Genomic DNA, 115,343 nt, shown 5'->3' with positions numbered 1-115,343 from the left:
GTCCGGGAGACGGCGTCGCTCGTCTCCGAGAAGGCGCACGAGGCGCTCGCCGAGCTGCGGGAGGTGCTGGGCGTGTTGCGCGCGACGGAGCCGACCCGGCCGCAGCCGACGCTCGTCGACCTGAGCGCGCTCGTCGACGAGGCCACGGCCACGGGCATGCGGGTCCGGCTCGACGACACCGTCCCCGACCCGGCCGCGGTGCCGGACCGGATCGGCCGCACCGTCTACCGGCTCGTCCAGGAGGGGCTGACGAACGCGCGCAAGCACGCGCCCGGCTCGCCCGTGACCGTCGAGGTCGGGGGCGCGCCGGACGGCTGGCTCCACGTCGTCGTGCGGAACGGGCGCAACGGCCTCGCCGACCCCACCGCCGCGACCGGCGCCGGGCTGGGGCTGGTCGGGATGCGCGAACGCGTCGAGCTCGCCGGCGGCCGGCTGGAGGTCCGGGAGGACCCGGGCGCGTTCGTCCTGGAAGCATGGCTCCCATGGCAGGCATGAGCGACGAGGGCATCACCGCGGGGATGCCGATCCGGGTGGTGCTCGTCGACGACGACCCCCTCGTCCGCAGCGGCCTCGGGCTGATCCTCGGTGGCGCTCCCGACCTGGAGATCGTCGGGCAGGCGGACGACGGCCGGGCCGCGCTCGCGCTCGTCGAGGAGCAGCGGCCCGACGTCGTGCTCATGGACATCCGCATGCCCGTCATGGACGGCATCGAGGCGACGGCCCGGCTGCGGTCGGTGGCGTCGCCGCCGCGCGTCATCGTGCTCACGACGTTCGGCGCCGACGACCACGTGGTCCGGTCGCTCGTCGCCGGGGCGGCCGGCTTCCTGCTCAAGGACACGCCGCCGGCCGACATCGTCGAGGCGGTGCGACGCGTGGCGGCGGGGGAGCCCATGCTCTCGCCCGCGGTCGTCGCGACCCTCATCGAACGGGTCAAGAAGCAGCAGGAACCGGGCCGGTCCGCCCGGGCGCGTCAACGGCTCGATCGCCTCACCGACCGGGAGCGGGAGATCGCGGAGGCCGTCGCGCGCGGGCTCAGCAACGCGCAGATCGCCTCCGAGCTCTACCTGAGCGTGCCGACCGTGAAGGCGCACGTGGGCCACATCTTCACCAAGCTCGACGTCGACAACCGCGTGCAGGTCGCGATCTGCGTCCTCGACGCGAGCGGCACCTGACCGCGGCGCTCGGCCCCCGGACGGCGGTCAGAGGGCGCCGGCGAGCGGCGCGGACGTCGAGCCCGCGGTGACGGCTACCTCGCGGGAGGCGTCGAGCTCGGGGCCCCGGTTCGGCCGGTCAGCCCGGGACGACGAACCCCGACGCGTACGCCCGGACGACCGCCTGCGTCCGGTCCCGGACACCGAGCTTGGCGAGGACGTTCGCCACGTGCGTCCGCACCGTCTCGACGCCGAGGAAGAGCGACGCCGCGATCTCCTGGTTGGACATCCCCGCGGCCACGAGCCGCAGCACCTCGGCCTCGCGGCCGGTCAGCCGCGCCTCCTCCAGGAGCGCGTCCGACGGCGTCCGGCCGGCCGCGAGCCGTCGCACCGTGTCGGGGAAGACGAGGGACTCGCCGCGGGCGACGACCCGCACGGCGTGCACGATCTCGTCGGGCCGCGCGCGCTTGAGGAGGAACCCCTGCGCTCCTGCGGCCAGGGCGTCGAGCACGTGGTCGTCGTTCTCGAACGTCGTCACGACGAGGACCCGCGCGTCCGGGCGCCGGGACAGCAGGGCGCGGAGGGCCGTGATCCCGTCGACCCGCGGCATCCGGACGTCGAGGAGAAGGACGTCGGGCTGCGTCTCGGCGACGAGCGCGAGGACGTCCGCGCCGTCGCCCGCCTCGCCGACGACCTCCAGGCCGTTCTCGAGGTCGATGATCGTCCGCAGGCCGGCGCGGACCAGCGGCTCGTCGTCGACGATCGCCACGCGGGTGGTCACAGGGCCTCCGGTCGGTTCGGGCCCGTGCGGGCGAGGAGGGGGAACGTGGCACGCACGGCCCAGCCGGCGCCGTCGGGCCCCGCCTCGAGCCGGCCCCCGAGAGCCTCGACCCGGTCGCGCATCCCGGACACGCCGTAGCGGCCCACGCCGCCGGGGCGGCGGGCGCTGCTGGCGCGCGCCGGCGTCCCCGCGCCACGGGCGTTGACGACCTCGACCCGGAGCGCGTCGCCCTCGACGGACACCCGCACGGTGACCGGAGCACCGGGCGCGTGCCTGACGGCGTTGGTCACGGCTTCCTGGACCACGCGGTACGCCTCGTGCGAGACGGCGCGGGGTACCTCGCGGCCGCCCGGGCGGGAGCCGGGGAGCGGGCCGAGCGTCACGTCGGTGCCGCCGGCGCGCACCTGCGCGACGAGGTCGGGGACGTCGTCGAGGGTGCGCGCGGTGTGGTGGAGGTCGGGCGCGACCGACCGCGGGCCGGCGCGCAGCAGCCCGAGGACGTGGTCGAGGTCGGCGAGGGCTGAGCGTCCGGTCTCCTCGATCGCGGCGAGAGCACGGCGCGCGGCGTCGGGGTCGCGGTCGAGGGTGCGGGCCGCGGCGGCGGCCTGGAGCGTGGTGACGGTGAGCGCGTGCCCGACGCTGTCGTGGAGCTCCTGGGCGAGCCGGGCTCGCTCGGCCTGACGACGTCCGCCCGCTTCGAGCTCGGCGATCCGCTCCGCCTGGTCGGGGCCGAGGAGCGCGGGCGCCGCCTGCCGCAGCACCGCGGCGCCGCCCACGGTGACGAGCGGGACGGCGAGGAGCATCGCGACGGCGATCGCCGCCCAGCCCACCGGGGGGATTGAGTCCCACGGCACGGGCGTGCCCGCGCCCAGGACGTCGGCGCCGAGGGCGCCGAAGCCGAGCTGGATCGCGATCGGGACGAGGATCATCAGCCCCCCGACGACGGCCGCGCCCAGCAGCAGGTGCAGCCCGTACCAGCTCGCCGCGCGCCACCGGGTCGCGGCCGTGGGCGGTGCCCCCGACGGGACGGGGAGGTCGACGTCGAGGAACGTGCGGACCGCGAGGACCTCGAGGGTCCGGACCGACCCGAGGAACGGGGGGATCGCGCCGAGCACCGCGGTGAGGCCTGCGAGCACCAGGACCGCGAGCGTGGGGCTCTCGGGGCGCCGGAGGATCGTCACGAAGGCCTGCGCCAGCAGCCCGTACGCGACCGCGACGATCCCGCCGAGCACCAGGTACACGCCGGCGCGGACCGTCCGGGCACCCCACCGCGGGGTGGCGGACGGCGCCGCGTCGGCGGCGCGGACGAGCGGCTGCTCCGGCATCGTCCCAGTCTGCCGAGGCCGACGCGCCCGCGCCTCCCCCTCACGGGTGGCGCGGGCGACGCGTTCTCAGTCCTCCGACGACGCCGCGGGACCCGCGAGCCCGGCCGCGATGAGGTCCATGACGGACGAGTCGGCGAGCGTCGTGGCGTCCCCGACGGTGCGGTTCTCGGCGACGTCGCGCAGCAGGCGGCGCATGATCTTGCCGGACCGGGTCTTGGGGAGCTCCGGGACGACGAGGATGCGGCGCGGCTTGGCGATCGGGCCGATCTCCTTGGCGACGTGGTTGCGCAGCGCGAGCTGGACCTCGGCCGAACCCTCCTCGGTCGCGGCCTTGTCGGCGTGCTCGCCGCGCAGGATCACGAACGCGACGACGGCCTGGCCGGTCGTGTCGTCGGCCGCCCCCACGACCGCTGCCTCGGCGACGATCTCGTGCGACACGAGCGCCGACTCGATCTCCGTCGTGGACAGGCGGTGGCCCGAGACGTTCATGACGTCGTCGACGCGGCCGAGCAGCCAGATGTCGCCGGCGTCGTCCTTCTTGGCGCCGTCGCCCGCGAAGTAGATGCCGGGGAACCGCGACCAGTAGGTGTCCTTGTACCGCTCGAGGTCACCCCAGATGCCGCGCAGCATGGACGGCCGCGGCTCGGAGAGCACGAGGTACCCCCCGCCGCCGTTCGGGACGGAGTGCGCCTCGTCGTCGACGACGTCCGCGACGATGCCGGGGAGCGGCACCTGGGCGGAGCCCGGCTTGGTCGCGGTGACGCCCGGCAGCGGCGAGATCATGATGGCGCCGGTCTCGGTCTGCCACCAGGTGTCGACGATCGGCGCCTTGTCGCCGCCGATGACGCGGCGGTACCACATCCACGCCTCGGGGTTGATCGGCTCGCCCACCGAGCCGAGGACGCGCAGCGACGACAGGTCGAAGCCCGCGGGGATGTCCTCGCCCCACTTCATGCACGTGCGGATCGCGGTCGGCGCCGTGTAGAGGATCGAGACCTTGTACTTCTCGACGAGCTCCCACCAGCGGCCGCGGTGCGGGGTGTCGGGGGTGCCCTCGTAGATGAGCTGGGTGGCGCCGTTGATGAGCGGCCCGTAGACGACGTACGAGTGGCCGGTGACCCAGCCGATGTCCGCGGTGCACCAGTAGACGTCGGTCTCGGCCTTGAGGTCGAAGACGTTCTTGTGCGTGTACGACGCCTGCGTCAGGTACCCGCCGGTCGTGTGGAGGATGCCCTTCGGCTTCCCCGTCGTGCCGGACGTGTAGAGGATGTAGAGCGGGTGCTCGGCCTCGACCCACACGGGCTCGTGGCGCACGTCGGCGGCGTCGAGCGCGTCGTCCCACCAGACGTCGCGGCCCTCGGTCCAGGCGGTCTCCTGGCCGGTGCGCTTGACGACGAGCACGTGCTCGACCGTCGTCGGCTCCGCGCCCTCACGGGGCTCGAGCGCCTCGTCGACGGCCGGCTTGAGCGCCGACGGCGCGCCGCGGCGGTAGCCACCGTCCGCGGTGATGACGAGCTTGGCCTCGGCGTCGGCGATGCGGCTGCGCAGCGCGTCGGCGGAGAAGCCTCCGAAGACGACGGAGTGCGGGGCGCCGATGCGGGCGCACGCGAGCATGGCGACGACCGACTCGACCAGCATCGGCAGGTAGATGACGACGCGGTCGCCCGACTCGACGCCGAGCGCCGACAGCGCGTTGGCGGCGCGGGAGACCTCGCGCTGCAGGTCCGCGTAGGTGACGGTCCGGGTGTCGCCGGGCTCGCCCTCGAAGTGGATCGCGACCCGGTCGCCCAGGCCCGCCTCGACGTGGCGGTCGACCGCGTTGTACGCGGCGTTGAGGGTGCCGTCGGCGAACCAGCGCGCGACGGGCGCGTCGGACCAGTCGAGGGTCTGGGTGAACGGGGTCTTCCAGGTCAGCAGCTCGTTCGCCTGCTTCGCCCAGAACGCGAGCCGGTCGGCGCGCGCCTCGTCGTACATCCCCGCCTGGGCGTTCGCCTGGGCGGCGAACTCCGCGCTCGGCGGGAAGCTCCGGGTCTCCGTGAGCAGGTTCTCGAGGCTCGAGGTCTCGGGCACGTCGTCCTCCGTTTTCGCATCGACTCTGGTGCGGTCGTCGTCCTGCGAGCCTAGTGCGCCCGCGTGACGGCGGTCACGTCGCCAGCACTGTACTCGCATTGGGACGGGTCGGTTGCAAATGCTCTCGTCTGGCCGGCTCCCGACGGTCCGCGCGCTGGTCAGGATGCCGTCCGTGAGGGCACGGGCGATGCTGGGCGCGGGACCAGCACCGTGAACCGGACCGGGGAGGCCGCGTGACGTTCGTCCACCAGGACGTCCTCGACACCGCGCTGCAGGGGGTCCGTTCCGGCCAGGACGTCCTGCTCGTCGGGGACACCGGCTCAGGCCGGAGCACCGTGCTGCACGCCCTCGCAGAGCCGCTGCGGGTCTCGGGCGCGGCGGTCGTGGAGCTCGTCGGCACGGGCGGCGACCCGGTGCCGCTCGGCGGTTTCCTCAGCCACCCGGTGCTCGCACCGCGCACCTCCGGACGTTGGGGCGTCCCCGAGGCCACGGCCGCCCTGGCCGAGGCGCTCGGAGCGCGCGGCGTCGTCCTCGTCGACGACGTCCACCTCCTCGACGGCCCGTCCCGCGCCGTCGTCGCTGCCGTCGCGCGCCAGCGCCGCCACCAGGTCCGCGTGGTCACGACGCTGCCGTCCGCCGTCCTGCCCGACGACGGCCCCTGGGTGCCGCTCGTGCGCGGTGCCGTCTGCGTGCCGGTGACGCCGCTGCAGGTCAACGACGTCGTCGCGCTGTTCGACGACGTCCTGCAGGGGAGCGTCGAAGGCGGGCTCGCGGCGACGGTCGCGGGCCGGACGGGCGGCAACCCGCGCGCCGTCGAGGCGTTCGTCTCCGCCGCGCGGGCGGCGGGCGCGATCGCGCGCGTCGACGGCCGGTGGGCCCAGACCGGCGCGCTCGAGAACGTCCCCACCGAGTCCGTGGTCCAGGGACTCCTCGCGGGGACACCCTCCGAGCTGCGGCGCGGCCTCGAGACGCTCGCCTGGTTCGGACTGCTCGGCGTGGACCAGGCACGGGCGCTGCTCGGTGACGACGTGCTGGCTGCGCTCGACGCGGCCGGCCGGATCGTCGTCGACGAACGCCCGCCCGCGGGGAGGGTCGCGGTCAGCCCGCCGGTCCTCGGGCAGGCGTTGCGCCTGCAGCTCACCGCGGCGCGACGGGCTGTCCTGCGCGAGCGGGCGGACGACCTGCTCGGCGGCGGAGGAACGACCGACGCCGCGGCCGGCCCGGGGCGGACTGCGCCGTCGAGCCTCGCGGCGCTCGTCGAGCACGCCGACGACGCCGCCGACCCCCACGACCGGCCCGTGCACCAGCAGGTCGCGATCATCACGGAGTCCGTCCGCGCGCAGGCGAGCCTGTGGTCGCGGGCGTGGGCGTCCCGGCGTGACGTCGCGAGCGCGCTCCCGCTGCTGCGGCTGTTCCTCCTCGACGGGTACGCCCAGGTCGACGTCGACGCGATCCTCAGCGGCACCGCGCCGTCGAGCACGGACGACCCCGACGAGATCGGCGCCTTCGTGATGCTCCGTGCCCAGTGGACGGCGCTCCAGGGCGGCAGCGTCCGCGAGGGGCTGCTGCACGACGCCGGACCGTCGGGAAAGCTCGTCGTCGAGGGTGTGGGAGAGCCGTTCCTGCGGTACCTCGAGGCGGTCTACGAAGGCGGCACCGGGCTCGGGGACCCCGCGGACCTCGCCGCGTTCGACGACGCCGCCGTCCCCGGACCCCTGCGCGGCTACGCGACGATCCTCCGGGTCCAGCGCGCCGTCGAGGAGGGCCAGCCCGACCTCGCCCTCGACCTGCTCGACGGCTGGGAGGGGTCGAGGTACCAGCGCCCCTACACGGATCGTCTGGACGCCTTGCGCGGCGACGCGCTCCTCCTGGCCGGGAGGGTCGAGGACGCCGTCGCGTGGGCGCGGGCACAGGTCAGCGCCGCGAACGACGAGCTGAGCCCCTTCGGGGTCCGGCTCGCCGCGCGCGGGCTCGCGACCGCGCTGTACGTGCAGGGTGACGGGGCGACGGCCCTGCGGGCGCTGAGCGTCGTGCTGCGGCTCGGACGCTGCGGGCCGCTGCACAGCGGTTTCGACGAGCGCATCTTCGGGCTCGCGGCCGTCCTGCACGCTCGGCAGGGCCACGGCGAGCTCGCCCGGATGCTCCTCGACGAGCTCGAGGCCACACCGCGCCCCTACGCGCTCACCCTCGACTTCATCCGGCCCTGGGCGCGGATGGAGGTCACGTCCGCGCTCGACGGCGGCACCCCCGACGGCGAGCCCCTGTGGGCGGCAGGGGAACGGCTCCGTGCCGAGGGCAAGACGATGTCGGCGGCCATGTGCTGGGCGCTCACCCCGGCCCGCCTCGACCTCGACCGGCTCGCGGCGCTCGAACAGGTCGTGCACGACGTCGAGGTGCCGCTGCTCGCGCCGTTGCTGCGGCTCCAGCGGAGGATGTCGCGCGGCACCAGCACTGAGATCCTCGAGTCGCTGCGGCCCCTCCGGTTCAGCGGACCCCTGCGGCAGGTCGCGATCGCGACCGCCCGGGAGGCGGCCGTCCGAGAACGCGGGCAGGACCTCACCGACGCGGAGGTCGCGGCGCTCACAGGACACGCGGCGGACGAGGGGGCTGGTCTCGCCCCCGTCGTGCCGCTCACGGTCCGCGAGGAGGAGATCGTCGACCTCGCGCGCGACGGCCTGAGCAACCGGGAGATCGCGAGCCGGCTCTTCGTGTCCGTGCGGACGGTCGAGAGCCATCTCTACCGGGCCATGCAGAAGCTGGGGATCTCCCAGCGGGCTGACCTGGGCTGAGCGCGGGTCGGCCGCGGGCGGCTCCGTTGATCCCACCGCGCAGAGGTCGCCCACAGCAGGCCAGCTCGGTCACGCCGTGGGGGCGTCGGCTGCTCCGGCGTCGGCGGCGTCCGCCCTGCGGTTGCGGGCGGCGCGCCAGTAGAGGCTCCCGGCCCACACGAACATCCCGCCGGCGACGACGTAGAGCGCGACGTGCTTGTTCTCGCCGTTGACCGCGTTGTTGAGGTGGCCGAGCCAGGGGACCGCGTACAGGACCTTGGCGCGGACCTGGTAGTCCTGGACGGGCTTGTCGGGGGCCGCGTTGGCGTCGCCCTGGAAGGTGAAGGTGTAGCCGCCGTCGGCGCGGTGGGTGATGCCGGTGACGCGGTGGGTGATGGGGGTCGGGTCGTCCGGGTTCGGCAGGTAGGTGACGACCTGGCCGATGCGCACGTCCTCCGGCTCGACCGGCACGACGACGGCGAGGGAGCCGACGGGCAGGTTCGGTTCCATCGACCCCGACAGGATCGTCAGCGGGATGCCGCCCGCGACCTTCGGCACCACGATGAGGAGGGTCGCCATGACCAGCACGAGGGCGAGCAGGCCGTAGGTGAACCCGGTCCACAGCCCCGACAGCACGGGGTGCTTGCCGTGCCTCTCCGGCTCGGACGCGGTCGCCGGCGCCGGAGCGGCCGGTGCCGGGCTCGTCGGTTCGGCGGACTCCGGGAACAGGTCCGTGATCGTCGCTGTCGTCACTTCGTCCCCTCCTCACGTGCCGCTTCCGTCGGGGGCTCGGCCGACGACGGCGCCGACGTCGGAGCGGGGTCGTCCTCGGTCACGGAATCGGCGCAGTCGTCGGTGGTGGTCGTGGTGGTGTCCGTCCCCGTGGCGGCGTCCGCGGCCGGGTCTTCCGTCGGGGAGTCGGTGGGCTCTGCCGTGGGGCACGTGTCCGGGGTCTCGTCCGTCTCCGTGCCGTCGGTCGGGACGTCGGCCGTGTCGTCGGTGTCCGTCGGCTCCGACGCGTCGTCCGACGGGGTGGTCGGCGTCGGGTCCGGCGTCGTGGTCGGCGCGCTCGACGGCGTGTCCGTCGGGTCGGCGGCCGGGGTCGTCGGGGCGGTCGACGGCGTGCCCGCAGCCTTCGCGCTACGCAGCGAGCTCCACTGCGGTTGCAGGGCGGGATCGTTCGACCATGCGGTGCTCATGCCTCCGGCGAAGTCCGTGTGCGACGTGACGCTCGTGACGTCCCAGCCGCTGAGGTTCCGGTTGAAGCTGCTCGCACCGTAGAACATCCGGTCCATGGTCGTGACCGCGCCCGTCTGCGACCAGCCGCCGATGTTGCTGTTGAAGGCGGTCGCGCCCTCGAACATCGAGGACATCGTCGTCACGCTGGACGTGTTCCATCCGGCCAACGACTTGTTGTAGGTCGAGCCGGCGAACATGAAGGACATGTCCCGGACGTTCGACACGTTCCAGTACGGATCGGTGCCCGCAAGCCCGAGCGAGTAGTAGTCGTAGTGCGAGTTCTCGAACATGTGCGCCATGGTCGTGACGCTCGAGAGGTCCCACGGGCGAACGTCACCCTTGAAGGACGCCGTCTCGGCGAACATGTACGACATATCGGTGACGCTCGACGTCTTCCAGTTGGGAAGGTCCTGGTTGAACGCGTCCGCGTTCATGAACATGCGGCTCATGTCGGTGACCTCGCCGGTGTGCGACCAGCCGCCGATGTTCCCGTTGAAGTTCGTGGCCCCCTCGAACATCGAAGCCATCGTCCTCACCGCGGCGGTGTTCCAGCCGGTGATGTCGCCGTTGAAGGTGCTGGCGTTCTTGAACATGCTCGACATGTCGGTGACCTGGGAGACGTCCCAGCGACCGCCGGTCGAGTTGATGTTGCCGTTGAATGCCGTCCCTTCGAACATCGACGACATGTCTTGGACCGAGGACGTGTTGAACGCGAGGTTGTAGGAGCCGATCGTCGAGTTCATGAACATGCCCGACATGTCCACGACCTTGGACGTGTCCCACTGCGGGCTGGCATTGATGATGCTCCACCAGTTGATCGTCCCTGCCCTCTCGAACATGTGGCGCATGGAGGTGACGTTCGAGGTGACGAGACCGTTGACGCTGAGTTCCTGACTCGTCGCGGTCGAGGCGTTCGCGAACATGAAGGACATGTCGGTGATCGACGACGGCGCGCCGTTGATATAAGTCATGTTGACGGCGTTGTAGAAGGCGTACGCGGCCGACGTGGTGCGGATCGCGTCGGTCCAGAGGTTGACGCCCTTGAGCGCGCCGATGTCGGCGACGGTCTGGTCCGGCGAGCCGAGGCCCTTGAACGTGCCGTCGACCGTCACGTAGGCCTGGCCGGTGAGCTCCGCAGGGTAGGAGTGGCAGTACTTGCCGGTGGTCGTCGCGCGCGTCGTGGCTTCGGGCCCCTGCGACCAGTCGCTCCAGTGGATCGTGGCGTCGGGCTCGGTGAGGAACAGGCAGATCGTCCGGTCTGGATCGAGCCCGAGGTCGAAGTCGAAGGCGACCTGGCCACCGGCGGCCCCGGTGGTGAGCGTGCCGCCGTTCAGGGTCGCGGTGTCAGTCCAGCCCTTGTAGGTGTTCTGGAGCGTCACGGTGAGGTTCGAGAGGTCGATCGACGTGGCAGCGGTCGGCAGGCTCGAGTCGGCGGTGACGGTGAGCTTGAGTGCGACGGTCTGCTTCCCGTCGGTGCCGGACTCGCTGCCCTTGATGGTGGCCGGGGTCGAGGCGAGAGCGATGGTGACGTGGTCCTCGACCGCGTCGGGCACGACGGCGCCCGTGACGCTCTGCTTGAAGCTCGCCTCGAGGTTGTTCCCGACCGCCGTCACCGAGACGTCCGGGACGGTGTAGACGAGGGTCGTCCCGGCCGTGAGCTTGGCGGTGGACGGGTCGAAGGCGTTGCCGTCCTTCGTCCAGGTGCCCCCGCTGATCGTCGTCGGGTCGATGCCGAGGCTGCCGGTCGTGATCGTGCCGGCACCGATGGGCGCCGAGTCGTTCCACGCCGCGTTCGCCGCCGCGGACACGCCGAGGACCATCGCCGCCGTCGCTGCCACCGTGATCACGGCGGTGCGGAGAAGGGCGATGGTCCTGGTGGTGCGCACTGAGCGCTCGATTCCTTGTGGGTTGATGGGTGGGGGTGGTAGTGACCGCAGGCGGCGACCGTCAAGGGGGGAACGGTCACCGCCCGCGGTGGTTCAGGGCGTCACGGAGCCGGGACGATGTTCGCCGGCTCGTTCTGCTGGAGGGCGACCTTGATCGTGCTCAGGTCGACGGTCTGGTCCATCGATCCCGCCGGGCTGGGCGCGCCCTGGTTGTCGGTGTCCTCATCGAACGTGAGGGTGACCTCGGCGGTGATGGTGTAGTCCTCACCGTCGTTCGAGCCGGTCAGGACGAGGGTGTCGGTCGGGCTGGCCGTGCCGTCTGTCAGCGTGACGGTGGCATCCACGCCATCCGGCATGCCCGTACTCGGGATGTCCAGCGTCCCGGTGACGCTCAGGTTCTCACCCTGGAGGCTCACGGGGATGTCGTAGGTCCCGACGAGGACGTCACCCGGCACCATCTTGAACGAGCCGATGTTGGCGATGTCGTGCACAGCGCCGTCTGTCTTGTCCTGCCACGTCATCTCGCTAGGGAACTCGGCGGTCAGGTGACCGGTCCCGGTGCTGCCGGTGCCGATGTCGCCCGACTGGTTCCACAGCGCGAACGTGCCCATGCCCCCGAGCAGAACTGCCACGCCGGCGGCTGCGGCGACGGTGCCCTTGACCGCACTCTTCTTCGTTGTCTTGGTGGTCATGGCTCTCGGGGTCTCCCTTGGGTGGTGGGGTGTCGAGCCTGATGGGTTCGACACGTCCACCATCCGCGGGCGCGGGCGCCCGTAGGTGGGTTTCGGGGCGCTCCGTAGGTACGCGAGCCGCGCTGACCTGCGGTGACACCCGCCACCGGGCGGAACTTGAGTACTGCGGAGGCGACCTCGCAGTACTGCTCTGCGTACGTCGTCGGGCGTGGGGCTCGGCGCCCTGGTGACACACGCCGCGGCGCCGGGGAGGATGGAGAGCCGCGACGAGGAGGTTCGGGTGGGCTGGTGGACCGATCAGGTGGTGGTGCGGGTCGAGCCGGCGGTGCTGTCGTCGGAGCTGCTCGTGCCGTACCGGCGGCGCGCGTGCGCGGGCCTCGCGGGGACGGTGCTGGAGATCGGGTTCGGCGCGGGCTACAACGTGCCGCTCTACCCGGCCGAGGTGCGCCGGGTCCTCGCGGTCGACCCCTCGGACCTGGGCTGGGAGCAGTCGGCGGGCCGGCGCACTCAGGCGAGCGCCGCCGTCGTGCGGGTGGGGAAGGACGCCCAGGCGCTGCCGCTCGACGACGCGAGCGTGGACGCCGTCCTGTCGACGCTGACGCTCTGCACGGTCCCGGACCCGGTGGCGGCGTTGCGCGAGGTCGGGCGGGTCCTGCGGCCGGGCGGGACGGTCCACCTGCTGGAGCACGGCCTGTCCGACGACGCGCGCGTCGCACGTCGCCAGCACCGCCACACGCGGTGGTGGTCGCACTTCGCGGGCGGGTGCCACCTCGACCGGGACGTCCCGGCGCTGTGCGAGGAGGCGGGGCTGCGGGTGGTGCGGATGGAGGCGTCGGACGCGGGCCGGCCGCGCGCGTGGGCGCACGTCTACGAGGGCGTCGCGACGGTCTGACCGGCCGCCGCAGCGCGGGGGCGCACACGAAACCGGCGCCCCTCGCGAGGGACGCCGGCGCCGCCAGCGGTGCGGTGCGGGGATCAGGCGCCGTGTCGTCGAAGCCGTCGCGACGGGTGGCCGTGGAACATGTCCTGGTGGCGTCCCGGTCGACGTGTCACGTAGACGGACAGGTCGGGCGTGGGTCCCGCTCCCGCTGTGTGGTGCTGTCTCTCTATGGGACGCCCTGGCGGCCCGAAGCACAACCGGGCAGGGTCACGCGCTCCGTCGTCGCAGCGCCCGCCAGACGACGGCGCCCACGCCCGCGAGCGTGACCGCGCCCGCGACCGCGAGGGCCGGGCGGGAGGTCAGGGCGGTCCGCAGGCTCACGGGCCGCCCGAACGCGAGCACGCCCCAGCCTCGTTCGAGCGCAGCGGCCCGCAGCGCCTTGTCGGGGTTGACGGCGAACGCGTGCCCGACGACGCCCAGCATCGGCAGGTCCGTGATGGAGTCGGAGTAGGCGTAGCTCGCGTCGAGGTCGTAGCCGCGCTCGGCGGCGAGCTCCCGGACGGCGTCGGCCTTGTGCTCGCCGTAGGCGTAGAAGTCGATCCGGCCGGTGTAGCGGCCGTCCACGATCTCCATGCGCGTCGCGACGTACGCGTCGGCGCCGAGCACCGCGGCGATCGGCTCGACGAGCTCGGACGCGGACGCCGACACGATGACCACGTCGAGCCCGCCCTCGTGGTGGCGGCGGATCAGCTCGACCGCCTCCGCGTACACGTGGGGGTTGATGGTGGAGTCGAGGGCCTCCGCGACGATCTCCTTGACCTGCGCGACGTCCCACCCGGCGACGAGCGTGCTGAGCTGGGCGCGCAGACGCTCGGTCTGGTCGGCGTCGGCGCTGCCCACGAGGTAGAGGAAGTGCGCGTACGCGCTGCGGAGCGCGTCGGCGTGGGACACCAGCCCGTGGGCGTAGAAGTCGCGCGCGAACGCCGACGTCGACGTCGTCGCGATGATCGTCTTGTCCAGGTCGAAGAACGCCGCCGCCGTCGGTTTCGTCACGATCCGAGGTTATCGGTGGGTCGGGGGCCGACCACAGGGCAAACTCCGGCAGATCCTGTGCACATCCTTGCGATGTCCCGGGTCGGCCACAGGCGCCGGTGCGCCACGCTGGCCCGCATGGTGCTCGCCCCTGGACCCGCCTCCCCGACCCTCCGGCCGTCGCCACGCCGGACGCCGTGGTCGCGCGCGCGGCCGGCGGCGCGAGGACCGGACGAGCAGCCCGGCGGGGTGGTCCTCGCGGTGGCCGGGGCTGTCGGCGGTGCAGGGGCCTCGAGCCTCGCGGTCGCGTGCGCGGTGGCCGCCCACGGCGGGGCGGTGCTAGTCGACCTCACGGCCGGCGGCGGGCTCGACGTCCTGCTCGGGCTCGAGGCCGCGGCCGGCGCCCGCTGGCCGGACCTCGTGGCGGCGCGCGGCGACGTCGACCCCGAGCTCCTCACGTCGTCCCTCCCGCACAAGCGGGGCGTCGGTGTCCTCAGCGCCGACCGGCGCCGCCCCGGGCCGCCCGACGACGCCGTCGTGGCCGACGTCCTGCGAGCCCTGGCCGCGCGGCACCGGACGGTCGTGGTCGACGTCGGGCGCCGGGCGGTCCCCGCCGCCGCGACGCACGTGGCGCTCGTCGTGCCGCTCACCGTCCCCGGGCTCGCTGGCGCGCTCGCGTGGCGGGCCAGCGGAGCGGGGCTCCCGGAGCTCGTCGTCACCTGCGGTCCCGCGCCCGGCCGTCTCACGCCCGACGACGTCGCCTCCGCGCTCGGGGTACCCGTCACCGCGCACGTCGGGAGGGTCCGCGGGGCGCGGGCCGCCGTCGAACGGGGCGATGGCCCGCCCGTGGGGCACGGCACCCCGCTGCGCCGCGCCGCCGTCCGCGTGCTCGAGGCTGCCGTGCTCGACGCTGCGGCTCTCGACGCCGGGGCGTTCGGCGAAGCGGCGGCGGTCGGCGGGGGCGCCGCCGCGCCGCGAGCGCGCGTGGCCTGGCCGCCGGTCGGGGTCGAACGGTGAGCGTGCAGGTCGACGGGGCGCTCGTCACCCAGGTGCGTGCGGCGCTCGGGTCCGCGGTGGGGTCGGCGCCGCCCACGCTCGGGCAGGTCGAGGACGCGCTCCGCCGCAGCGGGTGGGTGGTCGGCTCGGACGCCCTGAGCGGGCTCGCCCGGCTGGTCCGGGCCGAGCTCGTGGGGGCGGGCCCGGTCCAGCCGCTGCTCGACGACCCCCAGGTCACCGACGTCCTCGTCAACCCCGACGGCGCCGTCTGGCTCGACCGAGGCGCCGGCCTGGAACGGTGGGCGCACCGGCTCGACGGCCCCGGCGCGGTGAGGGCGCTCGCGGTGCGGCTGGCGGCGGCGTCGGGCGCGCGGCTCGACGACCAGCAGCCCACCGTCGACTCGCGCCTCCCCGACGGGACCCGGCTCCACGCGGTCGTCGCGCCGCTCTGCGAGGCAGGCGCCGCGATCTCGCTGCGCACGCACCGGCCGCGGTCGTTCACGCTCGACGAGCTCGTCGCCCGCTCGGCGCTGCCGCCCGCGTGGACGCCCGTCCTCGCCGGGCTCGTGGAACGGCGGGCGAACCTCCTCGTGTCCGGCGCGACGGGCACCGGCAAGACGACGCTGCTCGCCGCGCTGCTCGGGCTCGTGCCGTCGTCCGAGCGGGTGGTGTGCGTCGAGGAAGCGCGCGAGCTCGCTCCCGGGCACCCGCACGTGCTGCACCTGTGCACGCGCCGCGCGAACGTCGAGGGCTCGGGCGGCGTCGGGCTCGACGAGCTCGTCCGCAACGCGCTCCGGATGCGGCCCGACCGGATCGTCCTCGGCGAGTGCCGCGGCGTGGAGGTCCGTGACGTGCTGCTCGCGCTCAACACGGGCCACGACGGCGGCATGGCCACCGTGCACGCCAACACCGCCGCCGACGTGCCCGCCCGGCTCGAGGCCCTCGCCGCCCTCGCGGGCCTCAGCCGCGACGCCGTGGCCGCGCAGGCCGCGAGCGCGCTGGACGTCGTCGTGCACCTGCGGCGCGACCCCGTCACCCGGGTCCGGTACGTGGCCGAGCTGGGGGCCGTGGGCCGGGACGGACGAGGCGAGCTCGTCGTCGCGCCCGCCGCGGCGTGGGACGGCGGGCGTGCCGCTCCACGTCGCGGTCCCCGGTGGGACGTGGTCGCGCCGTGACGGGCGCGCTCGTGGGGCTGCTCGTCGCGGTCGCCGTGCGCGCGGCGCTCGGTCCGCCGGGGCGTCGGGCAGCGGTGCTCGGGGCGGCGCGGGGGCTTGCGCTCGGAGCGTGGGGCGGTCCGGTCGGCCGGGGTGGCGGGGCGGACCGTCGGCGTCGCGGGAATGGCGGGACGGGCGCGAGCGCGGGGGTCGTCGCGGTGACCCAGATCGCCGCGCTGCTGCGGTCGGGGCTCCCACCGGGGCGGGCGTGGGAGGCGGTGGGCGTGCGCTGCGACGTCCACGGCGTCCCCGACGCCGACGACGCCGCGCGCGTCCTCGGGGCCGCGCGGGTCGTCCCGGCGGTCGTCGCCGGGGTCCGGCTGGCCGTGGACGTCGGTGCGCCGCTCGCTGCCGTGCTCGACGACGTCGTGGAGGCGACGGTGGCTGAGGACGCCGCCCGGGTCGCGCGCGAGACCGCGCTCGCCGGGCCTCGCGCGACCGCGCGCGTCCTCGCGTGGCTCCCGGGCGCCGGCGTGCTGCTGGGGTATGCGCTCGGCGCCGACCCGGTCGGGGTGCTGCTGGCGGGCGGGATCGGTACCGTCGCGCTGCTCGGGGCCGCGGTCCTGGTGCTCGTCGGACGCCGGTGGACGGCGTCGCTCGTCCGGGCGGCCCGGGCCGCGGGGGAGGAGGCGTGATCGGCGTCGGGATCCTCGTGGCGGTGCTCGCCGTCGTGGGTCTCGCGCCGTGGTGGGTCCGGGGCGACGTGGCCCCCGGGCGTGCGGCGGCCCTCGCGCGCGCCGCGGACGGGCGGGTCGCGTCCGTCGGACGCAGGCCCGTCGACCCCGAGGTCGGGCTGGCCCTCGTGGCTGCCGCGTGCCGTTCCGGGGCGAGCGTCGTCCGGGCGCTGGACGCGGTCGGGGCGGCGTTCGGAGGGTCCGACGGCGCGGCGGCACGGTCCGCCGCCGCGCGCCTCGCGCTCGGCTCGGGTTGGGACGACGCGTGGGCGGCGGACGTTCCTGGGCGCGACGGTCGCGAGCGGGGCGCCCTGACGCGGGTGCTGTGCGACGCGCTCCGCCCGACCTGGGAGCACGGCGCGCCGCCCGAGCCCGCGCTGCGAGCGGCGACGGACCAGCTCCGCCGCGACCGGGCCGAGCGCTCGGCGACGGCCGCCGGTCGGCTCGGTGTCCGGCTCGTCCTGCCGCTGGGGCTCTGCTACCTGCCCGCGTTCGTCCTCGTCGGCCTGGTGCCGGTGCTCGTGTCGTACGGGGTGGGCCTGCTCGCTGCGGGCTGAGTGTCCGGATCGCTTTCCGGGGCGGGTGCCGGAGCGCTGGAAATCCGCGGTTCTTCTCCGATCGTCTCGAATGGTGAGCCGGAATGTATCGCTGGACGGACGGCGGGTGTAGAACAGGAGGGTGACCGCGACCAGCTCCGAGACGTCCCCCGCTACGCCCGACCTGTCAGAACCGGATGAGGCTCGAGCGTCCCGAGCTGCTGACACAGCCCGGGACGCGGCCGAGCACCCGTACTGGCGCCGCAACCTCGTGGTCGCGACGGTCGGCGCGTTCACGACGATCGTCGCCATGACCCTCCTCGTGCCGTTCCTCCCCGTGTTCGTCCGGGAGCTCGGCGTCGAGGACGACGGCGCCGTCGTGCGGTGGTCCGGGATCGCCTACGGCGCGTGCTTCCTCACGGCCGCGCTTACGGCGCCCCTGTGGGGGCGGCTCGGCGACCGGTTCGGGCGCAAATCGATGCTCGTGCGTGCCAGCGCCGGGATGGCGGTGGCGATCTCGCTCCTCGGATTCGTCCAGACCGTCGACCAGCTCGTCGCCGTCCGGCTGCTCGTGGGCGTGCTCGGCGGCTACGCGTCGGGCGCCACGATCCTCGTCGCCGCGCAGACGCCGCCCGACCGCAGCGCGTGGGCGCTCGGCATCGTGTCGTCCGGGGTGCTGGCGGGCAACGTCGTCGGGCCGCTGGTCGGCGGGTTCGTCCCGGCCTGGGTCGGCGTCCGGCCGACGTTCCTGGTCGCGGGCGGCATGATCTTCGTCGCCTTCCTCGCGACCGTGTTCCTGCTGCGCGAGGACCGGCCGACGGTCCGCGCTCCGCGGGCGCCCGGACGACGGAAGGGCGGCGTGTGGTCGCAGGTCGACCGACGCGGCGCGGTGCTCGTCCTGCTGGGCACCTCCAGCCTGCTGCTCCTCGCGACCATGTCGATCGAACCGATCGTCACCGTCTACGTGGGGGACCTGGGGCAGCGCACCCACACGGCCGGCGTCGCGGGGATCCTGGTCGCGCTCACGAGCATCGGCAGCATCCTCGCCGCGCCGCGCGTCGGCCGCCTCGCCGACCGCATCGGACACGTCCGGGTCGTCGTCGGGTGCCTCGTCGCGGCAGGGGTGCTGGCGTTCGTGCAGGCCGTCGTGACGGACGTCGTCGAGCTGGCCGTCGCCCGCGTGCTGCTCGGCGTGAGCCTCGGCGGGCTGCTGCCGTCCGTCACCGCGGCGATCCGGCACCTCGCACCGTCCGACGCCGTCGGTGCGCTCCTCGGGTACGGGGTGTCGGCGCAGTACGTCGGGCAGGTCGCGGGGCCGGTGCTCGGCGGGATCGTCGCCGCCCAGCTCGGGCTGCGGGCCGTGTTCGTCGCGACCGGCGTCGTGCTGCTGGTCGCCGCCGCGCTCAACGTCGCGGCCCTGCGTCGGACTCCGCGGGAGGCCGCCGCGGTCGGGGAGCCACCCACAGTCGCCGCCTGACCGGCGTCGTGCACAGCGACCGTCCGCTCGCACGCAGGGGGTGCGGGCGGACGGTCAGGCTGGCCGTCCCGCGGCACGCCCGTGCCGCCCGACGGAAGGACCCTCATGCTCGCCCTCGACACCCCACCCGCACCCCGACCGCGGCCCGTCGCCGCGGCCGCGCGCCGCGCGTACGGCACGCTCTCCACGCTCCTGGTCGTCGCGCGGAGCCGGCTCCGCTGGGGCCGCACGCGCCTCGGCGCCCTCACCAGGACCGGCGGGGGCGGGCTCCGGACGGCCGGCCGCGAGGCCGGCATGGCGACCGCCGAGTACGCCATCGCCACCCTCGCTGCCGTCGGCTTCGCCGGCCTCCTCCTCGTGATCCTCAAGTCGGCGGAGGTGCGAGGTCTGCTCCTCGGCATCATCAAGTCCGCGCTGTCGGTCGGCTGAGGCGGTCGCCATGACGGGACGGGCACCCCGACACCCCCGCGATCGCGTCGGCGACGATCGGGCACGTGACCGCGGCAGCGTGACCGCGGAGCTCGCCGTCGCGCTGCCCGCCGTGGTCGTCGTGCTGGCGCTCGTCCTCACGGTCGGCGCGGCGTCCGTCGCGCGGCTGCGCGCGGTGGACGCCGCGTCAGCCGCTGCGCGCAGCGCCGCCCTCCACGAGGACGACGCCGCCCAGCGGGCCGCGGCGGTCCGCGTCGGCGGGGCCGGCACCTCGGTCCGGGTGTCGCACGCCGGTGACTGGGTCGTCGCGGACGTCGAGGTGCCCGTCGTCGGCAGGTTGGGGCCGTTCGGCTCCGGGCCGCTGCGCGCCACGGCCCACGCCGTCGCCAGGGTCGAGCCATGACCACGCCGCGTCCCGCGTCGTTCCCGGCCGCCGGCCCCGTCGGCGCCCCCGTCGCCGGATGCCGAGCTCGTGCAGCACGCGCCCGGTGTGTCGCACGAGAGTTCCGCACCCGGCGCCGGGGAGGTGCCCGGCGGCGGGTCGAGAAGGAGCGGGGCTCCGGGACCGTCCTCGTCCTCGGGCTCGCGGCCGTCGTGGTCCTCCTCGGCACCGTGCTCGCCGGCCTCGGACAGGCGCAGGCCGCGCACTCCGCCGCACAGGGGGCGGCGGACCTCGCCGCGCTCGCCGGCGCCGACGCGCTCCGGCACGGCGAGGACGCCTGCGCCGTCGGGCGGGCCGTGGCGGAGCGCAACGGTGGCGTTCTCGACACGTGCGTCGACGAGGGCGGCGGGGTGGTCCGTGTCCAGATGCACCGCGACGCTCCCGGGGTTGCGCGGCTCGTGGGTGCCGGTGCACGGGCGACGGCCACCGCCCGCGCCGGCCCCGCCTCCGCCCGGGCCCGGTGAGTCCCGGGCTTCCGCACCGCCGCCGTCGAGTCTCCGGGTCCTGCTGCACGAGCCGCGAACTGGTGCCGCGCGCCGTCGTCGGGCGACGCCTTGTGCCCGGACCGCGTGACGTGAGCTCTGCCCACCGACCTGGCGGATTCCGGTGTGGATCCGGCGAATCTGCATCGAAATCCGCCAGGTCGCGAGGCTGAGCGCGCAGCGTCCGACGCGTGGCCGCTCTGCTCTGGGGAAGCCGACCACAGGCCTCCGCGTCGTCCACAGGTCCGTGGGTGATCCGTCGCAGCGCACCGGCGCGGTCCATGGTCGTCGGATGCCGGCTGTCCCGCCCTTGCCGCCCCTACCGTTCCTCGTCCGTGACGCGCTCGCCATCGGCGTCGGCGAGATGCGCATGCGCTCCCGAGAGCTCCACGCCCCCGTGCCCGGCGTCCGGATGGATCCGGCGCTCCGGGACGACCTTGTCGCCGTGTGCCGGGCCGTCGCGCTCCTCCTGCCCGACGGCGCAGCGTTCTCCCACCTGACCGCCGCCCGGCTGTGGGGGCTGCCGGTGTCGCGGAGGGTGGAGCGTGATCGCAAGCTGCACGTCACCGGTGTCGGAGCAGGCCGCCCGGTGCGAACCGAGCGCGTGGTGCCCCACGAGGGTTTGCCGGAGCGTGAGCGGCGGACCCGCCACGGGGTGGCCGTGACGTCGCCCGTGCGCACCTGGTTCGACCTCGGAGGACTCCTGGGCCCGGGTCACCTCGACGAGCGTGGGGCCGAACGCCGGGGCGTCGACCCGCTGCATGAGGAGCTCGTGGTCCTCACCGACGCACTCCTTGCCGACGACGGACTCCGTCAGGTGCCGCGCTACGGCGTCGGACCGGCGGACCTGGGACGTGCGCTCGCCGCATCGGCCGGGGCGCGCGGTGTTCGCCGACTGCGCCGAGCGTTCGGGGACGCCAGCCAGTTCGTCGACTCGCCCCCCGAGACTCGGCTGCGTCTCGGGCTGACGAGAGCCGGGTTCCCACTGCCGGTCGTCGGTGCCGATCTGGTGACGTCCGTAGGGGCGTGGGTCGCCCGACCGGACCTGTGCTGGCCCCAGGTGAGGGTGGCGGTCGACTACGACGGTGCCCCACATCTGTCCCGGAGGAAGCTCCGCAGCGATGTCGAACGCCGAGACTCTTTGGAGCGCGTGGGTTGGCGTCATGTCGTGGTGTTCAAGGAAGACCTCGAGGAGAAGTGGGGGATGACGCTCCGTCGGGTCGCGGAGGCGTTCGAGGCGCACGGGTGTCAGGACCCCAGCCGGGCGCCGGCGGCGGCGCGCGCCGTCGTCCGGCCACGCGTCGTGTGCCCGGACCGCGTGACGTGAGCTCTGCCCACCGACCTGGCGGATTCCGGTGTGGATCCGGCGAATCTGCATCGGATTCCGCCAGCTCGGCGGTGATGTCGCGGGCAGGAGACAACGCCGACCTGCGGGATCTCTGTTGCGAGCGGCAGCGCGACCGGGAGGATCATCCAGACGGCGGGTCAGTGCGGGGCCTTGGCGAGGACGGCGTCGAGGAGGCGGAGCGCGCCGTGCTTGTCGAGGGGGTTGTTGTAGTTCCCGCACTTCGGCGACTGCACGCACGCCGGGCAGCCGTCGGCGCACGGGCACGCGCGGATCGCATCGCGGGTCGCGCGGAGCCACGTCGCGCCCAGGTGGTAGCCACGCTCGGCGAAGCCGGCGCCGCCGGCGAGCCCGTCGTACACGAACACGGTCGCCCGCTCGGTGTCGACGTGGAGCGCTGTCGAGACCCCGCCGAGGTCCCACCGGTCGCACGTCGCGAGGAGCGGGAGGAGCCCGATCGACGCATGCTCCGCCGCGTGGAGGGCGCCCGGCACGCCCTCCTCGGTGAGGCCCGCGTCCTCGAGCAGCCTGGTGGGCACCGACCACCACACCGCCATCGTCGGGAGGGTGCGCTCGGGAAGCTCGAGGTCCTCGGTCGACAGGATCCGGAGGTCGGGGAGGTGCCGGCGCTGAAAGCTCACGACCTGGCTCGTCACCTCGACCGGCCCGTAGCCCCAGTGGACGTCACCGTCGGCGGACGCAGCGTCACCGTCGGCGCGGGGGCGGCGCGCGGGCCAGGTGCGGGAGAGCAGCGGCTGCTCGCTCGCGAGGCGGATGGACGTCGTCGTGCGGGACCACGTCCCGTAGTCGACGGTCGCGGGCTCGGCGATCGCGACCTCCAGCTCGCCCGACGGCCCCGCCTCGAGCGCGGTGACGACGAACGTCCGGCCCTGGTGCACGTACACGGCGCCGGGGTGGAGGGTCCCGTCCGCGGACCCGGCGTCGACGGTGCCGAGCAGCCGCCCGGTCTCCTCCTCGACGACGCGCACCGGTGCGCCCCCGGATCCCCGCAGGTCGGCCATCGCGGCGGCGGACCGCGCGTGCGTCCAGTACCACCCGGACGTCCGACGACGCAGCGCACCCCGCGCGACCAGCACGTCGAGCAGCTCCCGCAGGTGGGCGGGGTCGCCGAACCGGTCGAGCTCGTCGGCCCGCAGCGGCAGCTCGGCCGCCGCGGCGCAGAGGTGAGGCGCGAGCACGTAGGGGTTGGTCGGGTCGAAGACGGTCGACTCGAGGGGCGCGTCGAAGATCGCCTCCGGGTGGTGCACGAGGTAGGTGTCGAGAGGGTCCTCGCGTGCGAGGAACGCGACGAGCCCCTCGGCGCCGGCGCGCCCGGCGCGTCCGGCCTGCTGCCACAGGGACATCCGGGTCCCCGGCCATCCGGCGACGAGCACCGCGTCTAGACCCGACACGTCGACGCCGAGCTCGAGCGCGTTCGTCGTCGCGAGTCCACGCACGAGCCCGGTGCGGAGCGCCTCTTCGAGCTCGCGCCGCTCCTCGGGCAAGAACCCGCCGCGGTAGGCGGCGACGGAGCGGGCCAGCAGGTCGCCGTCGGCCCCGCCCTCACCCCCGAGGGCGTGGCGCAGGTGGTCCTGCGTCGCCGACGCGACCGACTCCGCGCCGCGGCGTGACCGTGTGAACGCGAGGGTCCGCGCCCCGGAGGCCACGAGGTCGGCGAGCAGGTGCGACGCCTCGGCGGTCGCGGAGCGCCGCGGCCGGTCGGGGGCGTCCCCGACGACGGCGGGCGCGTCCGGCTCGTCGACGAGCCCGAGGTCGTCGTGCGCGGTCGGGTCGACCACGAGCGACTCGACGAGCGCGGCGTCGGTGGCCGCCCGCCCGCCGTCCGTCGCGGCCGTCACGGTGCCGCCGTCCGACGACGTCTCGCCCGCGTGCCTCAGGGCGGCCGCGGCATCGAGCGGGCTCCCGCCCGGCAGCTCGGGCGGCTCCCACAGGACGAACGTCTTGCGCCCGACGGGGCTGGCGTCGTCGTCGACCGTCAGCACGTCCTCGGGGGCGACGCCGATGAGCCGGGCGGCGGTCGCGGCCGGGTCGGCCGTCGTCGCGGACGCGACGGCGAACGTCGGCCCGCCCGTCCCCGCGGCGCCGGGCACCCGGGCGTAGTACGCGGCGAGCCGCCGCAGGCGCCGCAGGACGAGCGCCACGTGCGCCCCGAACACGCCGCGGTACGCGTGCCCCTCGTCGACGACGACGTACCGCAGGCTCCGGAGCAGGCGCGCCCACCGCTTGTGGTCGGGGAGGAGCGCGAAGTGCAGGAAGTCGGGGTTGGTGAGCACGACGTCGGCGTGGTCGCGCACCCACTGCCGCTCCTCGAAGCCGGTGTCGCCGTCGCACGTGGCGACGCGCAGGTCGACCTTCGTCCCGCCTCCGGCACGGCGGGACGCGTCGAGGACCCGCTCGAGCGCGGACAGCTGGTCGGCGGCGAGCGCCTTGGTCGGGCAGAGGTAGAGCACCGACCCGCGGCGGGCGGCGGTCTCGATCCGCCCGGCCTCCAGCACCGATGCGGCCGCCCGGTCGCGGGCGTCCTCGCGTACCGCGGTCAGCGCGGGCAGCCAGAACGCGAGCGACTTCCCCGACCCGGTCGACGTCGCGAGCGCCACGTGCCGCCGCTCGTGCAGGGCCTCGGCGGCGGTCGCCTGGTGCGCCCACGGCCGCTCGACGCCCAGCTCCCGGTAGCCCGCGACGAGCTGGGGGTCCGCCCACGACGGCCAGTCGGCGCGCACGCCCTCGCGCGCCGGCAGCACCTCGACGTGCCGCACCGACTCGGCGCGGCGACCCCCGCCGAGGAGCACGTCGAGCAGGGGGCTGGGGGCGCCGTCGGGCATGCGTCCGACCCTACGCGAGCCCGTCGCGACACCCAGCGCCACAGCTCGCGCTCACGGGCGGCCGGACCTCCGGTTCAGCGTGTCAGGGGAGACACGCCGGGCTCGAACCCGGGGCGGTGGCGCTGGGTGTCGCTACGCGGCCGCCGTCAGCCCAGCCACTCCTTCGCGGCGACGACGAGCGCCTCGACCCCGTGCTCGAGGGTCGGGTGGAGCTGCGGCGCGAAGTGCGGGGAGTGGTTGGAGGGGATGTCGCTGTCGAGCGTCCCGGCGGCGAGGGCCGCGGCGAAGCGCTGTGGGTCCTGGCTGCCGAGCAACCAGTACACGAGCGGGACGCCGGCGGCGGTGGCGAGTGCCGGGACGTCCTCGCTGCCCGTGACGAGGCCGGGGTCGGTCACGGTCGGGGCGCCGAACGCGGCGTGGAACGCGGCGCGGGTGCGATCGGTCGCGGACGGCTCGTTGACGAGCGCCGGGAACGAGTAGCCGATCGTGACCTCGGGGGCGGCGGGTGCGCCTGCCGCGGCAGCCTCCCCAGCGGTGATCCGCCGAATCGCGCCGAGGAGCCGTTCGCGGACCTCCGGCGTGTAGCTCCGGACGCTGAGCCCGAGGGTTGCCTCGTCCGGGATGATGTTCTCCTTGGTGCCCGCGTGGACCGTCCCGACGGTCAGCACGGCGGTGTCCGTCGCGGCGATCTCGCGTGCGACGACGGTCTGCAGCCGCATGATGATCGACGCCGCGAGGACGACGGGGTCGACGGTCGTCTCGGGCCGGGACCCGTGCCCGCCGCGGCCGACGATCTGCACGCGGACGGCGTCCGCGCCCGCGAACGCCGGCCCCGAGCGCAGCCCGAGGACCCCGGCCGGGAGCGGGGAGACGTGCTGCCCGAGGACGACGTCGGGCCGGGGCGCGTGCTCGTAGAGCCCGTCGTCGACCATCGCCTGGGCGCCCGTGCCGAGCTCCTCGGCAGGCTGGAACACCGCGACGACGGTTCCCGACCACGACCCGCGGTCTGCTACGAGCGCGTCGACCGCGCCCAGGAGGCAGGTCACGTGCACGTCGTGTCCGCACGCGTGCATCACGGGGACGTCGTTTCCGTCGGGGTCGGTGCCGCGGGCCGTGCTCGCGTAGGGGAGGCCGGTCTCCTCCTGGACGGGCAGGGCGTCCATGTCGGCGCGGAGCAGGACGGTGGGTCCTTCGCCGTTCGCGAGGATCCCGACGACGCCCGTCCTCCCGACCCCGGTGCGCACGTCGAGCCCGAGCGCGGTGAGGTGGTCGGCCACGAGGCCGGCGGTGCGGTGCTCGGCGTACGAGAGCTCGGGGTGGCGGTGGAGGTCGGTGTAGATCGCCTCGAGGTCCAGGGTCATGACGCGACCCTAGACCGGCCGTCGTAGGACCGCCCGCAGGCGCGCGACCCCTCGGTGCGGGGGCGCGGGACCCTCCGCTGCGCCGGTCCGGCCGGTCACCCGCGGTGAAGCCGGAACACCTGGCCGTCGGGGTCGGCGAGGGTCGCGGTGCCGGGCCCGGCGTCACCGCCGACGCGGGTCGCGCCGAGCGCGACGAGCCGGTCGACGACGCCCGCGAGGTCGTCCGTCGTGGCGAGCTCGAGACGCTGCCGCTGCGGCGGGGCGTCGGGGTCGACGGGCTCGCCGCCCCACGAGACCTTGGTGCCGCCGTCGGGGGACTGGACGGCCGTCTCCTCGTCGCGGTCCCACACGAGCGGCCACCCGAGCGCCGCGCTCCAGAACAGCCCGACGGCGCGCGTCCCGCGGCAGGTGACCTCGCCGAGGAAGCCCGTGCCCGCGAGGTAGGTGTTCCCCGGCTCGATGACGCACAGCTCGTTGCCGCCGGGATCTCCGAGGACGACGTGCGTCTCCTCGGGCCGCTGGCCCACGTCGACGTGCCTCCCGCCCAGCGCGAGCGCCCGGTCGACCGTCGCCTGCTGGTCCGCGAGGGTCGTGCTCGTCAGGTGGAGGTGGACGGGGTTCTGTGCGACCTTCGGCGCGGCGCTCCGAACGAACCGGAGCCCGACCTGCGTCGCGTCGCCGGGCAGCAGGACGCTCCCGGGCTCGACGACGGCCGCGCGCCCGAGCAGCCCCGCCCAGAACGCGGCGGGCACGGCCGGGTCGAGCGCGTCGAGCTGGACGGCGACGAGACGGAGCTCCATCTCGTCGACGCTACGCGCGCCGGGCGCGCGCCCGCGAGGGCATTCGGGGCGGCAGTGAGGTCTCAGACCGTCGTGACGTCGAGCGCCGCGCGCATCGCGCGGCTCAGGTACCAGGGGTCGACCGCGGCGCACAGCTCGCGCGCCGAGTGCATCGACAGGATCGCCGCGCCCACGTCGACGGTGCGGATCCCGAGCCGGGTCGCGGTGATCGGGCCGATCGTCGACCCGCAGGGCACCGCGTTGTTCGACACGAAGGCCTGGCTCGGCACGCCGGCGGTCCGGCACGCGGCCTGCCACAGCGCCGAGCCCGTCGCGTCCGACGCGTACCGCTGGTTGGCGTTGAGCTTGAGGATCGGCCCGCCGCCCGCGACCGGGTGGTTGGCGGGGTCGTGGCGCTCCGGGTAGTTGGGGTGCACCGCGTGCCCGACGTCGCTCGAGACGCACCACGAGGCGGCGATCGCGCGGTGCCGGTCCTCGGCGGTCGCGCCGAGCCCTGCGTAGACGCGGTCGAGGACGTCCGCGAGGAACGGCCCCGCCGCGCCGGACCGCGACTCCGACCCGAGCTCCTCGTGGTCGAACGCCGCGACCATCCGGATGCGCGCGGGCGCGTCTTGCCCGGCGTCGTCGGCGGAGGAGAGCAGCGCGGCGAGCGCGGCGTGCGTGGAGAGCAGGTTGTCGAGGCGCCCGGACGCGAAGAGGGCGCCGCGCGCCCCGAACCGGCGCGGCGGCTGCGTGTCCGCGACGACGACGTCGAACCCGTCGACCGCGTCCGGCGCCACGCCCGCGGCCTCGGCGAGCGTCGCGACGACGTCGGCCTCCGGGTCGGCACCGGGGACACCGGACGTCGCGAGGCCCCACACGGGCTGGGTGTGGCGCTGCTTGTCGAGCGCGAGGCCGTCGTTGACGGCGCGGTCCAGGTGGATCGCGAGCTGCGGGATCCGCAGCATCGGGCCGGTCCGGACGAGGTGCTCGGCCACCGACCCGTCTTCGCCGCGCACGGCGACGCGGCCTGCGAGCTCGAGCTCCCGGTCGAGCCACGAGTTGAGCAGCGGCCCGCCGTACACCTCGACGCCGGCCTGCAGCCAGCCGTGCGCCCCGGTGGTGGGGCGGGGCTTGAGCTTGAAGCCGGGGGAGTCGGTGTGCGTGCCGATCACGGTGACGGGTGTGGTGGACGTCGCACCCGCGGGCACGGTCCAGGCGATCGCGGCCCCGTCCCGCACGACGACGTAGCGTCCGCCCGCGGCCGGGTCCGGCCACGCGTCCGTCTCCGCGAGCCGCGTGAACCCGGCGGCCTCGGCGCGGCAGGCCACCTCCTCGGCGGCGTGGTACGACGACGGCGCGGCACCGACGAACGCGGCGAGGTCGTCGAGGTGGGCGGTGGTGTCGGGGCTCAGGGTGGCGGGGGCGGGGCTGTCGGGCACGCGTCGAGTCTCGCATCCCGGTTCGGCATGCGGGAGTCGACGACCGCCTAGCCGAGCGCGAGCCTGCAGTCCTTCTCGATGCGCTGGGCGACGGCGTCCGCGAGGCGTCGGGGGAGGGGGCTGCCGAGGGCTGCGACGTCGTCGTCGAGTACGGCGAGGTCGAACGCGAGAGGCAGAGCGTCCATGAGGTCGGCTGCCCGGGCGCGCAGCCGCTCGGCAGGGAGGGCGAATTCCTTCGCGAGCTTGTCCCAGATCGAGGGCGTCCGGCCGACAAGCTGGTAGTCGGCGCCGAACTTCATCGCGAGGCGGAGTTTGCGCTCCGCAGCCCAGTCGTAGGGCAGCGTCGATGCCACGTCGTACAGGGGCGCCAGAGCCACCTGGTTGCCCGCGAGGAGCAGCGAGTAGTTCTTGGCGTGGGCGTCCGTGCCACCGATCAGCCAGTTCAGTGCCATGGCGTCGAAGAGTCGCCAGATCCCGGTCTCGACGTCTGCGGCGGGCAGAGCGGCTCGCAGGAGCCGGGCGATATCGGTCGCGCTCGGACCGCCCTCGTTCTGGTACTTGCGCGCCGGGGGCACCCCGAGAGCCTGGCTGGCGTCCTCCTGGTGGATCCGGGCCAGCCAGGGCTCGCCCAGTGCCCGGTCGTACCGCGTGACGACGACAGCGGCGACGCCCTCGCTAAAAACCACTGTTCAGTGACTTCATCCGGGCGCTCACGGGTGGGACGAGTGGCAGGTGCGCTCACTGTGCCGGGTGGGCCGAACCGTCCGCCCCGACGACGACGCGCCGCGGCTCGCCGACGAGCCACCCGAGCGTGGGGGTCGGGGCGCCGTCCGACGCCGCGCGCGCGAGCGTGCTCCGGTCGGCGACGACCTGCGCGTACGGGTACGCGAGGTAGGTGCCCGCGGCCAGCCGGCGGGGGTAGGACCCGTCGCCGCTCGGCCGGCACCGGTCGGTCGTGTCGAGCGCGGCGGGGAGGAGAGCCTGGCCACCCACCGGCACGACCCGCGTCGCCGGGTCGGCGAGCACGTCCGGGCCGACGCTCACGACGCGCCCGTGGCGGACCCACGCGAGCGCGACCTGGCGCCCCGTCGTGATCGGCGCCGGCCCGCCCGCCGCGTTGCGGACGACGAGGCCCGGAGGTCCGTCGCGGGGCGGCGCGAGCACGTCGAGGTACTGCGGGAAGTAGCCGGGCAGCCCGACGAGGGCGTCCGTCGTCATGCCGCACACGAGCGGCGTGCCGATCAGCCACGGCGGCTGCTCGGCGCCGGCGTCGACGCTCGGCGAGGCCGCACGAGCCACCGCGAGCCGGACGGGCGCGCTGGTCGCGGTCAGGATCGGCCCGTACGGTCCGTCGGACCGGTCCTGGTAGTGCTGGACGGCGACCAGGTCGTACGTGCCGGGGTCGAGCGGCCGGCTCCCGTTGCACGCGGTGAGCCGGACCGCCGCCTGCACGGCGGGCCGCGTGCTCAGGTCGATCCGGGGGACGTCGCCCACGCCGACGGCCGCGACCGGCGTGCCGTGGACGTCGACGAGGACGACCTGCACCGGTCCCGCGAGGACTGCGTGGGACCGGATCATGTCGTTCGTGTCGACCGACACCCGGCCCGTCCAGGTGTCGGCGGGGCCGATGCGTGACGTCCCGCCGCGCACGTGCAGCGCGAGCGCCCCGGTGCCGGAGCTGCGGACGGCCAGCTCGGTCCTGCACCCGACCGGGGTCCAGCGCGGGTACATCGGCAGCGCGAAGCCCGACTCGTCCTCGGCGACGGTCGCCGTCGGGGCGGGGGACCCGTGCCCCGGCCCGTACCCGGCGCTCCACAGGACCCCGGCGACGAGGAACGCACCGATCCCGGCCGACACGGCGCCGACGACCCGGCGCCGGCCCGTCCGGGTGCGCCGCGCGGAGGCGACCCGTGTCTCGACGGCCGCGAGCACGGGCGGCGGCGCGTCCCACCGGTCCGTGGCGTCGCTGGTGGGCCCGGCCGGTCGAAGCTCGTCGAGCGGGTCCGCCGCCGGTCGGGGCGCGGGGAGCGAGTCCGTGTCCGGGACCCTCCCCGCCCGCGCCAAGGCGTCGCCGACGGCACGCTCGAGGTCGTCGAGGACGGCGTCGTCGTCGACCACCACGACCGCCTGCGAGCCCCGGACCGCGCCGGGGGCCTCCGACGCGGGGTGGTGCGCGGTGAACACGCGGACGAGCGCCGCGACGAGAGCGCCGTAGGCCTCCGGGTCCGCGTCGCGGGGATCGGGCGTGCGCCTCCCCGCGAGCGCGGCCAGCCGCTCCCACCGCTGGTCGAGGAGGGAGCGCAGGTCGTCGCGCCAAGCCGCGTCGTCGGGCACGGTCACCTCCCCAGCACCGCGCCGTCGGCGCCCACCCGGACGAACGTCGGGTCCGTCGTCTGGACGAACCATGCGGCTCCGCCGGCGCTGGAGCTCGGCGGCGTGACCCGCGCGTACGCGTACACCTGGTACCGGCCTGCGGGCAGGCGGTGCGGGTAGCTGTGACCGTCGCCGCCGGGCGCGCAGTAGTCGGTCGTGTCCCAGCGTCCCGACAGCCGCAGGGTCGTCTGGCCCGGGACCTTCGTCCGCCCGTCGCTCGCCGACAGGTCGTGCCCGACGGACCGCACGACGCCGTCCAGCACCCAGATCAGCCCCAGCTCCCGGTTCCCCCAGTAGGTCACGGTGTTCGCGCCGGGGTTGCGGAACTCCCACGTCAAGCCCGTGGCGTCGACGGAGGTGCCGTCGAGCAGGAGCTGCGCGGGGGTCGCGCCGTCGGCCCTGGCGCCGATCTCGTCCAGCGTCGAGCCGCACGCGAGCGGGCTCCCGTCGAGCCACGCGGGCCGGTACCCCGCGGGCCGGGCCGTGACGACCCGCACGGGCACCGCGTTGCTGAGGACGCGGTACTCGGCGTCGCCCACGCGCACCGGCTGGTCCACGACGACGGCGTACGTTCCGGGCTCGACCGCCGCGCCCGGGCACGCGGCGAACGAGGTCGCCGCGAACGACGGCCCCTCGGCGAGCGGGCTCCCGACAGCGGTCGCCGTCGCGACGACCTTCCCGTCACGGACGAGCAGCGGCCAGGGCGTGAGCGGGCCCAGATCGACGCGCGCCTTCTCGCGTTCGAGGACACCCGCGGTCACGACGCCCACCCAGTCCGCGTCCGGCGTGAGGACGGTCGTCTGGCTCGTGAGGCTCACGGCGAGCGTGCCCGCCGTCGCGTCGGGGTCCGCGCCGTCGCCCGGCGCCGTCCCGCACGGCGCGGCCGCGACCGGCTCCGCGGTCCGCACGCCGTCCGGCGGTTCCGTGGGCGCACCCGACGTGCCGGCCGCCACCGCGACCACGAGACCCACCGCCGCGGCCGCCGCGACCCCGGTCGCGACCCAGCCGCCGACCGCCCGGCGGTTCCGCGCGCGCCGCACCCGCGCCTCCACCGCCGCCACGTCCGGGGCCGCGGTCCGGGGGTTCGGCGGTGGCGCGGGGGGCGGTGGTGCTCCGTCCGACGACGGCGCGTCCGACAACGGCGCGTCGGACGACGGCGCAGGCGTCGGCCGCAGGGGAGCCGGTGGGCGGCGGTCGGCCGCCCGCGCCAGGGCCGCCTCGACCAGGGCGAACGGCTCGTCGAGGTCGTCGACGTCGAGCTCGACCTGCGTCTCCGACCCACGCCGGCCCCGGCGCGGCGGACGCTCGCGGGAGCCGCTGCGGGGACGCGGGTTCGCCGTCGTGAAGACCTCGACGAGCGCGTCCTCCAGCGCGGGCACGTCGCCGTGGGCGGCGTCGAGCAGCGCGCCGGAGCGCTCCTCCGCGAGCCGTCGCAGCTCGTCCTGCCACTGCGCCATCGCGCCTCCACGACCGTCCGGACCTGCGGGACGCGGCACAGCGTCCCCGTCGTCCGACGATGCGGACCGCCCGGCGGTTCACCGGACGGTCCGTCTCCTCCGAGCGTAGTGAGGGCGCAGGCGCTCGGCACGGCAGCAGCGGGTGATGGGCGCGGCTCACCGCTCGGTGACGCGCCCGTCGGAATCGACGGTGACCCCCATCTCGCCGCTGTTCGTCAGGACGACGTGACCGCCGCTCGAGGCGAAGGGGACGTACAGCGCGAGCCAGTAGTCACCGGCCGGAAGGCGCTGCGTGTAGCGGCCGTGCGCGTCGGGTGCGCAGCTGTCCGGAGCGTCGACCGACCCGTAGAGCCGCAGGCCGTCCTTGCCGACGGTCGTCGTCCGGCTGGTCCCGGGGTCGGCACCGAACGAGACGAGCTTGTACGGCTGACCGTCGGAGGTCGTGCTGAACCACGCGACGCCGACGTGCTGCGGCAGCCGCAGACGGACCGTGCCCCCGGCGGTGGTCGCCGTCAGCTCACCGCCCGTCCGACCCTGAGCCGGCGCGAAGAAGGTCGAGAACGTCGCGGGAACGCCGGGCCAGGACTGGGCGTCGTAGGAGGACTCGATCATGCCGCACGTGAGCCCGCTGCCTTTGAGCCAGGTGGGCTGGTGCCCGTTCTTCGCCAGCGCGACCGCGGGAGCAGCGTCGCCCTCGGACCCGAGGTGCGTCGTCACCGTGCCGTCGTTGCGGACGCGGACCGAGAAGCCGGGGCGGTAGAGGAAGGCGACGCTGCCGTCGAGCGTGCCCTCCGGGACCCGGGTGTAGACGACCACGTCGTACCGGCCGGGCGGGATCCGGCTGGAGTACGTGCCGTCCGGCGACGGCGCGCAGTAGTCCGTGGTGTCGTACCCCGTCGTCATGTAGTCGAGCGTCTCGCCGCTCGCGACCGACAGCGTGCGCGTCGTCGCGAGCTCGTCCGCGCCGAAGTTCACGACCTTGTGGGTCGTGGCGTCCAGCCAGGCGAGCACGGGGTGCTTCCCGACCGTGAGGGGGGCCGTGTCGGGGCCGACGTCGTGCAGGCGCAGACCCTGGGGCGCGGGGTCCGCGGCAGGTCGGCTCCCGGACCAGGCCGTCATGTCGACGGCGAAGTCGACCGGGTCGGGCATCGCCCGGAATAGCTCGTCGTCGGTCATCCCGCAGGAGAGCGAGGTACCGTCGAGCCAGGCGGGGCGCGTGGTGCCCGCAGGGGTCGAGTTCGGCTGGCGGACCGTCAGGGGGAGCGCCGCGGACGTCCGCTCGACGCCCTTCATCCCGGCCAGACCCTTCGCCGCCGCTCGCGCCGGGTCGACCATGTCGACGACGATCGCGCGGTACTGGCCGGCCGGCAGGAGCTCGCCGTCGCAGCCGACGAGCTTGGTCGCGTTGTGCGCTCGCGTGCCCGCGGTCCCGTCGGAGGTGTCGAAGCTGCCTCCTCGCTGGAGCGGCACGCTCCCGATCCCGACGACGTGGCCCGCGTCGGCGCCCTGCGTGGCGACGAGCGCAAGCTCCGTGTCGTCCCAGGTCAGCGTCTCCGGGAACGCGCTCGGGTCGTTGCCGGCAAGGAGCCCGTGGGTGATGTCGGCCGACCAGGTCTCGTCGGCGGTCACCGTCGAGCGCTGCCCGGACACGGTGATGCCGAGAGGTGCCGATCCGACTGCGGAGTACTCCGGGGTCAGCGCGAGCCCACACAGCCCGCCTATGCCCACGTCGGTGGTCGCGGCGGGCTGCGGCGTCGACCGGTCCAGCAGCGACGCGGGCGACCCCGGGACGAGCACGAGAGCCGCGGCCACCACCGACGCGACGGCCGCCCCGGAACCGAAGGCCCGGTTCCGGCGCCTGCGACGGACGCGCTCCGTCAGCGCGGTGACGCCCGCGAGCGGGCCGTCGGCGACGTCGTCCGTCGCGCCGAGGCGTCGGAGCCGTGCGGAGAGGTCGACCCGGCCGGGGTCGAGGTCGTGCGGGGTCATCGGGCGCTCCCTTCGGGCTGCTTGGAGACGGCAGGGCGGTGCGGTGGTGGTGGGTCGTCGTCGAGCACGCCGAGCCGTCCGCGGAGCGTCGCGTTGGCGTCGTGGAGGTGGCGCTTGACGGTGCCCTCGGCGCAGCCGAGGTCCGCGGCGATCTGCGGCACCGTGAGGTCGGAGTAGTAGCGCAGGACGACGCACGCGCGCTGCGTCGGCGTCAGCGCGGCCAGGGCGGCGGTCACGTCGGCGCGGTCGCCCACGCCGTCCTCGGGCCCGACGACGTGGTCCGGCCGGGCGGACAGGTGCCGGATCCCGGCCCAGCGACGTCGTCGGCGGTAGGTGTCGAGGTAGCCGGTGAGGATCGCGCGGCGGACGTACCCCTCGAGGTTCGTCAGCGCGGCGTCGGTGACGAGGGTGACCGACCCGGGCTCGCCGTGCGTCGAGGTCCGGCCCGCAGGTCCGCGCAGCCGCGAGAACACCTTGACGACGGCGTCCTGGACGAGGTCCTCCGCGTCCCGCGGGTTGCCGCACAGCATCGTCGCGTACCGCACCAGCGCGGCCCCCCGGTGCTCGACCAGGCCGGCGAGCTCCGACTCCCAACTTCTCATGCGTCCCCTTCGATGCCTGCGTGGCGGCTCGTGCGGCGCGTGTGCGCGCGCTCCGACGTCGTCATGACAGGTGACGCGTGACCGTACCGGATCGTTGGGGTCGGTCTTTCTCAGCGGCTCGCGACCGAGCCGTCCTCGCCGACGGAGACGCCCTGCATCCCCCCGTCGACCAGCCACTGGCGCTCGCCCCCGGACTTCCGGACCCACGTGTAGTGCGCGACCAGGTAGTTCCCGGCCGGGAGGTGCTTTGTGAACCTCCCGCGAGCGCCCGGTGCGCACGAGTCGGTGGAGTCGAGCATCGCCCTCTGCTCGGCGTCCCCGTCGAGGGTCGTCCGCCGGCCGGGCCCCGGGTCCGAGCCGAGCGAGACGAGCCGGTTCGAACTGCTGCCCCGGAAGTCCGTGAACCACGCGAGACCGGCCCCGCGGGGGGTCGTGACGGTGGTCATCCTTCCGCCCGGCCCGGTGAGCAGCGAGCCGGTCCACCCCTCCTCGTCCACGCCGAAGGTGCCGTCGATCCCGGCCGCCGCGTTCTCGGTGCCGGCGAGCTGGAACTCCTCGTCGGTCATCCCGCAGGTGAGAGGGCCGCCGCGGACCCACGACGGCTGGTAGCCCTTCGTCGCCAGCGCGAGCGCCGCGGTGCCGGCGGCGTCGTCGTAGCCGGCGCTGCCGTCGTCGTGGACGAGGACGTCGTAGCGGCGGTCGTCCTCGAGGATCCAGCGGTCGGGCTGGGAGGGGTCGCCGGCGGGGATCCGGGCGTAGACGATCGTCTGGTAGGTGCCCGCGGGGAGCGGTCCGGGCTCGCCGTCGGCCGTCGGGGCGCAGTAGTCCGTCGTGTCCCAGGGGCGTACGGGGACCTCGACCCGCTTGCCACGGCCGACGGTCGTCTGGGTGGCGGCGCGCTCGTCCGGCCCGACCCCGACGATCCGACCGTCCTTCACCCACGCCACGGCGCCTCTCGGCACCATCACCTTCCGTGGTTCCGTGCCGTTGTTCCGGAGGGTGATGACCTCGCCGTCGTCGTCCAGGCTGCTCCCGGTCTGGTCGAGCTGGTCCACCGGGTGGGCCCATGCGCGGACGACGAAGTCGTCCGCGCTCTCGCCGCACGCGAGCGCTGACCCCGTGAGCCAGCTCGGTTGGTAACCGTCCGGCGTGGTCGAGAGGACGGTGAGGGCCGTCGGGTCCGAGAGGACATGTGTCCGCCGGTCGTCCGTGGTCGCGAAGAGGTAGGCCTGGTAGGTGCCGGGCTCGACGGCGCCACCGTCGCAGGCCGTGAACCGGACAGGGACGTAGAGCGGCGAGTCCGGCGTCAGGTCGGCCAACGTCGGCCGCGCCTCGCTGGTCCAGCCGTCCCCGGCGACCTCGCGCACATCGACGCCGAGCGCGACGATCATGCCGCCGCGCGCGAGCACGACCTCGGGAGTGAGGCTGTCGAGCAGGTCGAGCAGGTCGAGCTCGTCGGAGGTGGGCTCCGTCAGGCCACCGAGGTAGGCAGGCGCCCACCATCCGTCGGCAGCGACCGTGCTCCCGGTGATGCTGGCAGACCTGTCGTACGTGACGGGCGCGAGCGATCGTCCGGTGGGGAGGGTCGAGCCGCACGCTCCGGCGTACGGGGTGTCCGACGGCGTGGGTTCGGGAGACGACCGGCCCCACGGCCACGCGGTGAAGGCCGTCGTCGCGAGGGCGGCCACGACGACGACCGCGGCGGACGCGACGAGTCCTTGTCGCCGCCCGCGTCGCCGGGCCGCCCGGACCCGGGCGACCACGTCGGGGAGGTGAGCCGTGAGCTGGTCGGAGGGGCCGTCGTCGGGCGACGGAGCCGGTGGACGCGCCGGGTCGCGGCGAGCCTCGCCGGCGCGGGAGGCCCGGGCGAGCCGGTCCTGCTCGCGCCCGACCTGCGCCGCCAGCGCGTCGAGCTCGTCGTCGTCGACCAGACGGATGCTGCCGTGCTCGCCGGTCGTCCGCCGGCCGCCGCGCCGGAAGGCCGCGACGAGCGCGTCGACCGTGAGACCGACCGCGCGGTCCGCGCCCTCGTCGTGCAGCACAAGCGTTTCCGCCCGCGCCACCAGAGCCGCCCCCCGGTGCTCGACGACGGCCCGCAGGTCGTCCTCCCACTGCGCCATGCGCCCCCCTGTGTCGATGTCGCAATGGATAAATCGTTCAGTCAACCCGGCAGTTCGGTCACGAGCCTGTCGGTCTACTTCATGGTCACCGAGCCGTCGTCGTGCACGACGACGGCGTCCGGCCCCGAGCCCTGCAGGATCCACGTGTCCGGGTCGGCGGGGTCGTGGGCGGGGACACGGGCGTAGGCGAGCACCCGATAGGTCCCAGGCTTGAGGGGCTTCGAGGCTACGGCGCCGGTCGCGCAGTAGTCGGTCGTGTCCCACGGACGGGCGGAGAGGGTGACCGTCTTCCCGGGCTCCACGGTGCGCGGCGCGGTTCCGCGTTCGTCGGGACCGACGCCGACGATCCGGTCGTGCTGCACCCAGGCGAGCGCGGCCCGCTTCGGGAGGACGTCGGTCCGGGCCGTCTCGACGGAGTTCTTCAAGGGGTAGGTGAGCCCGTCGTCGTGGATGACGACCCCGACGGTGTCCAGGTCGATGAACGGGTGCGGACCGACGCGGATCAGGAACTCGTCGACCGTCTCGCCGCACGCGAGCGCCGAGCCCTCGAGCCAGCGCGGCTGGTACCCGGCAGGGGTCGCAGGCAGGACGGTCACGGGGGCCGCGTCGGAGAGCACGTGCGCCGACCGGTCGTCGGTCGTCCCGAAGAGATAGGCCCGGTACTCCCCGGCCGGCACCGTGCCGCCGGTGCACGACTCGAACCGGACGGAGAACATGGCAGTGCCCGGGTCATCCGCCACGTAGTCGGCGTACCGGGTCACGTCGCCGGCGTCGCTCGCGACTCCCGCCTCGGCGACTCCCGGCCAGGACCGCTCCGTCGACATGGACCCGTCGGGGGCCATGTACTGGACCTGACCCGTGTCGACGCCGAGCGCGACGACGTTCCCGTCCTTCACGAGCACGAGCTCGGGAGTCATGGAGTCGAGGGTCGCGAGCTCGTCGGTGCTCAGTGCCGACGCGTCGCCGGTGTACTGGGCGAACCAGGGGGAGCCGGCGAGGATCGCACGGTCCTCGGACTCGTCGTCCGTGAGCGACACCGGCAGCAGCGAGGGGCCCGTCGGGAGGGTCGTCCCGCACGCACCGGCGTAGGCGGGGACGGTGGGTTCCGGGTCCGCGGCGGCGCTCTTCCACGGCCAGCCGGCGACCGCGGAGGCGGCGACCGCGACCACGACGACGGCGGCCGCGCCCACGACCCAGGTTCGTCGTCGCGCGCCGCGGCGGGCTTCCCGGACCCGGGCGACCACCTCGGGGAGGCGAGCCGTGAGATCGTCGGAGGGGCCGTCGTCGGGCGGGGTGAGCGGCTCGACGCGACGGACGAAGGTCGCCGGACGTGGGGGCGCGAGGCGGTCCTGGGCGGCGCGGACGGACTGCTCGAGCGCGTCGAGGTCGTCGTCGGTGACGAGCCGGACCGACCCGTGGCCGCCCGCGTCGCGGCCCCGTCGCGCGGCGTGCCGGAAGGTCGTCACGAGGGCGTCGACCGCGAGCTCCAGCGCGGCGTCGGGGGCGTCCTCCGGAGCCTCCTCGAGCGTGACGGCCACGGTGACGGGATCGACGAGCCGGTGCGCGTGCCACAGCAGCGCGGCGCCCCGGTGCTCGACGACGGCCCGCAGGTCGTCCTCCCACTGCGCCACGTGCTCCCCCTCGACGTCCGGCCGCGCGACTCCCGGAAGTGTAGGGGCCTCCGGGGCGCGAACCGTGCCGCGCCGGGGCGGATTCCCGGGCTGCCTCTGTTACCCCTCCTACCGATCTGCGTACACTCGGCCCACGTGCGGGGGCAGCGAAGCCCGCCGCTTCTCAGCTTTCGTCGAGGAGGACGGATGCTCGATCTGGGTTCTTCCAGCGTCACGATCGTCGTCGTGATCGGGGTGATCGCGCTGGCGTCGCTCGCCGTCGCGTACACCTTGCGCAGACAGGTCCTGGCGGCGTCCGAGGGCACCGCCAAGATGCAGGAGATCGCGCAGGCGGTCCAGGAAGGCGCGAGCGCCTACCTCAGCCGGCAGTTCCGCACCCTCGCGATCTTCGCCGTCGTCGTCTTCGGTCTCCTTTTCCTGCTCCCGGGCGACGCGGGCATCCGCGTCGGGCGGTCCGTCGCGTTCCTGTTCGGCGCGTGCTTCTCCGCCGCGATCGGCTACCTCGGCATGTGGCTCGCGACCCGCGCCAACCTGCGCGTCGCGGCTGCGGCCACCCGGCCCGACGGCCGCACCGAGGGCGCGCGCATCGCGTTCCGCACGGGCGGCGTCGTCGGGATGTCGGTGGTGGGCCTCGGCCTGCTCGGCGCGGCGGTCGTCGTGCTGATCTTCCAGGGCGACGCGCCGAGCGTCCTCGAGGGCTTCGGGTTCGGGGCCGCGCTGCTCGCGATGTTCATGCGCGTCGGCGGCGGCATCTTCACCAAGGCCGCGGACGTCGGCGCCGACCTCGTCGGCAAGGTCGAGCAGGGCATCCCCGAGGACGACCCCCGCAACGCAGCGACCATCGCCGACAACGTGGGCGACAACGTCGGCGACTGCGCGGGCATGGCCGCCGACCTCTTCGAGTCGTACGCCGTGACCCTGGTCGCCGCGCTCATCCTCGGCAAGGCCGTCATGGGAGAGAAGGGCCTCGTCTTCCCGCTCATCGTCACCGCGGTGGGCGCGTTCGTCGCGGTCCTCGGCGTGCTCATCACCCGCGTGCGCGGCACCGAGAACGGGCTGCGCGCGATCTACCGCGGCTTCTACGCGTCCGCCCTGGTAGGTGCGATCCTCGCCGCGATCGCCGCGTTCGTGTACCTGCCCGACTCCTTCAAGGGCCTCGGCGGCACCGCGGACCTGTCCGGCGTGACCGCGGACCCGCGCATCGTCGCGAGCCTGGCGGTCGTCGTCGGCGTCGTGCTGGCGGGCGTCATCCTGTGGCTCACCGGGTACTTCACCGGCACGACGTCGAAGCCCACGCTCCACGTCGCCGCCACCTCCCGGACGGGCGCGGCGACCGTCGTCCTCTCGGGCATCGGGGTCGGGTTCGAGTCCGCCGTCTACACGGCGGGCGTCGTCGCGGCCGCGATCCTCGCCGCGTTCCTCCTCGCCGGCGGGTCGGTGTGGCTCGCGCTGTTCCTCGTGGCGCTCGCGGGCTGCGGGCTCCTGACGACCGTGGGCGTCATCGTCGCGATGGACACGTTCGGGCCCGTGAGCGACAACGCGCAGGGCATCTACGAGATGGCCGTCGGGGAGGACTCGGAGAACCCGGAGGCCGCCGACGACAACGACGCCGCCCAGACCCTCACGGACCTCGACGCCGTCGGCAACACCACCAAGGCGATCACCAAGGGCATCGCGATCGCGACCGCGGTCCTCGCCGCGACCGCGCTCTTCGGCTCGTACGCCGACGCCGTCGGGCGCGCGCTCGCCGACGACAAGGTCGACGTGGGCGGCCTCGGCAGCATCGTGTCGTCGATGCTCAGCTACGAGATCATCTCGCCGGTCACGCTCGTCGGGGTGATCCTCGGCGCCGCGACCGTGTTCCTGTTCTCGGGTCTCGCGATCGACGCCGTGACCCGCGCCGCGGGTGCGATCGTCTACGAGGTGCGCCGGCAGTTCCGCGACCACCCCGGGATCATGACGTTCGACGAGCGTCCCGAGTACGGCAAGGTCGTCGACATCTGCACGCGCGACTCGCTGCGCGAGCTCGCGACCCCCGGTCTGCTCGCCGCGTGCGCGCCGATCGCCGTCGGCTTCGGGCTCGGCGTCGGGCCGCTCGCCGGCTTCCTCGCCGGTGCCATCGCGGCGGGCGTGCTCATGGCCGTGTTCCTCGCGAACTCGGGCGGCGCCTGGGACAACGCGAAGAAGATCGTCGAGGACGGCAACCACGGCGGCAAGGGCTCCGAGGCCCACGCGGCGACCGTCATCGGCGACACCGTCGGCGACCCGTTCAAGGACACCGCCGGCCCCGCGATCAACCCGCTCATCAAGGTCATGAACCTCGTGTCGCTGCTCATCGCGCCCGCGGTGGTGCTGCTGAGCGCGGGCCACGACGCGAACCACGTGCTCCGCATCGGCATCGCGTGCGTCGCGGCGATCGTGGCGTTCGGCGCGATCATCATGTCGCGGCTGCGGGCGTCCAAGGCCGACGACGCCGAGCTCGCCGAGGCCGAGGCGCAGGACGCACGCGACGCCGAGCCGGAGGTCACGCGCGTCCCGTGACGCGCCGTCGTCGGGCTCGGGGACGTCCCGGGCCCGACGACGCAGGGTTTGCGCCTACCCCGCCGTTCCCGACCATGCGGTGACGCACCGGCCCGCGGTGCCGACCATGCGGATATCCCCATGTCCGGCCCGGAATCGGTACATAACCGCATGGTCGGCGGCGGGCGTGGGTGGGTACATAACCGCATGGTCGGCGGCGGGGGTGGTGCCCAGCGTCGTGGTCGGTGGCGCCCCTCACCAGGACGACGTGCCGCCGCCCCCGCCTCCGCCGCCGGAGAACCCGCCGCCGCCCGAGAACGAGCTGCCGCCGCTGTACCCCGTGCCGGACGAGCTCCCGCCCGACGACGGGGGCGTCCAGGCCGAGGCCGACGCCGTGGTGTGCGCGATCCAGTAGCCCGACCAGAAGTCCTGGGAGCCGCGGTTCCAGCCGAGCCCGTCCGGCACGGTGACGCTCCCATCGCGGACGAGCGGCGCGAGCCGCTCGTACCACGCGTCGGCGACGCCGAGCGCCGCGGCCCACGGCAGGAGCGTCCCGAAGAGGTCGTCCCGCGTCGCGAGCGGGTCGAGACCCGCGTCGGGCGCGCGCGTCGACCCGCTCCAGGAGCTCGGGCCCACGCCCCGGCGGGGCTCGCCGCCCGACAGCATCCCCGGCATCGCGCCGGCATCGGACGTGGACGCCACGGGCGCCGCGACGGCCGCGGGGGCGCGCGACGCCCCGAGCTCGACGAGGAACCGCCGGAACGCGCGGGTCTCGTCGACGGACCGGGAGCCCAGCGCGGACCGGTCGGTGGGGCGCAGCCCGTGCACGAACCGCACGACCACGACGACCGGGAACAGACCCGGGACGGGCAGCGCGAGCAGGGTCCACGGCCAGCGCACGGGGTCGCCGGCGCGCATGCGCACCTTGCGCCGGAACAGCGCCCGCTCGGGAGTCTTCTGCCGCTCCTCGAGGTCCTTCCGGACGGCCTTGCGCAACGCCTGGTCGGCGTCGTGGAGGGCGGCGCGGAGCGTCGTCCCGGTGAGCACCGGGCGTTCACGGTCCCGCAGCGCCTCGGCGGTCTCGGGCGAAGCCTCGTCTGCCGTGCCGGGCTCGTCGTCGAGCGCGTGCTCGACGTCGAGCCCGTCCTCGAGGGCGTCGTCGACCATCGCCCGGGTGACGTGCTTCTCGAGCGCGGCGACGACCACCTGCTCGAACCGGTCGCGGCCCGTGCCCGGCTGGACGACCCGCAGCCCGAACGACTCGCCCTCCGGCACGAACGCGACGATCCCGGCCGCCGCGAGCGCGAGCAGGACGCCCGTGGTCTCGTGGCTCGACATCACGCCGTCGACGACGGTGGCCGCGACCGGGAGCGGCAGGTCCGGGGGAGTGCTGCGCGGTCCGACGGCGGCCACGGACGTCGCGTCCCGCGCGTCGCGGTGCGTCAGCCGCCAGACCGCGGCGACGACGACGGACACGACCAGGCTCAGCGCACCGAGGCCCAGGAGCAGACCGGCGTACACCGCGAGCCACTGCGGCGGCGCGCGGAACGCGAGGTCCGGGCCGGTCGCGGCGACGCTGCCGCTCGGCATCGTGACGTCGATCGTGAGGCCCTCGCCGCCGTCGAGGTCCGCGGCCCGGAAGGTCGCCGTCGTCCCGGACGACGCGGCATCGGCGCAGGCGTCCGTCGAGCCGGGCTCGCCGACCCAGCAGCGCGCCCCGGCGGCCGTGGCGGGGAGGTGGACGGTCACGTCGACGGCCCGGTGCAGCGTGGACGACATGTGCCCGGTGACGTCCCAGGACAGCTCGTCGTGGCCGTCGCGCCGCAGCATCGCGCCCTCGACGCGGTAGCGCACCACGTAGGTCGCGGTCGGGGTCCGGACGCGTGCGTCCTCGCTCCCGACGCGGACGTCCGTCGTCCGGAGCCGCTCGGCACCGGTCGTCGACTCGTGCACGGTCGTGTCGGCGTCGGTCGGGCTCGTCACCCCCAGCACGTCGAGGCCGTAGGTGCGGTCGCGCCAGGTGGACCAGGGCTCGCGCGTCACCAGGGACCGGACGATGCCGTGCTGGTTCGAGTAGCGGCCGAACCGGTAGACGATCGTCTCGGTGACGTCGAGCGAGCCGTCGGCCCCGACGGTGTAGTCGGCGCTGAAGCGGTCGATCGTGTCGTCGTACCGGGACGCGAGCGTGGGCTGCTGGGGGGTGACGCCGGGGACGTCGGGCGCCCCGACGACGAGCCCGCTGTCGCCGATCTCGGCGCGCACGCCGTCGCCCTCCGCGGCGCAGTCGACGCGGTCGTCGTCGTAGCCGGTGACGCCACCGCAGGTGAGTCCCGACACCGGGCCGCGCGGACCGACGACCCGGACGTCCGCCCGACGGACTTGCGGCGTCGTGTACGAGTCGACCAGGGGGAGCGAGAGCGCCGCGCCCGTCCCGCCGTCCTGCGCCGGGAGGACGGCGCCCGCGACGTCGTACGACAGGGTGAACGTCGCGCCGTGGACCGGGTCGTCGAGGAAGTCCGGCCAGACGACGTCGAGGTCGTCGGCGCCGCCGATCGAGTCGACGTCCACGGGCACCGTCCGGGTGGTCCCGGCGTCGTCGCCGAGGCGGACCGTGCCCTTCACGTGCGACAGCGTCTGGACGGTCGCGAGCGAGTCGGCGTACGTGTCGTGGCTCCCCTCCCAGGACTGCCAGGTGGGCACGTGCCACCACAGGTGCGGCAGGTCCTCGGGCTCGGCGTAGCGCACGTCGACGGTCGCCTCGACGTGGACGCCGCCGTCCTTCGCGACGGTCACGACGAACGATGCGTCGTCGATCCGGTCGTCGGCCACGCTCGCGCGTGCGGGCGGAGTGGCGTGCGCCGGGGAGGCGGCGAGCCCGGACGCCACGAGGACGACGGCCGCGGCGAGCGCGCGCAGCAGCACGCGGGGGCGGGTCAGGGTCGACGGGCTCACGGCGCGAACCCTAGCGGGCGCACGCGCCGAGCACGGCCTCGGGGAAAAGCGGGACCCACGGTCTCAGGTACTCTGCACGCGTGACAGAGAGGTCAGCGCCCGTGGCGCCCCCCGACCCCGTGGGCGACCGCGCGCCCGGCGAGCGACGCAGCCGGCTCGCCGCGCTGGGCGGCATCGTCGGCTTCCTCGTGTTCGTCGAGCTGACGAGCGGCATCATCCAGGGCTACTACACGCCGCTGCTCACCGACGTCGCCCGCCACCTGGGCATCCACGACGCCGACGTGAACTGGTTCCAGGCCGCCCAGCTGCTCTTCTCCGGGCTGTGCGTGCCGGTCCTCGCCAAGACGGGCGACGTCCTCGGCTACCGCCGCGTCCTCCTGTGGACGACGGCGGTCACCGCGCTCGCCGCGTGGGGCGTGGCGTTCGCGCCGTCGTTCGTGACCTATCTGATCGCGTGGACCCTCATGGGCACGTACACGGTGTGGCTGCCGCTCGAGGTCGCGCTCATCCACCACCGCGCACGCGGCAAGGCCGACGCTCGCGGGCTCACGCGCCGCGCCACCGGCCTGATCGTCGCGGCGCTCCAGGCCGGCGCGATCGTCGGCGCGCTGCTCGCCGGGCAGCTCGGCGACGCGCTCGGCCGCGACCGACTCTGGCTCACGCTGTCCGTGCCGGCGCTCGCTGTGACGGCGGCGTTCGTCGTCGTGCTGCTCAAGGTGCCCGAGAGCCCGGACGTCGCCGGCGGCCGCGTGGACACGGGCGGCGCCGTGCTGCTGACGCTCGCGTTGCTCGGCGTGAGCGCCGGGCTCATGTACCTGCGGGTCGAGGGGCCCGACGTGTGGTGGGTCTGGGCGCTCATGGCCGTGGGGCTGGCGCTGCTGTGGCCGTTCGGCCGCTGGGAGCTCCGCCAGCAGGACCCGCTCGTCGACCTCCGCGTCATGCGCCGGGCGTCGATGTGGCCGGTGCTCGTGACGTCGGGCCTGTTCGGGATCAGCGTGCTCGGCGCCCAGGACGCGTTGTCGACGTTCGCCCGCACCGACCGCGCCGACTACGGCTACGGGCTCGGCGCGGACGCCGCGACCGTGTCGTACCTGATCGGCGGGTACGTGATCTCGTGCCTCGTGGGCGCCCTCCTGTTCGCCCGGGTCTCCGCGGCCCTGACCCCGCGCCGGACGCTCATCGGCGCCGCGCTCCTGGTCGCCGTCGGCTACCTGCTCTTCGTCCCGTTCCACGACACGGTCGCGCAGGTCGTCGTCAACATGGTCGTCGCGGGCCTCGGCTCGGGCGCCCTGGTCGCGGCGCTGCCCGCGGCGGCGGCAGCGGCCGCACCGCGCGAGCGCACGGCCGTCGCGACCGGCCTCACCAACACCACGAAGACCATCGGCGGCTCGTTCGCCTCCGCGGTCTTCGCTCTCGCCCTCGTGACCGGCACGACGGCGACGCTCACGGGCGGCGAGGGGACAGCCGGGTCCCTCGGCGGCTACCACGCCGTCTGGCTGATCTGCGGCCTGACCGCCCTCGTGTCCGCGGTGCTGCTCGCGTTCGTCCCGCGCCTCGCGTTCAGCGACACCGACCCGGCCGGTCCCGCCGACGACGCCGGAGCGGGCGCCGTCGCCGGTCCCGGCACCACCCTGCCCGTCCCCGGAGCGACCTCGTGACCGAGCCCGCAGCGCCTGTCCTGCCCGCCGCCGACGCCGTCGCCGCGCGCCTGTCCGCGCTCGTCCGCGTCCCGACGATCTCCTCGCGCGTCCCCGAGGAGGTCGACCCGGCCCGCTTCGCCGAGCTGGTGGCGCTCCTCGAGGCCCTCTACCCGCACGCCCACCGCGTGCTCGAGCGCGAGCTGGTCTCGCGCCCCTCCGGCGACGGCGAGGCGCCCCAGGGGCAGAGCCTCCTCTTCCGGTGGCGCGGGACGGGCGGCGCCGTGGGCGAGCGCGAGCCCGTCGTCCTCATGGCGCACTACGACGTCGTCGCGGTCCCGGGGCTGCCCGTGCCCGTCGTCGACGTCGAGGCGCCGGCCGAGGGCTGGACGCACCCGCCGTTCGCGGGGGTCGTGCGGGACGGCGTCGTGTGGGGCCGCGGGACGCTCGACGACAAGGGGTCGCTCGTCGTCGTGCTCGAGGCCGTCGAGGCGCTCGTGGCCGCCGGCTGGGCCCCGCCGCGCGACGTGTACCTGTCGTTCGGGCACAACGAGGAGACCGCGGGCGACGGCGCACGGGAGGCGGTCCGCCGGCTCCGCGAGCGCGGCGTGACGCCGTGGCTCGTGCTCGACGAGGGCGGCGCCGTCGTGCAGGGCGCGATGCCCGGCGTCGCGGCCCCGACGGCCGTGGTCGGGATCGCGGAGAAGGGCATCCTCGATCTCGAGCTGTCCACGCGCGACGAGGGCGGCCATGCCTCGACCCCCGCGCGGAACGGCGCGACGGTGCGCCTGGCCCGCGCGATCGCGCGCATCGACGACCACCCGTTCCCACCGCGGCTCTCCGCGCCGGTCCGCGCGCTGCTCGCGACGCTCGCCGGCCACGCCGACGGCCCGATGCGGCGCGTCTTCGCGAACGCCGACCGGCTCGCACCCGTCGTCGCGCGCGCGTTCACGCGGCTCGGCGTCGAGCCCGCGGCGCTCGTCCGGACGACCGTCGCGATCACCCAGCTCGAGGGAAGCCCGGGCGCGAACGTCCTCGCGCAGACCGCCCGTGCGAACGCGAACGTCCGGATCCTTCCCGGCGAGACCGTGGCGACCGTCGTCGCGCGCCTGACCCGGGTGGTCGACGACCCGACGGTCACGCTGCGCGTCGTCTCGGGCGAGGACCCGTCGCCCGTCTCGCCCGCCGAGGGGCCGCAGTGGGACCTGCTGCGCGGCGCGCTCGCGGCGTCGTACCCGGACGCCGTCCTCACCCCGTACGTGCAGCTCGGTGCGTCGGACTCGCGGCACTACTGCGCCATCTCGGAGCACGTGTACCGGTTCTCGCCGTTCGACATGACGTCCGAGCAGCGCGGGTCGATCCACGGCATCGACGAGCACCTCGCTGTCGACGCGCTCGGCCGCGGCGTGGCGTTCGTCGCGGCGCTCCTCGAGGCAGTGCCTGCCCCCGTGCCCGCTCCGTAGGCTGGGCACGTGCGGATCCTCAGCTACAACGTGCGCTCGCTCAAGCAGGACCGGCACGCGGTCGTGACGGTCCTGCGGGCGACGGACGCCGACGTCGTCGCGCTCCAGGAGCCGCCCAAGTGGTGGGCGTCGAACGTCCGCCTCCAGGCGCTCGCCCGCGACGCCGGGCTCAAGGTCGCGGTGCCCGGCGGGATCGTGGGCGCGCGGACGACGGCCCTGCTCGTGCGCCCCGGGGTCGAGGTCGTGAGCGCGCGCGCGGTGCGGCTCCCGCTGCGGGTCGTGCGCCGCAGCCACTGGTTCCCCACGCTCCGGGGCGCCGCGGTCGCGCGGCTCCGGTTCCCCGCCGCCGACGACGTTCCCGCGTTCGACGTCACGGTCGCCTCCGTGCACCTCTCGCTCGACGTCGACGAGCGGGCCCGCCACCAGCCCCGCATCGAGGCCGCCGTGAGCGGCCTGTCGCCGGACGGCTGGGGCGACGTCGTCGTCGCGGGGGACCTCAACGAGGAACCGGGCGGCGCCGCCTGGGAGGCGTTCGGCGACCACGGGCTCGCCGACGCCGGCGCCGCCGACGGGCGCCCCACGTTCTCCACGACGAGCCCGCGCAAGCGGCTGGACGTCGTGCTCGCGGGCCCGCGGCTCGGTGCCGTCGCGCGCCGGGTCGACCTCGACGTCCTGGCGCGCGCGAGCGACCACTTCCCGGTCGTGGCCGAGGTGCTCCCGCTCGCCTGACGGGCGCGCGGCGGACGGGGAGCACTCCCCGTCCGCGCTGCTGGACGCGCAGCCTGCGCACAGGGAATCATCGGGTTCCGTCGTGCGTCCGCACGGCGCCGCGCTTCCCGAGGAACGAGCCCGCATGTCCCAGCAGGACCCCCAGCCGCCCACCGACCCCTACGCCCAGTCCGGCGGAGCCGCGCCCGAGGGGACCCCTGCCGCCGCGCCCACGCCCCCGCCGTACGCGGGCGCCGAGACGCCGGGTGTCGCGCCCGGCTACGCGCCGCAGCCCGGCTACCCCGCGCAGCCCGGGTATCCCGCGCAGCCCGGCTATCCGGGCGCCCCGGTGCAGCCCGGCCAGCCAGGCGGCATCGACCCGGGCCGCGGGCTCGGCGTCGCGGGGCTGATCCTCAGCTGCATCTTCTTCATCCCGCTCGCCCTGATCGTCGGGGTCATCCTGAGCGCCGTGGCCCGCTCGAAGTCGAAGAAGGCCGGTTTCAAGAACCCCATGGCCGCGTGGGGCCTCGGCCTCGGGATCGGGTTCCTCGCGGTCTGGGCCGTGATCGCCGGCATCCTGATCGCCGTCGCCGCGACGCACAGCGACGAGATCGGCGACGCGCTCGAGGGCGCCGGTGACCCGACGATCCGCGCGTTCTGCCAGGCCGACGCCGACCTCACGACGGAGATGAACGCGCTCCAGGACCCGTCCTCGATGGACACGTCCGAGTGGGTCAAGGGCATCATCCGGTCGCGCGACGACCTGGCCGCCGTCGAGGCGCCGGCCGCGATCGCCGACGACTGGGACACCGTCGTGTCGTTCTTCGACGCGGCCGCCACGCCGCTCGAGTCCGTGGACGCGAGCGACCCCGACGCCGTCGCGAAGGCCATGTCGTCCAACGGGCTCACGCAGGACGACCTCACGGAGCTGCAGACGGCCGGCGAGAACATCGACGACTGGGCCTCGACGCACTGCGCGGCCGTGCCGGTCGACTGACCTGCGCCGCCGTCGGGACGCCGCCCGCCCCGCTCTCCGGGGGCGGGCGGCGTACCACTCTCCGGGGCGTCCGGTCGATGGGGACCGCTCCCCGGGTGAAGGCTGTGGACGGCCTGGACCCCGAACGTTGTCATAGGGAACGATCAGGGCGTGACCAGAAAACTCATGGCCCGTGCCGTCCTGCCCGTCGCGCTCCTCGCGCTGGCGGCCCCGACCCTCACCGCCTGCTCGTCCGACTCCGGGTCCGGCGGCGGGAGCTCCAAGGCCGACTTCTGCAAGCTCGACAAGAACCTCGAGCTCGACGACGCGCTGTCGGACGTCGACCCCACGGACCCCAAGGCCGCCGTCGACGCCATCTCGACGATCAACGACAAGATCAAGGACGTCCAGGCGCCCGACGAGATCAAGGAAGCCTGGGGCAGCATGCAGAAGTTCTTCGCCGACTTCAGCCAGGCCGTGGACGGCGTCGACACGTCCGACCCGACCGCCTTCGCCTCGGCGCTCCAGGACACCGACCTGCAGTCGGAGGCCGCGACGATGCAGGACGCGGGCCAGAAGATCTCCGACTACGTGTCGAAGAACTGCAGCTGACCGGGAGGATGGGGGCATGAGCTCCCGCCCCGCGCCCCGCACCGATCCGCGTCTCCTCGACGCGCTTCGCGCCGACCTCGACGCCGCCCGCTTCACCGTGGGCGGCGTCGAGTCCGTCGTGGGGCCGCTCGCCGCCGCAGCGCTGCACCGCGAGCAGGACGTCCCCGCGGTCCGCGCCACCACCGACGCGCTGCGCCGCCCCGGGCCAGAGCCGGTCGCGGTGCTCACGCACGCGTTCGTCCTCGGTCGCCCCGTCCCGCGTCGCCTGCTCGACGCCGCCCTGCCCACCCTCGGGTCCGACGGCGCCGTCCGGCTCGGGCTGGCCCACGCCTCCGGAGCGGGCGCCGACGACGAGGTCCTGGCCGCCGCCGACCTGCGCCCCTACGAGGCCGTCGACGCCGCCGGGGACGTGACGTGGTGGCTCGCGTCCGACCTCGGCGAGCTGCAGACCGGCGTCCGGCTCGCCGCCGACCACGTGCTCGGCGCGGGGGGCGCGTCCACGACCCTCGCGCAGGTCACGATGCGCACGCCCGTCGGGCGCGTGCTCGACCTCGGCACGGGGTGCGGAATCCAGGCCCTGCACGCCGCGCGGCACGCTGGCGCCGTCGTCGCGACGGACATCTCGGCGCGGGCGCTCGCGTTCGCGGGGTTCAACGTGGCCCTCAACCACGCGGCCGGGGGGGTCGGCGAGGTCGAGCTGCGCGAGGGTTCGATGCTCGAGCCCGTCGCGGGCGAGCAGTTCGACCTCGTCGTCTCGAACCCGCCGTTCGTCATCACCCCGCACACCGGCTCCCCGCTGCCCGACTACGAGTACCGCGACGGCGGCCGATCGGGCGACGCCGTCGTGCGCGACCTGGTCCGCGGCGTCGGGAGCGTGCTGGCGCCCGGCGGCGTCGCGCAGCTCCTCGGCAACTGGGAGCACCGCCGCGGCGAGCCGTGGACCGAGCGCGTCGGCGCGTGGCTCGACGAGGCCGGGCTCGACGGGTGGGTCGTGCAGCGCGAGGTCCAGGACCCCGCCGAGTACGCCGAGACGTGGATCCGCGACGGTGGCACGACGCCCGAGCGCGAGCCGGGCACGTGGGCGCGCGCGTACGGGGCGTGGCTCGACGACTTCGCGAGGCGTGACGTCGAGGCGATCGGGTTCGGGATCGTGACGTTGCGGCGCCCCGACCCGGCCGGCCCGGCCGGCGGGCGCGTGACCCTCCGGCGCCTCGAGGAGCACACGGGCACCGTCCGGCAGCCGCTCGGCGGCCACCTCGCCGCGACGCTGCGCGCGCACGACTGGCTCGTCGGGCTCGGGACGTCGTCGGCGCTCGTCGACGAGCGGCTCGTCGTCGCGGGCGACGTGACCGAGGAGCGGTACCTCACGCCGGGCGCCGCGCACCCGAACGTCGTGCTGCTCCGTCAGGGTGACGGGTTCGGGCGGGCCGTGCACGCGTCGACCGCGCTCGCCGCCCTCACCGGCGCGTGCGACGGCGAGCTCACCGTCGGGCAGCTCGCGACCGCCATCGCCGCACTCTTCGACGTCCCGGCGAACGAGCTGGCCGCCGAGCTGCTGCCCGCGGTCCGCGGGCTCGTGGAGGACGGGTTCCTGACCCCGGCCCCCTGAGCTCGTCCGGGCGCGGCGGCGGTCAGGCCGGCGACGACGGCGACGCGTGCGCCGAGCGCCGGACGAGCCGCTGCAGGAGCTCGCGCTCGTCGTCGTCGAGGCCGCACAGCACGGACTCCTCGGCGACGCGGACGGCGTCCTCGAACCGCCGCAGCGCAGCCCGCCCGCTGGCGGTCGCGACGACCCGCCGGGCGCGCCGGTCGTGCTCGGCCTCGCGCCGTTCGACGAGCCCCTCGGCGACGAGGTCGTCGAGCAGGTAGGTCATGACGGTCCGGTCGATGCCGAGCGACTCGGCGAGCGCCGCCTGGGTGGGCGGCTCGTCGTGCACGACGGCGCCCAGCACCTGGAAGCCCCGCGGCCCGTGGGGGACGCCGGCGAGCGCGAGGTCGACGGCGTCGTGCCAGCGCCGCAGCAGGATCCCGAGGGACTGCCCGAGGTCGACGCGGCGGCAGGCGTCGCTCACCGTGGTCGCCTCGCGCGCGTCCCCGCCCGGGGCTCTCGAGGTCGTCGTGGTCATGGCACCAGGATACGCTGGAATAGTCTGTCGTACAGATCAGTTGTCGAGCAGATGATTCGGCGGGGTGTCCGCCGCAGCGAACGGAGCAGCATGAGCGACTACGGCCACGACCTCGCCTTCGGGTCCTTCCTCACCCCGCAGGCAGGTGCGCCCGACGACGTCGTGAACCTCGCCGTCCTCTCGGAGGAGGTCGGCCTCGACCTCGTGACCTTCCAGGACCACCCGTACAACGCGGGCTTCCTCGACACCTGGACGCTCCTCTCGTTCGTCGCGGCCCGCACCGAGCGCGTGCACCTGTCGCCCAACGTCGCCAACCTGCCGCTCCGTCCGCCGGCCGTGCTCGCGCGCGCCGCCGCGAGCCTCGACCTCCTCTCGCACGGCCGCGCCGAGCTGGGCCTCGGCTCGGGCGCGTTCTGGGACGGCATCGCGGCGATGGGTGGCGAGCGGCTCACCCCGGCCGAGGGCGTCGACGCGCTCGAGGAGGCCATCGACGTCATCCGCGGCATCTGGGACGCCGACGACCGCACCGTCCTGCGCGCGGGCGGCGAGCACCACCACGTCGCGGGCGCCCGGCGCGGGCCCCGGCCCGCGCACGCGATCGGACTCTGGCTCGGCGCCTACAAGCCCCGCATGCTGCGGCTCACGGGAGCCAGGGCAGACGGCTGGCTCCCCTCGCTCGGCTACCTCCAGCCCGGCGACCTCGCGCGCGGCAACGAGATCCTCGACGGCGCCGCGGAGGCCGCCGGGCGCGACCCACGCGAGGTCCGGCGCATCCTCAACATCGGCGGCCGCTTCCGGCCCGACGGCGCAGGGTCGGGCTCGACGCACGGCGGCGGCTCGATCGACGGTCCCGCCCGGCACTGGGTCGACGAGCTCGTCCGGTACGTCCTCGAGGACGGCGTCGGGACGTTCGTCCTCGGGTCCGACAACCCGCGTGACCTCACCACCTTCGCCCAGGACGTCGCGCCCGCGGTCCGCGAGGCCGTCGCGGCCGAGCGGGCGTCGTCGGGCACGGACACCGGGCCGGTGCGCAGCCCGCGCGCGCTCACGCTGCGCGCGCCAGGGATCGACTACGACGCGATCCCCGCGCGCCTGCGCGACCACGCCGTCGAGCCGGGCGACCGCGACTACGCGCGGACGCGCTCGTCGTACATCCGGGGCGGGCGGCCGGGCCTCGTGCTGCGGGCCAAGGACGCGCAGGACGTCGTCGAAGGGCTCGGCTTCGCGCGCGAGCAGCAGGCGCGCGGCGCGTGGGACGGCGTGGGCCGGCTCCCGCTCTCGGTGCGCAGCGCGGGGCACGGCATCTCCGGGCACTCGACCAACGACGGCGGGATCGTCCTCGACCTGCGCGCCCTCGACCAGGTGACCGTCCTCGACCCGGCGACGCGGCGCGTGCGCGTCGGCGCCGGAGCGAGCTGGGGCCACGTCGCGGCGGCGCTCGCCGACCACGGCTGGGGCATGAGCTCGGGCGACTCCGGCGACGTCGGGGTGGGCGGGCTCGCGACCGCGGGCGGCGTCGGGCTCATGGGCCGCCTCCACGGGCTGACGATCGACCACGCGGTCGCGTACGACGTCGTCCTCGCGGACGGCTCGCTCGTCCACGCCACCGCGGACGAGCACCCCGACCTCTTCTGGGGGCTGCGCGGGGCGGGCGGTGGACTCGGCATCGTGACCGCGGTCGAGCTCGAGGCGTACGAGGTCCCGCCCGTCGTGCTCGCGATCATGCTGTACGACGCGTCCGATGCGAGGGGTCTCCTCGAGGCCTGGGGGTCCGCCGTCGAGGACGCGCCCCGCGAGCTCACGAGCTTCCTCACCATGCAGCCGGGGCGCGGCGAGACGCCCGCGCTCGCGCAGGCCATGACGGTCGTCGCGTCCGACGACGTCGCGCTCGCCGAGCGCGCGCTCGAGCCGCTGCTCCGGGTCGCGCCCCTGCTGCAGCAGCAGGCGCAGCTCGCCCCGTACGCGGCGGTGGTCGCCCCGCACGACGCCGAGCACCTCGCCGACGGGCCCGGCGGCGTCTTCCGGAACACGCTCGTCGACCGGCTCGACGACCGGACCGCGGCCGCCGCGGCGACGGCGTTCGAGTCCGGGCGGTTCGGCATGTTCCAGGTGCGGGCCGTCGGGGGAGCGGTCAACGACGTGGCGTCCGACGCGACCGCGTACGCCCACCGCGACGGGCAGCAGTTCGACGTGTCGGGCGTCGGGTTCGGCAGCCGGGAACGCGCCGACGCGGTGTGGGACGACGCGCTCGACCCGGTCGCGCACGGCGAGTACGTGAGCCTGTCGACGGACCGCCGCCCCGAGCGCGTCGAGCGGGTCTACCCGGGTGCGACGCTCGCGCGGCTGCGCGACCTCAAGCGCCGCTACGACCCGGAGAACGTGTTCGACCGGAACATCCCGCTCCTCTGACGTCGTACCTCGCGAGGTACCCCGGCATCCGTCTACTTCGCGAGGTACCCGGGCATCCGGTCTACTTCGCGAGGTACCCCGGCGTCCGGTCTACTTGGCGAGGTACCCGGGCATCCGGTCTACTTCGCGAGGTACCCCGGCATCCGGTCTACTTCGCGGGGTACCCGGGCATCCGGTCTACTTCGCGAGGAGGGGTCAGCGGGTGGCGCAGGCGGGGTCGCGCGACCCGAACACCCAGAAGCGGAACAGCAGGAACCGCAGGGCGGTCGCGGCGAGGTTGGCGAGGCACAGCACCCCGAGCTCGAGGACGTGCGACGCCCCCGGCACCAGCGCACCGAGCAGCGCCAGCGCGCCCGACGTCAGGCCCCAGCCCAGGCCGAACACGAGCAGGCCCTGGCCGTGGTGCCGGGCCGCGCCCTCGCGCCCGCGGACGCCGAACGTGTGCCGGCGGTTGAGGGCGGTGTTGAGGACGGCCGCCACGAGCTGGGCGGCGAAGTTCGCCGTCTGGTCTCCCCAGGGGTTCGACAGCGTCAGGTACAGGAGCGCGTAGACCGAGGTGCAGAGCGCGCCGACGCCGACGAAGCTCAGCATCTGCGCGAGGAGAGCCGCGTGCGGGTGGACGGCGTGGGCGTTCGCGTGGCCGGGGCCGCGCTGGGCGGCCCGTCCCGGGAGCGCAGCCCGCACGACGCCGAAAGGCACCGTCCCGAGCACGAGGTCGCGGACCAGGACCGCGACACCCTTGAGGTTGCCGGTCGCCCCGGCGGCGGGGGCCTCGACCGGCTGTGACGGCAGGTCGAGCTGCACGCCGGGAGCGCTGCGGAGCGTCGGGACCGGGTGGGCGTGGTGGGTCGACCGGTGGACGCGCCGCAGGGTGCGGTGCGCCTTGTCGGTCACCGCCGCAGGCCCTGTCGGCCTCGGCGCCGAGGTCGTCGCGGTCATGGTGGGCACGATCATGCCACTCATTTCTGGTGCCTCCGACCACCCCTGAGAGTTCGGCGGGAGCACGCCGTGAGCGGCCTGGGCGTCGGGAGGCCCAGGCCGCTCACGGCGTCGCGACGGATGACGAGTCACTGCGTAAGGCCTCGGCTCACGAGGCGGAGCTCGTCGCGCCGCTGCTCAGGTCGTAGATCGTGACGCCGTCGACGGTCTGCGACTGGAACGTGTCCTCGACCCAGGACGCGATCTCCGACGCCGCGTCGGACCCGCCCATCGAGCCGCCGAAGCCGCCCGAGCCCGATCCGATGTAGTAGTGGATCCGGCCCTCGGCCACGTCCTGCTTGAACTGCTCGAGCGTCGGCGACGGGTCGGAGCCGTTGAAGCCGCCGATCGGCATCACGGACGCTCCCGAGGCCAGCTGGTAGCTCGCGGCGTTCTGCGAGCCCGTGGTCGCGGCGGCCCAGTCGTACGTGTCGGCGTCCGTCTGGAGGATCGTCGTGAGCTCGCTGCTCACGGACGTCCCGTCGAGCAGACCGCCCATGCCGCCGCCGAACCCGTCGCCGCCGGGGAGCTGACCCTGGGCCTGGCCGCCCTGCTGGGTCTGGCCCTGCCCCTGGGACGAGCCTCCCTGCTGGCCGCCCTGGCCTGGCGGCTGCTGGCCCTGCGTGCCCTGCTGCCCCTGGCCCTGCTGGCCCTGCTGTCCGCCGAAGCCCCCAGGAGGGCCGCCCTGGCCGCCGCGGCCGCCACCGGGCCCCCCGCCCATGCCCCCGGGCCCGAAGCCCGCGGACTGGACGGTCGGGCCCGCCGTCGGGAGGGAGCCGGTGTGCGGCTGGGTGAGCGTCTGCACCGAGTAGGCCGCGGGGGCCGCGAGCCCGACGACGACGGCGAGCGTCGCCGCGCCCCGGAGCACCGCGCTCCCGGCGGCGTCGCGCGACCCGATGAGGCGGCCGGCGAGGAGGGCGACCGCCGCGACGAACCCGCCGAGCAGCACGGCGACGCGCAGCCAGGGCAGGAACGTGGACGACCGGTCGAGCAGCACGTACGCCCAGACGGCCGTGGCGAGCGTCGTCGCGGCGAGGAGCCCGACAGCCCACCAGGAGTCGCGGCGGCGCCAGAGTTGCGCGCTGCCGGCGCCGACGAGCGCCGCGAGCGCGGGTGCGAGGGCGACCGTGTAGTAGGCGTGGAAGATCCCGGACATCTCGCTGAAGACGGCCCACGTGACGACGAGCCAGCCGCCCCACGCGACGTACGACGCGCGGCGGAGGTCGGTCCGCGGCGCGCGGGCGGTCAGCACGAGGCCCGTCACGAGGAGGATCGCGGCGGCGGGGGCGAGCCAGGCGATCTGGCCGCCGAACTCGGAGCCGAACAGCCGCCCGATGCCGGTCGCGCCCCACATGCCGCCACCGATGCCTGCGCCACCGCCCCCGACGGAGCCGGTCTCGTCGCCCGTGAGGCGGCCGAAGCCGTTGTAGCCGAACGTCAGCTCGAGGAACGAGTTGTTCTGCGACCCCCCGATGTACGGGCGGGAGCCGGCCGGCACGATCACGGTGAGCAGCACCCACCAGCCCGCCGTGACGACGAGCGCGCCGACGGCCAGGAGCGCGTCGCGCACGCGCCGTCCGACGGACACGGGCGCCGCCCACAGGTACGCGAGCCCGAGCCCGGGGAGCACGAGGAACGCCTGCATCTGCTTCGTGAGGAACCCGAGCCCGATCGCGGCGCCGGCGAGGAGCATCCAGCGGGTGCGGCCGTCCTCGACGGCGCGCAGCACGCAGTACGTCGCCGCGGCCATGAGCGCGACGAGGAGCGCGTCGGGGTTGTCGAACCGGAACATGAGGGTCGCGACGGGCGTGAGCACGAGCGCGGCACCGGCGAGGAACCCGGCGCCCGTCCCGAACGACCGGCGGACCGCGGCGAACACGAGCCACACGCTCGCGACGCCCAGCAGCACCTCGGGCACCAGCACCGACCAGGAGCTCAGCCCGAAGACCCGGACCGCGAGCTCGGGGAGCCAGAGCGAGGCCGGCGGCTTGTCGACCGTGATCGACCCCGCGGCGTCGGACGAGCCCCACAAGAACGCCGACCAGCTCTGCGAGCCGGCCTGGATCGCGGCCGTGTAGAACGAGTTGGACCAGCCGTTCGCCGACAAGTTGATCAGCCAGAACGCGGCGGCCGCCACGAGCATCCCGAGCACCCCGAAGCGCGCGGGGCGGCTCAGCCGCCCGGGGCGCGCGCCGTCGTCGGGCGGTGTGGGCAGGCCCGACGCCGGTCCCTCACCCGCCTGCACCGTCCCGGCAGGGCCGGGGGTCGCGGGGGAGACGGTGGCGGGCCCGGCAGCGGGCGACACGTGGGTCGTGAAGGGGGCGGTCATCGGGACACCTCCGGGGTGCGGGGCGCGAAGACCCAGGAACGGAAGAGGACGAAGCGCAGGAGCGTCGCGCACAGGTTGGCGACGCAGAGGACGACGAGCTGCGCGAAGCCGGAGGCTCCGGGCGCCGCCTGGTGGAGGACGGCCAGCGAGCCGGCCGTGAGGGCCCAGCCGAGCCCGAACACGAGCAGCCCCTGGCCGTGGTGCCGCGCGGCGCCGGCGCGTCCGCGGATGCCGAACGTGTGGCGGCGGTTGAGGCCCGTGTTGAGCACGGCCGTCACGGCGAGCGCGAGGAAGTTGGCCCACTGTGGGCCGACCGAACCGCGCAGCACGAGGAACAGCAGGGCGTACGCGACCGTGCAGAGCGCCCCGACCACGCCGAAGCTCAGGATCTGGTTGAGGAGCGTCTGGCGGCGCGAGAGGGCCGGCTGGTCGTCGGACGCGCGGCGGGGGAGCGCCGCACGGACCTCACCCAGCGGGATGCGCCCGGCGTTGAGGTCGCGCGCGAGGCGCCAGATCCCCCGCAGGTCCGCGGAGGCTGTCGCGACGATGTCGACGCGGCTGTCGGGGTCGTCGACCCAGTCGACGGGGACCTCATGGATCCGCAGTCCCGCCTGCTCCGCGAGCACCAGCAGCTCGGTGTCGAAGAACCAGCCGGTGTCCTCGACGAGCGGCAGGAGTTGGCGCGCGGCGTCGGCGCGGACGGCCTTGAAGCCGCACTGCGCGTCGGAGAACCGGGCGTGCAGGGTGCCGCGCAGGATGAGGTTGTAGGCGCGCGAGATGAGCTCGCGCTTGGGGCCGCGCACGACGCGCGAGCCCGCGCTCAGCCGCGACCCGATCGCGACCTCCGAGTGCCCCGACAGGAGCGGGGCGACGAGCGGGAGCAGCGCCGCCAGGTCGGTCGACAGGTCGACGTCCATGTAGGCGAGCACGGCCGCGTCGGACGATCCCCACGCCGCGTGGAGCGCGCGGCCGCGGCCCTTCGCGTCGAGGTGCACGACCCGCAGGCCGGGCAGCTCGTCCGCCAGGCGGAGCGCGACGGCGAGCGTGCCGTCCGTCGACGCGTTGTCGGCGATCGTGACGCGCGCCGGGAACGGCAGCGAGTCCGTCATGTACGCGTGCGCCCGGCGGACCGACGCCTCCAGCGTGCCGGCCTCGTTGAACACGGGGATGACGAGGTCGAGCGCGAGACCGGTAGCGGGTCGGTCGTCGGCCGTGCCGGCGGGGAGGTGCAGGGGCGCGAGTCCTGACGGCTCGGACGCCGCGACCTCGGGCGGCGCGGCCGCCTCGTGGGGGAGCTGTGTCGTCGTCATGCTTCGACCTTCCGCTGCTGACCTCGGTCGCTCCCCGGCGCACCCTGTGAGCCACCGATGAGCCACCGCCGACGGTGACGTTCGGTGCGCCGACGGTGACGTTGGGTGCGCCGGCGGTGACGTTGCCTGCGCCCTGGTGACGTGGTCGGGTTCGCGGGTGGGCGCGGCGAGCTGGTTCGGGCTGTCGTGCTTCGGCCCTGGGGGCCGTGCGCACTCCTTGACGCCCTTCACCACCTCCCCGCACCCACCCGCTCGGCCGTGTCGGCGCCTTCGCGCGTTTCCTACCTCGCCGATGTAGTCGTCCGGGCCCGCAGGGCGAGGTCCATCCCGGGCGGCTTCCTTCGTGAGCACGGGAGACGCGCCTCGAGTGAACGCTCGCGCCGACCTAGCAGGCTCCGTCGCCCCGCCGGCCGTCATCGGAGCGAAACCCGCGACGTCGCACCCGGCGGGCCCTGGCGTCGCACTCGGTGTCGGGTCAGGGTGTGCGGGGGAGGCGGACCGTGAAGGTCGTGCCGGTCGTGCCGGTCGCGCCGGAGCCGGACGCACGGGTCCGGCTCTCCACCTCGATCGTGCCGTGGTGCGCCACGACGATCGCGTGCGCGATCGCGAGCCCCAGCCCCGTCGACCCGCTGACGCGGTTGCGCGACGTGTCGCCCCGGCTGAACCGCTGGAACAGGTCGGGGACGAGGTCCGCGGGGATCCCCGGGCCGTCGTCCTGCACCGTGAGGACGACGTCGCCGTCCTCGGCCCGCGCTCCGACCCGGACGCGCGTGCCGGGCGGGGTGTGGACGCGCGTGTTCCCGACGAGGTTCGTCAGCACCTGGCGGAGCCGGGCCTCGTCGCCGACGACGACGAGGTCGGCGCTGCCGGGCGGCGTGGCGTCGGGCTCGAGGTCGTCGCCGTCGTCGTCCGTGCCGGCGGGGAGGTCGAGCTCGTACCGGTGGTCGGGGGCGGCGGCGTGCGCATCGGTGACGGCGTCGACGGCGAGCGCGGTGAGGTCGACCGGGGCGCTGTCGAGCGGGCGGCCCGCGTCGAGGCGCGCGAGCAGGAGCAGGTCGTCGACGAGCACGCCCATGCGCCTCGCCTCGGACTCGATCCGGTCGAGCGAGCGCGCCGCGCCGTCGGGCAGGGCCTCGGGGGAGCGGCGGACGAGCTCGGCGTACCCGCGGATCGAGGCCAGCGGGGTCCGCAGCTCGTGGCTCGCGTCGGCGACGAACTGCCGGACCTGGGTCTCGGACCGGTGGCGCGCGGCAAGCGACGTGCCGACGTTGTCGAGCATGCGGTTGAGCGCGGCCCCGACCTTGCCGACCTCGGTGCGCTCGTCGGTGTCGCGCGGGTCGACGCCGTGCAGCGCACCCACCTCACCCTCGGCGAGCGGCAGCTGGGAGACGTGCTCGGCGACGTCGGCGACACGGTCGAGGGGGGCCAGGGAACGGCGCACGAGCAGCGAGCCGACGACGCCGGCGATGACGAGTCCGCCGACGGCGAGCCCGACCTCGAGAAGCACGAACTTCTGGATCGTGGCGTCCATCGTCGCGGTCGGGAGGGCGGTCACGGACGGCTGGCCGGCGCGCGTCGTCGTGGCGATCGCCCGGTACGACCCGAGGTCGCCGACCGTCACCTGGTGCACCTTGCCGTCGTGCGGGACCGCGGTGAGGTCGTCGACCTCGTCGTAGGTGAGCGCGACGAAACAGCCGGACTCGTCGAAGAACCCGGCGTCGACGATCTCGCCGCCCGAGTAGAAGACGACGATCTGCCCGGCACCCTGGCCGGGCGGCGGCGTCGAACCGCCGGGCAGCTCGGACGCGCCCTCGCAGCGGGCGGCGAGCTCTTGCGCGTACTGCTGGTGCCCGTCACCCGAGCCGGTGCCCTCGGTGCCCGAGGCGTCGTCGTCGCCGTCGGTGCCCGCGGAGCCCGTCGCGTCGGACCCCGTGGACCCGGAGCTGCTCGCGTCGGCGCTCGGCGCGTTGCCGGCGCCGCGGCCCGGGAAGTTCGCGGACCGTTCGGCGGCTGCCCGGAGCTGGTCGTCGAGCTGGTTGCCGAGCGAGGTGCGCAGGGCCAGCGTCGAGACGACCGCGAGCACGGCGAGCAGGGCCACGAGCACGCCAGTCACGACCAGCACGAGCTGGCGGCGCAGCGTCAGGGGGCCCCGCGCGTCGGCGGGCCGGGGCAGCCTCACGCGCTGCGGATGGCGGCGCCGGCGGGCGCCTCGGTCTGCGACGGTGCGGGCTTGAGCACGTAGCCCACGCCGCGCAGCGTGTGGATCATGGGCTCGCGCCCGGCGTCGATCTTGCGGCGCAGGTAGGAGATGTACAGCTCGACGATGTTCGCCTGGCCGCCAAAGTCGTACTGCCACACGCGGTCGAGGATCTGCGCCTTGGACAGCACGCGCTTGGCGTTGCGCATGAGGTAGCGCAGGAGCTCGAACTCGGTCGCCGTCAGGTGGATCTCCTCGCCCCCACGGGTGACCTCGTGCGCGTCCTCGTCCATGACGAGGTCGCCGACGGTGATGGTGGAGTCGCGCTGCGCGGTCGCGGCGCCGCTGCGGCGCAGGAGCGCGCGGATCCGGGCGACGACCTCCTCGAGGCTGAACGGCTTGGTGACGTAGTCGTCGCCGCCCGCGGTGAGTCCGGCGACGCGGTCCTCGACGCCGTCGCGCGCGGTGAGGAACAGGACGGGCAGGTAGGGGTGCGTCTGGCGGATGCGGCGCAGGACGGACAGCCCGTCGAGGTCGGGCAGCATGATGTCGAGCACGACGACGTCCGGGTCGACCTGCTGGGCGAGCTTGATCGCACCCTGGCCGTCGAGGGCGGTCTGGACGTCCCACCCTTCGTACCGGAGGGCCGAGGTGAGGAGCTCGGCGAGGTTGGGCTCGTCGTCGACGACGAGCACGCGGACGGGCGAGCCGTCCACACGGGTGAGGCGGGGGGCGCTGGAGACCGTTGTCATGTAGACACTGTGTCCCCGGTGTGTGGAACGACGCTGAAGCGAACCTGTGGAACTCCTGGGTGTCCTGTTCGTCGACGGCGACGTCGGGTTCATCGATGGTGACGTGGCACCCCCCGCGGGGGCTGCGGCGCGAGGGGTGCGGCCGGGCAGGGGCGCCGAACTGGCGAAGTCCGTCGCTCTCCAGGGCTCTCCGGGACGGATCGTGCCCGTGGGTCGGGGTTGGCGCTCCTCGTCAGCCCTCGATCGGGACCGGGCCCGTGCCTGCCGTGGGGTGGGGCCGCTCGCTGCCGGCCAGCGTCGCGGCGAGGATCGCCTCGATCGCGAACGCCGACGCGTCGGCCAGGTCGACAGCGGCCGGGTCGAGGAGCCACTGGGTCTGCAGGCCGTCCATGACGGCGATGATCGAGCTCGCGGCGCGGTCGAGCGCGACCCCGTCGAGCTCGGGGTCGGTCACGGCCTCCCCGCGCGCTGTGGCACGCTCGTGCACGACGGTGCGCAGCGCGTCCGCGATGTTCCCGCGCAGGACGGTGAAGCGCTCCCGGACCCAGTCGCTCGCCGGGTGGCCGTCGGTCACGGCCTCGCCCGTCAGGACGGTGTACGTCTGGACGATGCCCCGCCGGCCCGCGTTGACGCGGGCGGTCGTGACGAGGTGCCGGAACAGGTCGAGCCCGCCCGGGATGTGCTTGCCCTCGAGGTGCTCGACGTCGACCTGGTCGCGGTACTCGAGCACCGCCCAGAGCAGCCGGTCCTTGGACCCGAAGTGGTGGAGCACGCCCGCGTGGGTGATGCCGACCTGCGCGGCGACCTCGTGCAGCGACCCGTTGTGGTAGCCCTTCGAGCCGAACACGCGCGTGGCCGCGCGGAGGATCTCCTCGCGGCGCTCGGCGGTGGCGCGCCGGGGTCGGCGCGCGCGCGAGGCTGCCGTCGGGGGTGCCTGGGGCGGTGGGCCCGGGGCGATCGCCGTGGCCCCCGGGGCGGAGACCACGTCGTCTGATCCGCTCGTCATGGCCGCAACCATATCGTGACCCAGCGGGAGTTACTAACGGGTCAGTAAGTGTGGTTGTATGACGACACGTCACCGGGAACGGCGCAGCAGCCGGCCCGACGAAACGCCCAAGGACGGGAGTACCGAGTGTCACTGGAGACCGCAGCACGAGCCCGCACGGATGCGCAGCTCGCCGCGATCGCCGCCGAGCTGACGACCGAGGAGAAGGTCGCGCTCGTCGTCGGCGCCGACATCTGGTCGACCACCCCGGTCGACCGCGTCGGGCTCCGTGGCGTCGTCGTCTCCGACGGTCCCGCCGGCGTCCGGGGGACCGGGGACGTCCCCGGCGAGACCTCCGCGTCGCTCCCCGCCCCCAGCGCCGTCGCCGCCACCTGGGACCTCGACCTCGTCGCCCGCGTCGGCGCCCTGTTCGCCGACGAGGCCCGCCGCCACGGCGTCGACGTCGTGCTCGCCCCGCAGATCAACCTCCAGCGCACGCCCGTCGGCGGCCGGCACTTCGAGTGCTACTCCGAGGACCCGATCCTCACCGGCGCGATCGCCGACGCCCTCGTCCGTGAGGCCCAGGCGCGCGGCGTCGGGATGTGCGTCAAGCACTACATCGCCAACGACTCCGAGACCGAGCGCACCCGCTACGTCGCCCGCGTCGACGAGCGCACGCTCCGCGAGGTCTACCTCGCGCCCTTCGAGCGGCTCGTGAAGGAGACCGGCGCCTGGAGCGTCATGGCCGCCTACAACGGCTTCGACGACGGCGAGACCTCCGCGCCCCTCACCGAGCACGCGCCCCTCGTCCAGGGCGTGCTCAAGGGCGAGTGGGGCTTCGACGGCGTCGTCGTGAGCGACTGGGTCGCCACCAAGAGCGTCGCCCCTGCCGTGCGCGGCGGCCTCGACCTCCAGATGCCCGGCCCCGACGGCGCCTGGGGCGACGGCCTGCTCGACGCCGTCCGCTCGGGCGACGTCGACGTCACCGAGCTCGACGACAAGGTCGTCCGGATCCTGCGCCTCGCCGACCGCGTCGGCGCGCTCGGCGCCCCCGGCGCGACCCCCGACGCCCCGGGTCACCGCCCGGCCGCGGCGCCCGAGACGCCCGCGCTCCTGCGCGAGCTCGCCGCCCGCGCGATGGTCGTGCTCAAGGACGACGCGGCCCTCCTGCCCCTCGACCTCGAGGCGCTCGCGGTCCGCCCGGACGGCACGCCAGGCGTCGTTGCGCTGCTCGGCCCCGCGGCCGTGGAGCCGTTCGTCCAGGGCGGCGGTTCCGGCTTCGTCCACCCGGACCACCTCGAGCTCCCGGTCCCGGCCCTGCGCGCCGCGCTGCCCGACGGCGTCCGCCTCGACGTGCACGCAGGCGCGCGCTCGCGCCTCAACCCGCCGGAGATCGACGCGGCCGAGCGGTGCACCGACCCCGCGACGGGCGAGCCGGGCGTGCGTCTCGAGCTGCTCGACGCCGACGGCCGGGTGCTCGAGTCCCGGACCGACCCGGCGTGGAGCGGCTGGTTCGCGAACACCGACCCGCGGGCGGTGACGCTCCACCTGACCGCCGACGTCCGCGTCGACGAGCCCGGGACCCACGAGCTCGGCATCGGAACGGTCGGGCGGCACGAGATCGTCGTGGACACCCGCGTCGCCTCGAACGCGGACCACGTGGTCGCCGAGGAGGTCATCCTCGCCTCCGAGCACAACCACCCCGTGGCCGCGGTCGTCCCGGTCGTCGTCGACGCGCCGCGCACCGTCCGGCTCGACGCCCGCCTGCAGGTCGTCCACCCCGTCGGCTACGACTCGTTCGTGCGCGGCGAGATCGTGCACCGCCTGCCCGGGCCGTCGGCCGAGGAGGACCTCGCGGCCGCCGCGGGCCTGGCTGCCGCGGCCGACGTGGCCGTCGTCGTCGTCGGCACGACCGAGGAGGTCGAGTCCGAGGGCTTCGACCGGTCGTCGCTCGCGCTCCCGGGTAACCAGGACGAGCTCGTGCGCCGCGTCGTCGAGGCGAACCCCCGCACGATCGTGGTCGTGAACGCCGGTGCGCCGGTCGAGCTTCCGTGGCTCACCGAGGCCCCCACCGTCCTGTGGGCATGGCTCGCGGGGCAGGAGGGCGGGGCCGCGCTGGCGGACGTCCTGGCAGGTTTCACCGAACCTTCAGGGCGTCTCCCCTGGACCCTCCCCGTCCGTTATCAGGACGTGCCCGTTCCGTCAGCGATCCCCCAGGAGGGCATCGTCGACTACACGGAGGGCGTCGACGTGGGCTACCGCGGCTGGGAGCGCCGGGCCGTGGAGGAGGGCGGGCCGGAGCCCGCGGCTCCCTTCGGTCATGGCCTCGGCTGGACCACGTGGGAGTACCAGGACGTCATGCCGACCGCCGTCACGGCCGAGGCCGTCGAGCTCGACGTCCTCGTCCGGAACACGGGCGCCCGCCGCGGCCACGAGGTCGTCCAGGTCTACGTCGAGCCGCCCGCGCCAGTCGTGGATCGACCTGTGCGCTGGCTCGGCGGCTTCGCGACGGTCTCGGCCGACGGCGGCGAGAGCGTCGTCGCGCACGTCAGCGTGCCGCGGCGCGCGTTCGAGACGTGGGACGTCGCCACGCACGCGTGGACCCTGCCTACCGGGGCCCACACCCTCCGGGTCGGGCGCTCGGTGGCGGACCTGCGGGTCTCGCTCGCCGTGGCGCCTGCGCCCCACCCGACCCAGCCCAGCGGCCGGCCCACCGGCCTCGAACCATCCCCGGAGGACTGACCGCATCCCCGAACCCGAACCGACGAGCGGCGTCCGGTAATCTGCCGGCTCGCTCGACGACTCCACTCGAAGAGCAACGTGCAAGGAGGCACACCCGTGAAGATGCGCAGAATCGCCCCCGCCGTGGTCGGCGCCGCAGCCCTGGCCCTCGTGGTCGCAGGCTGTGGTGGCGGCGACGCCGACAACAACGCCGCGAAGAACAACACCAGCACCGGTGGCGCCGCGACGTCGAACCAGCCGCTGACCGTCGGCATGCCGAACGGCCCGGTGACGAACAACTCGAACCCGTTCCTCAACACGTCCGCGGGCGCGATGATCGGCTACAAGTGGGCGATCTACGAGCCGCTCATGCAGGCCAACGACACGCGTCCGGCCAACAAGTACATCCCGTGGCTCGCCACGGCGATCGACTGGAACGCGGACTACACGCAGGCCAAGATCACGGCCCGCGACGGCGTGAAGTGGTCGGACGGCCAGGCGTTCACGGCCGAGGACATCGCGTACTCGCTGCAGCTCCGCAAGGACAACGACGCGCTCAACACCGAGGGCCTGAAGTACAAGGACATCAAGGTCGACGGCAACGTCGTCACGGTGGACTTCGACGGCTCGCAGTACATCAACACCCTCAAGATCGCCCAGCTCTTCATCGTCCCGAAGCACATCTGGGAGAAGATCACGGACCCGACGAAGGACCCGGTCACGACCCCCGTCGGCACCGGCCCGTACGTCTTCAAGTCCTTCGAGGGCCAGACCATCACGCTCGACAAGAACCCCTCCTACTGGGGTGACAAGCCGTCCATCCCCGAGCTGCGCTACACCGCGTACAAGGGCAACGACGCGCTCATCACCGCGCTCCAGACGGGCGAGGCGCAGTGGGGCTGGACGTTCATCCCCAACATCGACGAGGTCTACAAGAGCAAGGACCCGGCCCACAACACGTACTTCTTCCCCGCGGGCCTCGGGATCGACCAGCTCATCCTCAACACGGCGAAGGCGCCGTTCAACGACGTGGCCGTGCGCCGCGCCGTGAACCAGGTCCTCGACCGGGCCAAGGCGAGCAAGATCGCGGAGTCGGGCATCTTCCCCGAGCTCACGAGCGTCACCGCGATCCCGACCCCGGCCGGTGACTCGTTCATCTCGGACAAGTACAAGGGCCAGACCTACAAGGTCGACGTCGAGGGCGCGAAGAAGACGCTCACCGACGCCGGGTACAAGTACCAGGGCGACAAGCTGATCGGCAAGGATGGCAAGCCCGTCTCGATCACGCTGCAGGACCCGTCCGGCTGGAACGACTACATCACGTCGCTGCAGCTCATCTCCGACTCGCTGAAGACCATCGGCATCACCGCGAAGGTCTCCACTCCGAACGTCGACACCTGGACCGAGAACCTCAACGTCGGGAACTTCGACGCGGCGCTCCACTGGACCAACGGTGGCATCACGCCGTACGAGATGTACTCGAACATGTTCGACCCGAACTACTACGTTCCGGTCGGCAAGACGGCCGTGTGGAACTACGGGCGGTTCCAGAACGACGACGCGAAGAAGGCGTTCAGCGACTACCTGGCGGCCACGGACGACGCGGGCCGCAAGACCGCGCTCGACACGCTCCAGGACGTCTACGTCGACCAGGTGCCCGCGCTCGGCGTGGACGCCCGTCCGGCCGGCGCGGAGATGTCGACCAAGTACTGGACCGGCTGGCCCAGCGACGACGACGCGTACGCGAACCCGCAGCCCACGGTTCCGAACGTCGCGCTGATCCTGACGAAGCTCAAGCCGGCTTCCTGAGCCGGGAGACGGTCCCGTCGGCCTCGGTGCGTCGGCCGGCGGGATCGTCCCCCACCCACCGCTGCTCGAGCGGTGCCCCTCGCCCGCGCCGGGCGTCACCTCCGGGTGACCCCGGCCGGGCGCCCCGGGGCGCCGTGCCCCCGCCCCGTCCCGACTGCGCTGTCGCGGGCGGCGAACGACCCCCAGGTGACTGATGAGTGACGACCCCCAAGACACCGCCGAGAGCGCCGGCCCCGACGGTGGCGCCCCGACCGCCGACCGCACAGGACGCGACGACGTCGTGCTCGAGGCGGTCGGCCTGACCAAGCACTTCCCGCTGCGCGGCATCCGCGCCAAGGGAGCCGTCCACGCCGTCGACGGGATCGACGTCGCCCTCCGCTCCGGGCAGGTCGTGGCGCTCGTCGGCGAGTCCGGCTCGGGCAAGTCGACGGTCGCGCGCGTGCTCGCGCGCCTCTACCCGCAGACCGAGGGCCGGATCCTCCTGCACGGCGAGGACGTGACCGCGAAGCGCGGCCGGGCCTTCCGCCGGTACGCGCGCCGCGTCCAGATGATCTTCCAGGACCCGTTCGCGTCGCTGAACCCCATCCACACGGTCCGGTACACGCTCACGCGCTCGCTCCGGATCCACAAGAAGGGCCTGCGCGGCCAGCGCCTCGAGGACGCCCTCCGCGGCCTCCTCGAGAGGGTCCAGCTCAACCCGGACCGGTTCATCGACAAGTTCCCCCACGAGCTGTCCGGCGGCCAGCGCCAGCGCGTGGCGATCGCTCGCGCGCTCGCTGCCGACCCCGAGGTCCTGCTCGCCGACGAGCCGATCTCGATGCTCGACGTGTCGATCCGCATCGGCATCCTCAACCTCCTGCAGGACCTGCGCGACCGTCTCGGCATCGCGATCCTGTACATCACGCACGACATCGCGTCGGCCCGCTACTTCGCGGACCGCACGTACGTCATGTACGCCGGCCGGCCGGTCGAGACGGGCGACTCCGAGTCCGTCACCCAGACACCGGCCCACCCGTACACCCAGCTCCTCGTGCGCTCCGCGCCCGACCCCGAGCAGCTCGTCTCCGCCGAGCGCACGGGGGGCCGCGGCGAGCCGCCGAACATGGTCAACCCGCCCGAGGGCTGCCGGTTCGCCCCCCGCTGCCCGTTCGCGACCGACGTCTGCCGCACCGTCACCCCGCCGCTCCTGGAGATCGGCCGCGGCCGTCAGGTCGCGTGCTGGGGCTACGCCACCCAGGTGCCCGGCGCCCTCGACCTCGTCCCGTCGACGGCCGACCTCCCGGAGCTCGGCGACGCCGCCGTTCCGGTGACCGTCGTCGACACCGCTGCGGCGTCCACGACGACCACCCCGGAGGTGACCCGGTGAAGTTCCTGCTCCGCCGCATCGGCTTCTACGCGCTCACGTTCTGGGCCGCGGTCACGATCAACTTCTTCATCCCGCGCCTCATGAAGGGCGACCCCGTCCAGTCGCTCATCAACCGCTACCAGGGCCAGATCAGCACCGACGCGGTCCACTCGCTGTACGTGCTGTTCGGCCTCGACAAGAACCAGAGCCTGTGGGACCAGTACTGGCAGTACTGGGGCCAGATCCTCCACGGTGACCTGGGGACGTCCTTCACGCTGTTCCCGACGCCGGTCAGCGAGGTCATCAAGACGTCGCTGCCCTGGACGATCGGCCTCGTGGGCATCGCGACGATCATCGCGGTCGTCCTCGGCTCGCTCATCGGCGTCCTGATCGGCTGGCGGCGCGGCACCTGGGCGGACTCGGTCCTGCCCGTCACGACGTTCTTCTCGTCGGTGCCCTACTTCTGGCTCGGCCTGCTCTTCATCGCGCTGTTCGCGGTGACGTGGCCGATCTTCCCCGGCTCCGGCGGTGCCACGCCCGGCCTCGAGCAGGGCTGGAACTGGGACTTCATCGTCTCGGTCGTCCAGCACGGCTTCCTGCCCGCCCTCACGATCGTGCTGTCCTCGATCGCCGGCTGGATCCTCGGGATGCGCAACATGATGGTCACCGTCGCGTCCGAGGACTACGTGACCGTCGCCCAGGCCAAGGGCCTGCCGGAGCGGCTCGTGATGTTCGGCTACGCGGCCCGCAACGCGATCCTCCCGCAGGTCTCCGGCTTCGCCCTCTCGCTCGGCTTCGTGGTCTCCGGCTCGCTCGTCATGGAGCTGGTGTTCTCCTACCCGGGCATCGGCTACGCGCTCTTCAACGCGATCGGTGGCCACGACTACCCGCTCATGCAGGGCATCTTCCTCGTCATCACGTTGTCGGTGCTCGTCGCGAACATCCTCGCGGACGTCGTCTACGTCTTCCTCGACCCGCGCACCCGCCAGGAGGCCTGAGATGTCGAACATGCCCCTCGATCCCGCCGCCGTGGCGCTCGACCCGGAGACCCAGGTCGACCCCGTCGGCACGGGCGCCGCCAAGAAGGCGCGCAAGAAGTTCGTCTTCGTCCGCAACGGCAAGTCCATGACCGGGCTCGTCATCCTCGTGATCTTCACGATCCTCGGCATCATCGGCCCGTGGATCGCCCCGCAGGACCCGAACGCGTCGTCGCTCGACCTGCTCGTCGGACCGTCGAGCGCGCACTGGCTCGGCACCGACCAGCTCGGCCGCGACGTGTTCTCCCAGCTCCTCGTGGGCACCCGCGGCGTCATGCTCGTCGGCCTCATCGCCGGCGTCATCGCGACGCTCCTCGCGGTCCTGTTCGGTGTCACCGCCGGCTTCCTCGGCGGGCTCGGCGACGAGACCCTCTCGGCGCTCGCCAACATCGTGCTCGTCATCCCGCAGATCCCGCTCATCATCATCATCGTCAGCCAGCTGGAGGACGCGGGGAACATCATCGTGGCGCTGGTCCTGGCGTTCACCGGGTGGGCATGGGGTGCGCGCGTGCTCAGAGCGCAGACGCTCTCGCTGAGAGGACGCGACTTCATCGAGGCCGCGCGCGCCAGCGGCGAGTCAACGTGGCGCATCGTCTGGTTCGAGACGCTCCCGAACCTCACGGCGATCATCGCGTCGAGCTTCGTCTCGACCGTCACGTTCGCGGTCCTCGCGCAGACGACGCTGTCGTTCGTCGGCGTCATGTCCCTCACCGACTGGAGCTGGGGCACCGTCCTGTACTGGGCGCAGGCCAACCAGGCCCTCAACCAGCACGCGTGGTGGTGGTTCGTCCCCGCCGGTCTGCTGGTCGCCGTCCTCGGCATGGCCCTGACCCTCATCAACTTCGGCATCGACGAGTTCGTGAACCCGCGCCTGCGCCTCGCGGGCATGTCGGCGGGCCAGATGCGCAAGCACGGCATCCGTCCGCGCATCGGGTTCACGGCGAAGGTCCGCGACCTGCCGCGCACCTACGCCCACCCGACGCCCGTCCTGGCCCAGCAGGCCGACGCCACCTCGACTCCGGAGCCCAAGGAGGCCGTGCGATGACCCCGCCCACCACCGAGGTCCTGACCGACGGCGCCGCGACGCGCGCCGCGGGTCACCGCCCGATCCTCGAGATCAAGGACCTCGCCGTCGACTACGGCTACGGCGAGAACCGGGTGCACGCCCTGCGCGGCGTGAACCTCACGCTCCACGAGGGCGAGGTGCTCGGCCTCGCGGGCGAGTCCGGCTGCGGCAAGTCGACCCTCGTCTACGGTGCGACCCGCCTGCTGCCCCCGCCCGGCCTCATCAGCGCCGGCGAGGTGCTGTACCACGCGGAGGACGGCGAGACGGTCGACCTGCTCCGCCTGTCCGACGCCGACCTCCGGGCCGGGCGCTGGCAGGACATCGCGGTCGTGTTCCAGGGCGCGATGAACTCGCTCAACCCCGTCTACCGGATCGGGCGCCAGCTCACCGACGCCATCAAGGCCCACCGGCCCGACTCGTCCCCGCGCGAGCGCGAGGAGCGTGCCCGCGAGCTGCTCGACATGGTGGGCATCGCGCCCGACCGGATCCGGTCGTACCCGCACCAGCTCTCGGGCGGCATGCGGCAGCGCGTCATGATCGCCATGGCGCTCGCGCTCGAGCCGCGCGTGCTCATCATGGACGAGCCGACGACCGCGCTCGACGTGGTCATGCAGCGCCAGATCCTCGAGCAGATCCAGGACCTGCGGGACCGGCTCGGCTTCGCCGTCATCTTCATCACGCACGACGTGTCGCTGCTCGTCGAGGTCGCCGACCGCATCGCGATCATGTACGCGGGCGAGATCGTCGAGGAGGCGAGCGGGATGCAGGTCTACAAGGAGCCGCGGCACCCGTACTCGTACGGGCTGCTCCACTCCTTCCCGCCGTTGCACGGCCCGCGCCGCGAGCTGCAGGGCATCCCGGGCTCCCCGCCCGACCTGCAGAACCTGCCGAGCGGCTGCCCGTTCCGCACCCGCTGCGCGCACGCCATGCCGGAGTGCGCCGAGATCCACCCGGAGCTCGGCCCGACGGCGCTGGGGGAGGAGCGGAGGACCGTCGCCTGCCTGCTCCACACCGACGGGCACACCGTCCCGCCGGAGCTCGCGGAGCGCGCGGCGGCGCGCTGACGGTGACGTAGGGCTTCGCCGAGTGCGACGCGGGGTCTCGCGGAGTGTGACGCGGGGGTGCGCCGAGTGTGACGCGTACGCCGGCGGAGCCGAGCTTCCGGATTGGTTGCCTGCTTCGGCTCCGAGCACGGGCTCGTGCCGGTCGGCGCGACCGGACGGTCGCGCACACCCCGCACCCGCCCGCGAACCCGACCCCGCGGGCGTCGCACTCGGCGAACCGCGGCGTCGCACTCGGCGGCCACAGCGGCGCCGACAGCGCGCCGTCCACGTTCCGCGGCCGGAAACTCACGAAGATCATCACGAACGTGGCCTACGGTGATCGGATGACGATGCAGGCATCCGCTGACCACCGGGCCGCCCGTGCAGGCGTCCCGGGCCCGGCCGTGCCCGCGTCGCAGCCCCTCGCCCGGTCCGACGACGCCGCCGGCTGGGTGACCGTCGGGTCCGCGCCCGACTGGCTGCGGCGGGCGACGGCGCTCGCCCTCGCGGTGCTCTCCTCCGTCGGGGTGTGGGTGCTGTGGGAGGTGTTCGTGAACAGCGGCCGCGGCCAGCGGGTCGACGAGCTCGCCCGCCGTGGCGCGACGTACGGTCAGGGCCACCTCTGGCAGCTCGCGAAGCCCGTCCTCGACGTCGTCTCCTTGAGCTTCGTCGCGCTGGGGATCGTGGTCGCCATCGGGGTCGCGCTGCTGCGCCGCCGGTGGTGGCTCGCGCTGCAGGTCGCCGTCCTGGTCGGTGGGGCGAACCTCACCACCCAGGTGCTCAAGGCCGACGTCTTCAGCCGGCCCCACCTCGCCGAGGGCTGGACGGGCGCCAACACGCTGCCGAGCGGCCACACGACGGTCGCCGCGTCGGTGTCCGTGGCGCTCCTGCTCGTCGTGCCGCGCGCCGCCCGGCCCGTGGTCGCCCTCCTCGGCGCCGCCTCCACGGCCGCGACCGGCGTCTCGACCCTCGTGGGCCAGTGGCACCGGCCGAGCGACGTCGTCGCCGGGCTGCTCGTGGTGTCCGCGTGGACGGGCGTGGTGTGTGCGTTCACCTCCCGCTCGTCGCTCGACGTCCCTGCGCTCGACCGGGAGGGACGGCCGCGGCGCAGCCCCGGTTCGTACGTCGCGGCGATCGTCCTCGTCGGCGCGGCGGGCCTCTCGGGAGCGGTCGCGGTCAGCGCGCTGCACGACGTCGACGCCGCCGTCCGCGCGATGGCGGGGGCCCTGTGGTCGGTCCGGCGGTCCACCGAGGTGACTGCGTATATTGGTGGCGCGTTCGGTGTTCTGGCGGCGACCTCGCTGGTCTTCGCCCTGATCCTCGCCGTGCGCCAGCTCACTGCGACCACGTCGCGCCCCGTGCCGGCGGCGGCCGCGGTACCCCACCCGGTCCGGCACGCCGCCGCGTGATCCCACGCACCCACCGCCGGTCTCAACGGAAGCAGGAAGCATGTCCGGATCCCGCAAGCTCGTGATCGTCGAGTCGCCGACGAAGGCCCGCAAGATCGCGGGCTACCTCGGCGAGGGCTTCGACGTCGAGGCGAGCGTGGGGCACATCCGCGACCTGCCGCAGCCGTCCGAGCTGCCCGCGGACATGAAGAAGGGCCCCTTCGGGAAGTTCGCCGTCGACGTCGAGCACGGCTTCGAGCCGTACTACGAGGTCTACCCGGACAAGAAGAAGAAGGTCAGTGAGCTCAAGAAGATGCTCAAGTCGGCCGACGAGCTCTACCTCGCGACCGACGAGGACCGCGAGGGCGAGGCCATCGCGTGGCACCTGCTCGAGGAGCTCAAGCCCAAGGTCCCGGTGCGCCGCATGGTGTTCCACGAGATCACGCCCGAGGCCATCCGCCGGGCGCTCGACACCACGCGCGACCTCGACGAGAACCTCGTCGACGCCCAGGAGACCCGCCGCATCCTCGACCGTCTCTACGGCTACGAGGTCTCGCCCGTCCTGTGGCGCAAGGTCCGCCAGGGCCTGTCCGCGGGGCGCGTGCAGTCCGTCGCGACGCGCCTCGTCGTCGAGCGGGAGCGCGAGCGCATGGCGTTCGTCCCCGCCGCCTACTGGGATCTCACGGGAAGCTTCGCGCCCGACGGCGGCCCCGACGCCGGGCAGCACTTCAGCGCCCGCCTCGTGCAGCTCGGCGAGGCGCGCGTCGCCACCGGTCGTGACTTCGACGACCGCGGGCAGCTCACGGCCGCGGCGACCCGCGACCGCGTCGTCACGCTCGACGAGCCCGCCGCCGACGCGCTCGTCGCGGGCCTCGACGGCGCGCCGTTCACGGTGCGTTCGCTCGAGACCAAGCCGTACACGCGCCGCCCCACCGCGCCGTTCACCACCTCGACCCTCCAGCAGGAGGCCGGGCGCAAGCTGCGGTGGTCGTCGCGGCAGACCATGCGCGTCGCGCAGTCGCTGTACGAGAACGGCTACATCACCTACATGCGTACGGACTCACCGGCGCTGTCCGCGGAGGCGACCGACGCCGCCCGCCGGCAGGCCGCCGAGCTGTACGGCCCCGAGTACGTGCCGGCCTCGCCGCGGTCGTACGTCTCGAAGTCGAAGGGCGCGCAGGAGGCGCACGAGGCCATCCGCCCCGCGGGCGACTCGTTCCGGACGCCCGCCCAGGTCGCGTCCGAGCTCCGTGGTGACGAGTTCCGCCTCTACGAGCTCGTCTGGAAGCGCACCGTCGCCTCGCAGATGGCGGACGCCAAGGGTTCGACGGCGTCGCTGCGGATCGCCGGCACCGTGGGCGCGGCCGGCGCCGCGCACGCCGGGACGGACGCCGTGTTCGCGGCGTCGGGCACCGTCATCACGTTCCGCGGGTTCCTCGCCGCGTACGAGGAGGGCACCGACGAGGCCGAGGGCGCCGACAGCGGCGCGAAGGAGGCGCGCCTCCCGCGCGTCGCCGAGGGCGACGACCTCACCGGCAGCGACCTCGAGGCCGCGGGTCACGCCACGTCCGCGCCCGCGCGCTACACCGAGGCCAGCCTCGTCAAGAAGCTCGAGGAGCTCGGCATCGGTCGCCCGTCGACCTACGCGTCGACCATCTCCACCATCCAGGACCGCGGCTACATCACGACCCGCGGCCAGGCGCTCGTGCCGAGCTGGATCGCGTTCGCCGTCGTCCGGCTCCTCGAGGAGCACTTCGGCGAGCTCATCGACTACCGGTTCACCGCCGAGATGGAGGAGGACCTCGACGAGATCGCTGCCGGGCAGCGCGACCGCGTCGCGTGGCTCACCGAGTTCTACTTCGGTGACGGCACCGACGGCGCCGACGCCGGGCTCAAGGAGCTCGTCGACAACCTCGGCGAGATCGACGCGCGCGGCATCAACTCGATCGACATCGGCGAGGGCCTCCAGGTCCGGATCGGCCGCTACGGGCCCTACGTCGAGGACAACGGCGCCGAGGTCAAGGAGGGCGAGACGCCGCCCCGCGCCTCCATCCCCGACGACGTCGCCCCCGACGAGCTCACCGTCGCCAAGGCCCGCGAGCTCCTCGCCGCCGGCGCCGACGACGGGCGCGAGCTCGGCGTCGACCCCGCCACCGGGCACACGATCATCGCCAAGGCTGGCCGCTACGGGCCGTACGTCACCGAGGTCCTCCCGGAGCCGACCTTCGAGCCCGGGCTGTCCGCCGCCGCGCTCAAGAAGGCCAAGGCCGCGCTGCCCAAGCCGCGCACCGGCTCGCTGCTCAAGTCCCAGGACCTCGGCACCATCACGCTCGACGAGGCGCTCGCGCTGCTGTCCCTGCCGCGCGTCGTCGGGACCGACCCCGAGTCCGGCACCGAGATCACCGCCCAGAACGGGCGCTACGGGCCCTACCTCAAGAAGGGCACCGACTCCCGGACCCTGCCCAGCGAGGAAGCGATCTTCACCGTCACCCTCGACGAGGCCCTCGCCATCTACGCCCAGCCCAAGCGGGGACGCGGCGCCACCGCGGCCCCGCCGTTGCGCGAGCTCGGCGACGACCCCGTGTCCGGCAAGCCCATCGTCGTCAAGGACGGGCGCTTCGGCCCCTACGTCACCGACGGCACCACCAACGCCACCCTGCGCAAGGACGACGCCGTCGACGCCATCACCCCCGAACGGGCACAGGAGCTGCTCGCGGAGAAGAGGGCCAAGGGGCCGGCCAAGAAGCCGGCGCGGCGTGCGTCGTCGCGGTCGACGGCGAAGGCCAAGTAAGGCCCCTCGGGTTCTGTCCGGTCGGGGGTCCGGGGGATGCGCGCGCGACCTACCATCCGCCTCGCTCGTCCCTCGGTCGGCTCCCGCCAGCCCCGCCACGGTCGCGCGCGCATCCCCCGGACCCCCGACCTCGTGCACCGGGTTGGCTTGGTCGTCGCCGACCTGCCCGCGGGGTCGGGCGCCGCGTCGGGTTCCGTTGTCGGGGAGCGCGGTACTGCCCGCGTGGCCGGTTCTCCCGCGAAGTACCCGGGGTGCCGGGGTACCTCGCGAGGTATGCGGGATGCCGGGGTACTTCGCGAGGTATGCGGGATGCCGGGGTACTTCGCGAGGTATGCGGGATGCCGGGGTACTTCGCGGGGTGGGCGGGCGGAGGACTTCGCGGTGGGGTGGGGCGGTCGGCGCGGATAACCTGGGGGCATGAGCACCGACGACGTCGTCCTGGCCGCGCAGGAATCCGCGGCCGCCGCGGGTCTTGCCCCCGATCCCCGGTCGGCGCCGCCCGTGCGGTGGGGCATCCTCGGGGCCGGAGGTATCTCCGGCTCGTTCGCGGAGGCCGTGCGCCGGTTCACCAACGGGAGCGTCACGGCCGTCGGGTCGCGCGACCAGCGCAAGGCCGAAGCGTTCGCCGCCGCGCACGACGCCGGGCGCGCCCACGCCAGCTACGAGGACCTGGTCGAGGACGAGCACGTGGACGTCGTCTACGTCGGCACCCCGCACTCGCACCACCGCGAGCACGCCCTCCTGGCCCTGGCCGCGGGCAAGCCGGTGCTCGTCGAGAAGGCGTTCACGCGCTCGCACGCGGAGGCCTGCGACGTCTTCGACGCCGCGCGCGCGGCCGGGCTCTTCGTCATGGAGGCCATGTGGACGCGGTTCCTGCCGCACGTCGCCGGCATCCACCAGGCGATCGAGGCAGGGGAGATCGGCGAGGTCCGCACCGTCCTCGGCGACTACGGCCACGCGTTCACCTACGACCCGGAGCACCGCCTCTACAACCCGCACCTCGCGGGCGGCGCACTCCTGGACGTCGGTGTGTACCCGGTGTCGTTCGCCCACGACGTGCTCGGCTCGCCGGTCCGCGTCGAGGCCGTGGGATCGCTCACGGACACGGGCGTGGACGGCCAGAGCGTCGTCGGGCTCGACTTCGGCGACGGCCGGTTCGGGTCCGTCCAGTCGTCCCTGTGGGTGCAGACGCCGCAGTCGGTCCGCATCGGTGGCACCGAGGGCTACGTGGTCACCGACCCGTGGACGTTCGGCGGGGGCGGGTTCACCGTCGTGCGCGCGGACGGCACGGAGCGCCGCCACGACGGTTTCCGTGGCGAGGGCAAGCAGTACCAGGCCGCCGAGGTGGCCCGCTGCCTCGACGCCGGGCTGCTCGAGAGCGAGCGCATGCCCTGGCAGGCGACGCTCGACGTCATGCGTACGCTCGACGAGGTCCGCCGTCAGGTCGGCGTCGTCTACCCGGGCGAGTGAGCCACACCTCGCCGCGGCGGGCCGTGAGGGTGGCCCCGGATAGGGTGGCGCCCGTGGACGGGCCGGGCATCTTCATCTCCATCGAGGGCGGCGACGGCGTGGGCAAGTCGACGCAGGCGCGCCTCCTGGGCGCGTGGCTGGGCGAGGTCACGGGCCGTGACGTCGTCCTCACGCGCGAGCCCGGCGGGACGCCGCTCGGCCAGGTCCTGCGCGACGCCGTCCTGCACGGTGACCACGTCGACGCGCGCGCCGAGGCCCTCATGTACGCCGCGGACCGCGCCCATCACGTCGCCACCCTGGTGCGTCCCGCGCTCGAGCGCGGCGCCGTCGTCGTGACCGACCGCTACGTCGACTCGTCCGTCGCCTACCAGGGCGGCGGTCGCGAGCTCGCCGCCGACGACGTCGAGCGGATCTCGCTGTGGGCCACGCGCGGCCTGCTGCCCGACGTGACGGTCCTCCTCGACGCGGACCCCGCGGTCGCGGCCTCGCGACGCGCGGCCGTCGAGGACAAGGGCGCGCTCGACCGGCTCGAGTCGGTCGGCGTGGAGTTCGCGACGCGCGTGCGCGAGACCTTCCTCGACCGGGCCGCGGCTGAGCCCGAGCGGTGGGTCGTCGTGGACGCGACCGGCGCCGTCGACGACGTCCAGGCGCAGGTCCGGGTCGACGTCGCCGCGCGCCTCGGCCTCGGCGCGACCTCGCAGGAGGTGCAGGCGTGAGCGTCTGGGACGACCTCGTCGGGCAGGAGGCGGCGGTCGCCGTCCTCCGGGGCGCGGTCGCGGACCCGAGCGCCATGACGCACGCCTGGCTGCTCACCGGTCCGCCGGGGTCGGGGCGCTCCAACGCGGCCCGCGCCTTCGCGGCCGCGCTGCTCTGCCCGCGCGGCGGGTGCGGCGAGTGCCACGAGTGCACGACGGCGCTCGCGGGCACCCACGCCGACGTCGAGGTCGTCGCGACCGAGGCGACGATCCTGCGCCGCCAGGACGTCGAGCCGCTCGTGCAGCTCGCGCAGCGGTCGCCGTCGGGCGGGCGCTGGCGCGTCATCGTCATCGAGGACGCCGACCGGCTCAACGAGACGTCCGGGAACGTCCTGCTCAAGGCCATCGAGGAGCCGCCTCCGCGCACGGTGTGGGTGCTGTGCGCACCGAGCCCGCAGGACGTCCTCGTGACGATCCGCTCGCGCTCACGGTCGGTGGTGCTGCGCGTCCCGCCCGTGGACGCGGTGGCCCGGCTGCTCGTCGAGCGGGACGGCGTCGAGCCCGGGCTCGCGGACGCCGTCGCGCACGCCTCCCAGTCGCACATCGGGCTCGCCCGGCGCCTGGCCCGCGACCCCGGGGCCCGCGCCCGCCGTCGTGAGGTCCTCGACCTGGCGCGTCGCATCCGCGGCGTCCCCGACGCGGTGCTCGCGGCGGGCGACCTCGTGGAGGTCGCCCAGGCCGAGGCGAAGGCCGCGACGGAGGAGCGCGACGCCGACGAGAAGTCGCGCCTGTACCGGGCGCTCGGCGCCGAGGAGGGCAAGCCCCTTCCGCCGGCGCTGCGCTCGCAGCTCAAGAGCCTCGAGGAGGAGCAGAAGCGCCGGGCCACCCGCGCGCAGCGCGACGTCCTCGACCGCGCGATGACCGACCTGCTGTCGCTCTACCGCGACGTGCTGCTCGTCCAGCTCGGCGCGGCCGGCACCGCGGACGGCGCGCCCGGGATCGACCTCGTCAACGTCGAGCTCGCGGAGGCGGTCGACACGCTCGCAGCCGATTCCACGCCCGAGCAGACGCTCCGGCGGATGGACGCGATCGGCACCGCGCGGGAGCGTCTCGCAGCGAACGTCGCGCCGCTGCTGGCCGTCGAGGCGATGGCCGTGGCGCTGCGCCCGCAGGGCTGACGCCCCCTCGACACCGACGCAGGCCGGACGACCTGGGAGAACGGTCAGCACCGGCGGGTACGGTGTCCCGGTGACCCGTGCCCGCCGAGTCAACGCTCGCCTCACACGTGCCCTCCGCCCCTCCGCCTCGAGCAGCGCCGTCCCGCGCGCTCGCCGTCGTGCGCCCCTGGCCGCGGCCGCGGCGGTCGTCGCGCTCGTGACGGTCCTGAGCGGGTGCACGGGCTCCGGCGACGACGACGGCGGCACGGCGACGAGCACGACCGTCACTCCGGACACGGCGAGCGCGCCGAAGGGCTTCACCTCGTACTACGGCCAGAAGGTCGCGTGGTCGTCGTGCGGCGACGGCTTCCGGTGCGCCACGATCAAGGCGCCGGTGTCGTGGCAGGACGCGTCGGCGGGAGACATCGACCTCGCGCTCAAGGTGCACCGCGCGACGGGCACGCGGGTCGGTGCGCTCCTCACCAACCCGGGCGGGCCGGGTGCCTCGGGCCTCGACTTCATGGACTCGGTGCCGAGCCTGTTCGGCTCGGACGTGCTCAAGGCGTACGACGTCGTCGGGTTCGACCCGCGCGGCGTCGGCAAGTCCACGCCCGTGGTGTGCCTGGACGACAAGGACAAGGACGCACAGCTCTCGGCCTGGTACCCGGACACGGACGCCGGGCTCGCCGCCAGCGAGAAGGCGGCGGCTGCCTGGGCGGACGCGTGCAAGGCGAACACCGGCCCCGTCCTCGCGCACGTCGACACCCAGTCCGCGGCGCGCGACATGGACCTCATCCGCGCCGTCCTCGGCGAGAAGAAGCTCGACTACCTCGGGTTCTCCTACGGGACCCAGCTCGGTGCGACGTACGCGGGGATCTTCCCCGACCGTGTGGACCGGATGGTCCTGGACGGTGCGATCGACACGACCCTGTCGTCCGACGAGACGAGCGTCGAGCAGGCCGTCGGGTTCGAGGACGCGCTGCGCGCCTACGTCAAGGACTGCGAGTCGGGGAAGGGCTGCCCGCTGGACGGCGGCGTCGACCACGGGATGAGCCAGATCCACGACCTGTTCCTGCGCACCGAGCAGCAGCCCCTGCGCACGGGCGACTCGAAGCGGCCGCTCACGGCCACCCTCGCGTTCTACGGCGTCGCCGTCACGCTCTACAGCCAGGACTCGTGGCAGTACCTGACGTCGGCGCTGTCGGAGGCGATCACCAAGGGGACGGGCACGCAGCTCCTCGCCCTCGCGGACTTCTACAACGACCGGAACTCCGACGGCACGTTCTCGACGAACTCGTCCGAGGCGTTCCGCGCCGTCGGGTGCCTGGACGACCCGGGCTCGAGCGACCTGGATGCGATGCGCACCCAGGCGGCGACCATCGAGCAGCAGGCGCCGACGGTCGGCACGTTCTTCACGTACGGCGGGGTCACCTGCAAGCCCTGGCCGTACCCGCAGGTCGCGCAGGACTTCGACCTGCACGCCAAGGGCGCCGCGCCGATCGTCGTCGTCGGCACGACGGGGGACCCAGCCACGCCGTACCGCTGGGCCCAGGGCCTCGCGAAGACGCTCGACTCGGGCGTGCTCCTCACCTACGAGGGCGAGGGCCACACCGCGTACAGCGCGGACAACACGTGCATCGCCAAGGCGGTCGGTGGGTACCTCGTCGACGGCAAGGTCCCCGACGACGGCACGACGTGCTCCTGACCAGCGCCGCGGGACGCACGCCGCGCCTCGGGCGATCGGCGTGACACGTGCCTCGCGGATCCGCTTTGGAGTCTCGGCCTCCGGCCCGCTAGAGTAGGGCCCGCGCTCGTCACCGAGGCCCTGTCGGGGTGTCGTGCGGAGCGCAGGCCGCCTTAGCTCAGTCGGTAGAGCGTCTCACTCGTAATGAGAAGGTCAAGAGTTCGATTCTCTTAGGCGGCTCCCTCGGAAGGCCCGGAACCTGATGGTTCCGGGCCTTCGTCGTGCCGGGCTACTGTCGCAGGCGTGACGACGACGACACCGGTCCTTCCCGCCGACAGGATCTTCGACCTCGCGGCCCGCGCCGCGCTCCTCGACGCCTACTGCACCATCCAGGCGATCATGATCGATCGCGGCATCGACCTCGTGCCCTCGGACGCCCCGGGGCGCGGCGAGGCGATCGTGCTCGTCGAGCCCGTGACGCGCACGCTCGCCGCGTGGTCCAACGTGGCCGAGCTGCACGTCGACGTCACCCCTGGCGTCGCCACCGACGACGGCGCTCCCGCCCCGATCGCCCGGTGGGAGGTGTCGTACGGCGGGGGCGAGTACGGCGGCGACTACGTCGAGGTCGGCGCCGAGACGGAGACGGCCGTCGACGCCGACGGCGAGGTCCGCGGCGTCGTGTGGCTGATGCGCTTCGCCTACATGCTGGTCGAGGCGGCGCGGGAGTGAGCGGGGCCCCGGCCGGGGCCCCGCCGCTCACCTGGCGAGCACGACGTTGACGAGGTGCGGCGCCCGCACGACGACGCGCCGCACGGTCGTGCCGTCGACCCGCCGCTGGACGGCGTCGGAGGCGAGCGCGAGGGCCCGGAGCGCGTCCTCGCCGATCGACGCGTCGACGTCGAGCCGGTCACGCACCTTCCCGTCGACCTGCACGACCGCGACGACCGTGCCGGCGCGCGCGGCGGGCGCGGCGACCTCGGGCCACGGCGCCAGCGCGACCGACGGCCCGTGGCCCAGCCGGCGCCACAGCTCCTCGGCGCTGTAGGGCGCGAACAGCGACAGGATCACGGCGACGGCCTCCGCGGCCTCCCGCACGTCGCGCGCGACGCCGCGCGACGGAGCGTCGTCCGGCCCGACCGCCGCGGCGGCCGAGCGCACCGCGCTCACCAGCGTCATGAGCCGCGCGACGGCGACGTTGAACCGGTCCGCCTCGACGAGGTCGGCGATCTCACCGACCAGCACGTGCAGGGTGCGCGGCAGCGCGGGGTCGCCCCCGTCGTCGCCGGCCACCGGAGCCCCGCCCTCGCCCGGGGCGGAGCGGGCCGGACGCTCGAGGCGCGCGACGTCGTCGGACAGGAGCAGCGCGCGGCGCAGGAACCGCTGCATGGCCTCGGGCCGGACGTCCGCCCAGTCGACGTCGTCCTCGGGCGGCCCGGAGAACAGGAGCGCGAGGCGGACGGCGTCGACGCCGTAGCGGTCGAGCTGCTCGCCCAGCGCGACGCCGTTCCCGAGCGACTTGCTCATCGCCTTGCCGCCGTTGACGACCTGGCCCTGGTTGAGCAGGGACGCGAACGGCTCGACGGGGACGACGAGCCCCAGGTCGTGCAGGAACTTCGTGACGAACCGGCTGTACAGCAGGTGCAGGATCGCGTGCTCGACTCCGCCGACGTAGCGTGCGACGGGCATCCAGGCGCGCGCGTCCGCAGGGTCGAACGCGACGTCGTCGCGGCCCGGGGACAGGTAGCGCAGGAAGTACCAGGACGAGTCGACGAACGTGTCCAGGGTGTCGGTGTCGCGCTCGGCCGTCCCGCCGCAGCGTGGGCAGGACGTCGTGACCCAGTCGCGCGCGCCGGCGAGCGGGCTCGTGCCGCGGGGGAGCAGGGCGTCGCCGCGCAGGTCGGGCAGGCGCACGGGGAGCGCGGCGTCGGGCACGGGCACGACGCCGCACGCGGGGCAGTGCACGACGGGAACCGGGGCGCCCCAGTAGCGCTGCCGCGAGACCAGCCAGTCGCGCAGCCGGTACGACGTCGCCCGCTCGCCCGTGCCGCCCTCCTCGAGCGCGGCCAGCGTGACGTCGGGGTCGGCGGGCGGGACGTCCAGCACGGGCAGTCCGTACACGTCGGCGAACGCGCGGTCGCGGTCGTCGTGCGCGGGGACGCCCATCACCGCGCCCGTCCCGTACCCGGGCAGCACGTAGTCGGCGGCCCAGACCGGGAGCTCGGCGCCGGTCGTCGGGTGGCGCACGTGGACACCCAGGTCCACGCCCGACGGCGCACGTCCCGCGGCCCAGCGCGTCACCTCGGGCTCGGCCCGCGCCGCCGCGCGGTACGCCTCGAACGCGTCCCGGACCGCGGGCTCGCACAGCGACTCGGCAAGCGGTCCGTCGGGCGCGACGACGACGAACGTCACGGCCGCCAGGGTATCCGGCCGGGTGGTGAAGACCTCGATCGCGGTGTCGCCACCCACGACGGGGAAGCGCACCCGGGCGCCGCGCGACCGGCCGATCCAGTTCCGCTGCATCGTGAGGACGCGCTCGGGCCACGCGTCCGCGAGGTCGGCCATGTCATCGAGCAGACGGTCGGCGTACGCGGTGGTCCGCACGAACCACTGCGTGAGCTCGCGCCGCACGACCTGAGCCCCGCACCGCTCGCAGCGCCCGCCGACGACCTGCTCGTTCGCGAGGACCGTGGCGTCCTGCGGGCACCAGTTGACGGGGGCCGCCGCCCGGTACGCGAGACCGTGCTCGAGCAGCCGCAGGAACAGCCACTGGGTCCAGCGGTAGTAGCCGGGGTCGGACGTCTGCAGGCGGCGCGACCAGTCGAACGACACCCCGTAGCGCCGGATCGACGCGGCCTGGGTCGCGATGTTGGCGTCCGTGAACGTCGCCGGGTTCTCGTCGCGCCGGATCGCCGCGTTCTCCGCGGGCAGGCCGAACGAGTCCCAGCCCACCGGGTTGAGGACGTCGTGGCCGCGTGCCCGCCAGTACCGCGCGACGACGTCCTCGATCGCGAACACCTCCGCATGGCCCATGTGCAGGTCGCCGGACGGGTACGGGAACATCGTCAGCAGGTAGCGGCGCGGGCGGTCGCCGTCGGCGCGGGGTCGGAAGAGGCGGACGGCGGGGTCGTCCTGGAGGGCCGCCCACCGGGCCTCCCAGGCGCGCTCCGTCTCGGGCGGGACGGGTCGGCCGTCGGCGGGCGGGGGCGTGCTGGTGACGGCGGGTCGGGGAGCGGCGCCCGTTCGGGCGGGGGCGGGCGGTGGGGCCGTGGGATGCGGTGCGGTCACGTCGGTCTCCTGCGTCGGGCGTCCTCCGGGCACGAAAAAGCCCCTCCGGGGAGGGGCGAGCCGCGTCGATCGTGCCCGTGGAGCGGGGTCGACGCGGCTAGGTAAGGAGGCGACGTGCGATGCGCATGCCTCGAGGGTACGCCTAGCTGTCCGCGGCGGGCGTCGCGCACATGCCGGGCTGCGCGGCGGCGACCTCCGCGGAGCACAGCGGCTTCGTTGCCGACTCGTGGTAGGCCACGCGCGCCCGCAGGATCCGCACGGACTCCCGCTGCGGGTAGCAGGGGTCGTCGTCGGCCGGGTCCGTGTCGCTGCCGCCCCGGTCGGCGCGGCAGTCGGCGAGGTCGGCGAGCGCGCGGAGCAGGTCGATGTGCGCGTCGACCGTCCGGTCGTGCGCGTCCTCGTCGGAGGTGTAGGCCTCGATCCAGCCGAGGAGCGGCTTGGCGGACGTGGCGGCGGTCGCCGTGGCGTGCAGCCGGGGCGCGCCGGGGCCGGTGCAGCCCGCGAGCATCATGGCGGACACGACGAGGGCCGTGGCGACGAGGGACCGCGCTGCTCTCACGGGCCCGAGCGTACCGAGCGGCGGCTCGGGCTCGGGCAGGTGAGGCCCGAGCCCGAGCGCGCGTCAGTTCTGCTCGAGCGCGTCCGCGCGTCCGGCGTGCAGCAGAGGGGCCTGCGCGACCAGCTGCTCGGCGAGGCGACGGACCGAGACGTTGTCGGCCATCGACTGCTCGCGGAGCCGCTGGAACGCGGCCTCCGGCGTGATGCCGAGCACGACCGCCAGTGCGCCCTTCGCCTGCTCGATGACGCCGCGCGAGTCGGACGCGGCCCGGATCTGCTCGTCCGCGGTGTCCATGGCGACGCGTGCGACGTCGTCGGTGATCTCGGTGAACCGCCCGCTGAGCTCGGTCGCGCGGGCGCCGTCGAACGCGCTGCCCTGCCCGGTGAGGACGATGTGGCGGGTCCGGCCGGTCGCGTCCATGATCCGGTGGACGCTCACGAACGGGCTGCCGGTCTGGCACGCCTCGGCGAAGATCCGGTAGAACCGGTGCTGGTCGTCGGGGTGCTTGTGGGCGAGGACGAGGGCGGTCGTGGGGAGCACGTCGCCGGGCTGGAAACCGTGGATGCGGTAGGTGCCCTCGGACCACCACCAGCGGTCGCCGGTGATGTCGTAGCGGAAGTCTCCGGTCGGTCGAGCGTCGTCGTGCGGGGTCACCGGGGGGTTCTCGGTGGAGGGAAGGCTCATCGTCCGTGCTGTCCGTATCGTGTGTCGCGCCCCGGCCGCTTCTTGACCGGGGCAACGACGGTACCGGCGACCCCGAAGGCCTGCAACGGGAGGCGAGACGAGCAGGAAGGCGCCCCGCCGCCTACGGTGAGGGGCATGCGGAAGGGCCGGTCGGGGGCGGTGGCGGCGACGCTCGGCGCGGTCGTCCTCGCGTCGCTCTCGGCCTGCTCGTCGTCGCCGACGCCGTCGTCCCCGCCGAGGACACCGGTCCCGACGGCGTCGCTCACCGTGCCGGGCGCCACGCCGAGCCCGACGAGCACGCTCGCCGGCGGCGCCCACTGGCCAGGTCTGCCCCCGTCCTTCGGGGAGCCCTCCGGGTTCCACGCCGCCGGGGTCGGCTGGACCGCGGACGACGCGCTGCTCTACGTCGTGGTGGCGGGCTCGAGCTCGTGCCCTCCGGTCGCGTCCTCGCCCGCGACCCGGACCTCCGACGGGATAGCGGTCGTCGTCGAGAAGGACCGGTACGCCGGGCAGGCGTGCACGGCCGACATGGCGCCGACGACGACGGTCGTGGCGCTCCCGGACGGTGTCGCGCCGGGGGCGGCGGTGTCGGTCGTGATCGACGGGCGGGGGCCTGTGACGCTGCCGGCCGCGGCGGACGGCGACGGACCCGTCTGGGTGGACGCGGAGTGACGCGCGGGCGGCCGCTTTCCACAGGCTGACCTCTCGACTTGCGGGAGCGCTCTGCCCGCCCGCTATGGTGAGCGCGCACCAACGATCGAAACGGCAGTGAAACGGAACGATCCGACGAGAGCGCAGGGAGGCGCCCCATGGCGGGACGACGGGCGGTACGGACGATGGTGGCCGGCGTGACGTTCGCGGCGGCGGCCGCGATGGCGACGACGGGAGCCGCGAGCGGCTCGACGCCGACGGCGGACGCGGGCGACGTGTGCACGGTCGCAGCGGGTACCGGCGCCGAGGAGTGCTTCGACACGCTCAGCGCGGCCATCGAGTCGATCACCGGTCAGCCTGTGACGGACCCGGCGGTCGACGCCGGGGACCACGCGGCGATCGACCAGGCGATCGAGCAGGGCAACGCGAAGGTGCAGGCCGACCGCGTCCGGCGGCTCACCCTCCAGGCGAGCTCGACGACGACCTCGTCGGTCACGACGACGTCGTCGGCGTCGAACCTGCTGGGTGCCGTCTGGAAGGACAAGAACTGGTCGGGCAGCGCCAAGCTGCTCTACGCGGCGAACGGCTCCGGCTGCTACGGCGGCGTGACCTACGGTTTCCCGCACACCAGCGACTTCGGCATGAACGACACGATCACGTCGCTCACGACGTACCTCAACTGCGCCACGACGCTCTACAAGGACGCCAACTACAAGAACACCAACCGGACGTACCAGGTGGACACGGCGTACATCGGTGACACGATGAACGACGAGGCGTCGTCGATCGTGTACCGCCCCCGGAGCTGACCTGCTCGCCCCGGGCCGCGCCGCGGCCCGGGGCGCGGCGCGCGACGACCGTGAGAAGGAGGCAGCATGCCCACACGTACCGCACGCACCGCTTGGAACGGCGGCCTGCAGGACGGCAGCGGCCAGGTCGAGCTGAGCAGCTCGCGTCTGGCCACGTTCGACGTGTCGTTCCCGGCGCGTTCCGCCGAGGACGCCGGCGGCGTGACGAGCCCGGAAGAGCTCATCGCGGCGGCGCACTCCGCGTGCTTCGCGATGCAGCTCTCGGCGCTGATCGCCGAGGCGGGGGGCACGCCGCAGTCGCTCGAGGTCACGGCCGAGGTCTCGCTCGGCCCCGACCCGGCCGGGGGCTTCCGGATTCCTGGGATCGCGCTGCGGGTCGTCGGTGAGGTCGACGGGCTCGACGAGGCCGGCTTCCTCGAGGCGGCGAACGCCGCGAAGGCGTCCTGCCCGGTGTCGAAGGCACTGGCAGGTACGCAGATCACGCTGGACGCGCGGCTCGAGAGCTGAACGACCGGCCCTCGGGCCGTCGACGCGGGCCGCGGCCGACCCGGACGGGTCCGGCCGTGGTTCCGCGTTCTCAGAGAGCTGGGTCGGCCCTCTCAGAGCTTGCGGCCGACGAGCGGCGGGCTCGGGAAGCCGCGTCCGCGGCCGGCGGCCGCGGTCACCGCGCGCAGAGTCTCCGCCGTCGTGTAGCGGGGCGCCCAGCGCAGCACCGTCGCGGCGCGGTCCGCGTCGAGCACCGGGATCCCCAGGACGAGGTCGAGCCAGTCGGGGGAGAGCGGGGTCGCGTGCGCGCGCCACCCCACGGCGAGCGCCGCGCGTGCGACACCGCGCGAGACCTCACGGACCGACGACGCTCCGGTCGCCTCCGCCACCCCGGCGCCGTCGAGCACCTGCGGACCGGCGACGTTGAACGCCCCCGGATGCCGGCCCTGCACGATCCTCCGGTAGGCGACGGCGAGGTCGTCGGCGTGCACGGCCTGCAGCCTCATCCCGTTGACCCACGGCAGCACGGGCGGGTGGTCCCGTCGCAGCAGGCGCGGGGGCAGCAGGCGCCCGAGGTAGGCGTGACCGAGCTCGGTGGCGGCGTCCGGGTGGAGCACGAGCGGCGTCCGGACCCGCGTCACGGCGATGCCCGGGTGGGCGCGCTCGAACCGGTCGAGCTCGCGCTCGACGGCCAGCTTCTGGATGCTGTGCAGCGACCCGGGGATCCCGGTCCGCGCCCACTGCTCGTCGCGGGGCAGCGGGTCGGGCGCCGGTGCGTAGACGCCGGCCGACGACGCGACGACGACGTGCTGCGCCCCGCCGGCGACGGCGGCGTCGAGCACGCGCCGGGTTCCGTCGATGTTCACGGCGTCGAGGAGGTCGGCGTCGTGGCTGGGGCTCCGCGCCCAGGCCAGGTGCACGACGACGTCCGCGTGGTTGAGCGCGGCCCGCAGCCGGTCCTGGCTCGCGGCCGAGTCGTCGGCGAGGTCGATCCGCACCCAGTCGGCGCGGTCGTGGGGGAACGCCACGGTGCTCGAGCCGTCGGCCCGCGGGACCCGGCTCGCGATGCCGACGATCGACGTGACGACGGGCTCTTCGACGAGGGCGCGGAGCACGGCCGTCCCGACGTTCCCGCTGGCCCCGGTGATGGCGATGCGCACCCCTCAGTGGTACCCCGTCCGGTGCGGGGTGTCGACCGGACGCCCCGTCGGGCGCCGTGGTCAGGTGGGCAGGAGGCCGTCGAGCGAGCGGGCGACGACGTCCTCGACCGTCTCGCGGTCGCGCCGTCCGGTCGCGAGCCACCGGGCGAGCACCGCCTCGGCGAACCCGACCCAGCCGGCGGCAAGGAGGTCGAGCCGCCCCCGGGCGGCGTCGTCGTCGGGGAGGGGGCGCGTGCTCGCGGCGGTGCGCGTGAAGCGGGCGAACAGGTGGGCCCGGACCTCGTCGAGCCGGGCCGCGGTCGGGTCGTCGTCGCGCAGGGCCCCGGACCAGATGTCCGTCCAGATCTGGCGCTCGGCGAGGACGGCGTCGAGCAGGGTGTGCACGACGGCGGCGCGGCGCGCCCGGTCCCCGGCGTCCGGCACGGTGGACCCGTCGGGGACGGTCAGCGCGTCGTCGAGGGCGTCGATCGCGATCGCGGCGACCGCCCGCCGGAGCTCGACGGTGGAGCCGAAGTAGTGGAAGACCAGAGCCTTCGAGGCGTGGGCGACGGCGCCGACGTCGGCCGGGGTGACCGCGTCGAGGCCTGACGTCCGCGCGACCTCGTGGGCGGTGCGGAGGAGCTCGTCGCGGCGGTCGTCGGCGGCGCGGCGGCGGGGCGTGGCTCGCTGGTCCGGCATCGCACCAGCCTCTCGCATCGTTGACCGTGGGTCAACAAGCGGAGTACCGTTGCTGTTGACCGTTGGTCAACATTCTCGGGTGGCCCCCCGCGCACGCCGCTGGTGGAGTGGCACCCAGCTCTCTCACCGAGGTGGACGCATGCAGATCGTTCTCGACGGGGTCGCCGTGCAGGGCAGGCGCGACCCGATGCTCGCGCCGTTCGACCTCACGTTGGGGACCGGCGAGGCCGTGCTCGTCGCAGCCGAACCCGGGCACGGGCACACCGCGCTCGCGCTCGCGACCACGGGCAGGCTCGTGCCGTCGTCGGGCCGGGTCACCCTCGAGGGAGCGCCCGCCGCCCGGCCGCCGCTCACGCTCGCCGACGTCAGCGCCGTCGTCGACGTCCCGGGCGTGTCCGAGCCGGTCGAGTCGATCCCCGTGCACACGCACGTCGCCGAGGACCTCGCGCTCGCCCGGCGTCGCACCCTCCCGCGCGACGTCGCCGCCTGGATCGCGGCGCACGGCCTCGACGACGTCGCCCGGCTCCGCGTCGACCAGCTCGACGCCCTCACCCGCACGCGGATGCTCGTGGCGCTCGCGTGCGAACGGCCCGACGTCCACTTCCTCGTCCTCACGCTGCCCGACCGCCACGGCGGCGCGCCCGCCGGCTGGTGGGGCGTCGCGTGCGACGCCGCGGCCGCCGGGTACGGCGTGCTCGTGCAGTGCTCGCGCGCGTCCGCCCGGCTCCTCGGGGCGGAGATCCCCCCCGACGTGACCGTCGACCCGCGGCGCGAGCCACCGCTCGTCGCGCTGCGCCGCGAGTTTCCCGTGGCCCGGCCGGAGGCCGAGCCGGAGGTCGCTGCGTCGCCTGCGGAGCCCGAGGCGGAGCCGGTGCCCGCCGAGGAGCCCGTCGCAGCGGCCGACGCCGACACCGAGGTGCTCCCGCCGCTCGCCGAGGAGCCCGCGCCCGCGCCGGAGGCACCCGCGCGGGACGCCGCCCCCACCACCGATCCCGACCACCAGGACGCGCCGTCCGAAGGAGCCGACCGATGACCGTGTTCCGACTCGGCTGGTCCGAGGTCCGCCGGAACCTGTCCGGCACGCTGCCGCGGCTCGCGATGATCGCGCTCGCGGTCATCCCCTCGCTCTACGCGGGGCTCTACCTGTTCGCGAACTTCGACCCGTACGGCCACCTGGACAAGGTCCCGGCGGCCGTCGTCGTGCAGGACGAGGGCACCGACGTCGCCGTGGGCACGGACACCTCGAAGACCGAGCACCACAACTACGGCGAGGAGGTCGCGGACGAGCTGACGAAGGGCGGGGGCTTCGACTGGGTCCGTACCACCCAGGACGACGCCGAGCGCGGGGTCCGGTCGGGCCGGTTCGACGCCGCCCTGGTCCTCGGGCCCACCTTCTCGGCGGACCTGGCCTCGCCCGCGACGTCGGACCCGCGCCAGGCGAGCCTCGTCCTCGTCACGAACGACGCCAACAACTACCTGGCCCGGACCATCGCGGACACGATCGTCGGACAGGTCCGCGACACGCTCGCGCAGAAGGTCGGGACGCAGGCAGCCGACACGTTCCTCCAGGGCTTCGCGTCGATCCACACCAACCTGGCCGACGCCGTCACGGGCGCCGACAAGCTCGCGAGCGGCGCGACGAAGCTCGAGAAGGGCGCCGCGTCGCTCGACTCGGGAGCGGGCACCCTCGCGACCGGCGCGAGCGACGCCGCGGACGGCGCCCAGCAGGTGTCCGACGGTGCCGCGTCCGCGCACGCGGGGGCGACGCAGCTCGCCGCGGGCGCGTCGACGCTCTCGGACGGCGCGTCGCAGCTCGCCGCGCAGACGCCCGCGCTCGCGTCGGGCGCGAAGCAGGTCGCGTCCGGGGCCTCGGACCTGTCCGACGGGGCCGGGACGCTCGCGGGCGGCCTCGACACGCTCCGCTCGAAGACGGCGGACCTGCCCGCCCAGACGACCAAGCTCGCCGACGGTGCGCAGCGGGTCGCCGACGGCAACGCGCAGCTCGCAGCCGCCGCCGACCAGCTCCAGGACGCGGCCGACTCGGCGGTCGCGGGGCTCGACGACACGCGCGCGACGATCTCCGCGCAACTCGACGACCTCGTCGACCAGGGCGTCCTCACGCGCGCCCAGGCCGACGACGTCCTCGCGCGCCTCGACGACGCCGGGCAAGCGGTGCGCGACGGCGTCGGCGACCTGGACACGCAGGTCGGGAAGGTCGACCAGCTCGCGACGGGTGCCAAGCAGGTCGCCGACGGCGCGTCCACGCTCGCGTCGAGCACGCCCGCGCTCACGCAGGGGATCTCGAAGGCGGCGTCCGGGGCCGACGACCTCGCGACCGGGGCGACCACGCTCAGCATGGGGGCGTCGAAGCTCGCCACGGGCGCGCAGGCGGCGTCGGACGGGGCCACTCGTCTCGCCGACGGCGCGCAGCAGCTCGACACCGGAGCCGCCACGCTCGCCTCCGGCACCTCGACCCTCGCCGACGGGGCCTCGTCCCTCGCGACCGGCACCCGGAAGGTGGCCGACGGCGCCGACGACCTCGCGTCCGGCGCCCACACGCTCCACACCGGCACGGGCTCGCTCGTGACCGGGAGCCAGCAGCTCGCCGACGGACTGCGCCAAGGGCTCGGGCAGGTCCCGAACCTCGACGACGACCAGCGGGAGGCCACCGCCTCGACCATCGCCAACCCGGTCCAGGTCGTGTCGCAGCAGCTCTCCAAGGCCGGGAGCTACGGCGCCGGCCTCGCCCCGTTCTTCCTCTCGCTCGCCGCATGGATCGGCGCGTACGTCACGTTCCTCATCGTGAAGCCGCTGTCGAAGCGGGCACTCGCCGCCGGGCGGGGCGCCCTCCGGACCGCGCTCGGCGGGCTCTTCACGCCCGCGCTGCTCGCGGTCGTGCAGGTCGTCGTGATGCTGTCGGTCACGGCGCTCGCCGTCGGGGTGCACGTCGAGCACGTGCTCCTCACGGGGCTGTTCCTCACGCTCGTCGCTATCACGTTCGCGGCGATCCTCCAGACGCTCAACGTCTACCTCGGCGCGGCCGGGCAGTTCCTCGGCCTCGTGCTCATGCTCACGCAGCTCGTGACCGCGGGCGGCACGTTCCCGTGGCAGACGATCCCCGAGCCGCTGCGCACGTTCCACCGGTTCCTGCCGATGAGCTACTCGGTCGAAGGCCTCCGGCAGCTCCTGTTCGGCGGGAACATGGGGACCGTCTGGCGGGACGTCGCCGTGATCCTCGGGTTCCTCGTCGTCGCCGTCGGGCTCACGACGTGGGCAGCCCGGCGCCAGCGCGTCTGGCGCGCGCTCCAGCTCGAGCCGGAGCTCGTGCTCTGACCTCGCGCCCCGGAAATCCCCGCGCCGTCGGCCGCCGTCTCCGCCAGGATGGCGGGCATGGACGAGGTCCAGGTCGTCGTCTCCCACAGCCAGCGGGCGACGCTGCGCGTCGGTGACGTCTTCCTCAAGGTCGACGGCGACCCCGCGCACGCCGCGGTCGAGGTGCGGGCGATGGCCCTCGCGCCCGTCCCGACCCCGCGGGTCCTGTGGCACGAGCCGCCCGTGCTCGCGATCGCCGCCGTGCGGGGCCAGGCGCTCGGCGTCCTCGGCGCGCCGTCGCCCGCGTCCTCGGCGGCCTGGGCCGCGGCCGGTGCCGCGATCCGGAGGCTGCACGACGCGCCGCTGCCACCCTGGCCCGGGCCCCGGCTCGACGATCTCGCGGCGGAGCTCGACCGCGAGTGCGCGTGGCTGCTCGCGCACGCCGTCCTGCCCGCGGAGGTGGTCCGGCGCAACCGGGAGCTCGCCGAGACGGCTCTCCGGCCGTGGGCGCCGGCGTTCGTCCACGGCGACCTGCAGATCACGCACGTCTTCGTCGACGGTGACGAGGTCACCGGCGTCATCGACTGGTCCGAGGCCGCTCCCGGCGACGCGATGTTCGACCTCGCCACCCTGACGCTCGGGCACGAGGAGCGCCTCGACGACCTGCTCGCCGGCTACGGCCCGGGCGCCGACCGGGCCGTGATCCGCGCCTGGTGGTCGCTGCGGAGCCTGGTCGCGTCGCGCTGGCTGATCGAGCACGGCTTCGACCCGGATGCGCCGGGGTGCGAGCTCGACGTCCTCAGGGCCCGGATGCGGGAGCCCTGAGCCGCGAGCCCGGCGTCCGGCCGAGGCCGGTCGACCCGGTCAGCGCAGGTTCCCGAACAGGTCGTTGAGAGCCTCGGTCATCGACGGGTGCGTGTAGATCCCGTCCCGGACCTGCGTCGCCGTGAGGCTCGCCCGCATCGCGAGCGCGACGGTGTTGATCGTCTCGTGCGCGTCGTGGCTCAGCATCGTGACGCCGAGGATCTCGTCGGTCTCCGCGTCCACGACCGCCTTCATCAGCCCGCGCGGGTCGTGGACGATCCGGGCCCGGGGCACGGTCGCCATGTCCTCCACCCGGCGCACCGCCACCTTGAGCGGGCGCCCCGCCGCCCGCGCCTCGGTCTCGGTCAGCCCCACGCGCGCGAGCGGCGGCGTCATGAACACGGTGGACGGCACGGCCCTCCGGTCGGCGGTCGACCGTCGACCGTCACCGACCAGCTGGTCGAGCACGACCCGGTAGTCGTCCAGCGACACGTAGGTGAACTGCGGCCCGCCGTTGACGTCGCCGACGGCGAACACGTGCGGCTGCGAGGTCCGCAGGTGCTCGTCGACGCGGATGGCGCCGCGCTCGTCGGTGTCGATGCCCGCTGCCTCGAGCCCGAGCCCCGCGGTGTGCGGCGTGCGGCCGAGCGCGGCCAGGACGACGTCGCCGTAGGTCGTCGCCTCGGTCCCGGCGGCGTTCCGATGGACCACGCGCACGGGGCCGTCGGCGCCGTCGGCGTCCTCGACCCGGACGAGCGACGCCCCCGTGACGATCCGGACGCCGGTGCCCGCGAGGATCCGGGCCGCCTCCTCGACGACGTCGGGGTCCTCGGCCTTGAGGATCCGCGGCCCACGCTCGAGGAGGGTCACGTCGGCGCCGAACGCCGCGTGCATCGCCGCGAACTCGACGGCCACGTAGCTGCCGCCCAGCACGACGAGCCGCCGCGGCCGCTCCCGCAGCGCGAGGAGCTCGGTGCTCGTCACGACGTGCGCCGACTCGCGCAGCCCCGGGATCGGCGGGAGGACCGGGTCCGCGCCGGTCCCGACGACGATCGTCTCCGCCCGCACCACGAGGGTGTCGTCGCCCGCCGTCACCGTCAGCTCGTGCGGCCCGGTGAACACCGCGCGCCCCGTCACGACGGTCGCCGCGTCGAGCCGGTCGAGCATCGCGAAGTTCTTGCCCCGCAGCAGGGCCGTGAGCTCCTGCGTCTCGTCGACGGCGCGCGCGTAGCGGTCGTCGGGATCGTGGAGCGGGTCCGGCGTCTCCGCCGCGAAGACGAGGTTCTTGGTCGGGACGCACCCGATGTTGATGCACGTCCCGCCGTACATCCGGTCCGACTGCTCGATCATCACGACCTTCGAGCCCCGCCCCGCGAGGGCGGCCGCGAGCGTCTTGCCGCCCTTGCCGAACCCCACGACGGCGAGGTCGGCCTCGAGGACGGGGACGGTGCCGGTGGTGTCCATGTGTGCTCTCCCGGGTAGGCGGACGCGTGCGCCACCTGAGACTAGGCACCCGCGGCCCGGCCTGCCGCTCGAGTCCGGGGTCCGTACCCTGGCCTCGTGCCCGACGACGCCCGCACCCCCGACGCCCCGCGGCGCGACCCCGTGGCGGCAGCCACCGAGCCTCGCCGGACCCCCGCGGGAGACACGCCGCGCTTCGCCGCCGCACCGCCGTCGTCGATCCTGCTGCCCGGCGACCCGCCCGCCCGTCTGCGGGTGCTCACCCCCGACGACTGGCGGCTCGAGGTCGCGCTCTCGCGCACGCCCGACGTGCCGCGCTGGACGTACTACCCGCCCGGCCTGCCCGACGACGCCGCCCGCCTCCGCGTCGCGCGCTCGCTCGACCGGGCGCGGGACGGGCTCGCGTACCGGTACGTCGTCGTCGGGGCGGACGAGGAGGCGCTCGGCTCGGTCGGCACGACCATCCCCGAGGGCGTGCCCGAGGTCTTCTACGCGCTCCTGCCCGCGGGACGCGGACGGGGCCTCGCGACCCGCGCCGTCGTGGCGCTCGCGGACTGGGCGCTCGCGGGCGGGCACGACGAGGTCCGGCTCTACACGCTCGAGGGCAACGAGGCGAGCGAGGCGGTCGCGCGGCGGGCGGGGTTCGTCGCGGCGGACACCGTGACGACGACCGCCCGGGGCGGGGCGCTCGAGACCATGACCCGCTGGGTGCGCACGGCCGCAGCGCGCTGACCGCGGGGCGCTGGGGCCCCGGCCGGATCCTGAGCGCCCGAGAAGCGCACGCGGCGCGGGTGTCAGAATCGTGCCGTGACCGTCGACCTGCCTCAGCGCCCGACCCCGACCGACCCGAGCTCGAGCGCCACGCGGTCCCTGTCCTCCGAACGTGCCCGCGACGAGCTGGCCACGGCGCTCCGCCGGTCGCTCGGCGTCCCGCACGAGGCCAAGCACCGGCGCGGCCCCGGCGAGCTGGTGGTCGACACGTCGTCGCTGCGCCGCGCCGAGTACTCGACGGACGCGTCCAACTACCGCGTGGTGCCCGACGTCGTGGTGTTCCCGCGGTCGGTCGACGAGGCCCAGGCCGTCCTCGAGGTCGCGCGCGAGCACGCCGTTCCCGTGACGTCGCGCGGCGCGGGCACGAGCTGCGCGGGGAACTCGGTCGGCCCTGGGATCGTCGTCGACTTCAGCCGCCACGTGAACGCGGTCCTCGACGTCGACCCCGAGGCCCGGACGGCCCGGGTCGAGCCCGGCGTCGTCATGTCGACGCTGCAGAAGGCCGCCGCGCCCCACGGGCTGCGCTTCGGCCCCGACCCGTCGACCCAGAACCGCGCGACCCTCGGCGGGATGATCGGCAACAACGCGTGCGGCCCGCACGCCGTCGCGTACGGGCGGACGGCGGACAACGTCGTCGAGCTCGACGTCGTCGACGGGCGCGGCCGCCGGTTCACGGCGGGCGCGGGCGACGCCTCGTTCGCCGCGGTCCCCGGCCTCGCGGACCTCGTCCGCGCCGACATGGCGCTCATCCGCACCGAGCTCGGCCGGTTCGGGCGCCAGGTCTCCGGGTACTCGCTCGAGCACCTGCTCCCCGAGCGCGGCTCGGACCTCGCCAAGATGCTGGTCGGCACCGAGGGGACGCTCGTCACCGTCCTCGGGGCGACCGTGAACCTCGTGCCCGTGGCGGGAGCGCCCACGCTCGTCGTGCTCGGGTACCCCGACATGGCCGAGGCCGCGGACGCCGTCCCCGCGCTCCTCGAGCACCACCCGCTCGCGATCGAGGGCCTCGACGCGCGGCTCGTCGACGTCGTCCGCCGGGCGAAGGGGGCCGACACCGTGCCCGCGCTCCCGCCGGGCGGCGGCTGGCTCATGGTCGAGGTCGGCGGCGAGACCGCCGACCTGGCGATGGCCCGGGCTCGCGAGATCGTCGCGGCGTCCGGCACCAGCGCGACCCGCATCCTCCCCGCCGGTCCCGAGGCGAGCGCGATGTGGCAGATCCGCGCCGACGGCGCCGGGCTCGCCGGCCGCACCCCCGCGGGCGAGCAGGCGTGGCCCGGCTGGGAGGACTCCGCCGTCCCGCCCGCACAGCTCGGTGCCTACCTGCGCGACCTCGAGGCCCTCATGACGCAGTACGGCGTCGACGGCCTGCCCTACGGGCACTTCGGCGACGGCTGCGTCCACCTGCGCCTCGACATCCCGCTCGAGACCTCGGGCTCGGTGCTCCGCACCTTCATGACCGACGCCGCGATGCTCGTCGCGAAGTACGGCGGCTCGCTGTCGGGCGAGCACGGCGACGGGCGCGCCCGCTCCGAGCTGCTCCCCGTCATGTACTCGCCGAGCGCGATCGCGGCGTTCGAGGGCGTCAAGGACCTCTTCGACCCGCGCGACCTGCTCAACCCCGGCGTGCTCGTGCGCCCCAACCCGCTCGACGTCGACCTCCGCCGCCCCCAGGCCGCGCCCGTCCTCGCCAAGCCCAAGGCGTACCGCGAGCCCATCGGCTTCGCCTTCCCGCACGACCACGGTGACTTCACGCAGGCCGTCCACCGCTGCGTCGGCGTCGGCAAGTGCCGGGCCGACACGTCGGCGTCGGGCGGGTTCATGTGCCCGTCGTACCTCGCGACGAAGGACGAGAAGGACGTCACGCGCGGCCGCGCCCGCGTCCTGCAGGAGATGATCAACGGCTCGCTCGTGACCGGCGGCTGGCGGGCCCCCGAGGTGCACGACGCGCTCGACCTGTGCCTGTCGTGCAAGGCGTGCTCGTCCGACTGCCCGGCCGGCGTCGACATGGCCCAGTACAAGTCCGAGGTGCTGCACCGCGCGTACAAGAACCGGGTCCGCCCCGTCACGCACTACGTGCTCGGCTGGCTGCCGCGCTGGCTGCGCGTCGTCAGCATGGCGCCGCGGCTCGTCAACAAGGTCCTGTCGAACCGGGCGATCGCCAAGGCGGTGCTGTGGTCCGGCGGCATGGACCCCCGCCGCCAGATGCTCCCGTTCGCGGAGATCCCGTTCCGCACCTGGTACCGCCGGGGCGGTGCGTCCGACGGCGTCCCCGTCGAGGTCGCGTCCGAGCGCCGCGTGCCCGACGCGCGGTCGGGCGGCGCGCGAACCGACGCGCCCGAGCGGCCGCGCGTCGTCCTGTGGGCCGACTCGTTCAGCGACGGCCTCGCGCCCGACGTGCCGCGCGCCGCGCTCCAGGTCCTCGACGCGGCGGGCTACGACGTCGTCGTGCCGGGGCAGGACGCGTGCTGCGGCCTCACCTGGATCACCACCGGCCAGCTCGACGGCGCGCGCAAGCGCCTGGAGAACCTCCTCCAGGTGCTCGGGCCGTTCGCGGTCAACGGGCTGCCGATCGTCGGGCTCGAGCCGTCGTGCACGGCCGTGCTGCGCTCCGACCTGCTCGACCTGTTCCCCGACGACCCGCGCGCCCAGGCGGTGGCGGCCGCGACGCGCACGCTCGCCGAGTTGCTCACCGACCCGGCGACCGCCCCCGACGCCGCGTCCGGCTGGAAGGTCCCCGACCTGTCCGACGTGACCGCCGTCGTGCAGCCGCACTGCCACCAGCACTCGGTCATGGGCTTCCAGGCCGACGAGCGCCTGCTGCGCGAGGGCGGCGCCGACATCCAGGTGCTCGCCGGGTGCTGCGGGCTCGCCGGCAACTGGGGCATGGAGAAGGGCCACTACGAGACGTCGGTCGCCGTGGCCGAGCGCGCGCTGCTGCCCGCGCTGCGCGACCTGCCGTCCCGCGGGTCCGACGACGGCGAGCGCGTCTACCTGGCCGACGGGTTCTCGTGCCGCACGCAGGCGTCCGACCTCGCCGACGTGCAGGGCAAGGCGCTCGCGCAGCTCCTGGCCGAACGCCTCTGACCTCGGGGTGCGCCACCACGCCGCCGCGTCGAGCATGACGTTGCACCCCGGTCGCCTCGTCGAGCATGGGGTAGCGCACCCGTTCCTTGCCGACCATGGGGCTGCGCACCGAGAACCGGCTGATCAGGTGGATGCGCGCATGGTCGGCGTGCGGCGGGGGTGCGCCATCGCATGCCCGGCGCCGGCGTCGGGCCGTCAGCCCCGGCACACGACGGCGGCGAGGCGCACGACCGCCTCGTCGACCCGGGCGTCCGCCAGGTTCCCGTAGCCGACGACGAGCGCCTCCGGCTCGAGCTGCCCGACGTGGTCTTCCGGGCAACGCGGCGCCCGGTTGCCCGACGACGTCACTCCGGCCGCGCGGTACCGGGACACCGGTGCGACGGTCACGTCGCGCTCGGCGGCTGCCGCTGCGACGTCGTCGGCGCGGACCCCGGCCGGGAGCCCGAGCAGCACGTGCATCCCGGCCGCGAGCCCGGAGACGGGGAGCTCCGGCAGGTGGGTCGCGAGCGCGTCGAGCAGGGCCGCCCGGCGTCGCCGGTACCGGCCGCGCGCGGCGCGCAGGTGCCGCTCGTACGCCCCCGAGGCGAGCAGGCGGGCCAACGCGAGCTGGTCCACGGTCGACGGCGCGGACGTCACCGGTGCGAGGCGGTCTCGCCACGCGGGCGGCACGACGAGCCAGCCCATCCCCAGTGCGGGCGAGACCGTCTTGCTGAGCGAGCCGAGGAGCGCGACGCGATCCGGGTCGAGCCCCTGGAGCGCCCCGACGGCGCGCCGGTCGTAGCGGAACTCGGCGTCGTAGTCGTCCTCCACGACGAGCCCGTCCACGTCGCGGGCCCACGCGACGACCCGCTCACGGCGGGCGGGGGAGAGCGCGACGCCTGTCGGGAACTGGTGCGCGGGCGTGAGGAGCACCGCGCGCACCGGCGCGCCCTCGGCCCGGAGCGACGCGAGGCGGTCCACGTCCAGGCCGTCCTCGTCGACGGCCACGGGTACGGGCTCGAGACCGGCGGCCCGGAGGACGTCGTGCAGGCGGACCCAGCCCGGGTCCTCGACCGCGACCGCGACGTGTCCCGCGGCGCGCAGCGCACCGGCCAGCCGGGCGAGGCCGTCGGCCGCGCCGTGCGTGACGACGAGGTCGTCGGCGTCGCCGCGCACGAGGCGCGCCCGGTCGAGGTGGCCCGCGAGCAGGCGACGCAGCTCCGGGACGCCCGCCGGGTCGGCGGCTCCCAGCGCCACGTCGGGCGCGTCGGCGAGCGACTCGCGCACCGCGCGGACCCACGCGGTACGCGGCACGTGCCGCAGGTCCGGCACGCCGGCGGCGAGGTCGAACCGGCGGCGCGGGGGAGCGGGCCAGCCGGTCAGCGCCCGGGTTCCGGAGCGGCCGGCAGTCCGGGCGCCCGAGGCGGTGGTGCCCGCCTCCCGAGCGGGCGCGAGCGCCCCCGCGACGCGCGTTCCCGAGCCCGTCCGTGCCTCGAGCACGCCCTCGGCGACGAGCTCGCCGTACGCCTCGGTGACCGTCCACCGGGAGACGCCGAGCGTCGCCGCGAGCTCGCGGCTCGGGGGTAGCGCGGCGCCGGCCGGCACGCGTCCGTCGCGGACCGTGCCCCGGAGCGCCTCGGCCAGCCGCCGGTGCAGGGGAGCCTGCGGCGGGGCGTCGGACGACGGCCCCGGTTTCGCCACGGTGGCCGTCCCACCAGGGCCCGGGCGAGCCGGGGAGAGGTCGAGCAGCGTCTCCCAGGCGAGCGACGTCGTCGGGCGGGGGCCGCCGGACGAAGGAGGATTGGTCTGGGAACCTGCCATACGAATGGACCGTACACCCGGTCCGATGGGCGCTTAGCGTGGGGGACATGCGCTACCGCACCCTCACCGACGGCACCACGACCTTCGACGTCTCGACCCTCGTGCTCGGCACGATGAACCTCGGCGTCACGACCGACGAGGAGACGTCGTTCGCGATCCTCGACCGCTACGTCGAGGCGGGCGGGACCTTCCTCGACACCGCCAACAACTACGGCGCCTGGAGCCCCGGGCACAGCGACCGCGCCAGCGAGGAGCTGATCGGGCGCTGGCTCGCGAGCCGCGGCGTCCGCGACCAGGTCCGGCTCGCCACCAAGGTCGGCGCGGGCAAGAAGGACCCCGCGCTCCCGCTCGCCAACACCCCGCCCACGAACTTCGAGGGCCTCGCCGCCGCGACGATCGAGCGGTCCGCGCACGAGAGCCTGCGGACCCTCGGGGTCGAGCACCTCGACGTCCTGTACGGGCACGTCGACGACCTCGACACCCCGCTCGTCGAGACCGTCGGCGCGTTCGGGAAGCTCCAGGCGGACGGCGTCGTCGGGCTCACGGGCATCTCGAACGTCGCGCTCTGGCGCGTCGTCGAGGCGCGGGCCGAGGCGCGCCGCCAGGGCGTCCCGCCGTACGCGCTCGTCCAGGAGCAGTCGAGCTACCTCTACCCCGTGCCCGACGTCGACCGGCACAACTGGGCCTCGCCCGAGCTGTACGACTACGCGCGCTCGGTCGCGGACGACGACGGCGCGCAGGTCGCCGTCGTCGCGTACTCACCGCTGCTGCAGGGCGCGTTCGTGCGCGACGACAAGCCGCTGTGGGAGGGCTACGACCACCCGACCTCGCGCGCTCGGCTCGCGACCCTGCACGACGTCGCCCGCGACCTCGGCGCGACGCCCAACCAGGTCGCGCTCGCGTGGCTCCTGGGCGGCACGGCGCCCGCGCTGCCGATCGTGGGCGCGAGCAGCGTCGCGCAGCTCGACGAGGCGCTCGGAGCGGTGGAGCTCGTGCTCGACGACGGCGTCCGCGGCCGTCTCGACGCCGTCTGACGGTCGGGGGGCGCGACGTGACACGATGGCCGCATGATCGTCGCGTTCTCCGTCTCCCCGACCGGTACGGCGGGAGAGGACGGCTCCGTGTCCGAGGCGGTCGCGGCCGCCGTCAGCGTCGTGCGCGAGTCGGGGCTGCCCAACCGCACGTCGTCGATGTTCACCGAGATCGAGGGGGAGTGGGACGAGGTCATGGACGTCGTCCGCCGCGCCACCGAGGCCGCCGGCGCGGGCGCCCCGCGCGTGTCGCTCGTCCTCAAGGCCGACATCCGCCCCGGCCGGACGGGCGAGCTCGACGGCAAGATCGAGCGCGTGGAACGGCTCCTGGCCGACGGCGCCTGACCGGCGGCCGCACGGACGGTGCCGCGGCGGCGGCCGGGGAGCGCGGCCGGTTCGCGGCCGACCCCTCGAACGGCGGCCGCGAGCGGCTACGCTATCCGTCATCATCCAGGGGCCGTCCGCCGTACGTGGGAGCTGACTCATGCCGTTGTTCGAGGTCGACGCGCGCCGCTCCGCCCTCGTGCAACCCCTCGCTCCCGGCGACACGTCGTTCATTCGGACCGCCGAGCCCGTCGTCGACGACCACGTGTCACGGCTGCTGGGCGAGCAGATCTTCCCCGTGGTCAGCCGGGCGCCGGGGGCTCGCCCCGAGGACGCCCCGCACCTCCTCGCGCTCGACGCGGCCGGGCACCCGGTCGTCATCGAGATGGTCGCGCGCCTCGACGCCGCGTCCCTGGCGCTCGCCCTGGCGCACGCGGGTCGCGCGGGCCGGCTGACCCTGTCCGACGTCGCCGCGCGGTTCCCCGAGGGGCTCCCCGCGTTCGAGGCGGCGTACGACGAGTTCCGTCGCAAGGCACCGATCGCGCGCACGCGTGGCCAGCGCGAGGGCTCGCGTCTCCTGCTGCTCTGCGCCCAGGTCGACCCCGGCGTGACCGACGCGCTCGACTTCCTCCGGGTCACCAACCGCGCGGTCACCGTGCTGCGGCTCGGCGTCGTGACCGGGCCGGACGGGCGCCGGCTCGTCGAGGTCGAGCCCCTGCACGGTGCGCGTCGCCCGACCGAGAGCTCCGACGAGCGCGCGCAGGCGGCGCCCTCCGCGCCCGCCCCGGCGGCGTCGGACGACGACGACCTCGCCGACGCGACCATGATCCGACCCGCGCTGCGACGCCCGGTCGTCTCGCCCACGTCCGTCACGGGCACGACGGCGACCGCCACGGCGTCGTCGGGCGCGTCGGCTCCCGTGGAGCCCGCCTCGGCGCAGCGCTCCAGCGCACCCGAGCGCGTCTCGGCGCTGCCCGAGCGGTCCGCCCTGTCGGACCGGTACGGACTGCCGAACCGGCGCTCGTTCTCGACCACCGAGCAGCTTCCCCCCACGACGGGCGGGGCGGCCGCGGCAACGAACGACCAGCCGGCCACCGCGACCGGCGCAGGCCCGACACGCGTCTCGATGCGGGCCGCGAACCGGGCGGCCGCGGCGCCTGCCACCCCCGTCCCGCCACCCCCGGTGCTGTCGCGCCCGCCCGTCGAGGACGACCTTCCCCGCACCCGGTCCGCGGCCCGCGCCGCCTCGGCGGCGCAGGCGACGCCCGCCGGACCACCGGTGGGGTCGACCGCGAACGAGGCCGACGCCGCGCCGGGGCCGACGGACGCGACGCCCCTCCCGTCGCGCCGGTCCCGGGCCGAGCGTCGTCGCGCGGCCGAGGGCTCCGCCGCGCAGACGGGCGCCGACAACCGGCCCCCCGCACCCGCGGAGCCGGCTCCCGCCCCGCTGCCCGGCGCCGGCGTCGTGCCGCTCTCCGACGCCCGCTCCGCCCACCCGACCGACTACACGACCGCCCCGCTCGACACCTCGCTGCACCGGGCGTCGACGCCGCTGACGCTCTCCGGCCCGCTGTCGTCCGAGCTCCCGGTGCCGTCGCCACAGCTCCCGCTGCACGGCGACCCCGCGGACGAGGACCCCGACCTGTTCATGCTCGCCCAGCACCTCGGCGCCCCCACCCCGCTCGTGTGGTCACGTCCGCGCCGCGGCGAGCGGTTCGAGGCGGTCCTCCACCCCGAGGGGCAGATCGAGCTCCCCGGGACCGGGCGGTACCGCAACCCCGACGCCGCCGCCACGGCCGCCGTCGGGTCGCGGCGCGAGGACGGGTGGGACGTGTGGCGCCTCGGTGACGCCGGGCCGTCGCTGACCGACCTGTTCCGCGAGCAGTTCGCCTGAGCCGCGGAGCACCGATCTCGACCCCCACCCCGCCCGACCCCGACCGACGCGAGCCCGCGCCGGCGGTGGAGGGCACGCTCCTCCGGCCTCGCCGCTACCGCACGCACGACCAGACGCGCATCGTCGCCGCGTGCTTCTGGCTGGCGGTCGCGATCGCGGTCCGGATGCTGGGCCGCACCACGTGGGAGCTGTCCGTCAGCGACCTGTCGGAGCTCCTCGGCCGGATGCCCGTCCCCGTGCTCGACGCCGTCCGCGCGACGTTCGCGGGCATCGCCGGGATCGCGGTGCTCGTGCTGCTCGTGGGCGTCCTCGTCCGGCGGCAGTGGCTCGGGGCGCTGAGCGCGGCGCTCGCCGCGGTGCTCGCCGCAGGGGTGGCGGCCGTGTGCGTGGTCGCGGGGCTCGTGGTCGTCGACGAGACCGCGGCCCGGACGGCCGTGGGGATCGTGCTCGACCCGCGCCTCGTCGCCGCGGCCGCGGGCGCCCTCAGCGTCGCGCGCCCGTGGCTGCCGCGGCGCTGGCGCTGGGCGTGCCCCACGCTGCTCGTGCTCTACGTCCCGGTGCTGCTCATCGCAGGCGGCACCGAGCTCGCCTCGCTGCTCGTCACGCTGGCGATCGGCAACCTCGTGGGTGCGGTGGTGCTCCTCGCCGTGCGGTCGCCGTCGTGCCTGCTGCCGCTCGAGGCGGTCCTCGCCGAGCTCGCGAGCCGCGGCCTCGAGGTCGAGCGGGTGCGCCTCGACCCGCCCGCCCGCGGACCGTTCGTCGCGCACCTCGAGCTCGCCCGCGACGACTGGAGCGGCACCGGGACCGCGCACCGGCTCCGCCTCGAGGTGCTGAGCGACGACGACCGGACCGCCGACGCCCTCGCCCGCCTCCGCCGCCTCCTCACGCTCCGGCGCCCCGGCGACGCCGCGCCGTTCCCGTCGCTGCGCCGCGCCGTCGAGCACGAGGCCCTCGTGTCGCTCGCGGCCGAGCGCGCGGGCGTCGTCACGCCGGGCCGCATGCTCGTCGGGCAGCCCACGAGCGCCTGGATGATGCTCGGGACGACCGAGCCCGTCGGCACGCCGCTGACGACGCTGTTCCCGGACACCACCGCGCGTCGACGGCACCGGAAGACCGTCGCGGCGCCGGCTGCGGAAGCCCCCGCCGGGGCGGTCGTGACGGCACCCGACGCCGAGGAGCTCCTCGACCAGCTCTGGGACGACCTCGCCACGCTGCGGCGCGCGCGCGTCGCGCACCGCGCCGTCCGCCCCGCGGCCCTCGCCGTGCGCGACGACGGGCGCCTCGTCCTCTCCGACTTCCGCTCCGGCCAGATCGCCGCGCCCGACGTCCAGCTCGACCTCGACCTCGCCCAAGGGCTCTACACGGCGGCGCTCGTCGCCGGGGCGGAGGCTGCCGTCCGGACCGCCGTCGCCCGGCTCGGCCCCGACCTCGTGGTGCGGGGAGCGCGCGGGCTCGGGCCCGTCGTCGTGCCGCGCGAGGCCCGCGGACCGCGGCACGCGCGCGACGCCCTCATCGAGGACGTCCGCCTCGAGGTCGAGCGGCAGTGCGACGTCCAGGCGGTGCAGACCTACCAGCTCTCGCGCTTCAGCCGCCGCCAGCTCGTGCAGCTCGTCCTGCTCGTCGGCCTCACGTACGTCGCGCTCCCGCTGATCGGGCAGCTCCCGCGCACCGTCGACGCCGTCCGCACGGCCGACCCCGTATGGGCGGTCCTCGCCCTGGTCATCGCAGCCCTGGGCCCTGTCGCGGCGGCGCTGTCCCTACGCTCCTGCACGACGGCGCAGCTCCCCGGCGGCCGGACCGTCGCCGTCCAGGTCGCGACGTCGTTCGTCGGGACCTCCACCCCGGCGAGCGTCGGATCCCTGGCCCTCAACGCCCGGTACCTCACCCAGACCGGCGGCTTGCCCATCGCCGCCGCGTCCGGCGTGATCGCGCTGCAGAGCGTCGTCCAGGTCGTGACCCACGTCGGCCTGCTCGCGATCCTCGCCGTGATCGCCGGCAAGACCCTCGACCTCTCGCACCTCGTGCCCGGGAAGTCCTTGGTCCTGCTCGTGATCGCGCTGCTGCTCGCCGCCGTCGGCGTCGTGCTCTCCGTGCCGCGCCTGCGCCGCACCGTGCTCACCCAGGCGCGGCTGCGGCTGCGCGAGGTCGTCGCCGAGCTCGGGTCGCTCGCGCGGCGACCCGCCCGGCTCGCCCTCGCCGTGGTCGGGTCCTGCGGCGTGACGCTCGCGTCCGCGGCAGCCCTGTGGGCGTGCCTGCTCGCGTTCGGCGGCGGCAGCGAGTTCGTGGCCGCCGCGTTCGTGACGATGGTCGGCGCGACCCTCGCGACCGCAGCGCCCACGCCCGGCGGGGTCGGGGCCGTCGAGGCCGCGCTCATCGGTGGACTCGCGGCGTTCGGCGTGCCATCCGAGGTCGCGGTGCCCACGGCGTTCTTCTACCGGTTCCTCACCTGCTGGCTGCCGGTGCTCACGGGGTGGTTCGTCCTGCGCTGGTTGCAGCGCCGTCGGTACGTCTGACGGGCCCGTCTCGCCGAGTGCGGCGCGGGTGTTCGTCGGGTGTGGCGCCCGCGGGGTCGGGTTCGCGGGCGGGTGCGGCGAGCTGGTTCGGGCTGTCGTGCTTCGGCCCTAGGGGCCGTGCGCACTCCCTTACGCCCTTCACCACCTCCCCGCACCCGCCCGCTCGGCCGTGGTCTCGCCCGCCCGCCTGCGCGTCGAGCATGCGATCAGCCCCGCCCGCGCCCGGCCCCGTCATCTCGTGAGTGCGTACTTTTTGTGCGACACACCCGGCGAGTCGCGCAAAGAGTACGCACTCACGAGATGACGGGGCCGACCGAGCATGGGGATGCTCGCATGCTCGGCGCCGCGCGTGAGGCCGTGCGCTCGGCTCTCCGGAATCTGTTGCCGGAGCCGAAGAACCCCATACGATCCGGAGGCTCGGCGCCACCGGCCCACACGTCACCCTCGGCGAACCCAGCGTCACCCTCGGCGAACCCAGCGTCACCGTCGGCGAACGCAGCGTCACCGTCGGCGAACGCGGCGTCACCCTCGGCGAGCGCGACATCCCGGTCCGAGCACGGTTCGGTCACGTTCGCTCCGTTGTGATCGACAATCGATCAAGATCGCGTACCGTGGTCGCGACGAGGCGATGGAGCGTCGCCGGCGAGTGGAACGGGGATCAGGCGTGCACGCATTCGAACGTCGGCAGGCGATCGTCGAGCAGGTCCGGAGCCGAGGGCTGGCGTCCCTGCGGGAGCTCGCCTCCGCGGTCGACGCGTCCGAGGTGACGATCCGCCGGGACGTGCGGATGCTCGAGCAGGAGGGCGTCATCGACCGTCGACGGGGCGGCGCCGCCTGGCCCGGTGGCCTCACCCACGAGCAGACGTACCAGCAGAAGAGCCAGGTCGCGGCGGCCGAGAAGGCAGCGATCGCGGCCGTGGCGGCCGACCTCGTATCCGAGGGTGACGCGGTCGTGCTGGGTGCCGGGACGACGACCCGCGAGCTCGCGCGCGTGCTGGGGCGGTTCCAGGACCTCACGGTCGTGACGAACTCGGTGCTCGTCGCGGAGGAGCTGGCCCGCTCGTCGGTCGAGATCGTGATGACGGGCGGCACGCTGCGCGGCCCCACGTTCGCCCTGGTGGGGAGCTCGGCCGAGGCCTCGCTCCAGGGGATCCGGGTGCGCCGTGCGTTCCTGTCCGGGAACGGCTTCACGGTCTCGCGGGGCCTCTCGACGCCGAACGCGCAGTCCGCGAGCATCGACCGCGCGATCGTGGCGGCAGCGCAGGAGGTCGTGGTCCTGGCCGACCACACCAAGCTCGGCGTCGACACGATGATGCAGACGGTGCCCGTCGAGGCGATCACGCACCTGGTCACGGACGCGCGAGCGGATCCGGAGCTCCTCGCGCAGCTCCGCCCGCTGCGCGTCTCCGTGCATGTCGCACCCCTCGACGACGCCGACTGACCCCGAGTATCGATCACATTTTGGTCACGAGGCTGTCGCGTTGGTGATCGACCGTTGCCTAGTTCTGATCGATAGGTGTTCAATGTGGAGGTCGCACCACCTCAGCGCGAAGTCGCGCGAACCATCGAGATCAAAGGAGACATGATGGCTCTCACCTCCAAGCGGCGGACCGCGTCCGTCGTCGTGGTCGCAGGAACGGCGCTCGCCCTCGCGCTCACCGGATGCTCCAAGAGCGCCGACGACAACGGGGGCGGCAGCACGTCCACCGGCGGCGCGGCGAACACGGGCGCCGCGCAGCAGGTCCAGTCGACCGGCTCGTCCGGCGACGACTGCACCTACACGACCTACGGCGCGGACAAGATCGACCTCAAGGGCGTCACGGTCGGGTTCTCGCAGTCCGAGTCGACGAGCAACCCGTTCCGCGCGACGGAGACGCAGTCGATCACGGACGAGGCCAAGGCGCGGGGCATCAAGCTCATCCAGCGCAACGCCAACGCGAACGTCCAGCAGCAGAACACCGACATCCAGGACATGATCGCGCAGGGCGCGAAGGTCCTCATCGTCGCCCCGGAGAACTCGGACGGCCTGGCTCCCGCGTTCGCGCAGGCCAAGGCGAAGAAGATCCCGATCCTCACGATCGACCGCACGGTCAACGGCTCGGCCTGCAGCGACTTCATCGGGTTCATCGGCTCCGACTTCGCGGGCCAGGCCAAGATCGCTGCCCAGGACATGGCCAAGGCCCTGCCCGACGGCGGCAACATTGCGATCCTCCAGGGCACCTCGGGCAACAACGTCGCCCAGGCTCGCACGGACGGCTTCACCAAGGAGATCGCGGCGTCGTCGCCGAACCTCAAGGTCGTCGCCTCGCAGACCGCGAACTTCGACCAGGCGACCGGCCAGAAGGTCATGGAGCAGATCCTCCAGTCCAACCCGGACATCAAGGGTGTCTACGCCGAGAACGACACGATGGCGCTCGGCGCGATCCAGGCGATCAAGGCCGCCGGGAAGACCCCCGGCAAGGACATCCAGGTGATCGGCATCGACGGCACCGAGGACGCGGTCAAGAACGTCGCCGCCGGGGTGATGTTCTCCGACGTCGAGACCAACCCGCGCTTCGGCCCGCTCGCGTTCCAGGCGCTCACGGACTTCTACGGCGACAAGGGCACGCCGACGAACGTGATTATCGCGGACCACCACTTCACGAAGGACAACGCCCAGGACGCGCTGGACAACGGCGACGTCTACTAAGAGGTCGCGCGGGCCCGCCCGCGCAACCTCAGGCGCCAGCCCAGGACGAGGCGCGGTCGGCCGCGCGGGTGAGGGGACCCGCGCGGCCGGCCGGCACCGGACTTCCGTGGACGACGACGTACCGCGAAGCTAGAGAGGCCCTTCACCGATGGTTCAAGGACAGGGCGCGCAGCCGGTGGCTGCAGAGCCGACCGCCGCGCCACCAGGCGGATCCGCCGCCCCGACCCCCGTGCTCGAGGTCACCGGGGTGCACAAGTCGTTCACGGGCGTCCACGCCCTGCGCGACATCGACTTCGCGGTGCGCCCGGGGGAGGTGCACGCGCTGATCGGCGAGAACGGCGCCGGGAAGTCGACACTGATCAAGGTCATGACCGGCGTCTACGAGCCCGACGAGGGCGAGGTGCGGCTGCGCGGCGAGCAGGTCGCGTTCGCGAGCCCGCTCGCGGCGCAGGAGGCCGGGATCTCCACGATCTACCAGGAGGTCAACCTCGTCCCGATGATGAGCGTCGCGCGCAACCTGTTCCTCGGGCGCGAGCCGCGGCGGTACGGGCTGATCGACTCGGCGCGCATGAAGCGCGAGGCCCGCGAGATCCTGCGCGACTACGGCGTCGACGTGAACCCGGCGCGCCCACTGCGCTCGCTCGGGCTCGGCGCCCAGCAGATGGTCGCGATCGCGCGCGCGGTGCAGATCGACGCGCGGGTCGTGATCATGGACGAGCCGACGTCGTCGCTCGAGGCGCGCGAGGTCGAGACGCTGTTCGGGGTCATCCGGCGCCTGCGCGACCAGGGCATCGCGATCGTCTACGTGAGCCACCGGCTCGACGAGCTGTACCAGATCTGCGACCGCGTCACCGTGATGCGGGACGGCGCCGTCGTCCGTGTGGACGACATGGCCGCCGTCGACCGGATCACCCTGGTCTCGCTCATGCTGGGCCGCGAGATCGGCGACGTGCGCAAGCACGGCACGACCGGGTTCGCGGACGAGGCCCACGAGGTCACGGGGCCGCCCGTGGTGTCCGCGCGCGACCTCCAGCGCCGCCACCAGCTCGACGGCGTGTCCGTCGACGTCCGCCCCGGCGAGGTCGTGGGGCTCGGCGGGCTGCTCGGATCGGGGCGCAGCGAGACCGCCAAGGCGATCATGGGCGCCCTCCCGCTCGACGGCGGCACCGTCGAGGTCGGCGGACGCTCCACCCGGCGCACGGTCGCCGCGTCGATCCGGGCCGGCGTCGTCATGCTGCCCGAGGACCGCAAGCTCGAGGGCATCGTGCCCAGCCTGTCGGTGCGGGAGAACATCGTGCTCGCCGCGCTGCCGCGGATCACGCGCGGGGGCCTGGTGGACAGGTCCAAGCAGGACGAGATCGTCGACTACTTCATGAAGCGCCTGCGCATCAAGGCGTCGAGCCCGGACCAGCGGGTCTCGGAGCTGTCGGGCGGGAACCAGCAGAAGGTCCTGCTGGCCCGCTGCCTGTGCCTCGACCCCAAGGCGCTCCTGCTCGACGAGCCGACGCGCGGCATCGACGTCGGTGCGAAGGCCGAGGTCCAGGGCGTCATCAACGAGCTGGCCGAGCAGGGCCTCGGCGTCCTGCTCATCTCCTCCGAGCTGGACGAGCTGATCGAGGGCTCGGACCGTGTCGTCGTGCTCAAGGACGGCCGCGTCGTCGGCGAGCTGACCGGGCAGGACGTCACGCAGGACACCCTCATGACCACGCTCGCGGAGGCACCCCCCGAGCCCGACCTGACGGAGCCCGAGCAGCCCGGCACCCCCGGGCCGGCCGCGCGCACCGAGGAGGAGACCCATGACTGACGTCGCCGTCCGGCCGGCGCCGGCCGTGCTCGACCGCAACCGGGTGGTCACCTGGTTGCAGGACTACGGCGTGTACGCGGCGATCGTCGTGCTGATCGCCGTCAACACCGCGATCAAGCCGTCCTTCTTCTCGATGGACAACTTCCGGGTCCAGGCATTCCAGGTGGTCCCCGTCCTCATCGTGGCGCTCGGCATGGCGCTCGTGATCACGACCGAGGGCATCGACCTGTCGGTCGGCGCGGTGATCGCGCTGTCGTCGGCCGTGATCCCGCTCTACCTCGGGTACGGACCGTGGCTCTCGATCGTCATCGCGCTGGTCGCCGGGTGCGTCTCGGGGCTGCTCGCGGGGCTGATGGTCGCGGTCGCGAACGTCCAGCCGATCATCGCGACCCTCGCGCTCATGATCGGTCTGCGCGGGTTCGCGGTGATCCTCAACGGCGCGAGCGCCAAGTCCGTGACCGACGAGACGATCGGCGCGCTCGGCCTCGACAGCTGGTTCGGGATCCCGCAGGAGGTGTGGATCGCCGTCGTCATCGTGCTGGTCGTCGCGTTCGTCGTGCGGCGCACAGCCTTCGGCCGGCGGCTCACGGCGATCGGCGACAACCGAGCGGCGAGCGCGCTCGCCGGGCTCCCGGTGAAGCGGGTCCTCGTCGCCGTCTACGTCGTCTCGGGCCTGTTCGCGGCGATCGCCGGCGTGTTCCTCGTCGGGCACGGCGGCTACGCGGACCCGTCCAACTACGGGCTGAACTACGAGCTCAGCGCCATCACGGCCGTCGTCGTGGGTGGCACGCCGCTCACGGGCGGACGGATCAAGGTTCTCGGCACGGTCGCGGGCGCGGTGTTCATGCAGCTCGTCGCCGCGACCCTGATCCAGAACAACGTGAAGAACTCCTACAGCCAGATGGTCGAGGCCGTCATCATCATCGGTGCCGTGTACGCGGCGCGGGGACGGAGCGGACGATGAGCACACTCAACCCCACGAGCCCCGTGACCCCGGACGCCGGGGTGAACGTCGACGTCACGGGCGAGACCCGGCTCGAGCGCGTCACCGGCATCGCACAGCAGCAGGGCGGTCTCGTCTCGCTGGTGATCGTGTTCGTCGCGGCGTGCCTGTTCTCCGACGGGTTCGCCGACTGGGGGAACTTCCAGTCGATCCTCGTCGGCAACGCGTACACGTCCCTCCTCGCGCTCGGCATGACGTTCGTCATCCTCACGGGTGGCATCGACCTGTCCGTCGGCTCGATGTTCGCGCTGGGCGGCGTCCTCGCGGCCTGGGGCGCCGGGCACGGCGGCATCCTCGTCGCGATCCTGCTGCCGCTGATCGTCGCCGTGCTGTTCGGGCTCGTCCAGGGCACGCTCATCGCGAAGGCCCGGCTCGCGCCGTTCATCGTCACGCTCGCGGGCATGCTGTTCGCCCGCGGGCTCCTGCAGGCGATCTCGGCCGAGGGCACCGACACCTACCTGGTGCCGAAGGGGTCCCCGTTCCTGTGGCTCGGCGACGGCACGTGGCGCCCGATCCTCACCGCGGTGATCCTGTTCGTCCTGGGCGGGATCCTCCTCATGCGGACCCGCTTCGGCCAGGCGCTGTTCGCGATCGGCGGCAGCGAGAACGCGGCGCTCCTCATGGGCCTGCCCGTGGCACGCACCAAGGTGCTCGTCTACGTGCTGTCCGCGACGATCGCCGGCGCGGCGGGGATGCTCAACGCGTCGCGGCTCCAGTCCGGCGTCACCAACATCGGCGTCGGCTACGAGCTCACCGCGATCGCCGCCGTGATCATCGGCGGGACGCTGCTCACGGGCGGCGCGGGCTCGATCGTCGGCACCGCGGCCGGCGTCCTGCTCCTCGCCGTGATCCAGAACCTCATCGGCGTGCACCTGTCCCAGTACGGCTCGTCCGCGTCCGACCTGGCCAACGGCCTCTTCCTCGCGGTCGTCGTGCTGATCCAGACGACGCTCACCCGGGTGAGGCGTCTTCCCTGACCGCTGCTCGGCCGGCCGGTGCGTCGCACCGGCCGGCCCGTGGGGGCGGCGTCGCCGCGCGTCCCACCGCTGATCCTTCGGTCCCCTGACAACGCTGTCGTGGAGGTTCGACCATGACCCGGCACCACCGCTCTCCTCTCTCCGCCCCCTCCCGACGACGACGCCTCGTCGCCTCGGTCGGGGCGCTCGCCCTCGCCGCCGGTCTGGCGCTCGTCGGCGCGGCCGGCGCCGAGGCCGACGACGGCCTGGCCGCGGACGCCGCGCCTGCCGCGACCGGCGGAGCGACCGCCGGCGACGGCGGGGAGCACGCGCCCGTCTACCCGTCCGTCGGGGCGGGCACGCACGTGCTCGACGACGCGTCCTACCTCGAGGGCTTCGACGAGCCCGGCTGGTACGAGGCGAACATCCCGTTCGTCGACCTGCCGGACAAGGCGATCCAGGACGTCTACTACTACCGCTGGCAGGTCGCCAAGGAGCACCTGCGCTACACCGACCCGGAGAGCGGGTGGATCTCCACGGAGTTCCTCGACTGCTGCGGCTACGCGGCCCCGTACCAGGCGATCGACGCCGCGGCGGGCCACCAGCTCACCGAGAACCGGTGGCTGCGCGACACGAGCTATGCGGACGACTACCTGCGCTTCTGGCTCACCGGGCCCGGCGCGGGCGCCAAGCCCGCGACGGACGACGTCAACAAGGACACGACCGACTGGGCGCACGAGTACAGCGTCTGGCTCGCGACCGCCGCGTACCAGCAGGCCCAGGTGACGGGCGACGTCGAGGGGCTACGCGACCTGCTGCCCGCGCTCGTGAAGCAGTACCGGGGCTGGGACGGCCAGTACGACACGACGCTGGGGCTCTACTGGTCGGTCCCCGTCTGGGACGCGATGGAGTTCTCGGCGTCGTCGTACGAGTCGTCGGACCCGTACCACGGCGGCGCCGGCTACCGGCCGACCCTGAACTCGTACCAGTACGGCGACGCGCGGGCCATCAGCGCGATCGCCGGGCTGCTGGGTGACAGGACGCTCGCGAGCGAGTACGCCCAGCGGGCGTCGTCGATCCGGGCCTCGATGCAGCAATGGCTGTGGGACCCCGACCGCGGCTTCTACTACGCGATGCCGCGCGACGACAACCCAGACCACCACCTGTCGAGCACGCGTGAGGAGATCGGCTTCCTGCCCTGGATGTTCGGCGCGGCCGAGCCCCAGGACGCGTCGGCGTGGTCGCAGCTCCTCGACCCGCAGGGTTTCGCGAGCGCGTTCGGCCCGACGACGGCCGAGCGCCGCAGCCCCCTGTTCATGAAGGACGCGGGGAGCTGCTGCCGCTGGGACGGCCCGAGCTGGCCGTTCTCCACATCGCAGACGCTCACCGGCCTGGCGAACCTGCTCGACGACTACCCGGCCCAGCAGACGATCACCCGGGACGACTACGCGGCGTCCCTCCTGACGTACGCGAAGACGCAGATGAAGGACGGCAAGCCGTACGTCGCCGAGGCGCACGACCCCGACGCCGACCGGTGGATCTACGACGGCCGCAACCACAGCGAGGACTACAACCACTCGACGTTCGACGACCTCGTGCTCTCGGGACTGCTCGGCCTGCGAGCCCAGGCGGACGACACGCTGCGGATCCAGCCGCTCGTGCCGGCGTCGTGGGACCACTTCGCGGCCGAGAACGTCCCCTACCACGGGCGCAACGTCACGCTCCTGTGGGACCGCGACGGCTCGCACTACGGGGAGGGTGCCGGCATGCGCGTCTTCGTCGACGGGCGACTCGTGCGGACGTCGGCCACGCTGCGCGACCTCACGGTGGACGTCGGGCGGACCGTCGCCGCGTCGTCGGGCGCGCACCTCGTGAACGACGCCGCGAACCCGCTCCGCACCGGCTACCCGAAGCCGATCTCGTCGTACACGTGGTCCACGGACGACGCGTGGAACGCGCTCGACGGCAAGGTCTTCTACGCGAACGTCCCGCAGAGCACGCGGTGGACGAACTACCGGTCGCCGAACGCCCAGGACTTCTACGGCGTCGACTTCGGGGCGCCGACCGTCGTGAGCGACGTGCGCTGGTACGGGTACGACGACGGCGGGGGAGTCCGTCCCGCGGCCGACTACCGGCTGCAGTACTGGGACGGCGGCGCCTGGCAGGACGTGCCCGACCAGACGCGCTCGGCCGCGGCCCCGGTCGGCAACGGCCTCAACCGCGTCACGTTCCCCGCGCTCACGACCACCCGGATCCGCCTCCTGCTCACCAACCCCGACGGGGCGTTCGTCGGCGTGAACGAGCTCGAGTCGTGGTCGGCGTCCAGCCAGGACGCGACCGTGGCGGTCGGGCCGGCGAGCAAGAGCGGGCCGGTCGTCGTCGGCGACGCCACGACCGTGTCCGTCACCGTGAGCGCCCAGACGCCGCGGAACCTCACGTCACCGCGCGTGTCGCTGGCCCTGCCCGACGGCTGGACCGCGACGCCCGTGGGCTCGCGCCCGAGCGTCGTGCACTCCGGCGGCGACGCGGTCTGGCGGTTCACCGTGACCGCGCCCGACGACGCGGCTGCCGGCACGACCGCCACGCTCACGGCGACCGCGACCTACCGGGCCGGGCCGACCGTCGAGCAGACCCACCGGCGCCAGGCGCTGCGCGTCGCGTTCCCTCCCGGCCACGAGGACCCCGTCGGGACCTGGTCGCTCGACGAGGGCAGCGGCACCGTGGCCCACGACGCGGTCGCCGGGCACGACGCCACCCTCACCGGCGGCGCGACGTGGACCTCCGGTCGCGACGCCGCGGCCGGCGCGGCGCTCCAGCTCTCCGGGAGCGGCCAGGCCGCGCAGACGACCGGGCCCGTCCTCGACACCGCGGGGAGCTTCACCGCCGGCGCGTGGGTCCGGCTCGACCGGCTCCGCTCGTGGGCGACCGCGGTCAGCCAGGACGGCACCGTCTCGAGCGGGTTCTACCTGCAGTACTCGCAGGCCGATAACCGGTTCGCCTTCTCGACCAGCGAGGGTCGGGCGCTCGCGGACGCCGTCCCCGAGACGGGCCGCTGGTACCACCTGGTGGGAGTCCACGACGCCGACCAGGGCACGTACACGCTCTACGTCGACGGCGTGCCGCAGGCCAAGGTCTGGGCGCAGCCGGCGGGCGACCCCGCGGCGGGCCGGTTCGCGATCGGCCGGGGCTTCTCGGGTGGCGGTCCGAGCGACTTCTGGCCGGGCGCCGTCGACGAGGTGGCCGTGTGGGACCGCGCGCTGACCGCGACGGAGGTCGCCTCGCTCGACGCGGGTGCCTGAGACGTCGGCGCGGGTGCGCGCCACCCCCGCCGCCGCCCCCCCCCCCCTCAGAACCCCCCCCCCCCCGGTTGATTTTTGTGGTGGAAATCTCGGAACAGTTTGCGTTTGCG

The 115,343-nt window shown here is 74.4% G+C and carries 85 protein-coding genes and 1 tRNA gene (1 of these 86 running past the window's edge); 53 read left to right on the top strand and 33 right to left on the bottom strand.

Annotated features, from left to right (window positions below):
• Together ACFT5B_RS03105 and ACFT5B_RS03100 are read left to right on the top strand one after the other, a co-directional pair.
• On the top strand, positions 1–495 hold the 3' end of the coding sequence (locus ACFT5B_RS03105; protein WP_386796515.1) for a sensor histidine kinase. 660 nt of this gene lie to the left of the window's left edge; 495 of the gene's 1,155 nt are visible here — the last part of the coding sequence; its start codon lies off the left edge, out of view; the stop codon is at positions 493–495.
• Positions 483–1,172, top strand: a complete 690-nt coding sequence (locus ACFT5B_RS03100) for a response regulator (protein WP_386796514.1) — start codon at positions 483–485, stop codon at positions 1,170–1,172. The genes ACFT5B_RS03105 and ACFT5B_RS03100 overlap by 13 nt, the downstream gene beginning before the upstream one ends.
• Before the next feature lie 118 nt (positions 1,173–1,290).
• On the opposite strand, the gene ACFT5B_RS03095 is transcribed toward ACFT5B_RS03100, so the two are convergent.
• The 3 genes from ACFT5B_RS03095 to acs form a co-directional block, all read right to left on the bottom strand.
• Positions 1,291–1,932, bottom strand: coding sequence for a response regulator (locus ACFT5B_RS03095; protein WP_386796513.1), 642 nt, complete (start codon positions 1,930–1,932; stop codon positions 1,291–1,293).
• Positions 1,929–3,257 (bottom strand): histidine kinase, encoded by a 1,329-nt coding sequence (locus tag ACFT5B_RS03090; RefSeq protein ID WP_386796512.1) that lies wholly within the window; start codon positions 3,255–3,257, stop codon positions 1,929–1,931. The genes ACFT5B_RS03095 and ACFT5B_RS03090 overlap by 4 nt, the downstream gene beginning before the upstream one ends.
• A 66-nt stretch (positions 3,258–3,323) precedes the next feature.
• Positions 3,324–5,327, bottom strand: a complete 2,004-nt coding sequence (gene acs, locus ACFT5B_RS03085; RefSeq protein WP_386796511.1) for an acetate--CoA ligase — start codon at positions 5,325–5,327, stop codon at positions 3,324–3,326.
• A gap of 233 nt (positions 5,328–5,560) precedes the next feature.
• Here acs and ACFT5B_RS03080 point away from each other — a divergent pair, with 233 nt between their 5' ends.
• Complete coding sequence (locus tag ACFT5B_RS03080) at positions 5,561–8,116, top strand: LuxR C-terminal-related transcriptional regulator (RefSeq protein ID WP_386796510.1); 2,556 nt, start codon at positions 5,561–5,563, stop codon at positions 8,114–8,116.
• 69 nt (positions 8,117–8,185) lie between these two features.
• Here ACFT5B_RS03080 and ACFT5B_RS03075 read toward each other — a convergent pair whose 3' ends face one another.
• From ACFT5B_RS03075 to ACFT5B_RS03065, 3 genes are all read right to left on the bottom strand, one after another.
• Positions 8,186–8,848: a signal peptidase I gene (locus ACFT5B_RS03075; RefSeq protein WP_386796509.1), complete on the bottom strand. Its 663-nt coding sequence runs from the start codon at positions 8,846–8,848 to the stop codon at positions 8,186–8,188.
• Positions 8,845–11,220 carry a BspA family leucine-rich repeat surface protein gene (locus ACFT5B_RS03070; RefSeq protein ID WP_386796508.1) on the bottom strand — a complete coding sequence of 792 codons (2,376 nt, stop codon included), beginning with the start codon at positions 11,218–11,220 and terminating at the stop codon, positions 8,845–8,847. The genes ACFT5B_RS03075 and ACFT5B_RS03070 overlap by 4 nt, the downstream gene beginning before the upstream one ends.
• Before the next feature lie 101 nt (positions 11,221–11,321).
• Entirely contained in the window at positions 11,322–11,912 is a 591-nt protein-coding gene (locus ACFT5B_RS03065; RefSeq protein ID WP_386796507.1) for an alternate-type signal peptide domain-containing protein, read from the bottom strand.
• Positions 11,913–12,192: 280 nt separating this feature from the next.
• Here ACFT5B_RS03065 and ACFT5B_RS03060 point away from each other — a divergent pair, with 280 nt between their 5' ends.
• Positions 12,193–12,804, top strand: a complete 612-nt coding sequence (locus ACFT5B_RS03060; RefSeq protein WP_386796506.1) for a class I SAM-dependent methyltransferase — start codon at positions 12,193–12,195, stop codon at positions 12,802–12,804.
• Between the two features lie 255 nt (positions 12,805–13,059).
• Here ACFT5B_RS03060 and ACFT5B_RS03055 read toward each other — a convergent pair whose 3' ends face one another.
• Entirely contained in the window at positions 13,060–13,845 is a 786-nt protein-coding gene (locus ACFT5B_RS03055) for an HAD family hydrolase (protein WP_386796505.1), read from the bottom strand.
• Positions 13,846–13,962: 117 nt separating this feature from the next.
• On the opposite strand from ACFT5B_RS03055, the gene ACFT5B_RS03050 reads away from it, so the two are divergent.
• The 9 genes from ACFT5B_RS03050 to ACFT5B_RS03010 all read left to right on the top strand — a co-directional run bounded on the left by ACFT5B_RS03050 (position 13,963) and on the right by ACFT5B_RS03010 (position 21,401).
• Complete coding sequence (locus ACFT5B_RS03050) at positions 13,963–14,841, top strand: pilus assembly protein FlpE (protein ID WP_386796504.1); 879 nt, start codon at positions 13,963–13,965, stop codon at positions 14,839–14,841.
• Positions 14,838–15,995: a TadA family conjugal transfer-associated ATPase gene (locus ACFT5B_RS03045; protein ID WP_386796503.1), complete on the top strand. Its 1,158-nt coding sequence runs from the start codon at positions 14,838–14,840 to the stop codon at positions 15,993–15,995. Before ACFT5B_RS03050 ends, ACFT5B_RS03045 begins: the two co-directional genes overlap by 4 nt.
• Positions 15,992–16,669: a type II secretion system F family protein gene (locus ACFT5B_RS03040; protein WP_386796502.1), complete on the top strand. Its 678-nt coding sequence runs from the start codon at positions 15,992–15,994 to the stop codon at positions 16,667–16,669. Before ACFT5B_RS03045 ends, ACFT5B_RS03040 begins: the two co-directional genes overlap by 4 nt.
• On the top strand, positions 16,666–17,265 hold the full coding sequence (locus ACFT5B_RS03035) for a type II secretion system F family protein (protein ID WP_386796501.1): 600 nt from the start codon (positions 16,666–16,668) through the stop codon (positions 17,263–17,265). The genes ACFT5B_RS03040 and ACFT5B_RS03035 overlap by 4 nt, the downstream gene beginning before the upstream one ends.
• Before the next feature lie 121 nt (positions 17,266–17,386).
• Positions 17,387–18,721: an MFS transporter gene (locus tag ACFT5B_RS03030; protein ID WP_386796500.1), complete on the top strand. Its 1,335-nt coding sequence runs from the start codon at positions 17,387–17,389 to the stop codon at positions 18,719–18,721.
• Positions 18,722–18,826: 105 nt separating this feature from the next.
• Complete coding sequence (locus ACFT5B_RS03025) at positions 18,827–19,150, top strand: DUF4244 domain-containing protein (RefSeq protein WP_386796499.1); 324 nt, start codon at positions 18,827–18,829, stop codon at positions 19,148–19,150.
• Positions 19,151–19,229: 79 nt separating this feature from the next.
• Positions 19,230–19,553 (top strand): TadE family type IV pilus minor pilin, encoded by a 324-nt coding sequence (locus ACFT5B_RS03020; RefSeq protein WP_386796498.1) that lies wholly within the window; start codon positions 19,230–19,232, stop codon positions 19,551–19,553.
• On the top strand, positions 19,550–20,056 hold the full coding sequence (locus ACFT5B_RS03015) for an Rv3654c family TadE-like protein (protein WP_386796497.1): 507 nt from the start codon (positions 19,550–19,552) through the stop codon (positions 20,054–20,056). Before ACFT5B_RS03020 ends, ACFT5B_RS03015 begins: the two co-directional genes overlap by 4 nt.
• A gap of 142 nt (positions 20,057–20,198) precedes the next feature.
• Positions 20,199–21,401: a hypothetical protein gene (locus tag ACFT5B_RS03010; RefSeq protein ID WP_386796496.1), complete on the top strand. Its 1,203-nt coding sequence runs from the start codon at positions 20,199–20,201 to the stop codon at positions 21,399–21,401.
• Positions 21,402–21,559: 158 nt separating this feature from the next.
• On the opposite strand, the gene ACFT5B_RS03005 is transcribed toward ACFT5B_RS03010, so the two are convergent.
• From ACFT5B_RS03005 to ACFT5B_RS02955, 11 genes are all read right to left on the bottom strand, one after another.
• Positions 21,560–24,262, bottom strand: a complete 2,703-nt coding sequence (locus ACFT5B_RS03005) for a DEAD/DEAH box helicase (RefSeq protein WP_386796495.1) — start codon at positions 24,260–24,262, stop codon at positions 21,560–21,562.
• 146 nt (positions 24,263–24,408) lie between these two features.
• On the bottom strand, positions 24,409–25,623 hold the full coding sequence (locus tag ACFT5B_RS03000) for an amidohydrolase (RefSeq protein ID WP_386796494.1): 1,215 nt from the start codon (positions 25,621–25,623) through the stop codon (positions 24,409–24,411).
• A gap of 95 nt (positions 25,624–25,718) precedes the next feature.
• Positions 25,719–26,423 (bottom strand): VOC family protein, encoded by a 705-nt coding sequence (locus tag ACFT5B_RS02995; protein WP_386796493.1) that lies wholly within the window; start codon positions 26,421–26,423, stop codon positions 25,719–25,721.
• Positions 26,424–26,485: 62 nt separating this feature from the next.
• On the bottom strand, positions 26,486–27,844 hold the full coding sequence (locus tag ACFT5B_RS02990) for a M18 family aminopeptidase (RefSeq protein WP_386796492.1): 1,359 nt from the start codon (positions 27,842–27,844) through the stop codon (positions 26,486–26,488).
• A 47-nt stretch (positions 27,845–27,891) separates the two neighbouring features.
• On the bottom strand, positions 27,892–28,530 hold the full coding sequence (locus ACFT5B_RS02985) for a HipA domain-containing protein (protein ID WP_386796491.1): 639 nt from the start codon (positions 28,528–28,530) through the stop codon (positions 27,892–27,894).
• A gap of 52 nt (positions 28,531–28,582) precedes the next feature.
• On the bottom strand, positions 28,583–30,178 hold the full coding sequence (locus ACFT5B_RS02980) for a hypothetical protein (RefSeq protein WP_386796490.1): 1,596 nt from the start codon (positions 30,176–30,178) through the stop codon (positions 28,583–28,585).
• Positions 30,179–30,180: 2 nt separating this feature from the next.
• On the bottom strand, positions 30,181–31,674 hold the full coding sequence (locus ACFT5B_RS02975) for a hypothetical protein (protein ID WP_386796489.1): 1,494 nt from the start codon (positions 31,672–31,674) through the stop codon (positions 30,181–30,183).
• A 156-nt stretch (positions 31,675–31,830) separates the two neighbouring features.
• The gene (locus ACFT5B_RS02970; RefSeq protein ID WP_386796488.1) at positions 31,831–33,663 is read right to left on the bottom strand and encodes a hypothetical protein; all 1,833 of its coding nucleotides are present in this window, start codon (positions 33,661–33,663) and stop codon (positions 31,831–31,833) included.
• Positions 33,660–34,265, bottom strand: coding sequence for a sigma-70 family RNA polymerase sigma factor (locus tag ACFT5B_RS02965; protein WP_386796487.1), 606 nt, complete (start codon positions 34,263–34,265; stop codon positions 33,660–33,662). The genes ACFT5B_RS02970 and ACFT5B_RS02965 overlap by 4 nt, the downstream gene beginning before the upstream one ends.
• Before the next feature lie 110 nt (positions 34,266–34,375).
• Positions 34,376–36,385 (bottom strand): hypothetical protein, encoded by a 2,010-nt coding sequence (locus ACFT5B_RS02960; RefSeq protein WP_386796486.1) that lies wholly within the window; start codon positions 36,383–36,385, stop codon positions 34,376–34,378.
• 74 nt (positions 36,386–36,459) lie between these two features.
• On the bottom strand, positions 36,460–38,016 hold the full coding sequence (locus ACFT5B_RS02955; RefSeq protein WP_386796485.1) for a hypothetical protein: 1,557 nt from the start codon (positions 38,014–38,016) through the stop codon (positions 36,460–36,462).
• Between the two features lie 186 nt (positions 38,017–38,202).
• On the opposite strand from ACFT5B_RS02955, the gene ACFT5B_RS02950 reads away from it, so the two are divergent.
• The gene (locus ACFT5B_RS02950; protein ID WP_386796484.1) at positions 38,203–40,557 is read left to right on the top strand and encodes a sodium-translocating pyrophosphatase; all 2,355 of its coding nucleotides are present in this window, start codon (positions 38,203–38,205) and stop codon (positions 40,555–40,557) included.
• 234 nt (positions 40,558–40,791) lie between these two features.
• Here ACFT5B_RS02950 and ACFT5B_RS02945 read toward each other — a convergent pair whose 3' ends face one another.
• Positions 40,792–43,488, bottom strand: coding sequence for a DUF2207 domain-containing protein (locus ACFT5B_RS02945; protein ID WP_386796483.1), 2,697 nt, complete (start codon positions 43,486–43,488; stop codon positions 40,792–40,794).
• Between the two features lie 80 nt (positions 43,489–43,568).
• Here ACFT5B_RS02945 and ACFT5B_RS02940 point away from each other — a divergent pair, with 80 nt between their 5' ends.
• From ACFT5B_RS02940 to ACFT5B_RS02915, 6 genes are all read left to right on the top strand, one after another.
• Complete coding sequence (locus ACFT5B_RS02940; protein WP_386796482.1) at positions 43,569–45,146, top strand: MFS transporter; 1,578 nt, start codon at positions 43,569–43,571, stop codon at positions 45,144–45,146.
• Positions 45,143–46,588 (top strand): M20/M25/M40 family metallo-hydrolase, encoded by a 1,446-nt coding sequence (locus ACFT5B_RS02935; protein ID WP_386796481.1) that lies wholly within the window; start codon positions 45,143–45,145, stop codon positions 46,586–46,588. The genes ACFT5B_RS02940 and ACFT5B_RS02935 overlap by 4 nt, the downstream gene beginning before the upstream one ends.
• 9 nt (positions 46,589–46,597) lie before the next feature.
• Positions 46,598–47,317 carry an endonuclease/exonuclease/phosphatase family protein gene (locus ACFT5B_RS02930; RefSeq protein ID WP_386796480.1) on the top strand — a complete coding sequence of 240 codons (720 nt, stop codon included), beginning with the start codon at positions 46,598–46,600 and terminating at the stop codon, positions 47,315–47,317.
• Positions 47,318–47,441: 124 nt separating this feature from the next.
• Complete coding sequence (locus tag ACFT5B_RS02925; RefSeq protein WP_386796479.1) at positions 47,442–48,293, top strand: hypothetical protein; 852 nt, start codon at positions 47,442–47,444, stop codon at positions 48,291–48,293.
• Between the two features lie 150 nt (positions 48,294–48,443).
• Complete coding sequence (locus ACFT5B_RS02920; RefSeq protein ID WP_386796478.1) at positions 48,444–48,884, top strand: hypothetical protein; 441 nt, start codon at positions 48,444–48,446, stop codon at positions 48,882–48,884.
• A 16-nt stretch (positions 48,885–48,900) separates the two neighbouring features.
• Positions 48,901–50,493, top strand: a complete 1,593-nt coding sequence (locus tag ACFT5B_RS02915) for a methyltransferase (protein ID WP_386796477.1) — start codon at positions 48,901–48,903, stop codon at positions 50,491–50,493.
• Between the two features lie 22 nt (positions 50,494–50,515).
• Here the strand turns inward: ACFT5B_RS02915 and ACFT5B_RS02910 are convergent, their stop codons facing one another.
• On the bottom strand, positions 50,516–51,010 hold the full coding sequence (locus tag ACFT5B_RS02910) for a MarR family winged helix-turn-helix transcriptional regulator (RefSeq protein WP_386796476.1): 495 nt from the start codon (positions 51,008–51,010) through the stop codon (positions 50,516–50,518).
• A 90-nt stretch (positions 51,011–51,100) separates the two neighbouring features.
• On the opposite strand from ACFT5B_RS02910, the gene ACFT5B_RS02905 reads away from it, so the two are divergent.
• Positions 51,101–53,419, top strand: coding sequence for an LLM class flavin-dependent oxidoreductase (locus ACFT5B_RS02905; protein ID WP_386796475.1), 2,319 nt, complete (start codon positions 51,101–51,103; stop codon positions 53,417–53,419).
• 195 nt (positions 53,420–53,614) lie between these two features.
• Here the strand turns inward: ACFT5B_RS02905 and ACFT5B_RS02900 are convergent, their stop codons facing one another.
• The 6 genes from ACFT5B_RS02900 to ACFT5B_RS02875 form a co-directional block, all read right to left on the bottom strand.
• On the bottom strand, positions 53,615–54,358 hold the full coding sequence (locus ACFT5B_RS02900) for a GtrA family protein (protein ID WP_386796474.1): 744 nt from the start codon (positions 54,356–54,358) through the stop codon (positions 53,615–53,617).
• Between the two features lie 148 nt (positions 54,359–54,506).
• Positions 54,507–56,726: an ArnT family glycosyltransferase gene (locus ACFT5B_RS02895; protein ID WP_386796473.1), complete on the bottom strand. Its 2,220-nt coding sequence runs from the start codon at positions 56,724–56,726 to the stop codon at positions 54,507–54,509.
• Complete coding sequence (locus ACFT5B_RS02890) at positions 56,723–58,036, bottom strand: glycosyltransferase (protein ID WP_386796472.1); 1,314 nt, start codon at positions 58,034–58,036, stop codon at positions 56,723–56,725. The genes ACFT5B_RS02895 and ACFT5B_RS02890 overlap by 4 nt, the downstream gene beginning before the upstream one ends.
• Before the next feature lie 475 nt (positions 58,037–58,511).
• Complete coding sequence (locus tag ACFT5B_RS02885; RefSeq protein WP_386796471.1) at positions 58,512–60,215, bottom strand: sensor histidine kinase; 1,704 nt, start codon at positions 60,213–60,215, stop codon at positions 58,512–58,514.
• Complete coding sequence (locus ACFT5B_RS02880) at positions 60,212–60,985, bottom strand: response regulator transcription factor (protein WP_386796470.1); 774 nt, start codon at positions 60,983–60,985, stop codon at positions 60,212–60,214. The genes ACFT5B_RS02885 and ACFT5B_RS02880 overlap by 4 nt, the downstream gene beginning before the upstream one ends.
• Before the next feature lie 232 nt (positions 60,986–61,217).
• On the bottom strand, positions 61,218–61,991 hold the full coding sequence (locus ACFT5B_RS02875; RefSeq protein ID WP_386796469.1) for a TetR/AcrR family transcriptional regulator: 774 nt from the start codon (positions 61,989–61,991) through the stop codon (positions 61,218–61,220).
• A gap of 126 nt (positions 61,992–62,117) precedes the next feature.
• Between ACFT5B_RS02875 and ACFT5B_RS02870 the strand changes: the two genes are divergently transcribed.
• The 14 genes from ACFT5B_RS02870 (at position 62,118) to ACFT5B_RS02805 (ending at position 80,905) form a co-directional block, all read left to right on the top strand.
• Positions 62,118–64,712, top strand: a complete 2,595-nt coding sequence (locus tag ACFT5B_RS02870) for a beta-glucosidase (RefSeq protein WP_386796468.1) — start codon at positions 62,118–62,120, stop codon at positions 64,710–64,712.
• A 102-nt stretch (positions 64,713–64,814) separates the two neighbouring features.
• Entirely contained in the window at positions 64,815–66,500 is a 1,686-nt protein-coding gene (locus tag ACFT5B_RS02865; RefSeq protein WP_386796546.1) for an ABC transporter substrate-binding protein, read from the top strand.
• 193 nt (positions 66,501–66,693) lie between these two features.
• Positions 66,694–67,866 carry an ABC transporter ATP-binding protein gene (locus ACFT5B_RS02860; RefSeq protein WP_386796467.1) on the top strand — a complete coding sequence of 391 codons (1,173 nt, stop codon included), beginning with the start codon at positions 66,694–66,696 and terminating at the stop codon, positions 67,864–67,866.
• Positions 67,863–68,843 carry an ABC transporter permease gene (locus ACFT5B_RS02855; protein WP_386796466.1) on the top strand — a complete coding sequence of 327 codons (981 nt, stop codon included), beginning with the start codon at positions 67,863–67,865 and terminating at the stop codon, positions 68,841–68,843. Before ACFT5B_RS02860 ends, ACFT5B_RS02855 begins: the two co-directional genes overlap by 4 nt.
• A 1-nt stretch (position 68,844) precedes the next feature.
• Positions 68,845–69,927 carry an ABC transporter permease gene (locus ACFT5B_RS02850; RefSeq protein ID WP_386796465.1) on the top strand — a complete coding sequence of 361 codons (1,083 nt, stop codon included), beginning with the start codon at positions 68,845–68,847 and terminating at the stop codon, positions 69,925–69,927.
• A complete protein-coding gene (locus ACFT5B_RS02845) occupies positions 69,924–71,012 on the top strand; it encodes an ABC transporter ATP-binding protein (protein WP_386796464.1) in 1,089 nt (362 codons plus the stop codon). Before ACFT5B_RS02850 ends, ACFT5B_RS02845 begins: the two co-directional genes overlap by 4 nt.
• Positions 71,013–71,335: 323 nt before the next feature.
• Positions 71,336–72,400, top strand: a complete 1,065-nt coding sequence (locus tag ACFT5B_RS02840; RefSeq protein ID WP_386796463.1) for a phosphatase PAP2 family protein — start codon at positions 71,336–71,338, stop codon at positions 72,398–72,400.
• A gap of 40 nt (positions 72,401–72,440) precedes the next feature.
• Positions 72,441–75,170, top strand: coding sequence for a type I DNA topoisomerase (topA, locus tag ACFT5B_RS02835; RefSeq protein WP_386796462.1), 2,730 nt, complete (start codon positions 72,441–72,443; stop codon positions 75,168–75,170).
• 417 nt (positions 75,171–75,587) lie between these two features.
• Complete coding sequence (locus ACFT5B_RS02830) at positions 75,588–76,640, top strand: Gfo/Idh/MocA family protein (protein ID WP_386796461.1); 1,053 nt, start codon at positions 75,588–75,590, stop codon at positions 76,638–76,640.
• 53 nt (positions 76,641–76,693) lie between these two features.
• Positions 76,694–77,356: a dTMP kinase gene (tmk, locus tag ACFT5B_RS02825; RefSeq protein ID WP_386796460.1), complete on the top strand. Its 663-nt coding sequence runs from the start codon at positions 76,694–76,696 to the stop codon at positions 77,354–77,356.
• Positions 77,353–78,513, top strand: a complete 1,161-nt coding sequence (locus ACFT5B_RS02820; protein WP_386796459.1) for a DNA polymerase III subunit delta' — start codon at positions 77,353–77,355, stop codon at positions 78,511–78,513. Before tmk ends, ACFT5B_RS02820 begins: the two co-directional genes overlap by 4 nt.
• Positions 78,514–78,583: 70 nt before the next feature.
• Entirely contained in the window at positions 78,584–80,197 is a 1,614-nt protein-coding gene (locus ACFT5B_RS02815; RefSeq protein WP_386796458.1) for an alpha/beta hydrolase, read from the top strand.
• A 146-nt stretch (positions 80,198–80,343) separates the two neighbouring features.
• A tRNA-Thr gene (locus ACFT5B_RS02810) sits at positions 80,344–80,416 on the top strand.
• Positions 80,417–80,479: 63 nt separating this feature from the next.
• Positions 80,480–80,905: a hypothetical protein gene (locus ACFT5B_RS02805; RefSeq protein ID WP_386796457.1), complete on the top strand. Its 426-nt coding sequence runs from the start codon at positions 80,480–80,482 to the stop codon at positions 80,903–80,905.
• Between the two features lie 27 nt (positions 80,906–80,932).
• Here the strand turns inward: ACFT5B_RS02805 and ACFT5B_RS02800 are convergent, their stop codons facing one another.
• The 3 genes from ACFT5B_RS02800 to ACFT5B_RS02790 all read right to left on the bottom strand — a co-directional run bounded on the left by ACFT5B_RS02800 (position 80,933) and on the right by ACFT5B_RS02790 (position 84,704).
• Positions 80,933–83,461: a leucine--tRNA ligase gene (locus ACFT5B_RS02800; RefSeq protein WP_386796456.1), complete on the bottom strand. Its 2,529-nt coding sequence runs from the start codon at positions 83,459–83,461 to the stop codon at positions 80,933–80,935.
• A gap of 142 nt (positions 83,462–83,603) precedes the next feature.
• Complete coding sequence (locus tag ACFT5B_RS02795) at positions 83,604–84,020, bottom strand: hypothetical protein (RefSeq protein WP_386796455.1); 417 nt, start codon at positions 84,018–84,020, stop codon at positions 83,604–83,606.
• 63 nt (positions 84,021–84,083) lie between these two features.
• On the bottom strand, positions 84,084–84,704 hold the full coding sequence (locus tag ACFT5B_RS02790) for a PAS and ANTAR domain-containing protein (protein ID WP_386796454.1): 621 nt from the start codon (positions 84,702–84,704) through the stop codon (positions 84,084–84,086).
• A gap of 135 nt (positions 84,705–84,839) precedes the next feature.
• On the opposite strand from ACFT5B_RS02790, the gene ACFT5B_RS02785 reads away from it, so the two are divergent.
• The 3 genes from ACFT5B_RS02785 to ACFT5B_RS02775 all read left to right on the top strand — a co-directional run bounded on the left by ACFT5B_RS02785 (position 84,840) and on the right by ACFT5B_RS02775 (position 86,671).
• Positions 84,840–85,376, top strand: coding sequence for a hypothetical protein (locus tag ACFT5B_RS02785; RefSeq protein ID WP_386796453.1), 537 nt, complete (start codon positions 84,840–84,842; stop codon positions 85,374–85,376).
• A gap of 137 nt (positions 85,377–85,513) precedes the next feature.
• Positions 85,514–86,164: a hypothetical protein gene (locus tag ACFT5B_RS02780; protein WP_386796452.1), complete on the top strand. Its 651-nt coding sequence runs from the start codon at positions 85,514–85,516 to the stop codon at positions 86,162–86,164.
• 66 nt (positions 86,165–86,230) lie between these two features.
• Complete coding sequence (locus ACFT5B_RS02775; RefSeq protein WP_386796451.1) at positions 86,231–86,671, top strand: OsmC family protein; 441 nt, start codon at positions 86,231–86,233, stop codon at positions 86,669–86,671.
• Between the two features lie 92 nt (positions 86,672–86,763).
• Here the strand turns inward: ACFT5B_RS02775 and ACFT5B_RS02770 are convergent, their stop codons facing one another.
• Together ACFT5B_RS02770 and ACFT5B_RS02765 are read right to left on the bottom strand one after the other, a co-directional pair.
• The gene (locus ACFT5B_RS02770) at positions 86,764–87,810 is read right to left on the bottom strand and encodes an NAD-dependent epimerase/dehydratase family protein (protein ID WP_386796450.1); all 1,047 of its coding nucleotides are present in this window, start codon (positions 87,808–87,810) and stop codon (positions 86,764–86,766) included.
• Positions 87,811–87,870: 60 nt separating this feature from the next.
• Complete coding sequence (locus ACFT5B_RS02765; RefSeq protein ID WP_386796449.1) at positions 87,871–88,488, bottom strand: TetR/AcrR family transcriptional regulator; 618 nt, start codon at positions 88,486–88,488, stop codon at positions 87,871–87,873.
• A gap of 139 nt (positions 88,489–88,627) precedes the next feature.
• Here ACFT5B_RS02765 and ACFT5B_RS02760 point away from each other — a divergent pair, with 139 nt between their 5' ends.
• Genes ACFT5B_RS02760 through ACFT5B_RS02750 form a run of 3 tightly spaced genes read left to right on the top strand, consistent with a single transcriptional unit; the run spans position 88,628 to position 92,625 of the window.
• Positions 88,628–89,521 (top strand): hypothetical protein, encoded by an 894-nt coding sequence (locus ACFT5B_RS02760; RefSeq protein ID WP_386796448.1) that lies wholly within the window; start codon positions 88,628–88,630, stop codon positions 89,519–89,521.
• Entirely contained in the window at positions 89,518–91,821 is a 2,304-nt protein-coding gene (locus ACFT5B_RS02755; protein WP_386796447.1) for a YhgE/Pip family protein, read from the top strand. The genes ACFT5B_RS02760 and ACFT5B_RS02755 overlap by 4 nt, the downstream gene beginning before the upstream one ends.
• Positions 91,822–91,878: 57 nt before the next feature.
• Entirely contained in the window at positions 91,879–92,625 is a 747-nt protein-coding gene (locus tag ACFT5B_RS02750; RefSeq protein WP_386796446.1) for a phosphotransferase family protein, read from the top strand.
• Positions 92,626–92,664: 39 nt separating this feature from the next.
• Here ACFT5B_RS02750 and ACFT5B_RS02745 read toward each other — a convergent pair whose 3' ends face one another.
• Complete coding sequence (locus ACFT5B_RS02745; RefSeq protein ID WP_386796445.1) at positions 92,665–94,068, bottom strand: FAD-dependent oxidoreductase; 1,404 nt, start codon at positions 94,066–94,068, stop codon at positions 92,665–92,667.
• Between the two features lie 96 nt (positions 94,069–94,164).
• Between ACFT5B_RS02745 and ACFT5B_RS02740 the strand changes: the two genes are divergently transcribed.
• Both ACFT5B_RS02740 and ACFT5B_RS02735 read left to right on the top strand, forming a co-directional pair.
• Complete coding sequence (locus ACFT5B_RS02740; RefSeq protein WP_386796444.1) at positions 94,165–94,797, top strand: GNAT family N-acetyltransferase; 633 nt, start codon at positions 94,165–94,167, stop codon at positions 94,795–94,797.
• A gap of 75 nt (positions 94,798–94,872) precedes the next feature.
• A complete protein-coding gene (locus tag ACFT5B_RS02735; protein ID WP_386796443.1) occupies positions 94,873–97,920 on the top strand; it encodes an FAD-binding and (Fe-S)-binding domain-containing protein in 3,048 nt (1,015 codons plus the stop codon).
• Between the two features lie 195 nt (positions 97,921–98,115).
• On the opposite strand, the gene ACFT5B_RS02730 is transcribed toward ACFT5B_RS02735, so the two are convergent.
• Positions 98,116–99,720: a PLP-dependent aminotransferase family protein gene (locus ACFT5B_RS02730; protein WP_386796442.1), complete on the bottom strand. Its 1,605-nt coding sequence runs from the start codon at positions 99,718–99,720 to the stop codon at positions 98,116–98,118.
• A 47-nt stretch (positions 99,721–99,767) separates the two neighbouring features.
• Between ACFT5B_RS02730 and ACFT5B_RS02725 the strand changes: the two genes are divergently transcribed.
• From ACFT5B_RS02725 to ACFT5B_RS02680, 10 genes are all read left to right on the top strand, one after another.
• Complete coding sequence (locus ACFT5B_RS02725; protein ID WP_386796441.1) at positions 99,768–100,754, top strand: aldo/keto reductase; 987 nt, start codon at positions 99,768–99,770, stop codon at positions 100,752–100,754.
• 33 nt (positions 100,755–100,787) lie between these two features.
• Positions 100,788–101,096: an MTH1187 family thiamine-binding protein gene (locus tag ACFT5B_RS02720; protein ID WP_386796440.1), complete on the top strand. Its 309-nt coding sequence runs from the start codon at positions 100,788–100,790 to the stop codon at positions 101,094–101,096.
• Between the two features lie 139 nt (positions 101,097–101,235).
• The gene (locus ACFT5B_RS02715) at positions 101,236–102,969 is read left to right on the top strand and encodes a hypothetical protein (protein ID WP_386796439.1); all 1,734 of its coding nucleotides are present in this window, start codon (positions 101,236–101,238) and stop codon (positions 102,967–102,969) included.
• Between the two features lie 65 nt (positions 102,970–103,034).
• A complete protein-coding gene (locus tag ACFT5B_RS02710) occupies positions 103,035–105,482 on the top strand; it encodes a flippase-like domain-containing protein (RefSeq protein WP_386796438.1) in 2,448 nt (815 codons plus the stop codon).
• A 664-nt stretch (positions 105,483–106,146) separates the two neighbouring features.
• Positions 106,147–106,923, top strand: coding sequence for a DeoR/GlpR family DNA-binding transcription regulator (locus tag ACFT5B_RS02705; protein WP_386796437.1), 777 nt, complete (start codon positions 106,147–106,149; stop codon positions 106,921–106,923).
• A 144-nt stretch (positions 106,924–107,067) separates the two neighbouring features.
• Positions 107,068–108,171 (top strand): ABC transporter substrate-binding protein, encoded by a 1,104-nt coding sequence (locus ACFT5B_RS02700; protein ID WP_386796436.1) that lies wholly within the window; start codon positions 107,068–107,070, stop codon positions 108,169–108,171.
• Between the two features lie 148 nt (positions 108,172–108,319).
• The gene (locus ACFT5B_RS02695) at positions 108,320–109,975 is read left to right on the top strand and encodes a sugar ABC transporter ATP-binding protein (protein WP_386796435.1); all 1,656 of its coding nucleotides are present in this window, start codon (positions 108,320–108,322) and stop codon (positions 109,973–109,975) included.
• Positions 109,968–110,939, top strand: a complete 972-nt coding sequence (locus tag ACFT5B_RS02690) for an ABC transporter permease (RefSeq protein ID WP_386796434.1) — start codon at positions 109,968–109,970, stop codon at positions 110,937–110,939. The genes ACFT5B_RS02695 and ACFT5B_RS02690 overlap by 8 nt, the downstream gene beginning before the upstream one ends.
• Positions 110,936–111,955, top strand: a complete 1,020-nt coding sequence (locus tag ACFT5B_RS02685; protein ID WP_386796433.1) for an ABC transporter permease — start codon at positions 110,936–110,938, stop codon at positions 111,953–111,955. Before ACFT5B_RS02690 ends, ACFT5B_RS02685 begins: the two co-directional genes overlap by 4 nt.
• 113 nt (positions 111,956–112,068) lie before the next feature.
• On the top strand, positions 112,069–115,233 hold the full coding sequence (locus ACFT5B_RS02680; protein WP_386796432.1) for a LamG-like jellyroll fold domain-containing protein: 3,165 nt from the start codon (positions 112,069–112,071) through the stop codon (positions 115,231–115,233).
• Positions 115,234–115,343 lie beyond the last annotated feature (110 nt).

It is taken from the genome of Luteimicrobium sp. NPDC057192 (assembly GCF_042670205.1).
GTDB lineage: Bacteria > Actinomycetota > Actinomycetes > Actinomycetales > Cellulomonadaceae > Luteimicrobium.
This window is presented reverse-complemented; position numbering and strand designations above follow the sequence as displayed.

Coding starts and splice junctions, on each gene's coding strand:
- ACFT5B_RS03100 (WP_386796514.1), top strand. CDS start 483: ATGGCAGGCATGAGCGACGAGGGCATCACCGCGGGGATGCCGATCCGG.
- ACFT5B_RS03090 (WP_386796512.1), bottom strand. CDS start 3,257: ATGCCGGAGCAGCCGCTCGTCCGCGCCGCCGACGCGGCGCCGTCCGCC.
- ACFT5B_RS03065 (WP_386796507.1), bottom strand. CDS start 11,912: ATGACCACCAAGACAACGAAGAAGAGTGCGGTCAAGGGCACCGTCGCC.
- ACFT5B_RS03050 (WP_386796504.1), top strand. CDS start 13,963: ATGGTGCTCGCCCCTGGACCCGCCTCCCCGACCCTCCGGCCGTCGCCA.
- ACFT5B_RS03025 (WP_386796499.1), top strand. CDS start 18,827: ATGCTCGCCCTCGACACCCCACCCGCACCCCGACCGCGGCCCGTCGCC.
- ACFT5B_RS03015 (WP_386796497.1), top strand. CDS start 19,550: ATGACCACGCCGCGTCCCGCGTCGTTCCCGGCCGCCGGCCCCGTCGGC.
- ACFT5B_RS03005 (WP_386796495.1), bottom strand. CDS start 24,262: ATGCCCGACGGCGCCCCCAGCCCCCTGCTCGACGTGCTCCTCGGCGGG.
- ACFT5B_RS03000 (WP_386796494.1), bottom strand. CDS start 25,623: ATGACCCTGGACCTCGAGGCGATCTACACCGACCTCCACCGCCACCCC.
- ACFT5B_RS02995 (WP_386796493.1), bottom strand. CDS start 26,423: ATGGAGCTCCGTCTCGTCGCCGTCCAGCTCGACGCGCTCGACCCGGCC.
- ACFT5B_RS02975 (WP_386796489.1), bottom strand. CDS start 31,674: ATGGCGCAGTGGCAGGACGAGCTGCGACGGCTCGCGGAGGAGCGCTCC.
- ACFT5B_RS02970 (WP_386796488.1), bottom strand. CDS start 33,663: ATGACCCCGCACGACCTCGACCCCGGCCGGGTCGACCTCTCCGCACGG.
- ACFT5B_RS02965 (WP_386796487.1), bottom strand. CDS start 34,265: ATGAGAAGTTGGGAGTCGGAGCTCGCCGGCCTGGTCGAGCACCGGGGG.
- ACFT5B_RS02960 (WP_386796486.1), bottom strand. CDS start 36,385: ATGGCGCAGTGGGAGGACGACCTGCGGGCCGTCGTCGAGCACCGGGGG.
- ACFT5B_RS02950 (WP_386796484.1), top strand. CDS start 38,203: ATGCTCGATCTGGGTTCTTCCAGCGTCACGATCGTCGTCGTGATCGGG.
- ACFT5B_RS02925 (WP_386796479.1), top strand. CDS start 47,442: ATGTCCCAGCAGGACCCCCAGCCGCCCACCGACCCCTACGCCCAGTCC.
- ACFT5B_RS02915 (WP_386796477.1), top strand. CDS start 48,901: ATGAGCTCCCGCCCCGCGCCCCGCACCGATCCGCGTCTCCTCGACGCG.
- ACFT5B_RS02910 (WP_386796476.1), bottom strand. CDS start 51,010: ATGACCACGACGACCTCGAGAGCCCCGGGCGGGGACGCGCGCGAGGCG.
- ACFT5B_RS02905 (WP_386796475.1), top strand. CDS start 51,101: ATGAGCGACTACGGCCACGACCTCGCCTTCGGGTCCTTCCTCACCCCG.
- ACFT5B_RS02900 (WP_386796474.1), bottom strand. CDS start 54,358: ATGACCGCGACGACCTCGGCGCCGAGGCCGACAGGGCCTGCGGCGGTG.
- ACFT5B_RS02895 (WP_386796473.1), bottom strand. CDS start 56,726: ATGACCGCCCCCTTCACGACCCACGTGTCGCCCGCTGCCGGGCCCGCC.
- ACFT5B_RS02890 (WP_386796472.1), bottom strand. CDS start 58,036: ATGACGACGACACAGCTCCCCCACGAGGCGGCCGCGCCGCCCGAGGTC.
- ACFT5B_RS02880 (WP_386796470.1), bottom strand. CDS start 60,985: ATGACAACGGTCTCCAGCGCCCCCCGCCTCACCCGTGTGGACGGCTCG.
- ACFT5B_RS02875 (WP_386796469.1), bottom strand. CDS start 61,991: ATGACGAGCGGATCAGACGACGTGGTCTCCGCCCCGGGGGCCACGGCG.
- ACFT5B_RS02865 (WP_386796546.1), top strand. CDS start 64,815: ATGCGCAGAATCGCCCCCGCCGTGGTCGGCGCCGCAGCCCTGGCCCTC.
- ACFT5B_RS02860 (WP_386796467.1), top strand. CDS start 66,694: ATGAGTGACGACCCCCAAGACACCGCCGAGAGCGCCGGCCCCGACGGT.
- ACFT5B_RS02850 (WP_386796465.1), top strand. CDS start 68,845: ATGTCGAACATGCCCCTCGATCCCGCCGCCGTGGCGCTCGACCCGGAG.
- ACFT5B_RS02845 (WP_386796464.1), top strand. CDS start 69,924: ATGACCCCGCCCACCACCGAGGTCCTGACCGACGGCGCCGCGACGCGC.
- ACFT5B_RS02840 (WP_386796463.1), top strand. CDS start 71,336: ATGACGATGCAGGCATCCGCTGACCACCGGGCCGCCCGTGCAGGCGTC.
- topA (WP_386796462.1), top strand. CDS start 72,441: ATGTCCGGATCCCGCAAGCTCGTGATCGTCGAGTCGCCGACGAAGGCC.
- ACFT5B_RS02830 (WP_386796461.1), top strand. CDS start 75,588: ATGAGCACCGACGACGTCGTCCTGGCCGCGCAGGAATCCGCGGCCGCC.
- ACFT5B_RS02790 (WP_386796454.1), bottom strand. CDS start 84,704: ATGAGCCTTCCCTCCACCGAGAACCCCCCGGTGACCCCGCACGACGAC.
- ACFT5B_RS02785 (WP_386796453.1), top strand. CDS start 84,840: ATGCGGAAGGGCCGGTCGGGGGCGGTGGCGGCGACGCTCGGCGCGGTC.
- ACFT5B_RS02780 (WP_386796452.1), top strand. CDS start 85,514: ATGGCGGGACGACGGGCGGTACGGACGATGGTGGCCGGCGTGACGTTC.
- ACFT5B_RS02775 (WP_386796451.1), top strand. CDS start 86,231: ATGCCCACACGTACCGCACGCACCGCTTGGAACGGCGGCCTGCAGGAC.
- ACFT5B_RS02765 (WP_386796449.1), bottom strand. CDS start 88,488: ATGCCGGACCAGCGAGCCACGCCCCGCCGCCGCGCCGCCGACGACCGC.
- ACFT5B_RS02760 (WP_386796448.1), top strand. CDS start 88,628: ATGCAGATCGTTCTCGACGGGGTCGCCGTGCAGGGCAGGCGCGACCCG.
- ACFT5B_RS02755 (WP_386796447.1), top strand. CDS start 89,518: ATGACCGTGTTCCGACTCGGCTGGTCCGAGGTCCGCCGGAACCTGTCC.
- ACFT5B_RS02750 (WP_386796446.1), top strand. CDS start 91,879: ATGGACGAGGTCCAGGTCGTCGTCTCCCACAGCCAGCGGGCGACGCTG.
- ACFT5B_RS02745 (WP_386796445.1), bottom strand. CDS start 94,068: ATGGACACCACCGGCACCGTCCCCGTCCTCGAGGCCGACCTCGCCGTC.
- ACFT5B_RS02730 (WP_386796442.1), bottom strand. CDS start 99,720: ATGGCAGGTTCCCAGACCAATCCTCCTTCGTCCGGCGGCCCCCGCCCG.
- ACFT5B_RS02725 (WP_386796441.1), top strand. CDS start 99,768: ATGCGCTACCGCACCCTCACCGACGGCACCACGACCTTCGACGTCTCG.
- ACFT5B_RS02720 (WP_386796440.1), top strand. CDS start 100,788: ATGATCGTCGCGTTCTCCGTCTCCCCGACCGGTACGGCGGGAGAGGAC.
- ACFT5B_RS02715 (WP_386796439.1), top strand. CDS start 101,236: ATGCCGTTGTTCGAGGTCGACGCGCGCCGCTCCGCCCTCGTGCAACCC.
- ACFT5B_RS02700 (WP_386796436.1), top strand. CDS start 107,068: ATGGCTCTCACCTCCAAGCGGCGGACCGCGTCCGTCGTCGTGGTCGCA.
- ACFT5B_RS02695 (WP_386796435.1), top strand. CDS start 108,320: ATGGTTCAAGGACAGGGCGCGCAGCCGGTGGCTGCAGAGCCGACCGCC.
- ACFT5B_RS02690 (WP_386796434.1), top strand. CDS start 109,968: ATGACTGACGTCGCCGTCCGGCCGGCGCCGGCCGTGCTCGACCGCAAC.
- ACFT5B_RS02685 (WP_386796433.1), top strand. CDS start 110,936: ATGAGCACACTCAACCCCACGAGCCCCGTGACCCCGGACGCCGGGGTG.
- ACFT5B_RS02680 (WP_386796432.1), top strand. CDS start 112,069: ATGACCCGGCACCACCGCTCTCCTCTCTCCGCCCCCTCCCGACGACGA.